Origin of the sequence: Noviherbaspirillum sedimenti (assembly GCF_003590835.1) — a bacterium.
Lineage (GTDB): Bacteria > Pseudomonadota > Gammaproteobacteria > Burkholderiales > Burkholderiaceae_D > Paucimonas > Paucimonas sedimenti.
Window position 1 is genome coordinate 4,649,286 of the sequence record NZ_QYUQ01000002.1, and the last position, 111,200, is coordinate 4,760,485.

Here is a 111,200-nt window from a genome sequence, read left to right on the forward strand (position 1 = left end):
GCTAAACCGGCTGCCGGCGAGAATTACGCCCAGGCGGCACGGCGTGTTGCACAGGAAACGCGCGACGCCATCAATCGCGCACGGGCTGCCTGAACCCGCGGTTTCCCCGCCAGCCTGGCAAGCCTTAGCGCTGGTCCAGGAATTTCAGCAAGCCCTGCAGCGCATGCACCACTGTCTGCCGGCGCACTGCCTGGCGGTCGCCTTGCAATACCAGCCGCTCGCTGTGTGTTACACCATCCTTCGTCCAGGCAAAGCACACGGTACCGACCGGCTTGCCCGGCACCGCGCCGCCCGGTCCGGCGATGCCGGTGGTGGCGACCGCGATATGCGCATTGCTGTTGGCCAGGGCGCCTTCTGCCATGGCGGCGGCAATTTCCTCGCTGACGGTGCCGTGCAGGGCGATGCTGGACGCCGAGACATCCAGTATGTCGGTCTTGGAGGCGTTGGAATAGGTCACGAAGCCGCAGTCGAACCAGTCGGAGGAACCGGCAATTTCCGTGATCGCCTCGGCCACGCCGCCGCCGGTGCAGGATTCTGCGGTGGTCAGCAGCAGGTTGCGGGATTTCAGGGCGGCGCCCACGCGCGCCGCCAGATCGATGATGTCATCCATTCGCTTGTCTCCTTGGTTGTTTTAATAGATTAAATCGAGCGCCACACCGCAAACACCAGCAAAGTGAAGAAGGCCGCCACGATATCGTCCCACATGACGCCGAAGCCGCCCTTGAAACGGCGGTCGAAATAGCCGATCGGCGGTGGTTTCACCATATCAAAGAATCGGAACCAGAGAAAGGCCCAGACCTGGCTTGCGGTATCGGCCGGGGTCACCAGCAGCAGCACCAGCCAGAAGGCGATGATTTCATCCCACACCATGCTGCCATGGTCGGCGATACCCATGTCGCGCCCGGTGCGGTCGCAGGCCCAGATGCCGACCACGAAGCCGGCGGCGATGATTACCGCCCAGTTAAATGGCGTGAAGAAGGCTGGCCAGCGCGAGGACAGCACGGCGAAGCTGAGCCAGGCGAGCAGGGTGCCCATGGTGCCCGGCATGACCGGCGACAGGCCGCTGCCGAAACCCTGTGCCAGCAGGTGTGCCGGGTGTGCCAGCATGAAGCTGGCGCGGGGCTTGTCGATATAGGGGCGGGGAGTGGGTTGCGGCGTGGTCATGGAGAGGCGAAATGGTCGAAGGAAGTCATCGGGAGTTGGCATGGGCGTCCGGCCGCATCGACCAGGCGCAGGCCCGGTGCGGCTTCAATGACGCCGATGCGGCTAACCGGGGTGGCGCTGGCGCGTGCGGCGGCCAGCACGTCTGCGCGCCGCTCCGGCGCGGCGGTAAAGCATAATTCGTAATCGTCGCCGCCGGCGATGCAGTAAGCCCGCTGCAGCGCGGGTGGCTGTAGTGCCAGGGTTGGTCCGGCCGGCAAGCCATCGATATCGACGACCGCGCCGACGCCAGACTGTTTCAGGATATGCCCGAGGTCGCCGGCCAGGCCGTCGGAGATATCGATTGCGGCGCTGGCCACGCCGCGCAGCGCCAGCCCCAGGGCCACGCGCGGCGCCGGCGCGTGCAGGCACGGCGCGGCGGCGGCCAGACTCGCCGCGTCCAGCGCCAGTTCGCCGGCGAGCGCGGCCAGCGCCAGGCGCGCCTCGCCGAGCGTCCCGGACACCCAGATATCGTCGCCGACCCGGGCGTTGGAGCGGCGCAGCGCCTGCTCCTTCGGCACTTCGCCGAACACCGTGATGCTGACGGTCAGCGGACCCCTGGTGGTGTCGCCGCCGACCAGTTCGCAGCCGTGCAGGTCGGCCAGGGCGAACATGCCTTGCGCAAATGGCGCCAGCCAGGCTTCATCGGCCGCCGGCAGGGCCAATGCCAGGGTAAAGGCGAGCGGCCTGGCGCCCATCGCCGCCAGGTCGGACAGGTTGACCGCCAGGCATTTGTGGCCGAGCAGGGCCGGGTCGGCACCGGCGAAAAAATGCCGGCCTTCCACCAGCATGTCGGTGGAAATGGCCAGTTGCATGCCGGCGGCCGGCGCCAGCAAGGCGCAGTCGTCGCCCACGCCCAGCGTGGCGGCACTGCCGGGGCGCAGCGGGCGGGTGAAATAACGCGCGATCAAGTCGAATTCGGAAAGCATTACAGGATTGTACCGAAGGATGCCTGTCGGGTTATGTCTGCGACACTTTTCCTTGCGTTGGCGCTGCCTGCACCGAAGGTATTGCCATTTTGGAAATCATCATGTCATGTCTGATTGCCCATGAGAGGAAGCGCTCTGTCTGCTAGAATCGAAGTTTTAGCAAGCATGGGAAAGGCCGTTCGATGGATTCCGAAAAAAGCCGCAAGGAACAAGTACGTCAGCAATTGCGTGAGTCTGCACTCTACTATCACCAGTTTCCCACTCCCGGCAAGATCAGCGTTACCCCCACCAAGCAACTGACCAACCAGCGCGACATGGCGATGGCCTATTCGCCGGGCGTCGCAGCGCCCTGCGAAGAAATCGTCGCCGACCCGAACAATGCCTTCAAGTACACCGCGCGCGGTAACCTCGTCGCCGTGATCACCAACGGCACCGCCGTGCTGGGCCTGGGCAATATCGGCCCGCTGGCATCCAAGCCGGTCATGGAAGGCAAGGGCGTGCTGTTCAAGAAATTCGCCGGCGTGGACGTGTTCGATATCGAAATCAACGAAACCGACCCCGACAAGCTGGTCGACATCATCGCTTCGCTGGAGCCGACCTTCGGCGGCATCAACCTGGAAGACATCAAGGCGCCGGAATGCTTCTACATCGAAAGGAAGCTGCGTGAGCGCATGAAGATCCCGGTCTTCCACGATGACCAGCACGGCACCGCGATCATCGTCGGCGCCGCCATCCTGAACGGCCTGAAAGTGGTCGGCAAGGACATCAGGGAATGCAAGCTGGTGGTATCCGGCGCTGGCGCTGCCGCGCTGGCCTGCCTCGACCTGATCGTCGATCTCGGTTTTCCGATCGAAAACATCTACGTTGCCGACCTCGCCGGCGTGGTGTATGAAGGCCGCACCGAACTGATGGACCCGGACAAGGCGCGCTTTGCGCAAAAGACTTCGGCGCGCAGCCTGGCCGACATCATCGCCGGCGCCGACATCTTCCTCGGCCTGTCGGCCGGCGGCGTCCTCAAACCCGAAATGGTCAAGGCCATGGCGCCGCGCCCGCTGGTGCTGGCGCTGGCCAACCCGACGCCGGAAATCCTGCCGGAAGAAGTCAGGGCGGTGCGCGACGATGCGATCATTTGTACCGGCCGTTCCGACTACCCGAACCAGGTCAACAATGTCCTGTGCTTCCCCTACATCTTCCGCGGCGCGCTCGACTGCGGCGCCACCACCATCAGCCGCGAAATGGAAATCGCCACGGTGCGTGCGATCGCCGATCTGGCGCATGCCGAGCAATCCGATGTGGTCGCCTCTACCTATGGCGACCATAATTTGTCGTTCGGGCCGGAATACCTGATTCCCAAGCCCTTCGATCCGCGCCTGATGATCAAGATCGCGCCGGCGGTGGCCAAGGCGGCGGCGGAATCCGGCGTCGCCCTGCGGCCGATCGCCGACATGCAGGCCTATGCCGAGCGCCTGCAGCAGTTCGTCTATCACAGCGGCACTTTCATGAAGCCGATCTTTTCCATGGCCAAGTGCGCGCCGGCGGAGAAGAAACGCATCGTTTTCGCCGAGGGCGAGGACGAGCGCGTGCTGCGCGCAGTGCAGATCATCGTCGACGAAAATCTGGCCAAACCGATCCTGGTGGGCCGGCCGGCAATCCTGGAAAAGCGCATCGAGCGCTTCGGCCTGCGCCTGAAGGCGGGAGTCGATTTCGAGGTCATCAACACGGAATACGATGAGCGCTACCGCGACTTCTGGCAGACGTTCCTGGCGATGTCGGTCCGCAAAGGCATCACCGAGCCCTACGCCAAGCTGGAGATGCGCCGCCGTCACACCCTGATCGGTTCGATGATGATCCACAAGGGCTATGCCGACGGCATGATCTGCGGCACCTTCGGCAACATCCCGCTGCACCTGCATTACGTTGACCACATATTGGGCCGGCGTGAAGGGGTGAATGTCTATGGCGCGATGAATATCCTCATCCTGCCGGATCGCCAGGTCGCCCTGGTCGATACCCATGTCAATGAAAATCCCACTGCGGAGCAGCTCGCCGAGCTTACCCTGCTGGCGGCGGAGGAAATGCGCCGCTTTGGCCTGTATCCGCGCGTGGCCCTGCTGTCGCATTCGAACTTCGGTACCAGCAACAGCGAATCGGCGCAAAAGATGCGCGCTGCGCTGGCGATCCTGCAGGAAAAGGCACCGGACCTGGAAGTCGATGGCGAGATGCATGGCGACACCGCGCTCGATTCAGCCCTGCTGAAAAAGACCATGCCGGACACCAGGCTCAAGGGCGATGCCAACCTGCTGGTGCTGCCGAACCTCGATGCCGCCAACATTTCCTACAACCTGCTCAAGAATGCCGCCGGTAACGGTATCGCCATCGGCCCGGTGCTGCTCGGCTGCGCCAAGCCGGTGCATATCCTGACGCCGTCGGCGACGGTGCGGCGCATCGTCAACCTGACCGCGTTGTGCGTGGTGGATGCGCTCTCGCAACGATAAGCCGTCTGCCAGCATGAAAAAAGCCGCCCGGTGCAAGCAGGGCGGCTTTTTTTGTGCATTTGCATTGCCGGGCAGTGCGGCTCATGCCAGCGGAACCATCCATCCAACGCCGGCATCAAATATCACTCACCATTGATATCACGCGTCATTGAAGGAGATCCATCATGACCAGAGGTGACAAATCCTCCTACACTGACAAGCAAAAGCGCCAGGCCAAGCATATCGAGGAAACTTACTCGCAACGTGGCATGCCGGCGGATGAAGCAAAACGGCGCGCCTGGGCGACCGAAAACAAGCTATCCGGCGGCGGTCGCAAGTCGGGTTCGGGCCGCAAGCACTAGTGGACTGTAACATTTAAAAACGAAGTATACTCATGCTCATGGAGGGCATGATGATACTCACCAAAAGCGAACGCATGGAGCTCCAACAACAGGTCAGTGCGAGGAATGGACGGGCAGATACTGCACGTCGCGCCCGGCTGATTTTGCTGCTGGCCGATGGCCATACCTGGGCCGATATCCGCGCCAAGCTCGATTGCAGCGACAGCTTCATTGATCTCTGGAGCAAGCGTTTTTCCGCAGACCGGCTTGCCGGACTGTTTTCGCGCCATGCCGGGCGGGAACGCTACAAGGTCACCGACCGCATCGAGGCACGCGTACTGGCCCGAACCACGAAACACAAACCGGCCGATGGTTCGACGCACTGGTCGACACGCAAGCTGGCTGCCGAACTGGGCGGGGGGATTTCGCACATGGCGGTCGCGCGCATTTGGACCAAGCATGGCATCAAGCCGCATCGCCTCGAAGGCTATCTCGCCTCCAACGATCCCGACTTTGAAACCAAGGCCGCCGATGTGATTGGCCTCTACATGAATCCGCCCCAGCACGCGGCCGTGTTTTGCGTGGACGAAAAAACTGCGATCCAGGCGCTGGATCGGAAAGACCCAGTGCTGCCGTTGTCGCCCGGACGCGCCGAACGCCATGGATTCGAATACTACCGGCACGGCACGCTGTCGTTGTATGCCGCCTTCAACACCAGGACTGGCGAGGTGCTGGGCAAGACCGCTGTGCGACACACCTCGGCTGAGTTCGTGGCCTTCCTCACAGACATCGTCGCCAACCAACCCAAGGGCAAAGAAATCCACGTCATCGCCGACAATCTCTCCGCGCACAAAACCAAGCTCGTCGCGGCATTTCTGGAGGCGCATCCCACGGTGCATATGCATTTCACTCCTACATATTCATCCTGGCTGAATCAGGTCGAACTGTGGTTTGCAAAAATCGAACGCGACGTCATTGCGCGGGGCGTTTTCACATCGCTGACTGATCTCAAGAGAAAACTCATGCGTTACATCCGTCACTACAACACCCAGCCAAAGCCAGTGAAGTGGAAGTACTTCGATCCAAGCAAGCGAATCACTCCCGAATCAATTGTTACAGTCCACTAGGAGTCTGCGCGGCAGAACGCTGATGTCATCCGAATAGATTCGTAAACGTTGATTCGTGATGACATCGAGCTATCTTCCCTACGATCCGCAGCAGCAAATGCTGCTTCCCCCTGCATTGCAAGAGTGGCTACCAGATGGCCATCTTGCGTACTACATCAGCGATACGATCGATGCGCTTGATCTGAGCACCTTCCATGCGCGATATGCAGGTGGCGGGCCGCGCAATCAGCCCTTTCATCCGGCGATGATGGTCAAAGTGCTGGTTTATGGCTATGCGACCGGGGTGTTCTCGTCGCGCAAGCTGGCAAAGAAGCTGCATGAAGACGTTGCCTTCCGGGTACTTGCTGCTGGCAATTATCCCGCGCACCGCACGATCTGCGACTTCCGTGCTTTCCATCTGAAAGAGTTGTCCGACTTGTTCGTGCAAGTGGTGAAGTTGGCGCGCGAGTGCGGCCTGGTCAAGTTGGGAACCATCGCTGTGGATGGGACCAAGATTAAGGCCAACGCATCGCGCCACAAGGCCATGAGTTATGAGCGCATGAAGAAATCGGAGCTGGAATTGAAGGCGCAGATCGACGCGCTACTGGCCAAGGCCAAGGCAGCCGACCTGGCCGAGAAGAACGAGCCGGCACTGGACATTCCAGCTGAGATAAGCCGACGCGAGGACCGGCTTGCAGCCATTGGCGCGGCGCGCGCACGGCTGGAGGAACGCCAGCGTCAGGCAGATACCGAGCGTGGCCGCAGCGCTGACGACGACAATACGCCGCCAGACGGCGATGGTAAGGCGCTCAAGAAGTCGAAATACAAGTACAAGTTCGGTGAGCCCAAGCCCAAGGCCCAGGACAACTTTACCGACCCGGAAAGCCGGATCATGAAGCGCGCCGGTGGCGGCTTCGATTACAGCTACAACGCGCAAGCCGCAGTCGATGATACGGCGCACATCATCGTCGCTGCCGAACTGACCAATAGCGGCGCCGATAGCCGTCAATTGCCCGCGGTGCTGGCGGCGGTCAAGGCGAATACGGGCGACGATCCGCACCAGGTCGTCGCCGATGCAGGCTATCGATCCGAGGCCGTGTTTGAAACGCTGCGTGATCATCCCGCCGAGATCATCGTTGCCCTTGGGCGCGAAGGTAGACAAGCGCTTGGGATTGATCCGAACAAACGCCCACTCTCGGCGGCCATGGCAGAACGATTCAAATCCACCGCCACCCAAGATGCCTACCGGCGGCGCAAGTGGTTATCCGAACCGCCAAATGGTTGGATCAAGCACGTACTGGGCTTCCGACAATTTAGCATGCGCGGCATCGCCAAGGCCCAGGCAGAGTGGAAACTCGTCTGCGCTGCGCTTAACCTGCGAAGAATGGCAAATATGATGTGTGCGTAGTTTAAAAATGGGGAAAACGCACATTCCGGTGTCGCGCCGCAGCTCAAAAACGCCTATCAGTCAGCAATTTCAGAATTCAATGCCGGGCCAATATCAGCCCGGCTGGCGTTGCGCCCGTTTCGCTCGCTCAAATTCTGTTTGCCGCGCAGACTCCTAGCCGGCCCTAATTCGTCAGGCCAGTCTGTTCAAGCCTGCTTGCGCAGGTTTTTGAACAGGCGGCCGGCGACGCTGACCACGCCGAGTACGATGGCGCCGGCAACGATGCCGGCGATGGCGCTGAGCAGTGTAGGCAGCACGGCGGCCAGCATGCCACCGATGCCAGCAATGCCGGCGGTACCTTGCGCGATATTTTCGATGAGGTGATGCAGGACCGGAACGCCGTGCGTGAGAATGCCGCCGCCCACCATGAACATCGCCGCAGTGCCGACCACGGACAGCGTTTTCATCAGCCAGGGCGCGGTCACCAGTATCATCTTGCCGATGGCGCTGCGCACGCCGCCTTTTTGGCTCAGGTGAAGGCCGGCATCGTCCAGCTTGACGATGCCCGCGACGAGGCCATACACGCCGACCGTCATCAGCAGGGCGATTCCCGCCAGCACCGCCACCCGCGCACCGAAGGAGGCGCCAGCTACCGTGCCCAGCGCGATCACGATGATCTCGGCCGAGAGGATGAAATCGGTGCGCACGGCGCCCTGGATTTTTTCTTTTTCGAAGGCGACCATATCCACCTTCGGGTCGGCCAGGGCATGGCTCAGGGAATCGTGATGGGCCTGGTCTTCCGCCTTGCTGTGCAAGAATTTGTGCGCCAGCTTTTCCACGCCTTCGAAGCAAAGATAGGCGCCGCCCAGCATCAGCAGGGGCGTCACCAGCCACGGCACGAAAGCGCTGATGGCCAGCGCCGCCGGCACCAGAATCAGCTTGTTTTTCATCGAGCCCTTGGCGACCGCCCATACCACCGGCAATTCACGTTCGGCATGCACGCCGGAGACTTGCTGGGCATTCAGCGCCAGGTCATCGCCCAGTACGCCACTGGTTTTCTTGACCGCGACCTTGGTCATGGTGGCGACATCGTCGAGGATGCTGCTAATGTCGTCGAGCAGGGCTAACAGGCTGGTTCCGGCCACGGTGGGATTCCTTCAGGTAAGTAAATTGATAATGCGCGATTAAAGCATACTCGGGCGCGGCGGGCTACTGCGGCGCCACGCAGGGCCGGGGAAGAGTGCATCCACCGCAGGATTCTGCGGGCGACGCTCAAAGCAGGGGTAAATTGTTCTGCCTGGGGGCGGCCTTGCGCAGGGCGACCCGCGGCGCCGGCGCCGCCTGCAATTTTTCAGCCGGATAGGTCGTGAAAAAACTGCGCGCCTCTTCGGCGTCGGCCTGCAGCCAGTCGGCGTACTGATCGGGTTCGAGGATCACCACCATGCGCTTTTCATCCCCGGGCTTGTGGAAACGGCGCATCAGTGGGTGGTGGTCGGCGTTAATGGTCAGCATCGAGAACGACACCAGCGGCTGGTCATTCGGGCCGCCGTGCGGCCGCCAGTCCCAGATGCCGGCGATGCCGAGATCCTGCCCGGCGTCGCTGCCGATCCGCCAGCGCACCGGATGGCCGCTCTCGTAATTTGGCTCGAAAAAAGCCTCGGCTGGCACGATACAAAACTGGCGCTTGTGAAAGGCGCTGCGAAACGAGGGTTTTTCGCCGACGGTCTCGGTGCGGGCATTGTAGGTATGGCGGGAGAGTTTCAGGTCCGCCCATGCCGGCACCAGGCCGAAACAGGCGGCTACGCATTCGCGCTCGCCGCTGCCGTCCTCGGCCAGGCGCACGATTGGCGCCAGGTAGCCTGGAAAGGCTTCCCTGGCTGCCGCATGCGCCGGCGTGGCAACACCGAATTGCTTCTGCAATCGTTCCGCACGGGAGGGTAAGTAATTCGCACACATGCCTTATTGTAGGGCGGATTGCAAGCCGGCGAATGGTTTGCGCGTCCCTGTCTATCCGTGCAAAAAGTCCGCCAGTCGTTTCAGGCAAGCGTCGGCGGCGCACACCGAATCGTGCGTCGTGCCGCCGACAACTTCGACCACCGGTCGCAGCCAATGGAAAGACGCGATCAGCGCATCGGAGCTGGCGCGGGGAATGACTTCATCGCGTTCGGCCAGCAGGATCAGGGTGGGAGAGCGGACGCTGGCGGCGCGCGTCGACGACAGGAACTTGTCCTTCAGCAGAAGTGAAACCGGGAACTGCGGGAAGCTGTTTTTTGCCACGGTTTCAATGCTGTCATAGGGGGTGATCAGCACCAGCCTGGCGATTTGCCGCACCGTCGCCAGGAACACGGCGACGCCGCTGCCCAGGCTCTGGCCGATGACGGCCACATCCGGATGTCGACTCCGCACGAAATCGAATACCGTCACCGCATCCCGCAGCAAGGCGGCTTCGCTGGGACTGCCGCTGCTGCCGCCATAGCCGCGGTAATTCACCAGGTATACCGATCGGCCAGGGAATGCCTTCACGAATAGCGGAATCAGGCGCGAAACATCCTGGGCATTGCCGCCAAAATAAATCAGCGCACTTCCCTGTGCCGGACCGGCCCGCAGGATTTGCAGGGTTTCGCCATCGCTGCGCAGGGCGATGCGTTCAGCACCTGGCGCTGGCGCCGCCGGGGTCGGATAGTAGAGCAGGGAGCGCTGGTTGGCATAGAGGTAGCCGCAAGCGCCGAGGTAGAGCAATGCAGTAAATGAAAAGAGCGCAGCGGCAAGTTTCAACATGTTGCTACGCTGATCAAGGCGGCGGAAGCCAGAGCAAAAGAAAACATTTGAATGTGACTGCAAGATGACACGATAGTTGCCTGGTCCAATGCCTGCTACCGAGATAAATCAAGCTGCCTCTTCTTTTGCTACCGCAATGCCCTGATTTTAGGACGGTGGGAAATTTTGATGCAGCCCCATTTGCACCTTATCAAAAAAATTGTTTGACGATGGATAGATATGCGTATTGGCATATCATATGCACGCGGGTTTGAGGGAATGGGATTTTGCCAGGAAAGGAGTTCGAAATGGATTGGAATATCGTTGAAGGAAACTGGAAACAGTTTAAAGGCAAGGTAAAGGAGCAATGGGGCAAGATTACCGACGATCATCTCGACGAGATTGCCGGTAAGCGCGATCAGCTAGCCGGGAAAATCCAGGAAAGCTATGGCATCAACAAGGATGAGGCTGAAAAGCAGATCAAGGCTTTTGAAGAACGTCATAGGGATGGCTAGCTCGAGGTATATCTCTGTTCGCAATATGCATGACGTTGCGGGACACCTCCAGGTATGCGCAGTGCACACAATAACAACGGAAATATAGGAAAAAAATGAAAAAAATACTTGCGGGTTTTTTGTTCGGCGCCACAAGCCTAGGTCTCGTCTCGATTGCAATTGGCGCGACCGATGAGGCGAGAGCCACCTATCAGGCAGAAAAGGAAAGCGCATCTGCCAATTACAAAATGGCACGCGAAAAATGCAATGCCCTAAGCGGGAATCCAAAGGACGTTTGCGTCGAAGAAGCCAAAGCGGCGGAAAAAAAGAGTAAGGCGAATGCCGAAGCCAAGTATAAAAATACAGACAAGGAACGCATGAAGGCGCGCAAGGTGGCGGCCGATGCGGACTACGCCGTGGCAAAGGAAAAATGTGACGCCAAAACGGGTAACGAAAAAGATGTCTGCATCAAAGAAGCGAAGGCAGCGCAGACCAAGGCGAAATCTGAAGCAGAGATGAGCAAGGAAGTGCGCGAATCGAAATCAGAGGCGGCTGCGGAGACGCGCGAGGCGAACTATAAAGTTGCGCTTGAAAAATGCGATGCCTTGTCGGGTCCTGCCAAGGACGCTTGTGTGGCTTCCGCTGAATCGAAATATGGCAAATAGCAGCAAATACACGCAAGCATTGTCGATGTCCCTTGTGTTGTCAGAACGTCTGCCGTGAAAAAGCGCAAGTCTCAAAGGGGCGAAGCATGAACATGATCATCAGTCTTATCATTTATCTGGTCGTCTTCGGGCTGATCTGGTGGTTAATCAGCATGTTGCCGCTACCGTCGCCGGTGGCACAGATCGTTCGTGTTCTATTTGTTATTTTACTGATCTGGATAGTGCTGTCTGTGTTCGGCATTCTGCCGGGACCATTGCCGCAGATTCGCATCTAGTGCGCGCTGACCTTTCCCGGGCGTGCGCCGTTACGGCAAGCGCCCGGGGGCACCGCTTATTTCGCCGTCAGCGGCATGCTCTCGAATTTCACGCCGGCCCAACCGGTCGTCATGAAATTGCGGATGTTCTGGTGGTCGGTCGCTTCGGGATGCTTCAATACATCGTCGCGGTAATAGGCGCCGAAGCAAGCCAGGGTTTGCTGCTCGCTCAACTGGTTCAACAAGGCAAAGGCAAATAATTTGCAGGAGCCGGAATTCTGGCCGGCTTCATTGCGCAGGCTGCCATTCGTAAACGCTGCTGGCGTGAATGCATAGACTGCTTCGATGACTGCCATGGTATCGGTGAAGGCGACCGCTTCGGGCATATCGTCGAGTTTTTTGAGAAAAGCAGGGATATCCATATTTGATGCGATGTGGTGTCTGATCAGGAAAAAGCAGACCCGGTATTCCGGGTCTGTCGGGATCGACATTCTATCGCACCGGAAGGATCATGCCGCACCACCTGTCCGGCAAGCTGCCCTTTTTGCAAATGCGTGCAAATGCGTGCATTTGCACGTTGGCACCACTCGCCACTCATTTCGCCAGGCTGGCACTATCGGCAACGATGCGGAAGACTTCCCAGCGCGGCGTGCCGGAAACGATGAAGGGCTCCAGGTCCTTGCCCCACTGCTTGTGGGCGGCATTGGTCGCCAGTTTGTCCCAGGATGCATCAAGCTCGGCGAGGTTTTTCAGCAGGATTTCTGCCTGTATGGTCGATTCCCGTGCGCCGACCGACCCGGTAATGATGCGCGTTTCGCTCCAGCCGATCGTGCTGCCGATTTCTTTTTGCCATTTGATCATGAATTCGATCACTGTCTGTTTATGCCCGAATCGGGCATCGATGCTCCAGCGTGCAAGGATCATGGCAAGTCTCCTGGGACCAGTGAATGGTTTGTCCGGCAAGTTCATCAAACAATACAGTCAATGGGCCGAAGTGGCTGTGCCGAAGTGTTTGTAGAATACTTGCCGGTTAGGTCAGTATATGGAGCCGGTCGGGCCGTCGGTTGTGGCAGCGCAAATGATCCGTTCCGGTGATGTTGCAAATTAAAATCAAATGCTTGCGGGCTCCCCTGTAAAATTGCGCAATTACCCCCTTGTATTTTTCACCTGCCAAGAAGGAATCCCTTGTGATCATTGCCACCCATTCCGGAAAATTTCACGCCGACGATGTCTGGGCCGTGATGGTGCTCGATCAGGTCTTCCCGGATTGTGAACTGCTGCGCACGCGCGACCTGGAACGCATCGCTGCGGCCGATTTCGCGGTCGATGTCGGCGGCGTCTGGGAGCCGCAATCCGGGCGCTTCGACCACCACCAAAAGGGTTTTTCCGGCGCGCGCCAGTCGGGCGTGCTGTATGCCAGCGCCGGCCTGGTATGGCGCGAGTACGGCGCGCGCTGCGTGGCGCTACTGGCGCAGAAGCATGCCGGCCACGCGCTGGCCGGCAAGGAGGCGCAGGATATTGCCTATGCCATCGATACGGATGTGGTGCAATACCTCGACATGTCCGACACGGGCACGGCGCGCAACGCGCCGGGCGGCTATGGTTTGTCGGCAGTGGTGTCAGGCTTTAATCCAAACTGGCTCGACGAGCAGCAGGCAGGCACACCCGCGGCAGCCGAGGAATTGCGCCAGCGCCAGTTTTTGCGCGCAATGGCATGCATGGCCGACGTGCTGATCAACCAGGTGCGCTACCGCGTCGGCAGCATGCTGGCGGCCAGCCTGGTGCGTCAGGCCAGAAGGCTGGAGGGCGGGCGCCTGCTGTTGCTGGAAAATGCCGCGCTGCCGTGGAGTTCGATCGTGCGCAAGGAGATGCCGGAAGTATTGTTCGTGATCAGCCACAGCATCGCCGAAAATCGCTACATGTTGCATACCGTTCCCGCCACCGCCGATACCTTCGAGGCGCGCCGGGATTTGCCGGCGGCCTGGGCCGGCTTGCAGGGCGGCGAACTGGCGGCGGCTTGCGGCGTGGCCGATGCGGTGTTCTGCCATAACGGCCTGTTCATCGCGGCCGCCATTTCCTATGAGGGCGCGCTGCAAATGGCGCGGCTGGCGTTGGCAGACGAGGCCGCGCCCGTCCAAATCCTCAGCGCCAGCTAAGCGGATCCACCCGGTAAAAATTCTTCAGTTGGCGGTATAGCTCCGGGTGCATTGTGGCCATTTCCTGCGGCTGTTCGAAAAACACTTCGGTGACCACTGCGAAAAATTCCGCCGGATGTTCGGCGCCGTAATAGTCGAACAGGCTGTCGAGTTCGGCATCGGCCTGCTGGCGCAATGCCAGGTATTCCGCGCCCAGGGCTTCCGACCAGGGTCGATAGTGTTCGGCGCGCGCCAGGATCGGCGCACCGGTCGCCACGCCTTTTTCCTGGTCGAGCTGGTGCGCGAATTCATGGATCACCACGTTGCGGCCGTCACCGAAGAACCTGGCGTCATCCACCGCATCTTCCCATGACAGGATCACCTGGCCCTCGCCCCAGGATTCGCCGGCGAGTTCATCGTGATATTCCGAGTGCACGCCAGCCTCGTCGACTTCCTGTTTTTTTACCATGAAAGCGCCCGGATACACCAGGATGCGTTCCAGCTTCGGGTAATAACCGGTCTTGCGGTTCAGGATCAGCAGGCAGGCTTGCGCGGCGATGGTCACGCGCATCTCGTCGTTGACTTCCAGGCCGGCGCAGCCGATGAAATCCTTCTCCGCGATAAAGACCTGCATGTGTCCGCGCAGTTGCGCTTGCAGATCGGCGGGGAGGAGCCGGTAGTACGGCACGCGGCGGCGCAGGATGGTCAGCCATGCCGGCGGAAAAGGGCGGCTGCGAAACTGCGCGCGCCGGTATTCGACGTAATACGGCTTGCCCACCAGCCAGCCGAGATAAAGCAGGCACAGGCCCGCCACGATCAGCATCGGCATGGCTTTAGGCGACGCGGGAATCGATGACGAGATCCTTGCGCAAGACATCAAGCAAGCCGTCCGACGCATCCTCGATGTAATCCAGCACCAAGTCAAAGCCGCTGTTGCCGCCGTAGTATGGGTCGGGCACCACTTCGGAGGGGGAGTGGCGCGCATACTGCATGAACAGGCCCAGCTTGTGGCGATGCTGCGGCGGGCATGCGGCCTGCAAGCGGCTCAGGTTGTCGCGGTCCATTGCCAGCACAAAATCGAATTTGCTGAAATCGTCAGACGCCACCTGGCGCGCGCGCTGCTGCGACAGATCGTAGCCGCGCCGGGCGGCATGTTGCTGCGAGCGGGCATCAGGACCATTGCCGACGTGGTAAGCATGGGTGCCGGCGGAATCAATACGGATGGCGTCGGTCAGTCCGGCCGCTGCCACCCGGTTGTGGAATACGCCTTCGGCCGTCGGCGAACGGCAGATGTTGCCCATGCAAACGAAGAGCACGGAAAGTTGTTGCGTTGGGTGCATTGCTGGATGATAAACAAATAGTCTGCTTGAGATCCAGCAATCATAACAAGAGATGGCATCGGCCTGTATAGTCGAAATGCCAGTATTGTCAGTCCCGGTTTTAACGTAACATTATTTCAATTATAAAAATGGCATGTAATGCCACAAACCCGGCTCAGGAGACAGGTATGCACCGTTTTATTTTCCTTACTCCCCCGAGCTGAGCGCAGGGCGGCAACCCCGTGCGCCAGCGCGCACATCAATAATCTTCATGCAGGCAGCGAACCCAGGCTTCAGGACTTGGGAGCGTCCTTCTGCGCCTGATCGATGCTTCGACCGGAAAATTCCTCGACAAGGCATCGTTCCCCGTGCATGCGCGGCCGAGCAGCATCACGGTTTCGCAAGGCCCATTTTTTTACCTTCAGCAATACGACTCTGACCCTATATATTGAATGTTGCAAAAATAACACATATCGAGAGGGATGTTCGCGTCAGCCTGGTTATCACTTAACATAGGCCGACATACAAGTGCGAAACAACGCATGGGCAAGGGTGGGGAGACATATGAACCGCAAACAGGCACTGATCGTCGACGATTCGAAAACTGCGCAGTATCTGCTGAACCGGATGCTGCAAACCTATGATCTCAGGATCGATGTCGCAGCATCGGCAGAGGAAGCCCTGGCCTACCTCAGCTACAACCATCCGGCGGTCATCTTCCTTGACCAGCAAATGACCGGCATGACCGGGTTTGAAGCGCTTAAGACCATCAAGGCCAACCCCCATACCGCGTTGATCCCGGTAATCATGTATTCCTCGCAAAATGACGACCTGTTCGTCAGCCAGGCCATCGCCCTGGGGGCGCAGGGCGTCCTGTCCAAGGGCGCCATGCAGCCGGCCAATCTGCAGCAGGTGCTGGAGCGCCTGAATATCCGCATGGGCACGGCAGGCGCCGCGCCGGTGCCCGATGCGCCGGCAAGCCAGACGGCCGTGGCGGCGGAACCCGTCATGGAAATCGTTGCGACCAGAGAACAGGCCACGACGGATGCCGCCGATCTCGACAAAGTGCGGCTGCAGGTCGGACGCCTGTTCGAGCTCCATATCGCCGATATCAAAACCCATCTCAATAACAGTACGCAATTCATCCTCAAGCGCTTGTCCACCAGCATCGACAAGGCAGCCAGCAGGGAAGCCAGCGTCGCCGGCAATTCCCTGGCCAGCATTAAATCGGCGGTCGCTGCTGCGCTCGCGACCGAACGGCGCAAAGGATCTCTGGCAAACCGCCTGCTGCTGGCGGCGTCCATCGCCGTGACGGTGGTATTCGGGTATCTGCTGGTGCAGATGCAGGCCGATGTCGCGGCTTCCTCGCAAAAAGTCCTGGCAGCACTGGAAGCGAAAAGCCTCGACCGCTCCATGATGACGGTGGCCGCGGTTGCGCCGGCGTTCCAGGACAGAGCCAAGGATGTACCGGGTTCCATCCATCCTGCCTTGCTGCAGGCACTCAGCTGGGCCCAGCATGCCGATTTCCACTTCGAGTATGGCGAGCAGCCGCTGAGCGGGGCGCGGCTGTCGAACCTGCATCAGCTGGTGCAACTGCTGGCCGACGGCGGCTACCGCGGGCCGTTGGTGGTCAATATCAACTTTGGCAATTTCTGTCTCGAACAGGATGAGACAAACACGCTGCGGCTGGCGCGCAGCGACGTGCGTGTCAGTAACTGCAAAATGCAGAAAGATCTCAACGCGCAGTTCCTCATCAATGACTACCTGACCCTGCAATACCAGACATTCGAAAAAAACCTGGCGCCGCTGCAAGACGGCCGTATCAGTATCCGCCTCGTTACCAACGGCATGAGCACGCCAGGCGTCGAATATCCGCCGGTCACGCCGCAGGTGAGTGCCGGCGAGTGGAATCGCACGGCGTTGCGGAATAACCGGATTTCAGTGCAATTTCCGAATTGACTGCAGCGGGGGCAGTGGGTACATCGGCGGTCGCTCTATAGCCGATGACCGCAGGCTTTGATCTTGCATTGAAGTACCGTCCGCTTTAGCCGCTGCGCCTTTTGATGCGGAGCGAAAAAGGCGATTTTCATCGGTATTCAAATAAAATTCGTACGGGTTGCGAACAAGCCTCTCTTACACAGAAACGACGCTTTATGAGCGAACTTGGTTCCTGTTGAAGTGTCTATTATTTTTGATTAAGCGCAGCAATAAGTATTTTCGCATCACATTTTTATGTCACAGTTGCCGAGTTTTTTTGCTTCGAAATATAGATTGACCATGTCAAATCTTGTACTCATTGTCTCTGACCGTGCAGAAGAAGCTGAAGCCTTACGGAATGTATTGCCACAAGCAATAGACGGTCCTTTTGACATCGAATGGGTACGCACTCTTGCCCGCGCCATGCAGCGGCTTACGGGGGATGGGATCGACATCGTTCTGATGGATTTTTTTCTGCCTGACAGCAAAGGGATGCGCACTTTCGATCAATTATTTGAAGCTGCTGCTCCGGTTCCCATCATGACGCTGGTTACTGAAGGCGAGATGGATCTGGCGCAGGAAGCAGTCCAGCGCGGCGCGCAAGGCTATATATTGAAAGGGCATTTTCGTAATGCACTATTGCCACAGGCCTTGCGCAACACCATACACCGCAAGCAAGTCGAAGACGCCTTGTTCATCGAAAAAGAACGGGCGGCGGTTACGCTGGATTCGATCGTTGACGGTGTGATCAGCACCGATAGTGAAGGGCGGATTACCTATCTTAACAATACGGCCGAACGCATGACTGGATGGGCAAAGGCCGAAGCGATTGGCCATCCGGTCGCCGAAGTGTTCCCGCTGGTCGATAATATCAATCGCAAATCCTTCAATGATCCAGTGGTGCAAGTGATTCAGGAAATGCGGCCGCTCGCCTTGCGCGCCGATGCCTTGCTGGTGCGGCGCAATGGCCAGGAAGCCGCCATTGAAGATTCCGTCGCGCCGATTTATGATCGGCGTGGAAAAATTCGCGGTGCCGTGATCGTGTTCCGCGATATTGGCCCGGCCCAGGCTTTGATGGTGCAGAAGATGACTTATCAGGCACATCATGATTCCCTGACCGATCTGCCTAACCGCATTTTGCTCATTGATCGCCTTGAGCACGCGATTGCATTGGCAAAGCGCAATGGCACAACCCTTGCCGTGCTGTTTCTGGATCTGGATAATTTTAAAAATATTAACGACTCGCACGGCCACGCCACCGGCGACCAGTTGCTTGCTTCGGTTGCCCAACGCCTGCTGAACTGCATTCGCGCTTCTGATACCGTCAGTCGATTGGGCGGCGACGAGTTCGTTATCCTGGTGACAGAAGAAAGGCACGCGGAAGCCGCTGCGCATACCGCAGAAAAGATTATCGCGTCCCTTGCCCAGCCGCATCGCATTCAGCAATATGCATTCCATATCACCGCCAGCATCGGCATCAGCACATTTCCGGCCGATGGTGAGGAGGCCGATACGCTGATCAGAAATGCCGATACCGCGATGTATTACGCCAAGAAAAAAGGACGCAACAATTACCAATTTTTCAATGCGGCGATGAACCGGCGGGCGGTGGAGCGACAGTTTATTGAAGTGGGGCTGCGCCGCGCCCTGGAAGCGCAGGAATTTTCCTTGTATTACCAACCCAAGGTCAATCTCAAGACGGGAAAAATTACCGGTGTGGAAGCGCTGCTTCGCTGGCACCATCCCGAGCGGGGATTGATGCTGCCGGGTGACTTCGTGTCGATTGCCGAAGATTGCGGCCTGATTGTCCCCATCAGCCGCTGGGTGCTGCGTGAGGCCTGTAGGCAAACCAAACTCTGGCTTGAGGCGGGATTCAAACCGATTTCAACAGCAGTCAATATCTCTGCGCTGGCGTTTCACAATCAGAATTTTTTGCAAGATCTGCGTGATATTTTGCAGGAAACGGCGCTGGATCCGGCCTGTCTCGAACTGGAGTTGACCGAGAGTGTATTGATGCCAGATTCCCAGTTCAGCAATGAAATCCTTCAAACGCTTAAAAGTATTGGCGTAAAGCTGGCAATCGATGACTTTGGTACCGGGTATTCCAGTTTAAGTTATCTGCAAGAATTTCCTATTGATGTCTTGAAAATTGACCAATCGTTCGTGCGCGGCATTCCGGAACTTGCGAGGAACCGCATTATTGTGACTGCCGTCACTGGCATGGGCATCAGCCTGAAGTATCGGGTGATTGCGGAGGGAGTTGAAACCAGGAAGCAGTTTTCATTTCTTACTTCGCTGGAATGCGACGAAGGTCAGGGAAATTATTTCAGCCCGCCACTTGCTGCCGACCGCTGTACCCGTCTGCTGAAAACGGGGATTGCAGAGAATCTGCTGCATTAATTGTTTGGCGCAGAGCCGACAAGAGATGGCCCCGGCGAAAAGAACGCCAGGGCCCAGGTTCTTGCGGCCAAATTTCTATTTTTCGCGTGGTTTGACTTGCAGATTATTTTTCACGGAAGTCACTCCGGGTACCTTGCGTGCCACCTCCGCGGCTTTGCGCGCCTGCATGTCGTTATCGACAAATCCGGCCAGCGATACCTCTCCACGATAGGTGTCGACATTAATCGCCAATGCTTCACCCATTCCCTCGCTTTGCGCAATTGCAGTTTTCACCCGGGTGGTGAGGGACGCATCGTCAATCACCTCGCCGGTGCCGCGGGAAGTTTTTGTGGGGGCGCAGGCAACAAGGCCCATGGCAAAGACGACGGACAGGCATGCTAAAAGCTTTTTCATGACGGCTCCTTTTTTAAAATTACGCATGGAATTAATTAGCTCTACGTACAATTACTTTAGCGATAGGTACAATTACTTGAAGAGATAATTTTCTTCGGTAGTCATCATCATTTGGGTAAAGAAGCTACGGCGTTTTTAACCTGATAACTATTTTTTTGAGAGCACGTTTTGTGCCTGGATTTTGAGCTCGGAAAATCTGTAAAAACAGGGGTGCATCATGCATGCTGTTGATTTATTCAACACGAACGGTAAAAATTACGGGCAAATGGGTAAAAAATTTACAGCGAAAAATTGATCCCGATGGAACTGATCCCGATGGGTGATGCGTTCCACAGGCTATTTTTCAATCGCATCTCACCATCAATGCAATTCTCTTGGCCTGCTCGGCTTTCACATTGAGCTCTGCCAAACATTCAAGTGTTATTCAAGGGGAGGGAGGGCGCTGCAATAGGCTTATTGGCAGATGATTGTCAAAGTCCCTGCGAAGAAACTTTGTCTGCATCCTCAAGAAGCATGGTGGAGTGATTATTTCAAAAAAGCAGGGAAGCGCAGGATTATAAGCTTGCAAATATGGCCAGGGATATTTTCCTAGCCTTTGGTCGCCTGCGTCATGCATCTGGAGAGTTTGTCAAAATGCAGCAGGGCGGCTTGGGTCAACGCAATTTGCTTGCGGCGCGTATCTTCCGTGTCCGTCAGCATGATCCAGCCCTTTTCGCGCATGGACTTTAGCCGGCCGTGAATTGTGGCGGGTGATCCAAGCTCGTCCTTTGCCATCATATCCCTGACGGACAGCCGCTCTTTTTCCTGGGTGGTCCGTGCAACCAACGCCAGAATGCGCTCTTCGAGGGGATCCAGCGAGGGGAGGGACGGCAGGCCGCGAATGGCTTCTGTCAATTGCAAGAAGCGCAAGTAGATGTCGGCGGGGCGTGTCATTTCTTCATTGCAAGCTAAAACAGTGTTAATGTCGCTATAAGGGAGCTTTCTTTCCCAAGTAGTCTACTTGCTGTAGATCGTTATTAAGTCCGGATTCATTTTACGTCAATACGCAATCATGATGTCGTCACTACGCCTCCAGGCCGCGATGGTTGTCGGTTCAGCCATCCTCTTCCTGCTGGTCTTTGTCGCAAACGAATGGCTGTTCAACAGTACCGGCTTCGAATTTACCCGCGGGATGAACTGGATTTACCTGCCTGCCGGCATGCGGCTGCTGTGTACGCTGCTGTTCGCCGGCGCGGGCGCCGTCGGCATATTGATCGCTTCCTGGATTACCTGCATCTTTTATTTTTTTCCCGATGATCCCATGCGTTCATTCGCCGGCGGCATCGCGTCCGCGGCGGCGCCATACCTGGTCTATAAACTGGCGCAGCAGATGTACGGATTGCAGGCATCGCTGGTCAATCTGAATGCGAAGCGGCTGCTGTTCCTGAGCTTGGCGTATTCCGTTGCCAACCCCGCATTGCATCATCTCTGGTTGCTGCTGCGTGGCGAAGCTGTCATGTCCGGCTTCTTTGTGATGGTGCTCGGGGACTTCCTCGGTACACTGGTCGTGCTTTACGCGGTGAAGCTGGCACTGGCGTTTCTGCCGGCGCTTGCGCGGCATGAGAAAAATCGGCCACCGTCAGCTTGATCGGCCTGGGGGCGCCGTCGAGAAATTTCTGACGGGCTGCCAGGTCAATCAAGCAGTGGTTTTCCTTGTATGCACGCATGAGCTGGCGCTCGCTGCGATCGCTTGCCTTGAAGTGGATGCAAAGGGCGTCATCGGAGATGAAGCCGATGTATTCCTCCGTCCCGATATGGAATGAAAACCAGAGGCCTTCGGTGGGGTCAGCAACGCTCATCTGCAATTTCCTTGTTTTGCCATTATTGCTACACTCCACCGGATTCGATCTGATTTTTATAGCTGTAACCGTTCTAAATTATAGAGCAATGTGCTTGTGTTGTGTGGTACCGACGTTTTCATGCATGCGGCGGCATCGCGGCTGCAGCGCAGGCGTCTGCCGCTGTCTGCCGCTACTTCCCGGACGGACCTAAGCCTCGCGAAATATTGCGCAAGCCTGTCTGGCGCGGTTGTGTTCAAGCTCGCCAGTGACATATGTCAGCGTGCCCGCAGCCAGCGGCCGGGCCAGGATCTTGTAGGTATCGATGTCAATGTGGCGGCGGGCGGGGAGGGCGATTTTCCGGCGCCGTCCTTCCAGCGAGCCGAGATACGACCAGCGGTCGATGACGTGGACCTGGCGCCATTGTGCATCCATCTCGACGATGCCGATCGGTCCGCCATAGGGCCAGACTGCGGCGTTCAGCTGTTCGAGCGCCAGTTGCAGGCGCTGCCGGTGCGCCTGCAGGGTTTCGCGGCCGATGCAGGCGCCGCGGCAGTGGCCGACCTGGTGCGCGAAACAGGCGCGCCCATGGGTGCTTGTCTCCAGGCCCAGCAGCGCCGGGCATAGCTGATGCCGCCGCACCAGCGCGCGCCATTCCTGCTCGGCCTCGCTGCGCGAGGCAAACAAGCCATGCAGTCCGGCCGCTTCGGCGCCGCCGGCTTCGCTGTGGCCGATAACCTGCGGGCGGCTGTCTTCGCCTTTCAGGTAAAGCGCGAACGATTCGCCGGCAAATCTGAGCAAGACATTGTAGGCCGGCTGGTAGCGCTTGATCAGGTGTGACTCCAGCAGCAAGGCGCCGATCTCGCCGGCCGTTGGCAGGAAATCGACGTGGCGGCTTTCCGCGAGCATCGCCATTTCCTCCGGCGCGCGCAGGTGCGCCAGCACGCGTGCGCGCAGGTTCACGCTCTTGCCGATGTAGAGGGGTTCGCCCGCCCGGTTGCGGAAGAAGTACACGCCCGGTTTGGGCGGCAAGGCTGCCAGGCTGGCGCGATCGATATGTGCGGGATATTCGAAATCTTCTGCCGGCCGGGACGGCATGATCAATCCGACCGAGGTGACTCTGGGACGCATGAAAACGGCTTTACTCTGGCTGCAATGACAGCCGCGCCGGATTTGTGCGGGGCGCGGATGATGTCTAGATGATTTTCGCAAGGAAAAGTTTCATGCCTGGGGGATCGTCAATCGATTCGGTATGGCCGTTGCATTTCGATGCTGCTTGCCCTTTGTTAATCTGATACATTGCAGCGTGTTTTTGATCTCGGAGCAAAGTATGCAGGCAAGTTTTCGGGAAGGCGCACGGGAAGGATTCCGTGTCGCCTTGCCGCAGTCGATCGGCTTGATTCCCTGGGCGCTGGTCACCGGCGTGGCAATGGTGACTGCCGGCTTCACGCCGCTGCAGGCGATGGGCATGAACGTGATCGTGTTTGCCGGCGTCGCCCAGCTCGGCACCTTGCCCCTGATCGTCGCCGGCGCGCCGCCGTGGCTCATTATCACCACGGCGCTGGTGCTGAACCTGCGGTTTTTGATCTTCAGTGCGGCGATCGCGCGCGGCTTTCGCGATATCGGCGCCGGCGTTCGCTGGCTTTCCAGTTACCTGCTGATCGATGGCGTGTTCGCCGCCTGCCTGGAAAAAATGCTCACCGAGGAAGACCGGCACTGGCGCCTTGGTTATTACCTGGCGCCTTCGGTCTGGTCATGGCTGCTCTGGCAAATTTTTGCGCTCACCGGCGTGCTCGCCGCCGGTGCCATTCCGCGCAGCTGGTCGATTGAATTCATGGCGACCATCGCGCTGATCGTGATCTTGCTGCCAATGGCGAAATTCCGCCCGATGCTGGTAGCGGCGGCAACCGGCGGATCGTTGGCGGTGCTGTTGCACGGCATGCCGCTGCGGCTTGGCGTCATTGTGGCGATCATCGGCGGCATCGGCGCCGGCTTTCTTGCCGAGCACTGGCAGACGAAACGGGCGCCGGCATGAATTACGATGATTCCCTGTGGCTGATCTTTTTGTTGATCGGCCTTGCCACGACTTTGCCGCGTGCCAGTTTCATCCTGCTCGGGTCCCGCGTGGCGCTGCCGCCGTTTGTGCAGCGGGCGTTGCGTTACGCGCCGGCCGCCGCGCTGGCGGCGATCGTGGTGCCGGACGTGGTGCTGGTGGCAGGCAGCCTGCAGCCATTCAATCCCAAGCTGGCCGCCGCAGTTGCCGCCGTCGCAGTCGCCCTGCGCTGGCGCAATCCGTGGCTGCCGTTCATCGCCGGCATGGCGGTGCTGCTGGCGCAGCGGTTCGGGCTTGGATGGTAAATCGGCGTCAGCTCGTGAATCGTTCAATGATTTAATTGACTCTGACCCCGAATTTCCGAATTTACGCTTGATCGATATCCGCAAGGGTCTCGCGGCCGCGCTGGGTCAGTTCGAGCTGGCCAGTTGCGGCATTGCGCACCACATGGCCTTTCTTTTCCAGGAAAATCAACACGCCGGCATCGAGCTTCACGGCAGGATCGGTGGACACGGCGCGCAAGCCATCCACGCAGTTTTTCACGAACAGCGTCTGCCTGCCTTTGTCGGTCAAGCCAAGCTTGCCCGATTTGTCATGGGCGAGGTACTTCAGGCCCGTCAGCTTTTTGGTGTTTCTTGCCACGCAGGCGCTGGGCCGGCCGCCTTTGGGCGATGCCAGGAGCTCCGACAGGGCGGCGTATTCGTCAATGGTCAAAACATCATTCATGCATTTTCCTGTTATCTAAAAGCGTGCAGGCTGCTGCACATGCCGCCATTGTCGCATCTTTGCCCCGGTCATTCATTCACAGCATGCCGCAACTGGTGTACTCTGCCGTATGCACCATGAAAACACGATCCGCTTGAGTGGTCCGTTTCGTCTCCATGATTCGTTGGGGCGTGCCTGGGAAATCGAGGGCATCCGCATCTTCGACGAGGGCTACGGCATCATTGATGTGTATGTCGATTTCGCGGCATCCATGGAGGATGCGCCCTTGTTCGAGGATGCACTGGTGATCCGGCAGATACTTGCCAGGCTGCGGGCGCTGGGCTATGCCGGGCCCGACTTCGGTCCGGGCGATCCGGGCCAGCAGGACGACAGGCTGATCGTGCTGGAGGCGCCGGAAGCATTCAGCCTGTTCGCCGCCAGCAAGGGCTGGAAAAACCTGGCGGAAGAATATGCCGACGAGCATGACGACGCATCCGTGCCGCAAGAGGTGCTGGGCGATCCGGATGCGCGCGGCGTATTCGATGCATTGATGCAGAAAATGCGCCGCAAGCCCTGAGTCTTGCAAAAAGGAGGCACTGGCGCCTCCTTATGCCTGCTTATTCCTGTGCTATTCCGTTGCTATTCCTGCTGCTGGTGCAGGGTAAAGAAGCGCAGCATTTCCTGGGCGGCATGCGGTCCCTTGGGATCGGTATACGAACCCTGGCTGTTGCCTCCTGACCAGGCATGGCCGGCGCCATGAATGCTCCAGTGCTCGGCGATTGCCTTGCCGGCGTCATCGTGCTGGACCGTCCTGGTGTAGCTGCGGCCGTTGGGTACCTGGCCGCTTTCCACCTTGAGGCCGGAGGCCGGCGTGCTGCCTGGCTGCGCCATGTTGTCCGCCTTGTCCGCCACGCATTGTGCCAGCGCCTGCTCGCCGTTGCAGGGATTGACCGTGTGATCGCGGTCGCCATGAAACACGATCACCGGCTTGCCTTTCCGTGCACCGTTGCCGCCACCGCGCGTGCCGCGCATGCCGCCGCGCATGGCGGCGAAGGCGGAAGGCAAATCATGCGCGGCGCCTGCCGGCAATCCCGAATGAATGCCGACGGCGGCATACAGCTCGGGATAGCTGTCGGCCATGATCGCCGCCATCGCGCCGCCGGCCGAGAGTCCGGCGACATACACGCGCCGCCTGTCCACCTTGTAGTCCGCCAGGATCTTGCGCGTGATATCGGCAATGATCGAAGGTTCACCCTGGTCGCGTTGCTGCTCGCCGGCTTTGAACCAGTTCCAGCAATGGGAAACGTTGGCGCCCTGTGCCTGTCCCGGATAGACGACAAGGCAATTATTTTCTTCGGCGACGTGGTTCATGCGGGTGCCGACGGCGAAGTCATCGGGATTCTGCTTGCAGCCATGCAGCATGACGATCAGCGGTAATTCCTCCTGTCCGGTATAGCCGCTGGGGATATACAGCTTGTAAGCACGGGTGCCGGCGCTGTTGCTGCAAGTGCCCGCCAGGAATTTTCCGGGCGCCGTGTCGAAAACGACGTCTTCGACTGCTTGCGCCGCGGAGTGGCCTGCCCACTTGCCGCCGGCCAGCTTGCGCAGGCGCGACAGAATGTCGGATCCCTGCGCGGCACCCGCCGGCATGGCCCCCGGTTTCCAGTCGGGCGCGGGGTTGATGTCGTGCAGCGTGCCTGCCCCCGGCATCGGCGGCGCCGTCCAGTCGAAATGCGGCATGCCGCCGGGCGTGCCTGCACCGTGCAGGGCGCGCTGGATGGCTGCGGTCGCCGCCATGGGCCCTTGCGATTGCAATATTTGGGTTGCTTCGCGCATGTTCGCGAGCATGGTGTCGTCCAGTCTCATGGCAGTCTTTCGAATGGGATGCGGTTAATGAATCCGTCCGGCCAAAGCGGCCTTGACGGCGGCGCTGGCGTGCAAGGCACCCAGCACGGTGACGGAATCGATGGTGGCCAGCGCCAGTTCAGGGCTGACATCGGCCCCGATGCTGGCCAGCCCCAATACCTGTATTTGCAGCTTTTGACCTGCGTCGCGCAGGGCTTCCAGGTCGGCGCGGGAATAATGCTGGAGGCCCAGCATCAGGCTCTTGCGCGCCACGGTTTGCCTGACGACGTCCGCATGGGTCTGCAACTGGTTGCGGATGGCCGTGCGGATCAGGTCGGTGCGGTTCGAATAAAACCCCTCCTGTACCAGCAAGTCGATTTGCCCAAGATCGATCAACCCGAGGTTGATCGTGATTTTTTCTGTTTCGCCAACTCTGAGGCTTTTTTCTGGCGCAATCATTTGTTGTCCCTTGTCAGTTTTGCTGGGTAAGGGACGTCATTTACCATCCGCTAACCAGCCATATGCCATCTATATGGATGGTATGACCGAGAAGGCACGGGAAAGTTCATCAGGATGATCAGGGCGGTGCAGTGAACGAAAAAGGGCGTGGCGCTCAAGCGCACCGCCGGTTGTGCCCGAAGGGGCGCTTGTGCCGGGCCGGGTAGCAATGACGACTGCGGCCGATACTGTCAATCTGGTGTGTAACAGCAGACCGCTTTGCCTGTATCCACAGAAAGCAAATGATGTCAGCGGTGATCTGAACCTTGCCGCAAGTTATGCCAGCTCGTGACGGAAATTAGAATCGTTCATAGTCCTGCACATACCGCCATTGTCCCGGCTGTAATCCGGCCATTGGCAGGCGTCCCAGGCGAATGCGCCTGACAGCACGCGGCGTCAGCCCGACCAGGGCGCATGCGTGCGCAATCAGCCCGGATGGTGGGGCCATGACGGCAAAGCGCAAGCGGGCTTCGTTTTGCCAGCTGACCTTCATCGGCGGCAAGGCCTTGCCTTGAAAGATGAGGCTGCGGTTGAGCTGTGCCAAGCCTTCGGGAATCATGGCACCCGCTACATCGACAATGATTTCATGCTCGATGCGCGACGCATCTTCCGTCAGTTTGCGTTTTACCCGCCAATCCTGGGTCAGCACCAGCAAGCCGCTGGCCTCGGTTTCCAGTGGTGCGGGATTGGACAGGTCCGCCAGATGCCGTTTCAGGAAACGGAAGCCGGAACGGTCATCCGCACTGCGATTGTCCGGGGTGACAAGTTGCACCGCATCTGCGGCATCCATGCCGGACGGTTTGTGCAGCAAGAAGGTGGCCGCTTGTGCCGGTTCCGCGACCGCATCAGGCTGCAGTTCAAGCTGTGCCTGCGGCCTTACCCGAAAGCCGGGCTCTTCGATAATGTTGCCATCGACCTTGACCCAGCCCCCTTCGATATAGTGCGTGGCGTCGGCGCGCGAACAGTGGAAGTGCTCGGCAACCCGCTTGGCAAGGCGAACGGTGTCTTCTGTCATGGCTTTGCCCGGTATGAGGAAAAGTACCATTGTAGCCGGGGAGCCTTCAGTGAGTCGCTGTGGTGGGCCAGGCACAAGGCAAGACCTGACCCTGCCTTACCGCCTGCCTTGTATTTCATTTTGCAATTCCAGATAGCGCGGCAGCCTCGCCCCACCAAGCACGACCGCGCGCTGGATAGCGACGGCGGCTTCTTTTTTCTTGCCCTGGTCAAGCAGCGCTTGCGCCAGGTTGTTCCAGCCGTCGGCAGACGCCGGATGCAGCTTTGTCAGCTGTCGATACGCCGCGACGGCGGCATCGAGCGAACCAAGCGCATACGCCATATTGCCGGCGCCGAGCATCAGGGTGGATTGGCCCGGCCATTTGCGCAAGCCCGTCGCATAGGCTGTCTGCGCCGCTTTTGGCGCAGTGAGCTCCAGCAGCGCTGCGGCGGCGGCATAGGAAGGCGCATCTGCGGTGGCGGGCAGGCGGGTGGGGGGCAGCAGCAGCATGGCCCACTGGTCCGCGCGCGCCCAGGTGCGCTCGAAGGTATACAGCGACATTTCCATGTCCCTGGTGCGGCCCGAGTGCAGCCGCAGCATGTTGCGGCTGCGGTCAAAACCGGTCACGACGGCGTAGTGCCACACAGGGGAAAATGAAAACGAAAGATTTTGCAGAACGATGGCCGGATTGCCGGCCGCTACTTCCTGTAGCAGGTTTTCCACACCAGGCTTGAGCTGGTAGCTCAGCAAGCCGTAGCGGCGGCCGACTGCCAGCATCTCGAGTTGCAGCGAGCCCTGGCGTGCCGGCAGGTAAACCTGCTCGACCAGATCTTCCGGCCGCAGCTGCGTGCCGGCGGCGCCTGCCGCCATGGCCAGCGCCGCCGGGCCGCACTGATAATCGTCTTGCGGATAAAAAGGCACGTCGGCGACCGTGGCCGAGGCGGGCAGCGCCTCGGGCCAGCGCTGCTGCAGCGACGCCATTTGTGGCGTCGCGCATGCCGTCAGCCACAAACTCAGGCAAACAAGCGCAAGTTTCTTACGCATCCGTTACTTATCGAATCGAGCGGGTGAACGGGAACACTTTCGTGAATCCGAGGATGTCGGTCACTAATAAAACGATAAATATCGTGAATATGATGCCGAGGACATCGCCGCCGGCCGGCGCATTGTCGATACGCGTGGCCAGTTGCTGCACTTCCGCATCCGACAGGGTGGCGACGCGATCGATTGCCGCCTGCGGGTCGACGCCTTGCGATTCCAGCGATTTGCGGACATCGTCGCGTGAAAAGAAACCGGCCACGCGGTCGCGTTCGGCAGCCATGCTGCTTGTCCCCGCTGCTTCCTGCGTGCTGACAATCGCGGCGGATGCCTGCATGGGCAAGCTCAGACCGGTCAGGCAAACGATCAGGGATGAGGCGATCAGGCGTTTAAATTTTGACATTTTTTTCTCCATGGAGTAGGACGACGGCACAAGCGATTCCGGCCAAAGGATAGATGAATTCCGCCGATGCATCCCGATATGTTTCAACTTGTTACTGTTAACTATCGGGAAATGAATTCATCCCAGGAAATACACGCAGGCGTTCACTTTTACTGGATTCGGCCTATGAAGATTTGATGTCTCTCAACTTGATTGTCGATACCCTTGGTGAGAATGGCATTGTGTGCAGACAAGTTTTAAACGGGATTTTCCTGTTTGATTTTACGGGTGCCTTTATGGCCAAATCTGTTTATGCGCAAATAGCCTGGATTGACCCTGTGCCTATACTTTCCTTTCATCTGCATTGAACAAGCCGCAGGGATGTTTGCCTTTGCATTGGCGGAATAGTCGCGCAGTAAGTGCATGCAGAAAGCAACGGGAGGCTGGCATATGGAAAACGATGCAATGACTTTCAACCTGGCGAGTGCAGTGCACCGGCACAGCCAAGCCACTCCGCAAGCCTTTGCGCTTTCGTTTGAAGGCAGTTACCTCACCTACGGCCAGCTTGCCGCGCAGGCGGCGGGTCTGGCCGAATGCCTGAAAAACAGTCCCGGATGGACAGGAAAAAATGGCGCGCAGCCGCGTGTGGGCATCCTGGCATCGCGCAGCGCCGATGCCTGCATTGCCTTGCTGGGGGCGAGCTGGGCAGGCGCAACCTATGTGCCGCTTGGACTCAAATTGCCCGAGGAACGGCTTCTCACGATTCTGTCGCTCTGCAATCTTTCGGCGATTGTCGCCGATGCGCAGGGCGCCAGGCTGTTGAGCGAGAAGGTATTGCAAGCCGGGCCGCCGCTGGTCTGCGTGCTGGGCGCCGCGCCACCCGTTGCACCGTCCGGCCCGCCGGACGACGGCAGGATTGCCTGGCTCGATCCCCAGGCGCTGGCAGCGAGCGCACCGGGCCAGAGCCAGCCCGCGCATGTCAAGGCAACGGACACCGCCTATATCATCTTCACCTCGGGCACCACCGGCATTCCCAAGGGCGTGATGATCGCCGCCGGCGCGATTCGCCACTACGTCGAGACGGTGACAGCAATGCTGGGACTGCGGGAAACGGACCGCGCGCTCGAAACCTGCGAACTGACTTTTGACGTCTCATTGCACAACATGTTCTGCACCTGGGAAGCCGGCGCTTCGCTGCATGTGCTTCCCGCCGCGCGGGTCATGAATGCGGTCAAGTTCGCCCGGGAGAATGCACTGACGGTATGGAACTCCGTGCCCTCGCTCGTCGGCATGCTGCGGCAGGTAAAGGCATTGGGCCCGTCCGCGCTGCCAGGACTGCGGCTGACGGTTTTCGGCGGCGAACAATTGTCCAAAGGCGCAGTCGAGGCATGGAAAGCGGCGGCGCCTGCCAGTACGATCCACAATTTTTACGGGCCTACGGAAGTGACGGTGTACTGCCTGAGCCAGCTGCTTGCCGAACCGACGCCGTTGACACCAGGACGCGACGTGGTGGCCATTGGCACGGCGCTGCCCGGCAGTGAAGCCGCGGTGCTGGATGCGGCCGGCAATCCTGTTGCGGATAATTGCGTCGGCGAACTGGCGCTGGCTGGCGTGCAGCTGGCGATCGGCTACCTGAACGCCCCGGAACTGACCAATGCACGCTTTGCCACGTTTGCCGGCAAGCGCTGGTATCTGACCGGCGATCTGGCGATGCGCGATGCCACTGGCACCTTCCACTGGCTCGGCCGCATGGACAACCAGGTCAAGGTGATGGGGCATCGGGTGGAACTCGAAGAGATCGATGCCCATCTGCGCGTCGTCGCCGATGCCGACATGGTGGCGTCGGTGCCCTGGCCTATGGTGGAGGGCGCAGCGCAAGGCCTGGTGGCCTTTGTCGGCGCCAGCATCATCGACGATGCTCAGATCAGCCGGGCGCTCAAGGCACGCCTGCCGCATTACATGATTCCAAGCCGAATCTTCGCCATAGAGGACATGCCTTTGAACTCGAATGGCAAAGTCGACCGCAAGGCCTTGCGTCAACGCCTCGAATCCGGGATGGAATGATGACCGACCCGGCTTTGATCGAAAAATCGCTCGGCAAAGTCGGCACGCAAGGCGCAAATAGCCGCCAGCTGCGCGACCTCTGGGCCATCGATCAACGCGAGCGCGTGGTGCGCCTGGCCCAGTCGGCGATCGGCAAAGTGGTACTTGTCGGGCTATGCGCTGCAATGGCCCGGCTGGCGGGCGTCGGCGTCCTGTTCGTCCTGCTGGCGGCGGCATTCGCCTACCTGCCGAAATGGCGCAACTGGATTGTGCTTGCCGGCGCCGTTACCGCAGTGGTACGCAATCCCAAGGCGGAGCTGGCGGGAACCGGCGCAATCCTGTTGCAGGAGGGCTTGCAGGCGGCGCTCGCGCCGACGCTGGGCGCAGCAGCGTTGATCGTGTACTTTGCCTGTGCCTGCGGCGCACTGGCATTGGTGCGCCGGAACAAGACACTCTTTCTTGCGCGCCGGCCGGTGGTGAGCCTGCTCGGTGTGACAGCGCTGCTGTGCGGCCTGGCAAGCGCACCGCTTCTCCACGGTCTGCCCCGTGCGGCATTGTGGGCATTCCTGACGGTCTTCACTGCGTACATTTGGTTTTTCGCCTATGCGCTAATGGACCAGCGCTCGCGCGAGCCTGGTCCGCTGCTTTTCCAGGTGGGCATCTTGCATCCTTTCTGGGGATCGTCGGCGACGCCGCTCGGAAAAGGTGCGGCGTTTCTGCGCAAGCATCAATCGAAGAGCGCTGAAGAGCTTGCGGTCACGCAGCTGAAGGGCTTGAAGCTGCTGGCCTGGGCACTGCTTCTCATACTGGTGAATAAAGTTCTGGTGGAACTGTTTGAAGTCCGGCTGGGCATCCCCAGGCCGGAACTTGCCTATGCGGCATTCATGAAAGGCGCGCCCTTGCCGATCTGGAGCAACTGGGCCAGTCTGGTCTGGGCGACGTTCGGCGGCACCTTGACGCTGGCGATCTGGGGCCACAAGATCATTGCGGTGGCGCGTCTGGCCGGCTACCGACTGCCGCGAAACACCTGGCGACCGCTGGAGTCGCGCACGCTCGCGGAATTCTGGAATCGCTATTATTACTACTTCAAGGAATTGCTGGTCGAGTTTTTCTTCTTCCCGACATTTCTTCGGGTGTTCCGCAAGCATCCCCGCCTGCGGGTGTTTTTCGCAACATTCATGGCAGCCGGCGTCGGCAATGCGATTTACCACTTCATCGGAGATATCGAGGCCGTTGCGATCATGGGCCTGTGGCCGGCCGCCGAAAGCTATGCGAGCTACCTGTTCTATTGCGTCGTGCTGGCGACCGGCATCGGCATTTCGCAGGCCAGGATGAGCGCAGGCCGAAAGCCATCGCCGACATTCATGGGCAGCTTGTGGTCGGTGCTGTGCGTCTGGAGCTTTTTCGTCTGCCTGCATGTCTTTGGCGATGGTACGCGGATCCTTTCATTGCGGGATCGGTTTTCTTTTTTTGCCAGCCTCTTTGGACTTTGATGATGGATGACACCGCTAAAATAAAATTGCGCGAGTTCCTGATGGAGCGTTTGCGTGACGCCGGGGATCGCTCCGACTTTGCCGATGACAGTTCCCTCTTCGTCAGCGGCAGGCTCGATTCGCTGTCGATGACGCGGCTGGTGATGTTCCTGGAGGAGGCGTTCGACATCGATTTTTCCGATGTCGATTTCGATGTCGAGCTGATCGATTCAGTGAATGATATCCAGGCATTTGTCGATACCTGCGCTGCGCAACGTGCCGGTTCCTGAAATGACGGACTTTGCGCCTCGGGCAATCTGAAGAGGCCGGGGACCTGTCAGACCTGCCAGGCGCCGTCGCGATACACCACTTCATCGCCAAGCATCATCGTTTCCGTGACGGCAAAGACATCGATGTGATGCCGGGCATTTGCGCGCCTGATCTGGGGTTTGTTGTAGATCCCGTGTTTGGCGCCAAGCGACAGGTGGATGCCGCACATGCGTTCGTAGGTGCCGATATCGCTGACCATCCGGTCCTTGGAAAAAGCGCGGTTCATGCCAAAGCCGAGTTCACGCAACCAGACCTCGCCCTCATCGGCGCGAATATTGGTCAGCACCTGGTCGAATTCTGGCGTGGAATCGACCGTGCCGGTCACGCGTCCATTGGTGATTTCCAGCGTGATCGGTGTGTCCGGGCGATTGACCGCGAACGACGTGTCGCCAAACACAAAAATGCGCACGCGGCCGTTGACCGCTTCCAGATCCTTCGCCTCCGTGAAAACTTCACCGATGGGAAACTGGCCGCCGACGTTTTTCATTCCGCGGTAATCGCCGACATTCAGCTTGGCCGGCTCAAAAGGCGAGCCGAAGACCAGGCGCTCGCCGCCGCTGTCGATCACGCCACTGCGTGCGCGATCGATCTTTTCCTTCAGGGCATGGCCAACGTCACGATAATACGCCGGGTCATAGGCCAGCGACTCGATGTAGTAGAGCGCTTCCCGCCCGGGCATGCGGACCAGATGCGGATGCTCGATCACCTTCAGGTCGCGCTTGAAGAGCTCGACACGAATGCGGAAGGCGTCCAGGCGAAAATTGGTCGATTGAATCAATACCACGAGGTCCGACGGCGCGAGCAGCGCAAAAGCCGCAATCACGGCCGTCGGTGCGACTGCATCAAAGTCGATGAATGTCGCCATGGGCAGGCAGCGCCGATACGCCTCGGTCAGCGCAATCGCCAGCGCGCAGCGCGCATCGAATACGACCACCGCAGTCTGCGGATGCGCATGTTCGAACGCGATGCCAAGAATATCGCGCAGATGCCTGGCTGCGGCATCAACTGCTTCTGTGGGGAGGGCGTCGATTACTGTAGCGGGGCAATCAGTAAAGGGAGATTCGTGTTCGATCAGGCGCATCGTCGGCAGTGGTGGGGTCAGGATAAACTGAAAACCTTCACCAACTTCAGATCTTCGTTGCCGACGACGTCGAATGTGTACGCCCCTTTTTCCAGACTGATCCATTCGGCAGCCGACAAGGCCACTTCCTTGCCATCGCCGGAGATCTTGCAGCTCCCCGCCAGCACATACAAAACAAATGCATGACCGGCTTTGGCAGGCACGCTTGCGCCGGCTTCATAGGTATTGACGTAAATTTTGAAATTTTCCTGAGGCCGATGCAGGGCGCGAATCGCCTCCTCGGAAATGGATTCGGCGGAGAGGTCGGTCCAGCTTTTTTTGATCATGTTCATAGTATTTGTCTTTCAATCGGGCTTGTAGCCCATTGCTTCGCCCAGGCGGATAGCGCGCATCGCCGTCCACGCGGGGTTGAATTCCAGTTTCCCACGCGGGAAAAGCATCACGACCGTGGAGCCGAGCAGAAAGCGGCCCATTTCCTCGCCTTTTTTCAGGACGATCTCCTGGTCATCGTAGCGCCATTCGCGCACTTTTCCCGGGCGCGTCGGGTTCACTACGCCGTGCCAGACGGTCGCCATGCTGCCGACGATGGTGGCGCCGACCAGCACCAGCACGAACGGCCCGGATGCCGAATCAAACACGCACACCACGCGTTCATTGCGGGCGAATAAGCCCGGCACGCCGCGCGCCGTTGTCGGGTTTACCGAAAACAGCGCACCCGGCACATAGATCATGCGCGTCAGCCGGCCATCGCAGGGCATGTGAATGCGATGGTAGTCGCGCGGGCTGAGGTACAGCGTGGCGAAACTGCCATTCTCGAACTGCGCCGCCAGTGCGCCATCGCCGCCAACCAGCGCGGTGGTCGAATAGCGGTGGCCCTTGGCCTGGAAGATCTGGTCTTTTTCGATGGCGCCGAACTGGCTGATCGCGCCGTCGACCGGGCAGATGAAGTCGGCGTCGTCCAGCGGGCGCGCGCCATCGCGCAGGGCGCGCGTGAAAAATTCGTTAAAACTTGAGTAGCTGGCAATGTCCGGATTGTGCGCTTCCGCCATATTCACGCCATAGCGCCGCACGAACCAGCGAATCAGTTGCGGCGTGAAGCGCGGATCCTGGACGCCCGCGACCCGACCGGCAAAGCTCGTCAGCGCCTGCTTGGGCAAAAGATATTGATGTAATACGGAAAAGCGCTTGGGCACAGCCTACCTCGCGGGAAAAATTTGGCCTCGATTATACCGTCATGTATTCGGGGCAAGGTGCGGGGGCGGGGGTGTCAGCGTAGAATCGGTCACCTGTGTTCATTCTTTGCATAAATAAGGCGCCCCAATTGACTACCCCAATGAAGATCGATTTTGTTTCCGATGTGTCGTGCCCGTGGTGCATCATCGGCTTGAACTCGCTGCAGCAGGCGCTTGACACGCTCGGCAACGAGATCGCGGTTGACCTGCATTTTCAGCCATTCGAGCTGAACCCCGCGATGCCGCCCGCCGGGCAGGATCTGAATGAACACCTCAACGAAAAGTACAGCCTGACGCCGGAACAACTGGCCCAGAACCGTGAAGCGATCCGCACGCGCGGCGAACAGCTTGGCTTCATTTTCAACATGGACAAGCGCAGCCGCATCTACAATACCTTCGATGCGCACCGGCTATTGCATTGGGCCGGGCTGGAAGGAAAGCAACTGGCACTCAAGCATGCGTTGTTTGCCGCCTATTTCACCGCGGGCGAAAACCCGGGTGCGCACGATGTGCTGATCCGGCTGGCCGGCGAGGTGGGGCTGGATACGGCGCAGGCGCAGAAAATCCTGGATTCAGACGCCTATGCCATGCAAGTGCGGCAACAGCAGGCCTTTTATCAGCGCCAGGGGATACGCTCGGTGCCGGCGATTATCATCAATGACCGGCACCTTATCCAGGGTGGCCAGCCGGCCGAAGTGTTCGCGCAGGCCTTGCGCGAGATTGCCGCCGCGAACGGTACGTGATCGCGATGAAAGCGCTCCCCAGCGGATAGAAAGCCTATTGTTCCGCGAGCCTGTCGCCCAGCGCACGCAGCAGGTTTGCCCCGTCCCCACGCCAGGCACTGCCGTGCATGCACGCCAGAGTAGCCGGGGATTCGCGCGCCAACTTTTCCAGCAACATTTTTGCATGGGTCGAGTGCGAAAAATAATCCATGGTTTTGCGGAATGCCTCGCTGGCGTCGAGGATGTCGCTCTCCGTCAAGGCGACCGCGCCGGTGCCGCCCTGGGTGAATAGGTCGCCGCAGAACATTGTTCGCGTTGTGGTATCCATCAAATAGCCGGTTTCCCAGCCGTGCGGCAAATGCGGCGCATCCAGCCATTTGAGCGCATGTTTTCCCAGCGCGAGTGCTTCGCCATCGGCCATTGCCCGGGCCGGCCGGTCGGCAACATCATTGACCGACACCATCGCCGCAATGCGGCCGCACACCGGGATCGACTGCGGTGCGGCTGCCAGCCAATCATTGAGCGAGCCGCATTCATCCGCTTCGAAATGCGACAAGGCGACGAACTGCAGGCGGCTCACTGGCATCAGGCTTTCGACCGCTTCGCGCACCAGGGGAAACATTTTTCGCGGTCCCGTATGGAACAGCAGCGGCTGGTCGTCGATAACCAGATACTGGTTGAATGAAAATCCGCCCGGGATCTGATCCATGCCGGTGTTGATGCGATAGATACCGTCAGCAACTTCATGGACATTCGTCCCGGAACTTACGTTTGTGATAGTCATGTCTGCGAGCCCGCTAATGCAGCAGAGAGGCGTCTGAATCCTTATCCCGCAATGTCATGTCCGCTGGCATGAACGCGTCCCGGCCTGCCGCAGTGTCGTTGAATTGCTGGAAGCGGACGATCTTGCCATCGCGGATGGTAAAGATATGCACCCAGGGATTATCATAGGATTGCCCGGTTGCCTTGACTATCCATCTCGATTGTCCCGTGACAACCACTTTGTCGCCTTCGGCAATCGCTTCCTGCGGTTCGAACTGCTCCGCTTCCTGGGCATTGCCCATCTCGGCAAAGAATTGCCTCACTTCCTGCTTGCCGTGATAGTGGCCCGAGAAGGGCATGAATTCGGTTGGCACGCCAACCCATTCGACATCATCTGCAAAAAACTGGAGCAGCCCTTCAATATCGCCGGCCTGAAATAATTGATACTCTCGCAAAATCATTTCCTTGTTTTGCTGGCTGTCCATTTCATTCTCCTTCGCGTGTCCTGATATCCCCTTTGTTCCTTCTTGAAGTTCAAGATAGGCCGGCATCCTGGCAAGCGATTGAGGCTGATCAAACAGGGAATATTCGCCCCTTGGTCAGGTCCAAGCGTTTGAAAAGTTTAGGAATAATCAACACCAGAAAAAATGGCGCGACTAATACTTGCTTGTTATAAAAATAATTTTCTAATTTTCAACATTACATGAAATAGGGAGCAATTAATGAAACAAACCATATGCGCTTGCTGCATTGCCACCATTGCTTATGCCATTGGATCGCCCGCTTCGGCGACCGCCATCTGGAGCGACGAATTCAATCGCAGCAACAGCAATACCGTCGGCAATAACTGGGTTGAATTGGGTGATAATAACAACGATGTCGGCATTCAGAGTAACGCTCTTCGCTTGCGAGATGAACTGCCCGGAAATCCTGATGCCGCTGCAACGCAGGTTTCAATCAGCACGGTGGGCTTTAACGCGATTAACGTCAGTTATGCATGGGCACCGTTGACGGAGTCGGATTCAGGTGACTACCTACATGCCGCATGGAAAGTTTCCTCCTCAACAAACTGGATAGAACTGGTGGCGGGTGATGGCCATGGCCTCGGCGGCAGTGGTTCGCCGTATACGCCGGCCAATTATAGCCTTGGCAATCTGGCCGATAACACCAGTATTGATTTCCGCTTCTGGACTGATGTAAGCGACTCCGACGAAGGTGCGTTAATCGACTACGTCCGTTTCACAGGCACCGCTATTCAAGCAGCGGCAGTACCTGAGCCTGCCGCGCTGACGCTGCTTGCCGCCGGTTTGCTCGGTCTGGGCACGGTACGCCGTCGCAGGACAGTAATCTGATATTTCGCTTCAGGAATGCTAGACCTCGTCCGCATATCGTTTTACACAGCTGGCGCAGTCTGGTCGTTGGCGCGCGGGTAGGGCAGCACGACTGCGAGGCTGGCGGCGCAGGCGACCAGCATGACGGTCATCAAGGGCGCGATGGAGCGGCCGTCCATGAAGGGCGCCGCCACCTGGGTGCCGACTGCACCGGCGACCAGCACCGCCAGGGTCAGCAATGCAGACGCGCGTCCCATTTGCGCCGGCGGCAGGGCCAGCACCTCGCTGAATGTGGCCGGCCCGCGAATCGCCAGTCCGCCGCAGAAGGCGCACCAGAAAACGGCGAGCCCGGCAAACGACAATGGCACGATAAAGCTCAGTGCCAGCATCGCCGCGCACAGCAGCGCCTGCAGCCAGGCGCCAAGCTGGATGGCGCCGGCGATGCCCAGCTGCTTGCTGATGCGGCCTGCCTGGCTCGCTCCCACGATAAAGCTGGCGACGCCCAGCAGCTGCAGCATTGAAAATGCCGACGGCCCCAGCCCCAATGCATTGAGCAACAATTGCGGCGCACTCGCCACGCACGCCAGCATCGCGCCGAAGCTCAATGCATGCGAAGCGGCCAGCCGGCGGAACTTGCTGGTGCCAAGCACGGCGGCATAGGACGCGTTGACGGTGCGGTCCAGCCCCGGCAATTCGCGCGGCGTCACGCGCACCACGAACGGCAGCACCAGCAGCGTCAGGCCGCCGATGACCCAGAAAGTGGCGCGCCAGTCGGCGTAGTGCAGCAATGCCGCGCCGAGCGCCGGCCCGGCTGCCGGAATGATCGCCTCCACCATGCTGATCGTCGCCACTCCGCGCACTGCATCCGCATCCGACAAGGTGGCGCGTACCACGCTGGGGGCAACCACCAGCGCGGCGCCCGCCGCCACGCCCTGGAGCAGGCGCATCAACAGCAGGAATCCGATGGTCGGCGCCAGCGCGCAAGCGATGCTGGTTGCGACCAGCATCCAGATGCCGATGGTGACCGACTGGCGCGGCCCGCAGCGCGTCAGGACTTCTGCCCACAACAGTTGCGATGCCGCCAGCCCGGCCAGGAAAAGGGCGATGGTGGCCTGCGCCAGCGTCACGTCGATACCGAAGGAGGCCTGCAGGTTAGGCACTGCCGGCAAATAGAAATCCATGGCCAGCATGCTGGCGCCGGTAACCAGCGATAGCGGCAGGACGGTTTTGATGGAACTCGCTGACATGGCGGAAACCTTCAATGCATGGGAAGGCTGAATCATACGCGATGGCGTGCGGCGGGCCTTGCTTTCATGCCAATAATGGTAATAATGGTGACAGCAATTTGTACCGAATGAAGACGTAATAATGGTGCGCTGCGCCATTATTGTTCGGATTTTTCCCGATCATCAAAGGAGTGAGACACATGAAAAACAAATTCCTGCAGTGCGTGGCTGGCGCTGCCTTAATGGTATTCGCAGCGGTAGCCCCGGCGGCCTTGGCGCAGTCGGCCTATCCCACCAAAAGCATCACGATGATCGTGCCGTTTTCCGCCGGCGGGCCTACCGATACGGTGGCGCGCCTGATTGCGCAGTCGATGAGCGCGGACCTGAAGCAGCAGATCCTGGTCGAGAATGTCGGCGGCGCCGGCGGCACGCAGGGCGCCAATCGCGTGGCGCACGCCGACCCGGATGGCTATACGGTGCTGCTGCACCATATCGGCATGTCGACCGCGCCGGCGCTGTATCGCAAGCTGCCGTTCAATGCGGTCGAGGATTTTGCGACGATTGGCCTGGTCAACGAAGTGCCGATGACGATCGTCGCCCGCAACGACTTCCCGGCCAAAACCCTGAAGGAGCTGATCGACTATGTGAAAAAGAACCAGGACAAGGTCAGCTATGCCAACGCCGGCGTCGGCGCCGCATCGCACCTGTGCGGGATGCTGTTCATGTCGGCGATTAACACGCAGCTGACGACGATTCCGTACAAGGGCACGGGGCCGGCGATGAACGATCTGCTGGGCGGCAAGGTGGATTTCATGTGCGACCAGACCACCAACACCACCAGCCAGATCAAGGGCGGCAAGATCAAGGTGTATGCCGTCACCACCAAAAAACGGGTGCCTTCGCTTGCGGACGTGCCGACTGCGCAAGAAGCGGGTCTGCCGGGATTTGAAGTCGCCGTCTGGCATGGCATTTACGCGCCCAAGGGTACCCCAAAGCCGGTGATCGACCGCCTCAACAAGGCGCTGAAGGCGGCGCTGAAGGATGAAACGGTCAAGCTGCGATTTGCCGACCTCGGCACCGAGCCGGCGGCCGACAATCTGGTCACGCCGGAAGCGCATCTGGCGCACCTGAAAGCGCAGATTGCGCTGTGGGATCCGATCATCAAGAAAGCCGGTGCGTTTGCCGATTGAGCGGGGGTGGCTTTGATTGCACGGATACGTAATCCCAGGGATTTCTGGGCAGGGCTGATCTATATCGCCATCGGCGTGGGTGCAGTCGTTCTGGCGCAGGACTACAAGATGGGCACTGCGATCAGAATGGGGCCGGGGTATTTTCCCGTCGTGCTGGGCGGCTTGCTGATGGCAATCGGGATAATCTCGGTCGGGCGTTCGCTGGTGCGTGAAGGCGAGCCGATCGGCAGCTTCGCGCTGAAAGGCTTGCTGCTGGTGGTCGGCGGCATGCTGCTGACCGGTTTTCTGTTCCGCAAGGCCGGCCTGGTCGTGGCCCTGCCGCTACTGATCATGATCACGTCTTACGCGAGCATCAAGTTTCGCTGGGGCGCGAGCCTGGCGCTGGCGGCGGGCCTGACGGCATTCTGCATGCTGATATTTGCCTATGGGCTGGGGTTGCCGCTGCCTGTGCTGGGCAAGTGGTTCGGCGCTTAAGGAGACCACACCATGGAACTGCTTGCAAATCTTGGCATCGGCTTCGAAACGGTTTTCACCTGGACCAACCTCCTGTACTGCCTGGCCGGGGTCTTCCTTGGCACCATGATCGGCGTATTGCCGGGGCTGGGGCCGACCGCGACGATTGCCATGCTGTTGCCGATGACCTTCGGCTTGCCGCCGGTATCCTCGCTGATCATGTTGGCGGGCATTTACTACGGCTCGCAGTATGGCGGCTCGACCACCGCCATTCTAGTGAATCTGCCGGGCGAGGCCGGCTCGGTGGTGACCGCGCTTGACGGCTACCAGATGGCAAGGAATGGCCAGGCCGGCAAGGCCCTGGCGACGGCAGCCATCGGATCGTTTTTTGCCGGCAGCGTGGCGACCGTACTGATTGCGCTGTTTGCGCCGCCGCTGGCCGATATGGCGCTGCAGTTCGGCCCGCCCGAGCGCTTCTCGCTGATGGTGCTGGGGCTGGTCGCCTCGATCGTGCTGGCGCACGGCTCGCTGCTGCATGCGGTGGCCATGGTGGTGCTCGGGCTGCTATTGGGCACGGTAGGCAGCGACATCATTTCCGGCACGCCGCGTTTTACCTTCGACCTGCCCGAACTGTATGAAGCCCGCGACAAGTTCGTGGTGATTGCCATGGGCATGTTCGGCCTGGGCGAAATCATCCGCAATCTCGAAGACGAGCACACGCGCTCGGTCATGGTGAAAAAGATTTCCGGCCTGATGCCCACCCGGGAAGATTTGAAACGCATTACCGCGCCCATATTGCGCGGCACTGCGATCGGCTCGGTGCTGGGCATCTTGCCGGGCAGCGGCTCGATCATGGGGGCGTTTGCCGCGTATTCGATCGAAAAGAAGATTTCGAAGAATGCGAAAAATTTCGGCAAGGGCGCCATCGAAGGGGTGGCGGCGCCGGAATCGGCCAACAACGCCGGCGCGCAGACTTCGTTCATCCCGATGCTTACGCTCGGTATTCCCTCCAACCCGGTGATGGCGCTGATGATCGGTGCGATGATCCTGCAAGGCATCGTGCCGGGGCCCTCGGTGATCACCGATCATCCGTCGCTGTTCTGGGGCATCATCGTGTCGATGTGGCTCGGCAACCTGTTCCTGCTGGTGCTGAACCTGCCGATGATCGGCTTGTGGGTGCGGATGATCATGGTGCCGTACCATCTGCTGTTTCCGGCCATTCTGGCGTTTTGCGCGATCGGCGTGTTCAGCCTGAACAACGCCGAATTCGATATCTATCTGCTTGCCCTGTTCGGCCTGGCCGGTTATGTCCTTGCCAAACTGGGCTGCGAACCGGCGCCGCTGTTATTGGGTTTTATTCTTGGCCCGATGCTGGAGGAAAACCTGCGGCAGGCCATGCTGAAGTCACGTGGCGATCCATCGGTGTTTTTCACCGAGCCGATCAGTGCAACCATGCTGGCGCTGGCGGCAGCGTCGATGATTGTCGTGCTGCTGCCGATGCTGAGAAAGAAGCGGGAAGAGGCGTTTCAGGAGGGGGGGTAAAACAAGGGGCAAGGGCCCATGCGGCAGGGCCAGGATACGTGCCAGGAAAATAACTTCTATTCAAATTTGTCGAACTGGCCCGGCGCTGGCGGCGAGCTCTGGACTCCCGCCCTGCTCAATGGTACGGCGATCGACCGGCAGTGCCTTCAGCGCAGCGCATTGGTCCACGAACGCAGGCGGCTGGATGGATTCCACGGCGTGGTGCGCAGGCCTGTTTGGCTGACGCCCGGATAGATAAAAAGCCCGCACGCAGCGGGCTTTTTATCGTTGCAACCACTTTTGATCAGAACGTGGATTTATTTTGATCAAAAACGAAGGGGAAATGCTGGCTTTGCCAGACCTGGCCCCAGCTTATTTAAATCCGTCAGAAGCAACCAGATAAATATAGTTGCCGGCATTCGCTGAATAATTGTCCCTGCCGCTTACCGCAATCTGACCGCTCGGGCCTGGGACCAGTTTTCTCAAATCGCCCTGGTATGCAAACGGAATGCCGGCCTGTGTCACGAAGGAAGCCGTGCCATGAATAGTAATATTTTTTGCGCCGCTACTGTAAAGCGAAGGGGTGCACACGGACTTCGCTGCATTGGGCATTTGGCGGCAAATCGTGAAGTCAGACTTGTACTGGCCTTTGAGACTCAGATCAACCGAAGAATAGACCGAACCGCTGAGATAGAGGTCGCCATTATAAAAATACAGGTTGTCAATGCCGAAGCTGCCATTTGTGTTCACAACGGTCATTTCCGTTAACCCGTTTGAATTCACCGCAATCTTGCGCAGGCCAAATTCCGTTGTTTCATTGTTGTATCCATACAGGATCGTGCCATTGCTGTCGAAGGCAATCAGGTTGCTGCCGGTGTGGTCCTGGGTCTTGTTCGGCGCGATGGTTGTGCCATTGATTAAAATTACGCCGGCGTGACGCGGCGACACCCCCTGGTAGCGCAGGGAGACGGCAAACAGGTTCGAATTCGCTGGGGAAACCGCAATCCTGTCCGCGAACAGGGTGCCCATTGAGGCCGTACCCAGCGAAACGCGGGAGATTTCTGCCAGATGGGGCAGGGACAGCTTGACAACCTGCCCGGCGCCATTCAGCCCGACGTAGAGGTAACTGTTATCTGCCGCAATGGCAAGCGTATAGGGATCGGAACCAATGGCCGCCGAATAGCTGACGGCGCCTGTGGAGGGGTTAATCACAGCGATCGAGTTGCCATTGCCGACGACCGATGACGGGATGGCGGCATAGTAGACATCCCGGCTGGTGTCATAGACCAGATCGGTATGGTGAAGATCAATCCTTCTGTTCGAAGCGTCTGCAGTTACCGTCGTGGTGGTGGTGCCACTGACCGTCGTGGATGTACTCGACAGGGTAGTCGTGGTCGAAGTGGTGGTGTTGTCGATGGCTACACCGTTGACCGTAAGCCTGGCCAATGTCCATGTCTGCAGGCCGATCAGCGTGTTTCCTTGCAAGTCGCTGATCTTCCTGGTGATTTTTACCGGGCCGAGATTTTGTGCAAGAGTAACTTCTTCTGTAACGATGATGCCTGCGGTCGTTCCGTTTAGGGATCCCTTGATGGAAATCTTGTGAACATTGTTGTACCGGGCAGTAGTAACGGTCTGGTTTGACAATGAAAAAGATTGCAGACCCATATAGGTTTGCGAGAATTCAAATGAAAACTGTTCCATCTTGGCGTCGCCGTCCAGGTCTTCATTCCACGTGCCTTGCCGGACGAAGGTTCTACTTTCGCCAATCGCGTAAGTAGGGGAGGCATATTCCCGGATCAATCCAATTTGCTTCGCAGTATCGGGCGGAAAGCCTGCATCAACACTGTAATCAATGAAAATGCCGTTTCCGTTTTTAACGAGGGTGGTGTAGCTGCTGTATCCGTTTTCAGTTTCAATGCGATTGACGCGACCGCTCCCATCTGGCAATGCGGCAATGAGTATGTGGCCGGTGCCGGCTACATGTCCGTGCTCGTCTGTAATGGTGTATTCCCATTGATTCCCCTCCGAGAACGGGGTCAGATTGTATGAGGTCAGATCAAGGGTTGGTCCTGCCGGTGCTGATTCGCCAGTAATGTTCGATCCGGTTGTTCCGGCCGTGCTTGATGTATCACCGCCGCCACCGCCGCATCCTGCCATGAGGGCGGTAACAACGGCAAAAGTGGCGAGTAACTTTGATAGCGGACGATTTTGATCGAACATTGATTAATCAGTCGTAAAGTAAATGAAGTGCGAAACATGGCCCAATTAATGGAACCGAGAAGTCCGGCCGTTTGGCCTATGCATTCAGAGGCCAGTAAAGAATTATTGGTATGTTTGCAATGAATTTAGAAAATTGCCACAGAATGCTTGCTAACAACATCCCATAAATATGGGAGGTAGGCTTGTGTCAGGAACCGGAAGCACAAAATAACGCGGTGCAATCCTGAATGAGGAATGAGCATTTGCAGTAGTTCGGTGATATTCCTGTCGCTTCAGCTTTAACAGGCACAATCAGTTGCAACAGGACATTTTGATTTGCAAATTAAAATGCGAGAGTCACCACGGGCCGCGCCCGCAAGCAATAATTTGTCGAGCTAAATCAACGGGCGGAATACGGCTTGTAGTTGTCGAGCGAGCGTCGGTGGGATTCGCCACAGGCTGCTTCTGCATCTGTTGCCGGCTGCCGAACCTGCGACCACGCATGGCGGTATCCGACCCTATTGATATGTAGTAAGCCAGATCTGGCCTGCCAATTAGTGTCAGATTTCATTGCGCCTTGAAGGCCCCTCGAACTTCCGAATTTGGCCAAGAGTGGTCGGTCGAGCCGCAACCCTAAAGCAATCATTGGATTCTTCCTCGCCTCCCATATTTATGCTGATCATTACCCACATCTATTCATTGCGGCGCATGATGAGGAACATATCGGTAATGTGATCCAGATGCTGAAAGCCGCGCTACAACACATGCGGGCCAGGATCGCCATCCCCTTTGCGGCCCAGGAACCCACCCAGCCGGGCAATCCAGCTTATGGATTGTGCCAGTGAGGGAGGCGTTTTCCCAGGCTATGCCACCTGCTTTACCCGGCAATACAACGCCTGCCATTCTTCATTGGTCAACAAGACGGTGCACGGCAGCTCGGCATCAAGCCGCGTCCGCATCGTGGCATACAAGATCCGCCAGGCAATAATCCCATACAGCGTCATCGCCACTTCCAGTCGCTCGACTGTCTCCAACTGGCGCGCCTCGATCCGGCACCCTGTCTTGAGCACCCGGTGCCATACCTCAATGCTCCAGCGGCAGGTGTACCAGCTTACCCGTTGCGCCGCCAATTCCATCGTTGGTGCCGCCACCGTTGTCAGCAGCATCCATTCAATGGCCTGGGCGCCTGACGGGGGCGTCTCTTCGGTTGCCAGCACCGCCCACATGCCAATATCCCCCAATTCCTTGCGGCGTTGCTTCGGAGGTCGCATCACAATGGGCGTGCTGCGCAATGCCAACGTACATCGGCGTGCCGCACAGCCTGGTCTTCTAGGGACCGCCACTTCAATCCTGCCCAGAATCGGCGGCGCCAGCACCGTGTTCCATAGGTGGCCGTGCTCACCTTCCACCACCCGGTTACGGGTGGCGCGGATGAGCAATTCCACACCGGCGGGGCGCTCCATGGCAAACAGGTCAATCACATCGTCTTCCCGATCGCCGACACTGACAAACATGGTGTGCGGAGCCGCTTCGCGTGCGGCAGCCAGCGCCTTGACGCTATCGAGCCATTTGCTGCTTTCCTTGTCAGTGACCGGACGCTTTCTGTGTGGCGCCAGCGCAGCAAAAGTGCGGTCATCCCGCACCCAGTTGCGTTGTGCCAGCAGGCCCAGCGGCAGGCGCTCCGGCGTCACCGCCAATGTGCTGTGACAGAACAGGCCACGTGCCCATTGCGGACTCATCGGCCCCAGTCCTTGAGTGGCAGGGTGATGCGTCCAGTCGAAGCAAGTTGTATCCTGAATCGCCAGCACGATTGGCACCTGGCGTGCGCGCGACCATGTCGCATCGATATGGCCGGCCAGAATATGCTCAGGCACGGCCTTGGCATTGTCGAAGAAGCGGTAGGCTGCCTTGAGGTCGCTCCAAGCCGGCATGGCAGCCGGCAATGAGGCATCCGGTGCACGGGCAAGGACGCGTGCCAGCGATACCAAACGTGCTGTCAGACGCTTATCGCCCAATTGCACCAGGCCGAGTTCATTCTCGGCCCAATCGGCATCGTCCTGGAGTTCGGCAGCCTGCACCTGTCAATCTTGCCAGAGGAAGGAAAGCCAAAAGTTAACATCCTACTGAGCCGTTTACAATCATTTTTCCACTAAATTCTCGTCAAAAACGAAAGATGTGGGTAATGATCAGCATATTTATGGGATGGTGTAGGCCATGGAAGCGGATATACCATCTGAATCGCCCGAAGTTTATTTAGCCACGCCGGCAGAGATTGCCGAGCGGCCGCGTGCGTCCGCAGCAGACCGAGGCGACACCATCATGTACGAACTCCATGTGTGGGGGACATCGAGCGGCCGGCCACGGTTCTTTAGAAGAAATTCCTGACTCTTGGCGCTTTCTTCGGAGCTAGTGGCGCATCTGCATCTACTTGAGTCTAAAGACTGAACCGGACTACGCTCCGTACGCCACACTTCTCTCCCAGGCACCCATCTACCCCTCTACCATTTGAAATAGGACTGATAGGCGAGACTGCGAGCCCGCAGGTGGGCAGAAAGTCTTGCTTTTTTTCACACATTTTCGCCAAGGAAAGAATACAATTTCGTTATAGAAATAGGGAGTGATAATGGCAGACCTGAATTTGTCCGGAACCACAGAGATTAGCGATACCGGTATTAAAAAGCACTTCAAGAACTTCGAACCATGGCAGTCGCTGTTCGAACTTGCGTGGAACGGTTTGGACGCTCGGGCCAAGAATATTTCGATTGAGATGGTCGAAAATGACATGCATGGAGTACAGAGCATCACGGTTCTCGACAACGGTGACGGCATCGACATTGAGCAAATCAAAGACAACTTCGGGAAATTTAACGACTCTTCGAAAAAAGAAGACATGGCCCAGCACGGTCTGCACGGCCGTGGGCGCTTAGCGTTTCATAAATTGGCCCATGATGCGAAGTGGTGGACACGGTGTACGGCGGGGATTGCTTCCATTGAGGTGCACGCAGCAAAAATCAGGGACTATGACGGAAAAATAGTTGCCGCTGAGAGCTTGCCCTCTGTTCTAGCTGCCCTGACCACTGGGACATGTGTGGAGCTTAACCGACTGCATACCAACTTACCACCCGTAGAAGAACTTCTGCAGAAATTTTCAGTCGAGTTTGGCTGGTACTTAGCTTTAAATGAGGACCGCAGCATCACTATTAACGGCATTCCAGTAGTAGTACCTTCGCATCAAATTTCGAACAAAACCATCACATCTGGAAAGGCCACCTTCGACGTAAAGGTTTTGTGTTGGAATGAAAGACCTAGTTCAGAAAAGTCTCACATTTACCTCTTGGACTCCGACGGCAAGACACGACATAAGAGCCTGAGTAGCTTTAATCTCAAGAAGAATTTCTTTGCCAGCGTGTACGTAACGTCCGCATGGGCTGATAAGTTCGTACACGACGGTGCCAATTTATTTGCACCGGATTCACACAGCACTGAGTCCGATGAATGGAAAAAACTCGCACGTCCTTTGAATGACTTTATTCAAGAAGTTTACGACGATTTCCTGAGAAAATTCGTCGACGCTGAGCTCAAAAAATATGAGGAGGACGGAATTTTCCCGTCTTACGCGGGCCTGGACACGACATACGCAAACTGGAGAGCTGCTAACACCAAGAGCTTGGTGCGGTTAGTGTACACATCGGACCCGTCGGTCATGAACTCGCTGAACAAAAAGCAGAAGAAAATTATCGTCCGCCTCTTGGACAGAATTTCAGTATCAAACGAGAACGATGCATTGTTCGAGATCTTAAATGATGTCCTTGATTTGGATGGGGCATCGCTGTCGCAACTGTCCCAGCAACTGCAGCACACTCGACTTGAGCACATCATCAGCACTATAGAAATCCTTCAGCAACGGCAAGGAGCTGTTAGCAAGCTGCGGGCCCTGATGAATGAACACTACCTTAAAGTAAAAGAGACGCCAGACCTCCAGCAAATCATCGAGAACAATACCTGGCTATTTGGAAACCGCTATGAAACCATCGGAGCTGAGGAAGATACTTTTACTAAGATAGCCAAAAATCTTCGAGACCAAATTAAGTCCGTGCATCATATCGATGATGATGACGTGGAGGACGGAGCGCACGTTGAGGGGGTCAATCGGCAAACAGACCTTTTCCTAGCCAGGAAGATTCCCACTTTAGACTCACTCGGAAAGAAGGTCTATCGATGCATTATCATCGAAATCAAACGACCTGGAATCGCCTTGAACGTTAAGCACCTCAGGCAGTTGGACGACTACGCTAACATTATTAAGAAGCATCCTGAGTTCGGCAGTGAGCATTTGCGCTTTGAGCTCATTCTGGTCGGCAGAAAAATCTCATCTGCCGATACCGAAATCCTAAGCAGGCTCGAGGGGCAACTTTCTAAGAGTGACCTTGGTTTGGTCAGCGATGACGCAAAAATGAAGCGCTACGTCATGAGCTGGTACACCTTACTCGATGGGTTTGAACTGTCGCATTCACACCTACTCGACGTTCTCAAGCTACAGAGGGAAAGCCTTGCGACATGGACGAAAGAGGAGCTTGTCGAAGATTTGCAGACCGAGCAGTCTTAGAGCCTATCCCAATAGGCCTGTTGCTCGCCACGCAATGACACCGCAAGCGATATGCAAAAAGGCCAGGTAATTTTCCGCTTTCTTCGCCCAGCGTATGAGCAAACCGCGAAACCGGTTCATCCAGCTATGCGTGCGTTCGACCACCCAGCGGCGGGCGCGAAATCCCGCTTCCTGCTTAATCTTCTTCGCTTCCTCGCCACGGGCACAAATGTGGGCCGGTAATCCAAATTCCGCCACCAGTTCGCGCACTTCGTCGTAGTCGTAGCCCTTGTCCAGCCAAAGTCCCTGCGGCTGCGCTGCCGTCGGCAGCGGCCGATCTGCCTTCAACTCTTCCAGCGTGCGCCGTGCCAGTTTCATGTCATGCCGGTTGGCGCCGTCCACCACGATCGCCACCGGAATGCCATGCCCCTCGGTCAGCAGGCTGCGCTTGACGCCGCCTTTGCCGCGATCCGTAGGATTGGGGCCGATTTTTTTCCCCGCCCAGCGGGGCTTTCGTCATGGCGCCATCCATGGCCAGCCAGGACCAGTCGATTTCATCAAAGGCCTCCAGGGACAGCAATCTCAGACGCCAGAACTCTTCGAACACACCAGCGGCCACCCATTCCTGAAAACCCGATGGGCCGCACTGCTGGAACATATCCCCGTGCCATTCAAGGCATTCCATTGCGCTCCCGTGCGCAACACAAAGAAAATCGCATTCATCGCTGCCCGGTCGTTCACCCGTGGGCGATGACAACCGAGGGGATGCGGCTTACGTGGCGGCAAGAGCGTTTCCATCACGTCCCAGATTTCATCCGGCAACCGCCAGCCATCGTCTTGCTTGAGCATGCCCATGATCACCTCCTGCATCATCATGGACTTGGACGCCAATCTACCCCGCAACGATCCCGATTTATACCCTAATGGGATACGCTCTAAGACAGGCGGAGGAGCTTACATGGCATCAAGCATTTAACAGCGATTGATTCATCGCTTATCGTTGCCGTCCTCAACCCGAAGAACTTCTAAAGGATATATTAATGATGGGCGGCCGGACAAGGTTTTCACTCTGCGCAAATCCCGCGGAATTTGTCCGCGGGATGCCTTCAACCAAAGCGACTCCCTTGGCAAAACGGCCTCAGGGTTTCCCCCTAATTTTTCACATAACTGTTGCCAACGCGGGAGAGAAAGTGTTTGACCTGGAACAAGGCGTTGAAGATTTCGCAAGCCAGCGAGCTCCGCGACGACTGGATAAAGGCGCGGGTCAAGATAATGTGCTTTGACTATTTTCCAAAGGTTATCTCCTGGTGCTACGGTATACTCCTTCGGGGCCACTTCATTTAGGCTAGAAAGAAAATCGATCTCTATCTTTCTAACATTAATGAAGTCCTTTCTTATAAGTTCTAGTGCATATGCTGCCTGAATAACTTCAATTGATACTTCGTCGCCTTCTTGGAAAAATCCGCTTCTCTCACGTATCGTCTGATAATCCGTTACTGGCCTGTGTCCTAATGCATCCAGTTTTTTCTGCAAGTTCGAATATGCGTGCAGGTTTATGCCAGTCTTGGCAAAGTTGGAGTCCGTACCGAAGTTAAGCCCGGAAGGTGTTGACAGCATATTCAACATAACCGGCACGCTGACGGTTGAGGCAAATCCCATTAGGATGGGAGAAACTAGTCCTCCTAGATGACTCGAATTAAAGACCCCAAAAAATTTTTGCTTTGCATTTCCAACGCTATGCGAACTACTGAGCGAGAAATCGTTATTGAGTACAACTGTTAGAGTGACGTCAGCGCTTGTGTCCCAGACATCAAATTTTGCACCCCTCACGCACTTTCGCTCTTGGTGAAACGGACTAAAACGATGAATAATCGTATTTCGGGAAACCGTCGTAGAGATATTCTTAAAACGGTCATACGAACAATTGCCACCTTCATTGCCAAGAAGAATAGACCTAAACTTCGACGGACGCAGATTGGGCGCGACAAATTCAATAAATCTCGTGGAACGAAAAAAATGAATACCTGGTTTGCAGTCTGACACACCGGGTGGGCATGCTAAAGGTTCAGAAAATTCTTTATACCCATACTTAGAGATGTTCGCCATCTTTGATAAATCGTTTTTACTTACGTCTGGAAAACACTTTGAAAAATTTGTTCTCGCTGTTTCGGTTGCAAACGGGAATTTCACTTCAAGCGCGTTTTCTGCGGACACCAAAGTCGGGGAAAACGCGGGAAGCACTAGCAATGTAACTATTAAGTGATATCCAACGTTCATTATTCGTCCCCCGCTGCACATCCATTTTCGGTTGTGACTATTAGCTGCCCCTGATTACGCTCAACTGCAACAACCACGCCTCCGTACAAAGAATTCAGCGTGTCAGAAGTTGGAGGACCGTAGTACTCCAATACAGGAGCATTGCTTCGTGTCTTAAACAAGGCCAAATTTGCAGTGGCTTTTCGAGATGCGTCTTTAGTAAGTGGCGCTGCAGGGCTTGCGAAAGTTTGAGTTGGGCTTACAAGGCTTATACGCAAGGCATCGGGCGAATTAGATAGTGCGGAGCTAGTCACCCGGCAATCTACACCTTCGTTAGAGATCAAATCACCAAATCGATAGAATGCACTCCTGTTGCATGGATTACCAACTTTGTCTGGATCGCCGCCAAGTTCGGTGACGAGTTCATTTACAGTCGCTACAACGCCATCCATTGGTTGTTTATTTATGGTATGGGATAAGAATCCAGCAAGTTGTTTCAAAAGTGCTTGGCCGCTTGTGCCGATCTTAAAACAATAGCCTAAACTACTCGTGCTAGTGCATTTTTCTGCACAGTACTGTGGGCTAATGCTCTGAAGAGTGCGAATTCCCAATTGATCTTCAGTAATTTGAATTCTTCGCATGGACTCTATTGAGAATGTCCGAGCTTGCTCACACGATTGCTTTCCTATCTCGCCCTGAGTACAACCTAAAAAAGTTGTTTTCTGTGGCGCCAATTGAATAGTCTTTCTTTCAGTTTTTCCGCCACCACCGCTTACTGAAAACTGGTTTTCAAGATATTCAACAAGATATGGAAAGTCCATATCGTTTTTCATAAATACGTCTCGCCCGCCATTGCATGAACAGAGTGAACCTTCTTTCTGTGTGATCTGGGGCCCGTAGGTTACCTTCGCCGAATCTGATTCAATCACTACCTGATCGCGTGGATATTTTGCAATTCTCTCAGATCGTGATTCTGTGCTACTTCCCCGTTGATCTCCATTACATCCATTCAACACGTATTCGTAAAGTCGAGTTGTTTGGTGATCAAACGCGGGGCCCCACATAGTGTTAGGCATATCTTTAACGGTAAAGGAGTTTAAGCCAATCGCAATAGACCCATTAAGCCAAGCGCCACCGCTGGAACCCTTTCCAAAAGAGTTTTGTGCCATAGGGATGACGCCACCGCCGTTTCCTCCGTTTGTTCCGTCAATATGCGTTAGCCTTTGGCCGCCATAATAGTTTGATGGATAGCCTACTGATCTCCACTGCGTTGGATATGAACCACCTAAACCCAGCGCCTTTGGACTAGATCCTCGAAGTTTGAGGAACGCATAGTCTAATGGCCATTGTCCTTGTGCCCATCCGGAGTAAATTGCGACGCATTCCCAGTCAAACTGTTTAGTGTAAGTTCCCTGGTCAAATTGAAGGTATGTGTTGAAGGACGAGTGCCAGACATGTAAATCATTGGAGAACACACAGTGGGCTGCGGTCATAAGTACATCACCTGAACCTCCCACAAATTCAGCGCTACATTGATAAGGTTGGTTTGTGATTAAATATCTGAGCTTTGAAAACGAGGTATATGGGTCGACATTCGGATCGGCAAGTTCTGCAAATCCCAGGCCAAGTGGTCCTATTTTCTTACTCGACATTTTTTTCGGGCTAATTGTTTTTGGTGCGGGCGGCGTCGGTTTCTGAAAATACTTTTCAATTTCAGATTTAGGTACGACCGGGAGTGGTAACGGAGGCGCATCTGGCGTCGTTGATAATGCGCTTTGCCCTGAGTTCCGAATCGATAGTATCTGGTCTGCTGGAGGGTCTTTCACTTCAAATTTGCCGCAACCCGTGGTCAGGATGACCACTAAACTAGTAAGTAAGAAGGAGGTTCGCAGAACGGAGTGTGGATGCTTAAGCATTATTCCTCCTGATGCTGAACCCTAAGGCCTCTATGACCTTAAGATTATTACTAAACGATAGTCACCATTTTTAATCCACATTTGATTTATGCGAATAATGGTGCCGATATTCGACCTAAAGATTCGTTCGTTTCAGCCCCAGAGAAAGCAATTTTTCGATGGAAAGGCAATGCAAACAAACCAATCTTTTCATAATGGAAAGTGAATCGCTCTTGGCTTCGTAGACACGAGAGAGCCCCCCTTGCCCTCGATCGCATGCAAACGCCAGATCATCAGGAACGAGGCCGCCACAAATCCTGCCAGCAGCACCAAAGGGTGAGATAACCAGGGTTTGACGATCTGAAGGAAGCTCAGCACGCAGTGATTCAAAAATGATGGAATTCTGGCTATGATACTAGAGCTTGCTTCACAGAAAGAGTGGCGTGCCTCCTGTTGATAAAATATGCCAGATTCGATGCCCCTGACTGTTGGGGGCGATATACACTGCGCCCCTGCGCCCATTGACGAAAGAATATCTCCATGAATAGTATTACCGCCATGCCAGCCAATAGCTCGGCAGAACGCATTGTCCGGCATTTCCAGGCAGCGGGATTTACCGGCATTACAGAGGCGATGGTGATCCGGATTCGTCTCAAGAAAGCCGACCGGCATGAAGTCGAGGCCGCATTCGACAGGGCAGCAGACCTTGGCGCCATGCCGCCTCTGGCTGAATATTTCGAAATCCGTCCCTATGGCTTTTACTCCGAACTGCGCAGCTTTGCGCAGGCAAAAACCGAGATGCAGTTGGACTTTGGCGTCGGCCTGCGGGGCAAGGTTCCCAGCATTTACTTCGATGTGGCGCCTGTCGTGATCGATGACGCGCTGGCCACGGGCACCAAGTACGATGCGCTGGTCAAATTCAGCGACAACATGCTGGACTACGCCCTGGCGGTGCTGTTGAACGACCCGACATCGTCGTTCTTCGAATACCTCGGCACCCACCGTGGCATCGACTGGCAAAAAATCATCGGTGACTTTGGCGCTGCCGCGACCACTTATGACCAGGACGTGGATTTGTTCTGAACCTGACCTCAATTACCAAATGACTAAAAATATTTTGATCGTCGCAGCACTCAGGGACGAGACGAAGAACCATTTCGAAGAGCAAGGCATCCCGATCATCTACACCGGCATCGGCAAAGTCAATGCGGCCTACTTCCTGACGCTTGAACTGGCGAGATTGAAAATCGCAGGCCGTCTCCCGCGGGCGGTGATCAACTTCGGCACGGCCGGCAGCCCGGTGTTCAAGACACATCAACTGGTGGAATGCACGCGTTTTGCCCAGCGCGACATGGATCTGTCGCCGCTGGGCTTTCCGCGCGGCGTCACACCTTTTGAAGATACGCCGAGTGTTCTGGAGGTGCCGAAGCGGCTGCAAGGACTGGCAACGGGCACCTGCGGAACAGGTGACAGTTTTGAAACCGGTTCCGCAAACGTGCCATACGATGTCGTCGACATGGAGGCTTTCGCACTGGCCAAGGTCTGCCATCTGGAAGGTCTTCCATTCCTGTCAGTGAAGTACATATCTGACGGTGGCGACCACAATGCACATAATGACTGGAACGAAAACCTCCATCGCGCCGCAGCGAGTTTTATTGCGGTGTTTTGCGATGCGCTTGAAGTGATCTGATCAATTCTGCTTTCCCCGATTTCTGATGAACGCAGACGATAGATCGCCGATCGGTGCGATATCTGCCTCGCTGCGATCGCCATAGTATTTTTCATCCGGTACGGCGAACACTTCCAGCGCATCGATCCGGATTGCGTCGTCTGCCTGTCTCTCAATACGGTCAATGAGCAACAACAGCGTCGGCCGCGACAGCTGCAGGCGTGGCGACACGCCATTCACATAACGGTCTTGCGCCTCGATCGCCATGACAGCAATGCGACGGAGCGTTTGCGCATAGACGGGGTGCGCCGTGTCATTCTTGATGATCGTGCAGGCACTGGCCTCGCCATCCCGCACGCTATCGAGCTTTTGCAGCAAGGTGGCGATGTTGCGCTTCGAGAGATAGAGCTTGTCCATGGATGTTGCGTCTTTCGTTAGGCTTGCTTCTGTAAAGCTTCCTGCGCCTGCTCACACCAGTACCCGACTGCAGTGAAATACCCTTCCCACACGCAGCCATTGCAGCCACGACCGCAGCAACTGGTCGGTTCTTCGGGCGGATCGCGCAGCACAATGCCGCGTTCGGTCAGCTTGGCACTGAGGCCGGCAATCCATTGCCGGGCTTGATAGGCGCTGTCGGGTTCAAGGGTTTGTGGATCGTTATTCATTGCTGTACACAATATCAGGTGTCAGGCGCCGGGACGCTGATGGTGAAGCACCAGCGGGCTGTGCGGCACCATCGACGGCGGCGAAGCTCAATCAGGCGAAGGCGGTAATTATAGCCAAAGGCTGACCAACAACCGACGTCCAGCTCTCCGCGCCGAAACACCGATTCACAAAGCTTACAATTCTGTAACACATGGCAATTTACTTTTGGCTGAACATTGAACCTGCATTTGAAACAACCAAAGGAAGATGATGAAAAAAATTGTGAAAAAAATTGTGAATTGCTCGATTGCCGGTATCGCTACTGCAGTGATTGCCACTTCTGCCTCTGCATTCGGCTTGGGTGCGGGAGTAGGTGTTGGCGCTAACGCCAGCGTTGGCGGCATTCAGGCAGGCGTCAATGCGCAGGCACCCGCGAACGTCTCTGTGCAGAAAACTGTGCAGTCGGCCGCGAGCGTCAATGCGAGTGCTGAAACCAAAGCCGACGCAGGCGCTGTGGCAACGTCACAGGCAAATGCTCAAGCAAACGGCGAGGCTGCGGTTCGGCAAGCGCCTGCAAGAGCCGCTACGGGCGCTGCTCTCGCAGCGGAATCGGCCGCCAAGAGCGCATCGGCACAATCAGCCCACGCGCATGCAAAAATCAAATCAAGCGCACGAGGTACAGTGAACGACATACAGCCGGCTACTGGCAATGTCGAGGTCAAGTCCACTACTCGAGTGCGTGCAAACGGCTCTTGACTACCTGATTGAGAGAGCAGGCCACGAATGTGATTTGCAAGTTGGCACCAGCACTTGGTGCCTTCAGTTTTTAAACTGTTGCGTCACCATGATGCCCCGTGGCGCTGCATCCCGGAAGACGATTCGGAAGAGGTTGAGCCGCCAGAGCTCGGATAGCTCGTCGATGGGGAAGTCGAACCGGTGGCCGAGCCGCTCGCGGAGTTCGAGCGCCCGGGGTGTGGGAACGAGACCTCGTCCGGCTCTAACCAGAAGCGGATCGCCTGTCGTTTCCCGCAATCGCGCCCGCTTGGCTGGCGTCAGACATTCCATCGTTCCCGGATACCGAGCAGACGTTTGAAGCACTCCATGCGCGCATTGCCAAGACGCTCGACTTTATCAGTGCCATCCAGCCTGAGCAGGTGAACGGCAGCGAAGACCGCCAGGTTGTCGTGTACAAAGGTTCGCCGTACGAGATGCAGTTTCCGAGGCGTCCCATCTCCCGCCAAACTTGGGCGCCTGCCGCTCTGACCCTCGATACCACACAAATCATTAACTTATGTCAATTTCCTGTCCGTACAGAGTATTGTTTGTCCCAGGGCAATAAACTATAGTGGTTTTCAGTGGGCAACTTGTTCCTGTACCTGCATATCCCGTCATGGAAAGGAGTTGATGATCAATTAAATAACTTTATCCGCTCAACTCTTTGCATCACGTTCGCCCGGCATCCAAAAATATTGCGTTAAAGCGATATGCATGGCGAGGCACGGTGAGTCTGCAACGGGAAGAGGTGAAGGGAAAAAGGAGCCCGACGCCGCACGCGGAACAATGGATCAAAGCACGTCCATTTCAAAAAAGGTGCACTAAATATTATTTGGAGACACAAAAATGAATACGAAATCGACAGCAACGCGACGGTTGTTCCCGGCCGTCGCGGCATCGGTAACTTCCCTCGTTTGGGCCTTAACCGGTACCCTCGTCGTCCCTGGCGAAGCCCACGCACTGACTTGCGGCACCAACAACGGCTATGTTTGCCAAGGCACCCAAACGCAGTACGCCGGATCCTTCAGTCCGGGCGTTGGCTATGGCGGTTTTGGCGGTGGTGCATGTACCGCAACAAAAACACCGGTCATTTTTATTCACGGGAACGGTGACAATGCCATCAGCCTCGACATGCAGCCTGGCAATGTCAGCGGTTACGGCACGCCGGCGCGCTCTGTCTATGCCGAATTGAAGGCACAAGGCTATAACGATTGCGAACTGTTCGGCGTGACCTACCTGAGCTCCAGTGAGCAGGGTTCCGCGCAATACAACTATCACTCCTCCACCAAGTACAGCATCCTCAAGACCTTCATCGACAAGGTCAAGGCGTACACCGGAAAGACACAGGTCGACATCGTCGCCCATTCCATGGGCGTGTCGATGGCATTGGCGACGCTTCAATACAACAACAATTGGAGCAGCGTCCGCAAGTTTGTTAACATCGGCGGCGGGATCCGCGGTTTGTATAGCTGCTATTACACTGGCTACGCCAATTCCATGGCGCCCACCTGCGGTTCGCAAAACTACTTCAACAGCTACACCTTCGGCTTTTTCCCTGAGGGCTGGTACTACGGCGTCTGGGTGAGCAACAGCTGGACAGGCAGCGGATCCACCAAATCGATGCGCGATATGCCGGGCAATCACACCAGTGTGTCGTTCTACACGCTGTCGGCCGGATTTAAAGACCAGATCGGTTGCGCCACAGCATCTTTCTGGGCCGGCTGCGATCTGACTGCCAAGTTCGCCAGCACGACCAGCAATGTGAAGGCACAGATCAATGTAGGCGCGGGAAGCAACGCCACCCAGGCCGATTACGACTGGGCGGACGGCATGCCTTACAACGCGGGCGGCGGCGATACAACAAACGGTGTCGGGCATTTCCGCTCCAAGACCAACACTGGCGCCATCATCCAGCGCATGTTGCTGACCACCTGTACCGGCCTCGATTGTGCAGCCACCTACACGACCGGTCCTACAGTCGCTTACTAAACACCGTTTTGTGAAATAAACTTGATGGTGACAGACCCGGCCTTTCGGGGCCGAGTCTGTTTCAGCGTTCAGGAGTCATTGATGAAAACCATCACGGCAGTTTTATACGGCATCGGCTTTTGCGCAGCCGTGGCCACCGGCGTGTGGTCGATGAGTGCAGATGCGCCAGCCGATGGGGCGGCCACGGCTGCGCAGCCCATGACGCCAGCCTCGCCAGAGCGTACGGCAACTGCCGATCATGCGTCCGGTCTTTGGGCGTGGGGTAATGCCGGCACCAGTACCAGTAAGACGGACGAACCATTGGATGTTTTGCTGGCAAAGGCCCTGAAGCCATCCAGCAAACCGATTGAAGGTGACGACCCGCGAGATAAACTGCGCAAGCTGGCAAAGGCAGACCCCCTTGTCATGAAGCAGCTCATGGAAAGCTATGACAAGGCATCCAATAGTCAGGCCCGGCAGTTGATTGTCTCGCTGCTGTCCAGTATCGAGAAACCGGAAGTCCTGGCTTTCTCCAAGCGGCTTGCCGTAAGCAGGGACATGGCTGAGCGCAAGGATGGCTTCACCATGCTGCAAAACCTGAGCGGCGATTCGCCTGAAATACACCCCATCATTTTGCAAGCCCTGCATGGTGACAAGTCGCCGGATGTCATCATGCTGGCGCTGGCTGCGCTTAAGCCGCCGGCCAGTGCCGAGAACAATCCATCCCAGGCAAGCGTGCAGGCCACGGACGCAGCCGCCATTGTCGCGCAACTGCAGAATTTAACCAGGAATGCCGACCCGAACGTAAGGCTACAAAGCATTATGCAACTGGCCCAGTGGGATAAGGCGGATAGCAGCCGGGAACAATGGTCCCAGGCATTGGCGGATCAATCGCCGCAAGTGCGCCAGGCCGCCGTAACCGCGATAGCCCAGTCCGGCACGCAATCCGACACGGTCAAAGCGGCATTGATTGGCCTGGCCAACAACCAAAATGAGAGCAAGGACGTCAGAGGAAACGCCTTGCAAGTTCTGGAGCGTTTCACACTGAGCAAAGATGAAGCGGCGAACTTCAGCCAGTTGCGCGCGCAGCTACTGGGCTTATAGGTTTTGGAATCGTCGCCGGACCGGTCCCAAGTGCCCTCGGTATAATCCCATGGTTATTCACGAGGAGCCAACATGACCATTTCCATGTACGCGGCATCGGTGCCGCTGCTGAAACAAGTGCTGCAAAGCCTGGATACCATCCTGAGCAAGGCGGAATTACACGCCAGCGATAAGAAAATCGAGCCGGCTGCGTTGCTGCAGGCGCGTCTGTATCCCGACATGTTCCCGTTGGTCCAGCAGGTGCAAATTGCCACCGACAATGCCAAGGGCATCGCCGCCCGGCTGGCTGGCGTCGATATTCCATCGTTCCCCGATACCGAGCAGACGTTTGAAGAACTCCATGCGCGCATTGCCAAGACGCTCGACTTTATCAATGCCATCAAGCCTGAGCAGGTGAACGGCAGTGAAGACCGCCAAGTTGTTGTGTACAAAGGTTCGCCGTACGAGATGCAGTTTCAGGGACAGACGTACCTGATTCATTTCGGCGTGCCGAATTTCCTGTTTCACGTGACGACGGCCTATGCGATCCTGCGGCATAACGGCGTCGAGATCGGCAAGGAGGACTTTATCGGGAAGTTTTGACGCGAGGAAAACGAGCGAGTTGCAGTGAGCGCCTCAAGGTGCCAGCGCCGGCGGGTTTAGTCTCGGCAAAGTCTGCGCTGCTGATATCAGATGGCTGGTGCCATCCTGCACCTGTAACGCCCTGCCAAATGACTCAACATTGCTGACGTTCGCGACCGTATCCACGTACCACCATTCACCGATGACCCGGTTTGGATCAACGTCCAGCAACATGTAGCCGCGCTTGCTTAGTTCGATGTATTTAAAGTGCGGATTGATGAATTCGAGCCCGACGGCGGCCTCGGCTTCCAGCTCATCGAGCGCCGGCGAAGTAATCGATGTGCCAACGAATTCCACTGCGCGCGCGCCTGCCCCCGTATCCGGGTCGTATCCGCCACTGTTGACATCCGAATTATTCGGGTCCTGCGACAGATCTGCCGCCCATGAACTATGGAGGTCGCCGCTCAGGAACACGACATTGCCGATCGCGGGATTCGTCGCATCGCCGTTGAGGATGTCATATACCCGGTCCCGGGCGGGCTGGTAACCGTCCCACTGGTCTGCGTTGATGAATATGCCACCGCCATCGGCATTCTTTTCCGGCCGCACCTTGATCTGCGCGAACATGGTCCCTTGTCCAATCAGTTTCCATTTTGCGGTCGAACTCCGCAATTTTTCGGACAGCCAGGATTCCTCCTCCACGCCGAGCATCTGGCGGCTGGGATCGGTGTAGGCGCCGCTCTGGGTAAAGGGGCTGATGAAACTGTCGTCGGACAACTGCATGGAGCGCGCGTTAACCCGCTCTTCGAGCATCAGCAAGTCGGCCAGATTTCCGAGCGCAAAAGTACGATTGCTTTTACGTAGATTGGCAGGATCGATCACGCGTATGGGCATCCATTCATAATACGCCTGCAATGCGGCGGCAACCCGCGCCGCCCACGGACCTTCGGTTGCTTCCGTATGATTCTGCGCGCCATTGGCATGGGCGTTGTTCGCAATTTCATGGTCATCCCAGATCGCCACCATCGGATGCTGGCGATGCAGTTCCTGTAAATCCGGGTCACGCCTGTACTGTGCGTAGCGGGTGCGATAATCACTCAGGGACAGAATCTCATTGGGCGGTTCATACGGTCGAATGTTGCCGAACTCGCCGCTGCCGTGCTCGTAAATGTAGTCGCCCAGGTGCACGACCAGGTCGAGATCGGCGCGTTCCGATATCCGGCGATACGCATTGAAAAAGCCATGCGCGAGACTGGCGCAACTGACGACTGCCATGCGGACTCTGCCGGCCTCCCCGGCTGGCAGCGTCTTTGTGCGGCCGACCGGCGATGTGACGCCGCCGGCAGAAAAGCGGTAGTAGTAAGTCGTATTTTCCTGCAGGCCATCGACATCGATCTTGACCGTACGGTCGCGGCTCAGATCGCTGGCAACCTGCCCGCTACGGACAATCTGGCCGAGAGCGCTATCAGTGGCCACGACGAAGTCGACTGCTACCGCAGCCGGGCTGGTCGTCGTTATGCGGGTCCAGAGAATCACGCGATCGGACAGCGGATCGCCGCTGGCGACACTGTGACTGAACGTGATATCAGCCGGCGCCTGAGTATCCGGGGTAGGGGCGGGCATCGGTTCCGACCCCTGCCCGCCGCAGGACTGTAAAAGCGGAACCGTGCCGAGTCCAAGCAGAATGGCAGCGGTCTGCACCAGAAAATCGCGGCGGGGTAGGCCGGTACGGCGGCGTGACGGGGGACGATCAGACCGACTCATTTTGGACCCTTTGCTTTCACAACGAGCACGGTATAAATGAAGAGCCTATTGAACCTGCCGTGAACTTAATCACTGTAATTGGAATGTTTGATACGTGTTTGCGTTGGAACAGACCTTCCACAAAGCAAGGGTCAGATCTTGCCTCTTGTTCGGAGCTTCTCCATCGGTCGGGTGAAACAATTTTCAAGCTTCTGCGCTCTTACGGTTATCGCTGGAAAAGGCTTAACCCTTCCGGATAGGCAAAGTATTCCAAACAGCAGCCTAAAGCCGGATGAGAAAGCACGTCCGGCGCGCACTGCGCCCTAAAAGTTGGGACGAGTGTCAAATCGCGAGAAGTGCCGTTACGCGCGCCTAGACATCACCCGTCCAGACTTGGCGGACTGCCTGCGCGAGCTCGGCGCAGCGCTCGTGATCCACACCGCCGGACCTTTCCAGCAACAGGGATATGGCGTGCCTCTGGCGGTCGCCGAGGCTGGTGCCCACTATATCGACCTGGCCGATGGCCGCCGATTTGTCTGCGACTTTGCCGTTGCCGTCGACGATGCATTTCGCCGGCAGCGGCGAGTCGCCATCACCGGGGCAAGCACCGTGCCGGCATTGTCTTCGGCCGTGGTCAATCATTTGACTGAAGGCTGGCAACGAATCGACCGAATCGATTTTTGCATCGCGCCGGTCCAGACTGCGCCGCGTGGCGTCGCCACACTCGCAGCTGTGCTGGATTATTGCGGCGCGCCCGTCCAGGTTTGGGAAAATGGCGCCTGGGTTGAACGGCGTTGCTGGTCCAGGCCGGAACAAGTGCGATTCCTGCGCCTGCGTCCGCGCATCGGCGCGCTATGCGATATCCCTGATCTTGAACTCTTCCCGCAACACTATCGCGGCGTGCACACCGTCATGTTCCGCGCCGCCCTGGAAATCGGTATGACGCAAAGGGCGCTGTCTGCGGTGGCGACCTGCCGCCAGCTTGGGCTGATACGCCGCCCCGACCGGTTCGCGCGGCTGTTCAACCGGACAGCAGGATTGCTGGACCGTTTTGGCTCCGCCTTGGGCGGCATGGTGGTGCGCGTTACGGGTACGGATGCCAACGGCATCGATGCGCAGCGCGCATGGCACATCGCCGCCGACAATGACCACGGCCCCGAAATTCCATGCATGGCTGCGATACTGCTGGCCCGTCGCCTGGCCCGTCGCCTGGCCCGCGAAGAAAGCATGGAGTCCGGCGCCCGCACTGCAATGGGACTATTGGCGCTTCCGGAGTTTGTGTCGGAATTCAACCGCTGGAAAATGGTGACAGATATCGTCGACGAGGCAGGCAGTCGTCAAATGCATATTTGATTGGCAGACGCGGCGGCGATTCAAGCGTATGCAGGAATTTCTGTCAAAGCATGCAGATGAAGTACGGACGTGGCAACGGACGAGAACAAGCCCGCCCTAAAACGAATTTTCCATACTTCACTTGTGCAAGGCAGGATGATTCGTGGGGGCCGGGATGCATCTTGGCCAGACACTGATCTCATCAGCGATAAAACGCCTCAACCTTGCCTTTCAGCTTGATCATCAGAGGATTGCCCTTGCGGTCCAGGGCTTTGCCGGACGCCACGGCAATCCATCCTTCGCTGATGCAATATTCTTCAGCGTTCGTATATTCCTTGTCGTTGAGCTTGATGCCGATTTCGTGTTGCAACACCTCGGCATTGTGGTGGGGGCTGCGCGGATGAACGGAGAGGCGATCTGGGAGCGGAGGAAGTTGTGTCGTGTCGGTCATGAAGTTTGATTATGTGTCCGAAAAAATAGGAAAGTGTGCGTTTTCGGATTTGTGGATCACCACGAATATCCTAATTATAAGAATATTTCCTTCAACACGTTTGAACCACCCGGGCATGGGCCGAGCCGCGCACCTTGTTCCATTCGTGCTGCTCGAAGCGGACCGGGACTTCGGCTTCAATGATTTCCGAAGGCGCACCGCTGATGCGGGCCACCTTGGTGTCGCTGTCGAGAAAAATTTCCTTGATGTATTTGGTGAACATCAAGTCGTGGAGCGTCTGTTCGCGGGCAACCAGACCGGGATTCCCGCCAGCCTTGCCGACTGACTGGCGCAGCTTGACGAAGGATTGCAGCTTTGTTCCGGGGCGCAGGAAATGCGTACGCATATCCATGATGAACTGGCCCGACAGTCGTTTTGTCCGCTCGTCGGCGCGTTCGGGCGTCTGCGCTTCTGCCGGCGTCACATCGAACACCGCTCCATAGGTTTCGTTCATCGCCAGGAAGGCCGCCGCCATGCCGGCCGAGGTCTGGAAGAAGCGGCGCCGGCTCATGCCCGGCGTTTTGCGTGGAGCGATCCCATTTCCTTGACTCGTGCCTCGAACTCGCGCTGCCTGGCGGTTTGCAGGCTGGGCATGAACTCATCGCTCGATACCAATTGCACGGGAATAGGGGAGGGGGAAATAGCGACTCGGCTGAGTCCAGCCGGGCCAGTTCTTCTGGAGAAAGCATGATTATGCGAATCCGCGGCTCATTTTCTATAAGCGCTCGGAGCTTTTCCGGTCCATTTTTTAAAAGCATGTCGAAAGTTTGCGGCGTCACTAAATCCGAGAAGGGTTGCTATATCGTCGGTGCTTAGTTTCGTCGTTTGTAGATATTCCGTGGCAAGCGAACATCGGACATCGTTAAATATCTCCACAAATGAAATGTCCTCTGCCTCGAGCTTGCGTCGAAGCGTTCTAGATGTCATATGTAAAGCGTCGGCAACTTCGTCCATGCCAGGGAACTGCCCAGGGGTGCGCATCAAGATCTGATAAACCTCGCCGGCCACACCAACTGAAACTTTCGCCTGTCCTATTAAACGATCACACGTTTCCTGAAGTAGGGTTGACGTGAGGCGGTGCGCGAGTTGAGGCTTCCGGTCAAGAATGGCCGAGTCATAATAAATCTCAGATACCGGCTGATTGAAATACACTGGGCAGCTTAGAAATTTTTCGTAAAGATCGGCGTGTGGCGGAGCGGGGTACGACACGTGAATTTTTTGCGGGACGCACTCTCGGCTGACGATATCCCTAAGATGGGTCACGTGCTGCGCAAGTTGCTGTTCGATGAGGAACTGACGTAATTCCTTCGAAGGCGCAGATATAAAATTTTCGGGAAACCGCCAGATAGCGGATCCCGGGTCTTCGCGCCACTGAATTGTTAACGTCGGAGTGGCCAGCTTATGGTACTTCACGCCCAAATCGAAAAAATCACGGACGGTTAGACTACAGATCAAAGCGTAGCCATACATCCCGTATGCGGACAGATGCATACGCATACCCACATAGAACGGTGTTGCCGGATCACGTGACAAATGCACGGCGTTCTTACAGACCGCGAAATACTGTCGTACCGACGTAAGTGTTTCAGGATCGTAAATTTCTGCCTCGGTAATGCCGCTCCCCATGAGGCATTCTTCTGGAGAGATGCCTTGATCGCACAGAGTCTCAACTAACGCCGCAATCTTATAGGGCGCGTATATCCGCTCATTAAGTAATGGCAATTTCACTGTCACGATCTATTTCCCCAATAGCTTGCGCCGATGAGATCCAAACCTGTGGATCACGGTCGCAAATCGAGCACATTTGCCGCAAATTATGCGGCTATCGATTTGTCCTCAGCGGATACGCGCGTGTCCGATTAGAACCTCCTAATGTCCCATATTCGATACTAACATACTAAAAAAACGGAGCACCGGTCATCCGATCGGTGGACAAATCAAATGGAGACAAGAATGCAACATCCCCTTTCCGTGACGGTCATCGGCGCTGGGCTGATGGGTCATGGCATTGCACAGGTCTTTGCGCGGGCCGGCAATCGCGTGACGCTCACCGACCCTAACCAGGCCGCACTTGATGCAGCGGTCAAGCACATTGCGCGCAACCTGGCAGAAATGAAAATCGCCAGCGAACCTGTGCTTGCCAATATCGCCACCGAATCCGAATTATCGCGGGCAGTAATGACTGCCGATCTCGTTATAGAAGCGGTCCCCGAAAAGCTGGCTCTAAAACAGCGCATTTTCACCGACGTCGCTAAATGGGCGCCTGGTCACGCAATTCTCGCTAGCAATACCTCTGTCATACCGATCACCCTGATTGGCGAATCTCTTGACGCCAATGCACGCGCAAGGCTGCTCGGCATGCATTGGTGGAATCCGCCGCACCTTATCCCGCTGGTCGAAGTTATCCGAACCGCGCATACAAGCCTGGACGTGTTTCAAGCTGGTTTTGATCTCTTGTTGGCAGTCGGGAAGCTGCCCGTAAAAGTCCATCAGGACGTCGCTGGATTTATTGGAAATCGACTGCAACACGCTTTGTGGAGGGAAGCTTTTGCGTTAATTGAAGCTGGAGTGTGCGATGCAGAAACCATCGACATAGTGATTAAGAATAGCTTCGGCATGCGGCTCTCTGTCCTGGGCCCCATGGAAAACGCAGACCTGGTCGGACTTGATCTTATTCGCGAGGTTCACGCCATTCTCTTTCCTGACCTTAATTGTTCCAAAGCGCCGTCTCCATTGCTGAGCCAGTGCATCGAACAGGGAAATTTCGGCATGAAATCGGGGAAAGGGCTGCGCACCTGGACGCCGCAACAAGCTGAAGAAGTGCGGCACAGGCTGGCCACGTTATTGATTTCAATGAACGCTCCTGCGGGCTCACTGTAACTTCTGCCAACAAAAATAGAGCGATTCCTTCGGCCGTCCAGCAATGCTGGAATGCGGCAATGAGTCAGGTGAGCCATAACTATAAGGCTCCGGGTGGACCGACCTTGATTAGGTGCTGAGTGAATAAGTGGCACATCCACACTAACAAGCAGACAAATATGTGGGCATCCAACATATTTTTTAGGCTTCTGGCCATCTAAAGTTCATACCTGGTGGTGCCAACTTAATTTTTCAGTGCGGCGAAAGCTATTACCGTTAATACGACATCCGTTTTTCAGGAAGCCCATAATGAGCATAAATACCTTACTTCTTCCACAGCCAGGCCTGCGAGTTCTCATAACAGCCGGAGGTTCAGGAATCGGCGCCGCAATCGCCCGCGCATTTCACGAACTCGGCGCCCAAGTCCACGTTTGCGACATTGACCGGGCAGCCTTGAATCGCCTGACTGCTGAGGTACCTGGGATCGGGGCCACCATGGCTGACGCATCCGTACCCCAAGACGTAGACCTTGTATTTGAAAACGTTCAGAGCTCATTGGGCGGACTGGACGTGTTAATCAACAACGTCGGCATTGCAGGGCCGACAGCGGCGATCGAAGACCTTGATCGAGACGATTGGGATCGCACCGTATCGGTCAACCTCAACAGCCAATTCTATTTTGCGCGGCGGGCTGTGCCAATGCTGAAACAATCGGCCGCCAATCCTTGCATCATCGCCATGAGCTCGGTTGCAGGCCGCCTGGGCTATGCGTTTCGTACCCCATATGCGTCGACAAAATGGGCAACCATAGGCCTCATGAAATCGCTGGCGATCGAACTGGGCCCACATGGCGTGCGCGTCAACGCAATACTTCCAGGCATTGTGGAAAACGAGCGTATGAATAATGTCATTAGCGCTCGGGCAGCAGCTACCGGCGTTTCAGTTCAAGCCATGCGCGAGGAATATCTACACAAAATTTCCTTGCGTCGCATGGTTACCATGGATGATGTGGCCGCAATGGCCGCATTTCTTAGCTCTCCTGCCGCACGCAACGTAACAGGACAAGCGATCAGTGTCGACGGAAACGTCGAATACCTTTAATCGTGGCAAGTAGTTCGCCATTTCCTTTTTTTTCCATATTAGAGATTGGAGACAACTATGCAAAAATCCACATACAAAAATATCGTCATCGCTCCGGCCCTGGCTCTTTTTGCCGGAATCGCCGTAGCGGCGCCTGTCAAGATCGGTGTGCTGGAGTCGCTTTCGGGCCCGCAAGCATCAACGGGGTTGCTCTATCGCACGGCTACAAAGTATGGCGTTGACAAGATTAACGCTGCTGGTGGCTGGAATGGCGAGCCTGTTCAGTTCGTCGAATATGACAACCAAGGTGGTCCTGCGGGCGCATCGGACAAACTGAAAGCGGCGATTGCCGACGGCGTACAGATTATTGTTCAAGGAGCATCGTCGGCTGTCGCCGGACAAATTACAGAAGATATCCGAAAGCACAACCTCCGTAATCCTGGCAAGGAAATCATCTTCATCAATGTCGGTGCAGAAGCAATGGAACTAATCGGCGAAAAATGCAATTTTCATCATTTCCGATTCGGCAGCAATGCGCAAGTCCGCACCAAGGCACTGGTCAATGCCATGAAACAGGCGAACGCGATTGGATCGAAAGTCTACTCAATTAATCAAAACTATTCCTGGGGCCAGGATATGGAACAAGCCATTTCCGACAATGCATCGTCGGGCGGCTATAAGGTTGTGGTAAAAACTCTCCACGATGTCAACAAGATTCAGGACTTTGCACCATATGTAACCAAGATCAATGCAGCCAATGCGGATACCGTCCTCACCGGCAACTGGTCGAATGATCTGCTGTTGATGATGAAGGCCACTAAAGCAGCAGGCTTAAAAGTCAGATTCGGGACCACATACCTGGACCAGCCAGGCAATCTCGGGAACGCAGGGGACGTGGCTGTTGGCCACTATGTCGTTCAGACATTTAACCCTGAAGCGGCGGGCGCCGATGGGGAGCGCTTCATCGCTGACTATAAGGCGAGAACCGGCCATGAACCGGTATTCATCGAGCCGCAGACCGCATTCGGGATGGCAATGGTTGCAGATGCTCTGAGGCGGACCAAACCCGAGGCGGGTGCATTGAACGTCAATGCTTTTGCAAAGGCATTGGAATCGGCGAAGGTGAAAACGCCGATGGGTGAAATTACTGTGCGCGCCAGCGACCATCAGGCTTTGCAGCCAATGGCAGTGTCAGTTGTGACGAAAGACGCCAAGTACAAGGTCGACAATACCGACATGGGCTTCAAGCCAGTCAAACGCTTCACCGCCGAAGAAGCTGCAACCCCGGTGCAATCCAGTTGCAACATGAAACGCCCAGCCTGATCTGTCTGGCGATAACCGCCAATTCCAAATTCGATACGTCACCGGCAGGGCTTAAACGCCCTGCCCGGGATTGGCTTTCGCCAAAAAAGGAGAAATATGGACCAGATCATTGTTTCACTGTTGAACGGAATCATTTATGGCTTACTGCTGTTTATGGTGTCCGCAGGGTTGACACTTATCTTCGGCATGATGGGAGTGCTTAACTTTGCGCACGCATCGTTCTACATGCTCGGAGCATATTTTGCCTATACCTTGCAAGGAACCATCGGCTTTTGGGCAGCCATCGTCCTTGCACCGGTTCTCGTGGGAGGGATCGGCGTCGTGGTGGAAAGATTCTTTCTTCGTAAGGTGCACCACCATGGACACGCACATGAATTACTGCTGACGTTTGGCCTGTCTTTCATCATCGCGGAGTCAATCAAGCTATTTTTCGGGAACTATCCGGTGGATTATCGCGTGCCAAATGCGCTCGATTTCTCTGCTTTCACCATCGGAGGCATGCAGTACCCAATGTACCGACTCCTGATGGGCGGAGTTGCCATCGCCATGTTCATCGTCATTTACCTGCTCCTTACGCGGACTCGGGTCGGGATCGTCGTGCGTTCTGCAATCTACAAGCCGCATATGGCTGAAGCCCTGGGGCACAACGTTCCCATGGTTTTCATGGGCGTCTTTGGCGTTGGGGCAGCGCTGGCCGGCCTGGCAGGGGCAGTTGCCGGCGCGTTCTACACCACGAACCCCAATATGGCGCTAGAGCTCGGTGTGATGGTGTTCGTTGTCGTCGTCGTAGGCGGTCTTGGTTCCCTGGGCGGCGCGATGCTGTCTTCGATAATTATTGGGATTATCACTTCGCTTGCAGTGGGAGTGGACGCCAGTGTTGCAGACTTGTTTGCATATTTCGGCGCCGGCGAGTGGGCCAGAAGTATTGGAGGCCTGATGACGCTGAAACTCTCGAGCATGTCCGCCACGATTCCGTTTGCATTAATGCTCCTGATTCTTCTGGTAAGGCCCAGCGGACTCATGGGCGAAAAGGCCTAATGCCATGAAAGCTTATCTCACTCTCGTCGTTGCCGGCATCGCCGCTCTGATCGCGCTGCCATTTGTGTTCTCGCAAGGACTGGTCAACGCAGCCATACAAATGTTAATTGCCGCATTGTTTGCCAGTGCCTACAACCTGCTCTGTGGCCAGGCAGGCATGCTGTCGTTCGGCCATGCCGCATATTTCGGCGTCGGGGCATTTGCCACAGTACATGCAATGAATGGAGTCGGCGGCTCCGGATTGCTGCCCACCCCTTTACTCCCACTGGCTGGAGCAGTCTGCGGCCTGGCATTCGGAGGATTCGCAGGGTGGTTCGCCACCAAGCGAACCGGCACATACTTCGCGATGATCACGCTCGCCATAGCGGAACTAATGCATTCACTGGCTCCACATCTGAAAGGACTTTTCGGCGGCGAGGCCGGCGTATCTGCGATGCGCATGCCGGCGTGGGGCTTTGACTTTGGCTCTGCGACCCAGGTGTATTACCTGACGCTGGCTTGGGTCCTGATCTCATTGACTCTTTTGTTTCTCTATACCAAAACACCAATGGGAAGGCTTACTTATGGGTTGCGGGAAAACAGCCATCGGCTTCGTTTTCTTGGATATAACGTCCACGGCCTTGGCGTTTCGGTGTTCGCAATTTCCGCCATGTTTTCAGGAATCGCAGGCGGCCTCCAGGTGATCAATAACGAGTCTGCGAATTATGTGCTGTTTGATCCGAGCCTTTCCACAGCTGTAGTGCTAAACACTTACATTGGTGGAGTCAATGTCTTTCTCGGGCCCGCTCTTGGTGCAGCGCTCATGACCTTCTTTGGCTATGCCGTTTCCGATCTGACCAGGTCATGGCTGCTGTATCAAGGCATTCTGTTCGTGCTCGTGATGATGTATATGCCCACGGGGCTGGCAGGCCTGTTCGGTAACGCCAAGCGCCTGCGGCAACAATTTGGCATTGCGAGGCTGGCTCCTGTGTTTGTTTTCGCGATCGCCGGAGCACTGTTGCTAAGCGCCGGCGGCGCCTTCATCGTTGAATTCCTGCAGCGCCTGTTTTCCCAGGAATATCGCGCAATCGCCAACCTGAGCGCAGGCGCGGCAATGCCGCCGATCCCGCTGTTCGGTCAAACATGGTCCCCAGCATCATTAACCACCTGGTTCGTTCCTGCTGCATTGCTTGTTGTCGGCGGCATCTTTGCCTATTTTTCCCGGCAGCGCCTGATTGCTATCGAGCATGCAGTGGATACAGCCATGGCGTCAGAAACAATCCAGATAGCGAGCAAAGGAAACATCGCATGAACGACTCTGTACTAAGCATTCGTGACTTGCGCAAGTCGTTTGGTCCGATTGAAATTATGCGCGGCGTCGACCTCGACTTGCGCCCGACGGAAAGACACGCATTGATCGGGCCAAACGGGGCGGGTAAATCAACACTTTTTCATCTTATCTCAGGCAATTTAACTCCCACCTCAGGTGAAATCATTTTTGATGGACGCCAGGTTGGAGGAGAGTCGCCGGAAACCCTTAATCGCCTTGGTCTTGCAAGATCGTTTCAGATTACGAATATATTTCCGAAACTGTCTGTGTACGAAAACATTCGGCTTGCTGTAATGCGGCCTTACCGCTTGCAATACAGCTTTTGGAAGTCAGTTAACCGCCTTGCGCGAGTTCGCGAGGAAACGGAAAAACTGCTCGAACAAGTCAGGTTGAATTCGCAGGCATCGACGATCGCTGGAGAGATGGCGTACTCAGAACAACGTTCGCTAGAAATCGCGATAACTCTTGCGTCCAATCCCAAAGTCATTTTACTCGACGAACCCATGGCCGGCATGTCGCATGAGGAGGCACTTTACACGGCTGAATTGATACGAGAGGTTACCAGCGGACGGGCTCTCATGATCGTCGAGCATGACATGGACGTCGTATTTTCCTTGAGCGATCGCATCAGCGTCCTGGTATATGGTCAGCTGATAGCCACTGGCACGCCTGACGAGATTCGCAATAACAAGAGTGTAAAGGAAGCTTACCTTGGAGAGGAGGTTGCCCAATGAACGCCGTTTCAGAATCATTGCTGAGCATAGAAGCATTGCATGCTCATTATGGCAAGAGCCATATCCTGCACGGCGTTTCCTTCCAGGTGGTGCGCAATGAGGTCATTAGTCTGCTTGGGCGCAACGGCTCAGGCCGCTCGACCACGATGAAATCCATTATGGGTCTGGTTCGCCCCTCTTCCGGACATATTCGACTGCAGGGAAGAGAGCTGGCCGGCGCACGTCCATACGCTATCTGCCGGGCGGGCATTGCTTACGTACCGGAAGAACGAGAGGTATTCGCAAATCTTACCGTTGACGAGAATCTTCGGATGGGCGAACAGCCGGCGGTAACCGGTGCTTATCAATGGACGGTTGAGAAAATGTTCGACTATTTCCCCCGCCTCAAGGAGCGACGCAACACCAAGGCAGGGAGCATGTCGGGCGGGGAGCAACAAATGCTCACCATATGTCGTTCCCTTCTAGGGAATCCTCTTGTCATCCTGATCGATGAACCTACCGAGGGCCTTGCGCCAAAGATCGTTACCCAGGTTGGGGAATGCATCAAAGACATGCGAGAGAAAGGGGTCTCAGTCGTACTGGTCGAGCAAAAGCTGGCTATTGCGCTCAAGGTGTCTACGCGCGTTTGCGTGATGGGGCACGGGAACATAGTTTTTGAAGGCACGCCAGAGGAACTGGCATCTGACAAGCAGCTGCTTACAGAGTGGTTGGCAGTCTGATTGATCCGAACTCGATTTTACCAATAACGTCATTTTTTTAATAGGAGCCGTCATGGCAAAAGTTTACGATAAAGTCATCATCTCTTGCGCGGTTACTGGTTCAGTACATACTCCGACTATGTCGGAATACCTGCCGCTCACCCCGGACCAGATTACGGAACAGTCAATCGAGGCTGCTGAAGCAGGCGCTGCGATTTTGCATTTGCATGCACGCGACCCAAGAACCGGTAGCCCTACGGCAGACCCTAAAGTATTCGATGAATTCGTGCCGCGTATCAAGGCAGCGACCGATGCCGTAATTAACATTACAACCGGCGGCAGCACGCGAATGACGCTTGAGGAGCGCTTGGCGTATCCGCTGCAGGCCAAGCCAGAGATGTGCTCGCTTAATATGGGATCGATGAACTTCTCGATCCACCCGGCTGCGCGCAAAATCACAGACTGGAAGTACGACTGGGAAAAGCCATATATCGAGGGCATGGAAGACCTAATTTTCCGCAATACTTTTCGAGACATCAAAAAGATACTTAAAATCCTGGGAGAGGACTGCGGCACACGCTTCGAATTCGAATGCTACGACGTCGGTCATCTCTATAATCTCGCCCATTTTGTAGATGAAGGATTAATTAAGGGGCCGCTTTTCATTCAGAGCATCTACGGGATTCTTGGCGGGCTAGGGCCTGATCCGGAAAATCTTGTGACAATGCGCACCACTGCGGACCGTCTGTTCGGACGTGAAAATTATCGTTTCTCGATACTTGGAGCAGGCCGCCACCAGATGTCACTGTTGACCATGGGGGCTGTTATGGGAGGTAATGTCCGCGTCGGTCTTGAAGACAGCCTCTACCTGGGCAAAGGAGAAATGGCCAAGTCATGCGCAGAGCAAGTGCGGAAGATTCGCCGAATTCTCGAAGAACTTTCCCTGGAAATCGCTACGCCAGATGAGGCGCGAGCGATGCTGGGTCTTAAAGGCAAGGACGCTGTCGCATTCTAATGCTGCCGCCAATTGACCGTATTTGAATGAATCGAGCCAGCTGGAACGCAGGTGGTAATTTGTGCAATTACGGTTAGAGTAATCCACGGGGACCAGCGGCACGCGGCGACTGACTGCCGCTGCATTGTTCGGCTTGCGGCAGATTTACAGGCCCGGCTACAACTACAAAAAGGCCGGGGTGATGCTGCTGCAACTGATGCCGGAAACCTTGCGGCAGCAGGCATTGCACTGTGGATGTTGCTGTCCCACTTTTTTCAACACAATAGATCCATAACGGGCATTCAAAGGTGGAAGAACTGGCTTTTTTAACGTGGGATATTCACAGCGATATCTATTTTCCGACCCGTAGCCATCTTCCTAATCCTCCCACTGCCGTCCCACGCGCCCACGAAAGCCTAAATAAAGGACCATACGCTGATTGAAAAGAAACTCAGTCGCATATTCCAGTAATGTGACTTGCCCAAAAACTGCCAGCGGATTGCGAGGTGTGTTCATCGCATTATTTGCGAAGAATCAGATCAACCAGCGAGGAAAATCAAAATGAAGCAGGTATTGGCACCACTGCAGCACGAGCGCTACGTCGATGCCGAATCGGTGCGGGAACAGGAACGGCAACGGATAGCGTGAGATCTCCATGATGATCTCGGCCAGCAGATGCTGGTGCTGCGCATGGACATGGTCAGACTATGCGACAAAATCACCGAAACGCAGCCGAATCTTCGTGGAGCGACAAGTACTATATTGGAGCAACTTGGCACGGTAATGCAAAGCCTGCGCGACGTCATCCGGGACCTTCGCCCCGCCGTGCTTGATGCTGGGTTACGCTCTGCGGTCGAATGGCACTGCAGGGAATTCACCAGGCGCTTCGGAATTGCCTGTAATTTGACATGGAATGCTGGCGACGTTGTCTTGCCGGAGCGGCATATTACGGCGTTATTCAGGACCCTGCAGGAAGCACTCAGCAATGTGCACCGTCACGCTCGGGCCAACATGATTTGCGTCATCGTTAACACAGACCACAACAATATTGTCATGACAGTAGTTGATGATGGCATTGGCATAGAGTTCGACAACAATGCAAATGAGAACTCCTATGGTTTAACCGGCATGAGAGAACGAATCATCGCACTTGGTGGGAAACTGAGCATCTGCAGCGCTCCCAATCAAGGAATGTCATTGACGATATCCTTGCCGATATAGACTGGCCATGGCAATCGCAGAACCGGTTGTGCAATTATTATCCAGATGACGCGTCGGTGAATAATTGTCTCGTATTCAGATATATCTAATGGCCGCTCGGAGGCGGAACATATTCTTCTTTCTCCTTGCTTAGATCCCACAAGCGTAAAGCCATATGAATCTCCAGGGACCGTATGGCGTTGCCCCATGGCCCGATAATTTCTTCAATACTGGTCAGACGCTGACGCATTGTATTGACATGGATGTTCATACGCTTCGCAGCAACGCTAGCGTTTTGGTTGCTGTCGAAATAGCAAAACAGGGTGGGTGTCAGATCAGATGCCCGTTTTCGGTCGTGGGAAACCAGTAAACCAATGGTATTTTCCTGGAATGCCTTGAGACTGGCGTGATCATGCGTTTCAAATAGCACGGAATAGAGCGCCAGTTCGGCTTGATCAATTATTTTTCCTTTGACGCCCAAGCGCTTGACAATCAATAACGCGCGTCTAATTGCTTCGTATTGGGCAGAAAGTTCTTCCGCATTCAAAACCGGTTTTGATATAACGCCTCGATAACTGCTCCCGAGTTCATCCTTAACCAGGGAGACGCATGATTTGACAATGTCAGTCGCGCATGGGGTCGCACATACTATTGCTACAAGTCCATCAACCTCATCCAAAACCGTACCAGCCAATCCGGCGCCACCCCTAAGCCTTCTTGCAATGTATCCCGCTTTGGTATCGTCTGTCTCAATAAGTATTAGCGAAAGCGGCTGTGAAAGATTTAGACCAAATCGCTCTGCTTGCTGATAAGTCAAAGTTGGCTCGTATTGACGCGGCGAAAGAAGGTTGCGCAGCAGCATCGAAACATCGCGATTCTTGTTAATTTCCATACGCTCTTGGGATAGCAATGCAATACCAACGATACTGGAGCTTCGCTCGAACGTGCGTATTAAGATTTCATTTAAGTCGCCCTTGCAGAACAGTAATACGGATCCCAGGACATCGTCGCCACCAATTACCGAGATGACCCTGCATTGCTCATTGCTGTCTTTGTAAGCGAGCACAGAACGTCCTGCTCTGCGGCTCTCCCTTGCAGCAGTAATGATTTCGCTGCTGTGCTTGCTATAAGGAATATAGGTTTCTGCATAATCATTGGTAGAGCCGGAAGCAACACCATAACTAATAATCTGAAACGCCTCATCAACGATAAATACACTGCCATCAAGCAAGTGCGCAACCGTTTGGCATATTTGGGAGAGTGAAGCACCTTGAGCAAGCAACGATGTCAACTGTTCGTGAGCTTCGGCAGCTGCTTGTATATTGAGATTATTACGTTCAAGTTCAGCCCGAGCCACGTCACTGTTTCTAAGGGCAGTATTCGCCAGTTCGAATGATTTTGCATTTTTTACAGCTACCGCGGCGTGCGTCGCCAACGTACAAAGGATAGACACTTCTAGCGTAGAGTATGATCGATAGTAGCGGTCACCTACAAACAACAATCCCGTAACTTCGGCATCTAAAAGCAGCGGAACACCAACGAGTGATGCGATATCTTCCTTGCGAAACGTTTCATCCAATTTGGGATCGTGTTGAAATCTGTTGTCGTTGGGATAATCGGACGTTGTGAATGGGCGGTGGGTTGACATGACTATACCTGCGATGCCAGAACCTCTGCGTGCAGTCATTCTGTCAGTGCTTTCATCGAGCGCACCATCGGTGACCTGCGCTTGAAATTCTTCAATTTCTGCCTTGTATACTGATAACCAAGCGACATCTGACCCTAATAAATTTCGGGCTCGGGATACGATTGCTCGAAGCAATTCCAGAAGATCGAGTCGACCGGAAAGATCCTGAGCAGATTCAATTACAGCCAGAAGCGCCAGTTCTCGCTGCTTTTGCAATTCAAGGCGATTTCGGACAGCCATCGCCGTCCGAATACATTCAACGAGTCGCGTTTTACGTGCCGCGTCAGAGTATGGGAGCGACTCAATTTTTGAGAGTTGAGTCGAGAAATCGTCGGCTGATGCCCCTTGATGCAAAAACCGGATTAAATCGATAAGAATATCTTCCAGATCATGGCTGGCACCGCTAGTCATGGTTAATCCTTCTTTGTTCTGTGGACTCGGTCAATGTCCCGAATATTACCTAACGCGCATTGCGGCAGCGCGCATCGCCACCCCGGAGAATGAAAGAAACTGTAGGTGGAAGGTGGCGGGGAGATGTCGCGCAAGATTTTGGCGGTTGGACCCCGAACCTAACGTGACCCGCCGAACTGACTCGTACCCCGGATTGCCTCTTTAAGAGCGAACGTTAAACAGGCCGTCGGCGACTTGTCGCCTTCAAGCATTTTCAATTCCGGCACCCGCCACCTTCCATGATCAAGTTTACTTCGAACGGAGGTGATATGGAACTGGTGTCACTGCACAAACGCGTCATCGGGCTCGATGTGCATCAAGCGCAGATCACGGCCTGCGCGATCATCGAGGACGGCGATGGCACAACGCGCGTCGAGCAGCGGCAATTCGGCGCATTCAAGCGAGATCGGCGCGCACTGGCGGAATGGGCGGCGGCGATGTCCAATGGTTGGCGACGCTGGCGCGGGCCGGACTGCAATTCTTCGGTATGCCCTTGCGCTGCGGCTCCGGTTCAGGAAGCACCGGATGTCAAGGCTCCATGCCGTCGATCTGCCGCAGAAGTGCTTCCATTTCCGGCGTCAATTTACGTCGGGAGGCCGGCAGGACAATTGAAACGCTCAGCAGCACATCGCCGCGCTTGTCATTGGCCGCGTCGAAAAGCCCTTGTCCTGCCAGCCTGATCTTCTTGCCGGTATTGGAGCGAGCCGGCACTCCCACCTGTACGGTCCTGCCGGTTGGCAAAGGCACGTCCATCATTCCGCCCAACAGGGCGATGGAGTACGGCAGCTTCAGCGTGCCGGAAAGATCAATGCCTTTGCGTTTCCATCCGGTTTCCGGCTTGATGGTGATGGCGATGTGGAGGTCGCCGTTCAATCCCCCGTGTTCGCTTGGCTTTCCGCGTTCTTTGACCGTCAGCACGCTGCCGTCAACAAGCCCTGCAGGGGTTCTTACCGTAATTCTCCGTTCGCGCGTGATAACGCCAAGTCCATTGCATGGTTCGCAATTGACCCATTCCTTTCCGGAATTCTGACAAGGCTGGCAGACGAGCCGCCGTGAGTGTTTCAAAAAGCCGTGGCAACGGCCGCATTGCACCCACTCGCCGCGCTGCCCGCCACATTGCCCGCAATGTTCGGCCACCGTTTCCTCGAAGCTGATGCGGGTGCCGTTATAGGCTTCAGCAATAGTGACGGCGACCCTCTTATTCACATCCGTGCCACGCCTGGCCGATGCGCGGCGCTGACGTTCGGCCTCCTCGCGATCACGTTCGTAGTATTCGCTGCCCCATTGCGGCTGTTGCCGGTGCCTCTGGGTGAACTCGTGATACGTTTGCGGCCTGACGATGCTCTCGCGATCGTAGCGTTCGCGCTTGCTGTCGTCAGACAGGGTTTCGTAAGCCGTCTTGATAATCTTGAACTGCTTTTCCGCTTCGACCTTGTCTGCCGGGTGGACATGACGATCGGGATGCCATTTCATCGCGAGCCGCCGGAATGCAGCAATGATGGACTCTTTGCTTGCCGCGCGTTCGACACCAAGTGATGCGTAAAAATCTTGTGTGGCAGTCATGACGCCCCTTCAGAAAAGGCGACTGCCACGCCTGGTTGCGGGCGCAAAATAAAATCCTCGATATCGCCGAAGCGGGCGATCCGGTTCTGGGTATGCATAAAGTTTAAAGCCGATGAAGCGTGCAGCGTTGGCCGCAGGTGAGATCCGAGGGGGATTTTATATGGCTTGATATCCATTACCAACCCCTTTGGCCAATAAAATTCGGCATGCTTCAGACCAGGAGCTTGACTGCGGGCACAGTCACCGATAAAACGCCTCAACCTTGCCTTTCAGCTTGATCATCAGTGGATTGCCCTTGCGATCCAGGGCTTTGCCGGACGCCACGGCAATCCATCCTTCGCTGATGCAATATTCTTCAGCGTTCGTATATTCCTTGTCGTTGAGCTTGATGCCGATTTCGTGTTTCAACACCTCTGCATTGTGGTGGGGGCTGCGCGGATGAACGGAGAGGCGATCGGGGAGCGGGGCAAGTTGTGTCGTGTCGTTCATGAGATTTGATTATGTATCTGAAAAAAAGGGAAAGTGTGCGTTTTCGGACTTGTGGATTACCACGAATATCCTAATTATAAGAATATTTCCTTCAACACGTTTGAATCATCCGGGCATGAGAACCGTTTTCAAGGCTGGCGTGGGCAAGCCAGTCGGAAGACGCAACTTTATTCCCCTTACATATAAACCTGATCGCGACCATGCCGCTTGGCACGGTACATTGCATGGTCTGCGTGCTCCAGCAGCGTCTCCACATCCCCGCCGTTGGCCGGGTATAAGCTGAAACCGATGCTGACTGTGACGGAGGCTGACCGATCTCCCAACTGGTAAGGCTTGCCCACTGATTCACGAATTTTATTTGCCACCGCCATGGCATGGCTTTCCTGGGTTGGGCCGTTAAGCAGCACGACGAACTCATCGCCGCCCAGCCGCGCGATCGTATCTTCTTCGCGCACACATTCGGCCAGACGTTTGGCCACATTTACCAACAGTGCGTCGCCCGCCGCATGGCCCAGGTCGTCGTTGACTGCCTTGAAGCGATCCAGATCCAGGAACAGCAGCGCGAAGTTCTCATGCTTACGCTGCGCTCTGGCAATTGCCTGCTTGGCGCGGTCTTTGAGCAAATTACGATTGGGCAGGCCGGTGAGGGCGTCATGGTCGGCAGCATATGCCAACCGCTCTGTCATTTGCTGCGCTTCCGTGATATCGCGAATAACCGATACAGCGCCAACAATCTTGCTATGACGATCATAAAGCGGCGTGGCGACTTCTTCGATAACATGTCTTATCGCTTTGCAGTACAAGACGCCTCGCTTGGTAATTTTGTCGGTTGTACGTATGCTTTCTTCCATGGCCGTGCCGGTGCGCTGATTTTCTTCGATATCAAGGATGTCGAACACCTCGTTCGCGGGACGATTCAGGGCTTCATGAAATGGGTAACCGCACAGCGCTTCTGCGGCGGGATTGAGATATTCGATACGTCCGTTCACATCCGCCATGGCGACGCCTTCGCCGATTGCGCTCAGCGTGGTTTGCAGCCGATCCTTTTCAATGAATAATTGTTCTTCTGCTACACGTCGTTGTGCGACTTCCGCTTCCAGCTCGCGCTTGTCGAACCGCAGATGCAAGGAAGCTCGGATCGAACGATGAAAATTCAATGCGGAAAGAAGCATGCCTGTCAAAAATAACAGCGTCATTAATCCCATGCCGACCTGAAGATAGCTGCCATGGCCAAGGTAATTGAGTGCCAACGGCAGCAGTGCCGGCAGCAAAAATGCAAGACATACCTCCAGTCGCGGAGAAAACACGCTGACGGCGCCCGCCGACATGCCCGCCAGGACAAAGGCGACAAACAGCTGATGCGCCATTGAGTCGGCCGGAAAGAGGAATATGGCTGTGGCGCCCCATACTGCGCCTGCGCATGCCGTGCCGATCAGAAAAATATTATGCCATCGGTGCATACTGGCAAAGTTCGGATTTGTGCGGGCAAACTGCCGCGCCGCTAACGCTCTCAATATGGTTATCAACAGCAGGCTGCAATACCAGGAAAACAAGACAGAAGGGGCAATCTGCGTACGCTGGACAAGGATCAGAATTGCACCAATGACGAGAGTGAAAAATAGCCCGATGGGCGAATTTGTGTAAAGCATTTTCACCTGCTCGGCAAATATTTCGTCGGCATGGTTGCTTTCGTCGACAACGCTTTTCACGTTCGCGGTCCGATGGCATATTGACAATAGGTATTTGCTTTGACCGGAATCGAGATCGTTTGTTTTGCGCTATGTCTGCCGGGAAAAGAGCCTGCCTGATTTTGTGTTTAAATCGAAGCTGAGCCCTTAATTGAACGTCGGCATGATGAATATTCCGGCATTTGCATCACCCTCAAGCAATTCACCGCAATCCACCAAGCGGATCGTGGCGATTGCCGGCGCCACCGGCCTTGTTGGTTGGGAGATTCTGCGAGGCCTGCTAGCTGACGATACAGTCGCAGTGATTCACGCCCTTGGCCGGCGCCCTCTGGGCGTGCAGCATCCCAAGCTGACATCGCACGTGGTGGACTTCGCGGCGCTTCCTGCACTGCCGCCGGTTGACGAGGTTTATCTCGCGCTCGGCACAACGATCAAGGTGGCCGGCAGTCAGGAGGCATTCCGCGCGGTGGATTTTGCAGCCAATCTTGCGGTGGCGCGCGCAGCGCTTGCAGCCGGCGCCCGCCGCTTGGGCCTGGTCAGCGCCATGGGGGCGGATGCGCACTCGCGCATTTTCTACAATCGGGTAAAGGGCGAACTTGAAGAGGCGTTGTCGGCGCTGGGCTTCCATGCGCTCGTGATCGCACGCCCCTCGATGCTGGCGGGGGATCGCGAGTTGCTGGGGCAACCAGTCCGCCGCGGCGAGAAATTCGCGCTGTCCGTGAGTACTCTGCTGCGACCGCTCATTCCGGTGGATTACCGCTCAATTGCCGCAGCCGATGTCGCCCGCGCATTGCTTGCGCGTGTGCCGCTGGCGCAAGGCAAGGAAGTTTTGTTGTCTGGTGCGATGCAATCCAAATAGTGTAAATATTGTGGTCTGCTCCTGAAATAATGATGTGTGGAGGAAATCATGGAAATGAAAAAGATCAATGCCGGAAAACTCCGGGCTATCGGCTACGATAGGCGGGAACGTGTCCTGCGGGTTGAGTTCGATGATGGCAGCGCCATCGATTATTCGGGTATCGGCGAGGACGTGTGGCGTACATTATCGACCTCGGGATCGGCCTGGAGCTACTACCGCGACAACATCGAAGAAGAATATGCGGGCCGCCAGGGCAGGGTACAGCCTCAAGGGAAATCGCAGGCGCTTGAGGATCTTTTCAAGGCTCCCAAGGATGATGCGGAAAGTTAAGTGCTGCTGCATTTGGTTTATAGTACTGCCTGCACTGAATCCCGACCCCTATTTATCTGTAAAAAATCCCATGAAAATCGACAAGGACACTGCTGTCACCCTACGTTTGACCGTCGCGGAAACGAACGGCAAGATCATCGAAAACGGCAAAACCCCGACCGCCTATCTGCACGGCGGTTATGACAATTTGTTCCCTAAACTGGAAGCAGCCCTGCAAGGCCAGGAAGCGGGTTTCAAAGCCACGCTGGATCTGGCGCCTGAAGACGCGTTTGGCGTGCGCGATGAAAGCCTGATGCGCACGATATCCAAGAAGGATTTTCCCCCGGGAGTCAAAGTGGGCGGCTCACTGGAAGGCTATAACGATGCGGGGGAAGAACAAATTTTCACCGTACTCAAAATCAAGGGCGATCAAGTCATGCTCGATGGCAATCACCCGCTGGCGGGTAAATCCTTGCGCGTCGGTGTGGAAGTGGTAAGTGTGCGTGCCGCCACCGCAGAAGAAATCACGCATGGCCACGTGCATGGCGAGCATGGTCATCACCACTAAATCAAAGATAAACAGGAATCGGTTCTGATTTTTGTATATTCGATAACTCAATGTATGAAGGTCAGAACTGCTCCTGGTTTCATGACATAGATTTATAATAATAATTATTGTCATTTTGATATCGGCATTTTCAAGCTGAAACATCTCTTATATAATCGTCGAACTTGATCGGGAGAGCGCAGCAACCAGCTGCCGCCGAAGGGGCTAATACCCAACAAACTCTCAGGCAAAAGGACCGGTCAAACGGGGGAGCATATTCCCCAAACTCTGGAGAGCGATAGCGGCAAACGGTTGCCGAACTATCCACCGAAGGTGCGCACGGAGTGTGTTCTACTCCGTAATCTCTCAGGTATCAGGACAGGGTGGGCAGCGATTTCATCGCGTGTAATGGACTTATGTTCATTACTCGTATTTTGTCGTCCCCATTATCCTGGTATCGAGACTCTCATGACGCAAGCGGCAAGCACTCCGAAAGCAACTCCCCTCAACGCGGTTCATCGAGCTGCCGGCGCCAAAATGGTCGATTTCGGCGGTTGGGACATGCCAGTCAACTACGGCTCGCAGATCGAAGAACATCACGCTGTGCGCAGCGATTGCGGCATGTTCGACGTTTCACACATGTGCATCGTCGACCTGAAAGGCGACAACGTACGCGGATTCTTGCGCGGACTGGTTGCGAACAACGTCGACAAATTGCAAAACCCCGGCAAGGCACTCTACTCCTGCATGCTGACACCAGAAGGCGTCGTGGTCGACGACCTGATCATTTACTACTTTAACGAAAACTGGTTCCGCCTCGTGGTCAACGCCGGTACAGCGGAAAACGATGTTGCATGGATGAATGCGCACAACGCCGCAACGAACGCAGGCATCTCCATCACGCAGCGCCGCGACGGCCCGGATGCTTACGCGATGATTGCAGTACAAGGCCCGAACGCCCGCACCAAAACCTGGGAAGTCCTGCCGGAGACCAAAACAGCCAGCGCTGAAATCAAACCGTTCAATGCCGTCATTGTCCCGAATACCGCGTTCGGCGAGGTGATGCTGGCACGCACCGGCTATACCGGCGAAGACGGATTCGAGATTGCCGTCGCCGTCGACCAGGTCAGCGCGTTATGGAATGCATTGGCCGCAGCAGGCGTCAAACCAGCCGGCCTGGGTGCGCGCGATACCTTGCGCCTAGAAGCCGGCATGAATCTGTACGGCCAGGACATGGATGAAACCGTCAACCCGCTCAACGCCGGTCTGGCCTGGACCGTTGATCTCGCCAGCGAGCGCGATTTCGTCGGCAAGTCTGCCTTGTTGAAGCAAGGCCAAAGCGCACAATTCCTCGGATTGATCCTGCGTGAAAAAGGCGGCATCCTGCGCTCACACCAAAAAGTCATCACCGCGCAAGGCGAAGGCGAAATCACCAGCGGCACATTCAGCCCGACCATGCAGCAAGCTATCGCCATGGCGCGTTTGCCGATGGGCGTCAACGTTGGCGACAACGTGCAAGTCGTCATCCGCGACAAGCAGTTGGCGGCTACCGTGGTGAAATTGCCTTTTGTCCGCAACGGTAAAGTACTCGCATCCTGAATCATTACCGATAACCATTTACACCCTATTTAAACTTTTAACTATTTGGAGCCAAGCATGAATGTCCCAGCCGAACTGAAGTACACCGCCTCCCACGAATGGGTGCGCATCGAAGCCGACGGCACCATGGCTGTCGGCATTACAGATTTTGCCCAGGATGCATTGGGCGATATCGTCTATGTGGAATTGCCAAAAATCGGCCAGGCGCTGACAGCCGGCAAAGACTGCGCCGTGATCGAATCGGTGAAAGCTGCCAGTGACATCTACGCACCAGTCAGCGGTGAAGTCGTCGCCATCAACGAATCATTGTCCGATGCACCCGAGTCGGTCAACGAAGACGCTTACGGCGCATGGCTGTTCAAGGTCAAGCCAAGCAATGCAGCAGATGCAGATGCGCTGTTGAACGCGGCAGACTACGCCAAGAATATCGGCTGATCTAGCTGCAAGCAATTTCCACTCCGGTTCCAGATATCATGACAAACGCCAACCCAAGTCCAAGCACCACCGAACTCGAAGCGCACGACGCCTTCATCGCCCGCCACATCGGCCCTTCCGAAGCGGAACAAGCCGCCATGCTGGCCGTGCTCGGTTACCCAAACCGCACCGCATTGATCGACGCCATCGTGCCGGACAACATCCGCCGCCGCGACGTGCTGCCGCTCGGACAGTTCACCAAGGCGCAATCGGAACCGGAAGCGCTGGCGCAACTGAAAAAACTGGCGGGCAAGAACAAGGTCCTCAAATCGCTGATCGGCCAGGGTTATTACAACACCCATACCCCCGGCGTGATTCTGCGCAACGTGTTCGAGAACCCGGCCTGGTACACCGCCTACACGCCATACCAGCCGGAGATTTCGCAAGGCCGTCTGGAAGCGATGCTGAATTTTCAGCAGATGATCACGGACCTGACCGGCATGGACATCGCCAATGCGTCGATGCTCGATGAAGGCACGGCTGCCGCTGAAGCCATGACGCTGATCCAGCGCGTGGGAAAATCCAGTTCCAGCGTGTTCTACGTTGCCGAAGACGTCTTGCCGCAAACGCGCGAAGTCATCGAGACCCGCGCAAAGCCCTTGGGCATCGAGGTGCGCACCTGCAACGGCAAGACTGAGCTGGAGAGCGATTGTTTCGGCGTCCTGCTGCAATACCCGGGCGTGAATGGCGACATCCGCGATTACCGTGAATATGCCGCCGCCATGCATGCCAAAGGCACGATGGTCATCGTCGCCGCCGACCTGCTGGCGCTGACCCTGATCACGCCGCCGGGCGAGTGGGGCGCTGACGTCGTCGTCGGCAACAGCCAGCGTTTCGGCGTGCCGCTCGGATTCGGCGGCCCGCACGCCGGCTACATGTCGACGCGCGATGCATTCAAACGCAGTATGCCTGGCCGTCTGGTCGGCGTCAGCATCGATGCGCAAGGCAATAAAGCCTATCGCCTGGCCTTGCAGACCCGCGAACAACATATCCGCCGTGAAAAAGCCACGTCGAACATCTGCACCGCGCAAGTCTTGCTGGCCGTGATCGCCTCGATGTACGCGGTCTACCACGGACCGGAAGGTTTGCGCCGGATCGCGCAACGCGTGCACCGCTTCACCGGCATCTTCGCCGCCGGTTTGACACAATTGGGCTACAAGCTCGCCAACACCACCTATTTCGATACGCTGACAATCAATGTCGGCAATGCAGCAGCTTTGCACACAGCAGCACAGGCAAGCGGCATCAACCTGCGCCAGATCAGCGCCACGCAAGTCGGCGTCTCTCTCGATGAGACGATCACCCGTGAAGATATCGCCACCCTGTGGACGATCTTTGCACAAGGCAAAGCCAGCCCGGACTTTGCCGCAGTCGAAGCCGGCGTCGACGATGCCCTGCCAAAAGCGCTGACCCGCACCAGCGCCTACCTGACCCACCCGACCTTCAGCCGTTACCACGCAGAACACGAAATGCTGCGTTACCTGCGCAGCCTGGCTGACAAGGATCTGGCGCTCGACCGCACCATGATCCCGCTCGGCTCCTGCACCATGAAGCTCAACGCCACCAGCGAAATGATTCCGGTGACCTGGCCCGAGTTCTCCAACATCCATCCTTTCGCGCCGGCAGACCAGACCGTCGGCTATCGCGAAATGATCGACCAGCTGGAAGCGATGATGTGCGCCGCCACCGGCTACGCAGCCGTGTCCCTGCAGCCCAACGCCGGATCGCAAGGCGAATACGCGGGCTTGCTGATCATCCAGGCCTACCACGCATCGCGTGGCGAAGCGCACCGCAACATCTGCCTGATCCCGTCATCGGCACACGGCACCAACCCGGCCTCGGCCAGCATGGTCGGCATGGAAGTCGTCGTGGTCGCCTGCGACGAGCGCGGTAATGTCGACCTGGCCGACCTGAAAGCCAAGGCGGAGAAGCACAGCGCCAAGCTCGCAGCCGTGATGGTCACCTACCCATCCACCCACGGCGTGTTTGAAGAAGGCATCCAGGCCTTGTGCGAGATCGTCCATGCACATGGCGGTCAGGTCTATGTCGACGGCGCCAACCTGAATGCCATGGTCGGTGTCGCCGCACCCGGCAAGTTCGGCGGCGACGTCAGCCACCTGAACCTGCACAAGACCTTCTGCATTCCGCACGGCGGCGGCGGCCCGGGCGTGGGCCCCGTCGCAGTGGGCGCGCATCTCGCCCAGTTCCTGCCGAACCAGAAATCCACCGGCTACACCCGCAGCGAGCAAGGCATCAGCGCGGTCAGCGCCGCGCCATTCGGCTCCGCCAGCATCCTGCCGATCTCGTGGATGTATGTCGCGATGATGGGCGCGGAAGGCTTAAAAGCTGCGACCGAGACCGCCATCCTGGCCGCCAACTACATCGCCAAGCGCCTGGCGCCGCACTATCCGGTGCTGTATTCCGGCCACGACGGCCTGGTTGCGCATGAATGCATCCTCGACCTGCGCCCAATTACCGACGCAACCGGCATCAGCAACGAAGACGTCGCCAAGCGCCTGATCGACTTCGGCTTCCACGCCCCGACCATGAGCTTCCCGGTCCCGGGCACCCTGATGATCGAGCCGACCGAAAGCGAATCGCAAGCCGAACTGGACCGTTTCATCGACGCCATGATCGCCATCCGCATGGAAATCACCAAGGTTGCCTCCGGCGAGTTCGATGCCAAGGACAATCCCTTGAAGAACGCGCCGCACACGGTGCAAGTCATGGTGGCGGACAAGTGGGAGCACGCCTACAGCCGTGAAGTTGCAGCCTATCCGGTGGCTTCCCTGCGCAAGCAAAAGTACTGGTCACCGGTGGGACGCGCAGACAATGTGTACGGCGACCGGAACCTGTTCTGTTCGTGCGTGCCGATTGCTGACTACGAGTGATCTGTCACAAATAATCTGTCTGAAACGATAAAAAGCGGGGAGTGCGTGGGTACTCCCCGCTTTTTTTGAATGGTAGACTTGACAGGCTTTTTTCTACAGAACAACAACACAGGAGATGCTTCATGTCCAATCCGATATCCAGGGTCGATCCGGAAGGATTGTTGGAATATTCAGTCGTCTACACCGACCGCGCACTCAACCACATGTCCAAACGCTTTCAAGGCGTGATGCAGGACATCTCCGGCATTCTGAAAGAGGTTTACCGCGCGCACTCGACCATCCTCGTGCCCGGCAGCGGCAGCTTCGGCATGGAAGCGGTCGCGCGGCAGTTTGCCACCGGAAAAAAGACGCTGGTGATCCGCAACGGCTGGTTCAGCTACCGCTGGACGCAGATCTTCGACATGGGCGGCATCCCGTCTGCGTCCACGGTCCTCAAGGCGCGTCGCGTCGACGACAGCAAGCATGCGGCATGGATCCCCGCGCCAGTGCACGAAGTGGTCGCCGCCATCCGCGACAACAGGCCCGACGTCGTGTTTGCGCCGCACGTGGAAACCGCCTCCGGCATCCTGCTGCCGGATGACTACCTGCGCGCGGTGGCGGACGCGGTGCATGAAGTCGGCGGACTGATGGTGCTTGATTGCGTGGCGTCTGGCGCGATGTGGGTCGACATGCAAGCCACCGGCATCGACATGCTGATCAGCGCGCCGCAAAAAGGCTGGAGCGGTTCGCCATGCTGCGCAATGGTCATGCTGAGCGAGCGCGCACGCAGCGCGATCGACGCCACCACCAGCACCAGCTTCGCCGCTGACTTGAAGAAATGGCTGCAGATCATGGAAACGTACGAAAAAGGCGGGCACGTCTACCACACCACGATGCCTACCGATGCACTGGTCGTGCTGCGCGACGTGATGCAGGAGACGCGCACCTTCGGCTTCGACAACGCACGCGCCAGACAACTTGAACTGGGCCAACGCGTGCGTACCCTGCTTGAAAGCCGCGGCCTCGCCAGCGTCGCGGCAGATGGTTACAAGGCGCCCGGTGTCGTGGTCAGCTACACCGATGATCCCGGCATCCAGTCCGGCAAGAAATTCATCGAACAGGGCCTGCAAACCGCCGGCGGTGTACCGCTGCAATGTGATGAACCACCAGACTTCATGACTTTCCGCGTCGGCTTGTTCGGGCTGGAGAAACTGCAGAACTTGGAACGCACAGTCGCGTATCTGGAAGCAGCGCTGAATCGGGTGTTGTGAGAAAGGGTGCGCTGGAGCATAGTAATCGGTGCTATGGTTTGAAGCGATAAAAAAGCGGGTAGTGCTTGCGCACTACCCGCTTTTTATTTCGTGATGCGCAGATTCTTACGCCTGAGCCTTCACCTTCAAACGCCAGGCATGCAGCAACGGCTCGGTGTAGCCGCTAGGCTGCTCCAGGCCTTTGAACACCAGGTCGCATGCTGCCTTGTATGCCATGCTGGTGCCAAAGTTGCCGGCCATGTTGTTGTACAGCTTGTCGCCTGCGTTTTGCTTGTCGACGACGGAAGCCATGCGCTCAAAGGTTTCGGTGACTTGTGCCTTGGTGACGACCTTGTGCAGCAACCAGTTGGCCATGTGCTGGCTGCTGATACGCAGCGTGGCGCGGTCTTCCATCAGGCCGACGTTGTGGATGTCGGGCACCTTGGAGCAGCCCACGCCCTGATCGACCCAGCGCACCACGTAGCCCAGAATGCCTTGCGCATTGTTGTCCAGCTCTTGCTGTTTTTCGGCATCGCTCCAGTTCGGGGTGGCGGTGACCGGTACTTGCAGCAGGTTGTCGAGAATGCCGTCGCGCTCTTTCTCGTAGTTGATCTTTTCCAGATCCTTTTGCACGTCGGAGACCAGCACCTGGTGGTAGTGCAGGGCGTGCAGCGTGGCGCCGGTGGGGCTGGGCACCCAAGCGGTGTTGGCGCCGGCCTTGGGGTGAACAATCTTTTGCTCCAGCATGCCTTTCATCAAGTCAGGCATGGCCCACATGCCCTTGCCGATCTGCGCCTTGCCGCGCAAGCCACAGGAGAGTCCGACCAGTACGTTGTTCTTCTCGTAGGCCTGGATCCAGGCACTGGTCTTCATGTCGCCCTTGCGGAACATCGGGCCGGCGTGCATCGCGGTGTGCATCTCATCGCCCGTGCGGTCCAGGAAGCCCGTGTTGATGAAGGCCACGCGGCTGGCAGCGGCGGCGATACAGGCTTTCAGGTTGACGCTGGTGCGGCGCTCTTCGTCCATGATGCCCAGCTTGACGGTGCTGTCGGGCAGGCCCAGCATCTTTTCCACGCGGGTAAACAGTTCGGCGGCGAAGGCCACTTCATCGGGGCCGTGCATCTTGGGCTTGACGATATAGACCGAGCCCTTGCGGGAATTGCGGATGGCATCCTTCTTGGTGCGTGCCAGGTCGTGCAGTGCGATGGTCGTGGTAATCACGGCATCCATGATGCCTTCAGGGATTTCCTGCAAATTGCCTGCTGCGTCCTTGTACAGGATGGCGGGGTTGGTCATCAGGTGGCCGACGTTACGCACAAACATGAGCGAACGGCCATGCAACGTGACCTTGCCTTTGCCGTTGGCGGCGGTGTACACGCGGTCAGCGTTCAGGCCGCGGGTAAAGGTCTTGCCGTTCTTTTGCACTTCTTCGGTCAGGGTGCCTTGCAAAATGCCCAGCCAGTTGCCGTAGGCCAGAACCTTGTCTTCTGCATCGACCACTGCGACGGAATCCTCGAGGTCCAGAATGGTGGACAGCGCGGCTTCCACCACCAGGTCGCTCACACCCGCTGCGTCGCTCTTGCCGATGGGGGTGTTGCGGTTGATGATGATGTCCAGGTGCAGGCCATTGTGCTGCAGCAGGACGCTGCTCGGGTCTTTGGCGTCGCCCTGGAAACCGATGAACTGGCTCTTGTCTGCCAGCTTGGAGGTGCCGCCGTCTTTCAGGGAGACCACCAGCTCGCCATCCTTGTTGACACGGTAGCCGGTGGAGCCGACGTGCGAACCCTTCTTCAGGGGCACGGTGCGGTCCAGTACATGGCGCGCGTATTCAATGACCTTTTTGCCGCGCTTGGGGTTGTAGCCGCCTTTGGCACCGACTTTCTCGCAGCCTTTATCTTCCGAAATCACATCGGTGCCATATAGCGCGTCGTACAAGCTGCCCCAGCGCGCGTTGGCGGCGTTCAGCGCATAGCGCGCATTGAGCACCGGCACCACCAGCTGCGGACCGGCTTGCACGGCCAGCTCGGCGTCCACGTTTTTGGTGCTGATCTTGACCTTTTTCGGGCTGGGCACCAGGTAGCCGATCTTTTCCAGATGGGCGCGGTAGGCTGGCATATCGGCGATGGGTCCGGGGTTGGCCTTGTGCCAGGCGTCCATTTCCAATTGCAGGCGATCGCGCTCAGCCAGGAGTGCAATATTCTTCGGCGCCAGGTCGGCCACGATGGCGTCAAAGCCCTTCCAGAAGTCGGCGGATGAAATGCCGGTGCCGGGTAGTACTTTGCTCTCAATGAACTGGTGCAAAACGGTGGCAACTTGCAGGCGATGCTCTGTGGTGCGGGGCGTAGAGGATGTGGGCATAAGCGGATCTTTTTAAAAAACGAGAGGAAATTTTTGGGTGCGCATATTTTATTGGATATCTTAATCGATGCTATGCGAGTAACAATTAATATATTTGTGATAAATAGATAGGTAATGATCGAAGGAGGAGGATTGGTTTAGCCTTGCAAGGATCGGCAGATGGCATCCACGTGCCGATGATCCGTGCCGCAGCAGCCGCCTACCACCGTCATGCGGGGCAGTTTCGCTTGCAAGGCCTTGTACTCCAAACCCAGTTCAACGGGATTGCCATCGTCCAGGTCTGCGGACTCATCCAGCTCCGCGTGGCTGCGCCGCGACGCATTGGCGCGCAAGCCGCGTATGCGTTGACGCCACTCGCCGCCGTCCTGCAGCACAGTGTCGAAATGCGTGGGGTGCGCGCAATTGATCATGTAGTACGCGGGATAAGTCCCGCTGGTTTCGTCGGTGCGTGCAATCGCTTGCCGCAGCGAATCGCCTGAAGGCAGGCGGCCATCCGTTTCCAGCGTGAATGAGATGGCGACCGGCATGCCGCATGCCTTTGCCGCCGCCACGATGCCGATGGCTTCTTCCACGTAATTCATCGTGAAGGCCGCCACCATGTCGGCATCGGTCTGCGCAAAGGTGTCGATCTGCGGGGCGTGGTAAGCGTCGGCTTGCGCCGCCGTCATGATGGCGCCCGGTACGTAACCGTCGCCGCGCGGGCCGAGATTGCCGCTGATGACAATGCGCGTTTGCGGCGTCTCATACGCGGCGCGTACGCGCAGCAGCAGGGAGATTGCCTTGCGGTTGGCGTCCGCCAGCGTCACGGCATCGTAGCCCAGCTTTGCCGCCCAATCGGCGTTGGCGCGCCAGGTCGGCGCTTCCAGCACCAGGCCGATGCCCTTGTCGCGTGCCATTTCCGCATAGTGCACGTAATAGCGTTCAAGAATGGCGGTGCCTTCCGCATCCTTCAAGAGGTCAAATGCGGCAAAGCAGGGAAGGTCGATGCGGTCGTGTGCATGCCGGAGCTGCTGGTGCCGCCCGGCCAGCCGCTGGAAGGGCGGTTCACCGCCGAAATCGCATGCCTGAAGCAATGCTATGAAGCGGGCGCTATGGTCGCCACCGCCTGTTCCGGCGCCATGCTGCTGGCCGAAGCGGGATTGCTCGATGGCTGGGAAGCGACGACGCATTGGGCCTATTGCGACATCATGACGCGCCGCTATCCGAAGATCACGGTGCGCGGCCAGCGTGCCCTGGTGGCGTCCGGAAAAGGGCAGCGCCTCATCATGGCGGGCGGCGGCACCACCTGGCTGGATTTGGCGCTCTACCTGATTTCCCGCCTGGTCAGCGTTGACGTCGCCATGCAGGTTGCCCGCATTAATCTGATCGACTGGCACCACATCGGCCAGCAACCGTTTTCAAGGCTGGCGCGGGCAAGCCAGTCGGAAGACGCGGTGATCGCGCGCTGCCAGGCATGGATCGCGGAACACTATGCAATGGCGTCGCCCGTGGCGGCCATGATCGAACTAAGCGGCCTGGCCGAACGCTCATTCAAGCGCCGTTTTCAGCAGGCCACCGGCATGCCGCCGCTGGAATATGTGCACACGGTGCGCCTTGAAGAAGCCAAGCAAATGCTGGAAGCGGGTAATCAGCCGATCGAGGCCATTGCCAATGAAGTTGGCTATGAAGATCCGGGATTTTTCAGTCGGCTGTTCAAGCGGCATGTGAACTTGACGCCCGCGCAATACCGCAAGAGGTTCGGGGCGATGAGGGAGTCGTTAGGGCGACGTGGGGGATGAAAAGGATAATTGACCTAATACAGAAATTTATCGCCACCCCAAAGACTCACTATCGGATTGGCGACAAATTTCTGTATCAGGTCACAGGAGCTGCCGGCCAAAAGTATGGTGAGACCAGATACTTCCACAGTACCGAAGTGATGGCAATCCAGACCAAAGCGACAAAAATTGTTCCCCAATTGCCGCTTGGCTTTAGTCCTTCTTTAACGATCGGCAAACAACAGATCAGCCGGCGACGGCATTAGCTAGTTCAAAGTGGGATAGCCATGAGCTGCTTTGCTGATTGTGTCGATATAGCGCGTCATGTCCGACGAGTCTTCAAACTGATAAAGCTCAGCGTTAGCCATCAAAAGGCGTAACGCGGACTCAGTATTTTTTGTTTTACCACCTGCGACAACAACGTGCTTTTTCGTGTTCGCACCACAGATCTCAGTTGCCGCTTTTAGCACTAAGCACTTTGCTTGAGCCTCATATTTTTTGGCTGTATATGCGCTGATAGATAATGTGAAATCAATGGTTTCAGTAACGTGCATTACAGAGTTTTTTAACGCAAATTCCGCAAATAGTCCCTGATCTGCTTGAATTGGGTAACGAGCCACGACTTTGTGGTTGTGAATATCTTCAAAGGTTTGGCCTAACACACCAAGACTAGCAAACTGTTTCTTAAGATTTGCTCGAAGTTGTGAGCGTTCGCGCTTTTGATGGACCGCGATAATTTTAGGCGGCGCATTGACGGACTCGGTCATGATTCGATTGAGTTGGTCGTTATACGAAGGTTCGTCATCAAACGCGAATCGTCCTTCGAACTGATCAATTTGGACGATGCCGCGCATAGACTGCATAAAATTACGCAACTCTGAAATATTCTTGCAATTTTGTGTAACTTCTTTGAGGGTGCACGCAATTCGATTCAGCGTAGAGAAAGCGAAATTCGGGTCCAGTGCTAGGACTTTGGTGTAGTCGGAACTGAACGAGACATCCCAACCTTTCGATGAGCGAGCGATAACACCCATTACTACCCGATCCATCCGTTCTGGGATTGGGCAGATTGTTACCAAGCTGTATTGCGCAATTTCGATCATAATTCGTGCTCCACAGCTTCAATTCTCTCCGCGCGCTCTGCCAACCACCAAAGATCCAACGCCTCCCTTGTTCCTTCGTCCATCCATTCGCTTGGCATTCCGTCTAGAGTTGTCGTCATCCAGTCTAGCGGCAAGTATTTTATCTTTTTTGCAACTTCTAATGCTCTTGCTTTATCGTACGGATGGTACATTTCCCAGCATGGCCGAGCGCACATAGTTTGGCTTTCATCGTCCATGGGCAGTGGGGGAATTGGCAGTCCATGATATATAAAAGCCCGACTCGCGTCGATCAGTTTGGCAACGATGTCTCCAGCAAGGCTAATATAAAGATAGTTGCCTAAATTTCTGTCAACATTGTGAACAGTCAAGTCGAGTGCAAAGGCATCACTAAAGATATTTTTGTTTGAAACTTCCGGGAGCGCTGCAACCCAGTCTTGTCCACCGCCTTCCCAAATTGACCCAAACATCAATTCACTCTCACCCTCCATTTGCACAACGGCCCAATCCGCAACTGGAATGTCCACGGCACGAGCAAGTGAGGCACAAATCCACTCTGTTGCAGGCAAATTGCGGTGCCTACGAGTGCTTTTGCACAAAAAGCGGCGTTCAGTAGAACTTTGTATCGCAATGCAATCAGCATCTGCCGTTTGAGGCGGCGGCTTGTTTCGGTCGCAAATAATTGGCAAGAGGCTGGTTTGAGTCATACAGTGCGTCAAATCCGGTTCGTCCAACGTCCAAGAGGGATGCCAGTAATGTAATTACCAAGAGTAACTATCTTTCTGTTGGGCCTGAATCTTACTCTTTAGCGTAGCGTTGTCTAGTACAAATAGTTTTCAGGTGGAAATTTCTTAAGTCAGTCGTGACTATAATTTTTCCATAAGCATTGAAAACTACATCATTTCTGAACCGATGAGCGGCCGGTTCGTCGACCAAATTGGTGCATAATCCAGCAACAGCGATAAGAGAACGCGAAACTGGCAAAACATCTCACGCATAAGCGCTATGTCGACGCCCCAAACAGCTTCGAAGCTTGACTCACAGAGTTTTGCGCTTGTCATCGTCTCACGTCAGCGCGTAGCGCTCTCGATGGTCCCGCAGATAGTGCATCTGCGCCTCGGTCGGGCGCTTGCGCAGCGGCGCCGGCAGGCCCAGCAGATCGAGATCGGCGTCGCATAGTTCATGCGACAACAGCATTTGCCCGGCATCGTCAAACCCGATTAGTCCGCGGTCGAACAGTGCGTCCAGATTCGCGGTCAGAGGCAGCCCGTTATTCGGGTCGAGCCGCTCCCAGTCAGACGAATCGCGCCAGGCCTTCGCATGGGATGCGCGAATCACAGGTAATACGGCGCATCCCGTTACCGAGCAGCGCCCATCCCAGAGCGCCAAAAGCTCATCGCGATACTTGCCCTGGCCGCGGCGCGCCTCGATCAAAACGAATAGCTTCTCGGAGTCAGATTCCCCGTCGCGCTCGGCCAGTTCAGCAATGTCGGATTCCTCGACGCGTGCACGCACGAGGTCCAGAATCTGTTCCTTGCCTTCCTTAAGTGTAGCAATAGTCGATAGCGGGTTTTGCCCTCGGTAGGCCTTGACCTCTTTTGATGAGATCGGGTGACGGCGCAGGTCGCCGTGCCAGGCCACTCGGCGATGGAATTCCCAATCCTCGGTCGGGCTGACGGTACCGTCTCCCTGGCCGGCCAGTAAGGTGGTTGGTGCGTCATCGAGCATGGTGCCGATGGCCACCACGCCGATCTTGTTTGCCCAGAGTAGCAGTGTGTCGCCACGGTTGATCACCTCAAGCGTGCTCTTGTACTTCTCTTCGCCGCTCGTGACTGCCAAGCTGCGGGCGATCCAGGCGTCGTGGTAGCTGATGCCATTATTTGACTTGGCGTCGGTATTAATGAAGTAGGTTTTGTGAGTGCGGTCGCGCGGGTGCATATTATTGTCGAATCGGGAAGTGAAGTTGCTCAAGTTGCACTGCAACTCGATTATCTTCATGAGGGGACGGCGTGCCATCAGTGCCTGCGGCATTGTGCCGCGAAGATGGCCTTTGGGCAATAATGCTAGGGACGTGAAGTAGGGTTTGTTGTCCAGCAAGGCAGGGAGCAGCCCTTCGTCCAAAATCTGGTGCTTACCGTTATTGAGAAAAATATATAGAGTCCATTTCGGATTCGATGCGTCGCGCCCATTGCTGTGCTTGCTATTGTCTATCAAAAGTACGATAAACCGGTTTGTAGCCGAATCGCCGTACTTCGGCGCGCCAATATGCGCCACGTTGATTGATATATGCCATTAGAAATCTCCAAATGTTTGTAGAGCACTTGGTGTGGATGATTTCATTCCGGCAGATTTCCGGCAAACACCAGTTTTTGGAATGTTTGGGAAACAGTAGATGGAAAAAAGCACTTACGATTTCTCGTAAGTGCTTTTTTCCGAAATAAATGTTCTGGCTCCCCAATTCAAGCAAAAGTGGTAACTGGGCAGTAACTATCCCATTTGCTCGTTAAGTTGAGGGTCTAAATCAGTTTCATGTTGCTCTTGCTCCGATGGCAGGAGAAAATTAATGCCAAGATCAGCCAAAATTTCGAATGCATCAGCTTCTATTTCTTGCACTTCATAACTGACCTTTAACTCCTCTGTAATCGGAGTGGGCAAGATATCAGCATATATTTTTGCTTTTATTATTGCTGTTACGGATTTCTTAGCAGCCATCAAGAGTCGGTGACGAATTGCAATGCATCGTTTGGGTTGTAACGCTGAAATTTCAAGTTGGCCGCGTACTTCCTCATTCACTACTTCAATTTTTAAAACTTTTGTTTCATCGGGGGCATCGTCCCAATAGAAATCTATAGTTCCAGTCTTACTAGGTTCTGTAAGACCCTTCATAGAATTCGCTACTGATAATGTTCCCTTTTCTGAAGCCTTGATGCTCAGATCAATATAAATGTCTCGAGCCCCAATTAAACCGGTATTTTCAAGGGAGAAGTTGAATGTATGATAGACGCGTTTAGCTACTACATAACGCACAAGATCCCGATAATAATCTTTGTTATGCTCGTGCTCAATGAAAGCAACGGAGGTCTTCTTTTTTCCTTTTGGCTCAATCGATTCCGGCGTGTAATCAGGTACCTTGTCAAGATTTAGCAGTCGTGTATGAACGGTATTCACGGTCAGAGACTTCCCTGCAGCAGCACCAGTCAATGAACCTACAAATTCAAAATTAATATTTGGGGTGCCGCTCCGGTTTTCTATTGCATCGTTTCTCTCAGCAGCAATCAATCCACGCAGCTTCATCTCTAGTTGTTTAGCGAGTTTATCTCTAAATGAAATTTGGCTACTGTATTGCTCCACGAGGGCGAGCGGGAATGTCTTGCTTTTGAAGGTCCTCAGTTTTGCTAATTGTTCTAAGTCGATTAAATCAGGGTCTTTGTTGACTTGGGAGAAGTAAAGCATGACTGGCTTTCCGGCACTTGCTACTCGCTCGATCTCTTCTAGAGTGCCGCTATCTGCTTCGCCAGTTGGACTCCCAATCCGAGTCCAGAAAATCCCAATCAAAATGTCGCAATGATCAACGATTTGACGGTTAATTATTTCTTGTGGTCGCCGGCCGTACTCGGGGGCAGTATGAGTTTCCCAGCGAAGAGGTAGTAGAACTACCTGCCTATCTGCCGAATGTAGGTCATTCCATTCTTGAATGGTCTTAACTGCAATTTCTCTTTCTTCTTCCACATCCGAAGGGGACGCTATTAGGACTCGATATACCTTTGCGGTGTATGACATGTTTGTTTTATTTTATCAATGTTTTTCGATTAGCTGATTGCTGCAAATGGCTTTTGACGTCTCATTGAAGTAGCACAGGGGTTTACAAATACATTTGGTTGATAAAAAGCAATGTCTAATTTTACTTGTAATCAACTAACAAAGTCACTGATTTTGAACTTGCTATGCCTAGCGACGAGAAAGGACACGGAGAAAGAAAAACGCGGCGAGGAAAGGCTGGAATGAACTGGCCGAAGTGCAGAACAGAATGACCGTTTGAAAGTGGTGGAAAACTAAACGTAGGCGATAAGCAATAATGCCTTTTCACTGATCATGGAAAAGAAAATGGGAGCCGCAAGGGTTCCCATTTTCTTTGTAACTTAGCTCCCCGACCTGGACTCGAACCAGGAACCTGCGGATTAATAACCCGTCACTTCCCCCAACTATCCTTCAAAGTAACCACCCGATTAAACACCGGTTTCCCCGCCTTCGAATCCACCCGATCCGCCACAAAATACCCATGCCGCTCGAATTGAAACTTCTCGTCCGGCATCGCATGCTTCATCCCCTGCTCCAGGTAAGCCGTAATCACTTCCTTCGAACTCGGATTCAGCGCCTGCTTGAAATCCTTGCCGCCCGAATCCGGCATCGCATCGGCAAACAGCCGGTCATACATCCGCACTTCCGCTTCCAGCGCATGGCTGCTGCTGACCCAGTGGATATTGCCCTTGACCTTGTAATTGGCGCTGCCTTCCGTGCCTGATTTACTGTCCGGGAAATAGCTGCAGTGCACGGCAATCACGCGGCCGGATTCATCCTTGTCGCAGCCGGTGCATTCCACCACATAGCCGTAACGCAGGCGCACCTTGTTGCCGGGGAAGAGGCGGAAGTAACCCTTGCTCGGCACTTCCATGAAGTCTTCTTCCTCGATCCACAATTCCTTGGTGATGGGGAAGGTGCGGTGACCGCGCTCCGGGTGGTGTGGATGCACGGGCGCCGTGCATTCCACCGTCAGATCGTCGGGGAAGTTGTCGATGATGAGTTTCAGCGGGCGCAGCACGGCTACGCCGCGCGGGGCTTTGGCGTCGAGGTCGTCGCGCAGGGCGCCTTCCAGCGTGCCCATGTCGATCCAGCTGTCGGCTTTGGACACGCCGATGCGGTCGCAAAACAGCTGGATCGATTCCGGCGTGTAGCCGCGACGGCGCAGGCCCACGATGGTGGGCATGCGCGGGTCGTCCCAGCCATCGACGATCTTTTCCTCGACCAGTTGCAGGAGCTTCCTCTTGCTAGTGATGGCGTAGGTGAGGTTCAGGCGCGCGAATTCGGTTTGTTGCGGCAGCGGCTTCCTGAAGAATCCGCCTTCGGCCAAACGCTCCAGTACCCATTCATAGAACGGCCGGTGGTCCTGGAATTCCAGCGTGCAGAACGAGTGCGAGACATTCTCGATCGCATCCTCGATCGGGTGTGCATAGTCGTACATCGGGTAGATGCACCAGGCGTCGCCAGTTCGGTGGTGATGCGCGTGGCGGATGCGGTAGATGGCCGGGTCGCGCATGTTCATGTTGGGCGAGGCCATGTCGATCTTGGCGCGCACGATGTGTTCGCCATCCTTGAATTCGCCGGCCTTCATGCGGCGGAACAGGTCCAGCGACTCAGCAACTGGGCGGTCGCGGAAGGGCGAGTTCTTGCCCGGCTCGCCAAAGTTGCCGCGGTTTTTTGCCATGTCGTCGGCGCTCTGGCTATCCACGTAGGCGTGGCCGGCGCTGATCAGGTATTCCGCCATTGCATAGAACTTGTCGAAATAGTCGCTGGCGTAATACAGGTGCTCAACCGGGCCAGCGAGGCCTTCGTGGGCCCAGTTGAAACCCAGCCACTTGACCGCGTCCAGGATGGTGTCGACGTATTCCTGCTCTTCCTTGGTCGGGTTGGTGTCGTCGAAGCGCATGTGGCAGCGGCCGTTGTAGTCGCGCGCGAGACTGAAGTTCAGGCAGATTGCTTTGGCGTGGCCGATGTGCAGGTAGCCGTTGGGCTCGGGCGGAAAGCGCGTGATCACCGGCGGCAGCGGATGCGCCAGGCTGTCGGTGCGCTTGGCGTACTTGCCGGAAGCGAGGTCGGCTTCGATCAGGCCTTTGAGGAAGTTCGACGAGGCGGGATTGGCTTCAGCGGCAGCGGCGGTTTTGGGTGCGTTGCTCATGGGTTGTTTGTTTCAGGCGAGATGCTTGGTAAATGAATATGGTTTGTTGCTGCCATTTTACCGTAGCGGGGTAGGGGTAGGGGCATGACGAGAGGAAAGCTGACAGGCAAGTGCGCCCGGGCTTGATGCATGCCATGGTCCTTCGGCCGATTTGGCGTACAAACAAGTATCCTATTTTTCTCATTTTTCCCGTATCACCCTGCCGCCTGGAGGTGCCGCCATGTTGAATAGAGTGCAATCCCGCTGTGGTGCCGTTCTTGCTGGGGCGCTGGCCCTGGCCTTATGGTGGTGCGCGGCCGGCCCGGCTGCGGCGCACGAGCTCGCGGCGAAAAAGGGCAATGCCAAACAGCCCGCCTTCGATATTGTCAAGACCGATATCCGCATCGATACGGCCAAGAACTGGGTGCTGTTCACCATGCAGGTGAGCGGCAAGGCCGGCGCGGCCAAGCCGAAAAAGACCGGCAAGTTCGCCGGCGCCCCGGTGTTTTCCTATGTGTGGCCGACCAAGATCGATCCGGCCGAGGTGGGTTTCGACAAGGACGCCGGCATCCTTGCCCTGGCGGTGACGATCCATCCGGATTTCGACGACACGCCCCTGTTCGCCACCACCGGCGCCGACTGGCATACCCATTGGGTGGTGCTGGTGCCGGACGAGGCCTGCGGCAAGGATGCGCTGAAGGTGAAGGATATTCCCGAAGGGACCAAGCCGAAGCTGCCAAAAACCTGGCCGGGTATTCCGCTGCTGATCGACAGTCCCGGTTACACGCCGCGCTTCGCCGGCCCGACCGTGTCGGTGCGGGTGCCTTTCGATGACGTCAGCCTGCTCAAGGATGTCGGTTTCGATGGCGTCACGGCCGGCTTGCAGATCAATGCCAGCGCGCACGCGCCCTTGTTGTGCGTGGTGAACGTATTTGACGTGGCATCGGGTGACTTGAGCTTGCCGGGCAAGGCTGAGTGACAGGCCTTTGATTATTCGCAGAAACTTTTGCGGACGTAAGGTAAATAATTGTCACTTTTTTGAGTCGGTATGCGTGCCTGCAATGCGGCAAAATAAAGTAAAAGGGAGTGGGTAATGTTGATCAAATGCGAATTTGCTGGAACAGAGCGGGGCGTCGTATCGTCATCTGGCCCCATCGATTGCGCGCCTGCAGGATACAGGCCCGCTCTGGGGGAATGGAAGTATTCCCTCGGCGGCATGAGCGCGCTGGCGGTGGCCCTGTTTTTACTGGTCTTGCTGACAGTTGAGGCCATGCATGGCGGCGTGCTCTCCGCCTTGCTGGCGTCGCTTGGGGTCGCATGAGCGGCATGTTACCGCTGACCGTCCCCTGAGTGCGTTTGGCGGGGGCGGGATGATTCGATTGTCCAATTCAAGTTCGGCCGGGGCGCGCCGTAAAAGAGGAAAGCCTTATCTCTTTTGGGTCTCCCATGCATATCCGATGTCTTGCCCTGGCGGGCATGCTGCTTTTGTCGTCTGCGCTGTCTTCTGCTCATGCAGTTGAACAAGTAATCCAGTTGCCCAGGCCGGCGGCGCCAGTCAGGGATACTGCCGCGCTCAAGAAAAGCATCGCCGCCAGCGACGATGACGAAGAAAATATCCAGCAACTGGCAGAGCGGATCTCCGCCCGCCTGGCGAACTTGCGCAAGGCGAAGGAATCCCGGCCGGCGCCGCCGCCGCACAGGAAGGCGGCGGTCGCCAGCGCCAAGGCCGGTGTCGCAACTGTTGCGGCCGGCTCGGCCCGCCACGACTGGCATTATGAAGGCGAGGGCGGTCCGGCGCAGTGGGGCAGCATGAATCCGGCCTGGGGTGCCTGTGCGAATGGCCCACGGCAGTCGCCGATCGATATCCGCGACGGCTTCCGGGTCGATCTGGAGCCGGTGCAGTTCGATTACAAGCCGACCCGCTTCAGCGTGCTCGACAACGGCCATACGGTGCAGGTCAATCTTGGCCTCGGCAATGCCATCATCGTGAGCGGCCGCAGCTACGAGCTGACGCAATTCCACTTCCACCTGCCGTCCGAAGAGCGCGTCAATGGCAAGAGCTATCCGATGGTGCTGCACCTGGTGCACAAGGATGCGGCGGGACGCTATGCGGTGGTGGCGTTGCTGGTGGAGGAGGGCGAGCCGCACGGCGTGGTACAGCAGGTGTGGAACAACCTGCCGCTGGAAAAGCACGACGCCGCCATCGCCACTTCGCCGATGGCGCTTGCCGCCTTGCTGCCGGCGCGCCGCGAGTATTACACCTACATGGGCTCACTGACCACGCCGCCGTGCACCGAGGGCGTCCTGTGGATCGTGCTGAAAGAGCCGATCCGCCTTTCCAGCCAGCAGATCGCCATCTTCGCGCGTCTGTACCCGATGAATGCGCGGCCGATCCAGGCGCAGGCGGGGCGCATGATCAAGGAATCGAACTAGTGCTGAACCAGTCATGTCCTGAGCCTACATTTGCCGAAACAGATGCGCGAATACCCGGCTGACCGTCAGGGTATCGCTGCGGTCGTGCAGCCTGAGCGAGATCTTGCCGGCTTCATCGCGTACCGCCGCGGCAATGCAACGATTGTTGACCACCGTGCCGCGGTGGATTTGCCAGAAGCGCTCGGGGTCGAGCTGCGGCAGCAATTCCTTCAGACTGGTGCGGATCAGCGATTCGCCTTCCTGCGTAGTCACCGTGACGTACTTGTCGGTGGCTTCGAAATACACGACATCCTCGATCGGAATCATGCGCACCTGGTTGCCGACCGCGGCGCGGATCAGGGACAGGCGCTGCGGCGCCGTCGTGCCCGCCATGCCTGTAGTGCCCGCGCCTGGCAGCAGACTGTGCAGCTGGCCTAACAGGCGTTCCAACTCACTGCCGCCGCTGCGCTCGTCTTCCTGCGGCTTGTGCAGACGGGCCTGGAGGCGATCCTTCAGGCGTTCGACGGTCCTGGTCAGGCGGTCGTCGCTGACCGGTTTGCAGACATAGTCGGCCGCAGCCTGCTCGAAGGCGGCCAGCGCGTATTCGTCGTAGGCGGTGACGAACACGACCAGCGGGAAGGGCTGAGTTTGCGTGCCGTCCTGCGGCCCCTGCGCCCACACGTCGGCCAGTTCCTGCGCCGCTTCCAGGCCGGACTGACCGGGCATCTTGATGTCCAGGAATAGCACATCCGGGCGTTCTTCCAGTGCCTTTTGCACGGCAGCGATGCCGTTCTCGGCAACCGCCACGATCGCCAGTTCGGGCCACAGGCGTTGCAGCGCGCCGGCGAGGGCCATGGCCAGGAGCGGTTCGTCTTCGGCGATCAGGGCGCGGATGTTGGTCATGGGGCGGTCATGCCGTCATCGGCAGGGTGATGAGCGCGATCGCACCCGCGCCCGCGGGATGGTTGGGGCGCAGGCTGAAGGTGGCGCGCTCGCCGTACAGGGCGCGCAGGCGTTCGCGCACATTGGCGAGGCCGAGGCTGGTGCCGGCCTGGGATGATGGCACGTCCAGGCCGAGGCCGGTGTCGGCGATGCGCAGTTCCAGCATGCCGTCGGTCAGGCGCGCCACCACGTCGATGCGGCCGCCGTCGATCTTCGGTTCCAGACCATGCCGGATGGCGTTTTCCACCAGCGGCTGCAGCAGCATCGGCGGCAGCGGCACTGCGTGCAGCGCCTCGGGCAGGTCGAGCGCATAGGCCAGGCGCTGGCCCATGCGGACCGCCATCAGTTCCAGGTAGGCCTGCAGCAGGGCGAATTCCTGCGCCAGCGTGGTTTGCGGCGCGCGCGCGGCCGACAGGGTGGCGCGCAGGTACTGGATCAGCTGGTCCAGCATGTGCTGGGCGCGCGGCGCATCGACGGCAATCAGCGCCTGCAGGTTGGCCAGGGTGTTGAACAGCATGTGCGGCTCGATCTGCGCCTGCAGCAATTGCAGCTGCGCTTGCAGTGCCTGTTTTTCGGTGGCGGCGGCGCGCGCTTTTTCCATGACGGCTTGCGCTTCCAGTTCTTGCAGCCTGGCGCGGCTCCAGAAAATCCATGTGCCGAACAGGCAGGCCAGCAGGGTGATGACTAGCGTGCCGCCCGAGTAGCGCATGTCGAAGGCATGGCTCAGGTGCTGCGCCGGCATGCCCAGCAGCCATACCGCCAGTGCATGGCCGCCGTAGTAGGCGAGCGGCATGGCCGCGGCGATCAACAGAAAAATCGTCCAGGAAGGTTTGCCTTCCCCCCATAGCAGCAGCTTGCCGCCATCGATCATCCAGACCGCCAGGGTGCCGATGCACATCGAAAACACCAGGTTGACCCAGAATGGACTGCCGGTCGGCATCAGGTAGGTGATGAACAAGGCGATCACCAGGTTGAAGACCCAGGTGATGGCCGTGTCGATGGCAAGCCGGCGCAGGCGCGGGTAAGTGCAGCCGGCGCTGCCAATGCTCAACGAGTGTGTTTCGGGTTTCAAGCCTGCGGTTTCCTTCATTGCTATCCGATCATGTTACATGAACCCGACGGTGCGCCATACCAGCGCGCCGAGCAGACGCTGCGGCAGCAGCGTGAAGATGCCGGCCGCCGCCAGCCCGACATAGGTGCCGGTGATCCAGCGGCGGTGCGCCCGGACATTGCCTTTGTAAATGGCCACCACCGCAACGCCCAGGGCGAACAGCACCCACACTGACAGCAGGTGGATCCAGGAATAGTGGCCGTGGGTCTTGATCCAGAAGGAAGAAATGGCGGTTGCCACCATCACCAGCACCCAGCTGCGGCCGAGCAGGCGGTGGCGCGGCGTGCCTTTGCGCATGGTCAGCATCGCGCCGCCGAGCAGCAGGGCGGCAAAGGCGGCGGATAAGTGGATCGCAATCGCGGGGCTGGACGTCATGGCGGTTCTCCTTTGGGTTATCGGTTAATGCCATTTTTGGCTTTACCGGACAGGGATCAAAGCGGAATGCGACGAAACGCCGTTTTCGGGGTGTGAATTGCTGATCCGGGAGAATTGTTGTCTTTTTGTCTTTGTTTTGCTTGTTGTCGTTTTTTATGAAAAATGCCGTGAAAAATGCCGCACTCCGGCCAAAAACATTGGATTTAGGCAAGCCGGTGTGAAAAAATGCACTACACTTTGATTCTGTATGACAACAACTGCAACGGATAAAAAAGGATCCTTCATGACCATGAGACAGCTGCTGTTGAGCCTTGGCGTATTGTCTGCCTCCATCACTCCGGTTTTTGCCCAGAGCACGGCGCCGATCAAGATCGGCATGAACTGTACCTATGAAGGCGGTTCTTCCGAGATGGGCATCAGCGTGCGCGCGGCCCTGCGCATCGCCGTCGGTGAAATCAACGCAGTGGGCGGCGTCGGCGGGCGCAAGATCGAACTGGTCGAGCGCGACGACAAGGCCAAGCCGGATGTCGGCGTGGCGGTGGCGGAAGATCTGGTCAACAAGGAAAAAGTCGTCGCCACCATCGGTTATTGCAATTCCGGCGTGGCCGCCAAGGCGGTCGATGTCTACCAGAAGGCCCGGGTGCCGCTGATCATTCCGGTGGCGACCGGTACGGCGATTACCAAAAAATTCGCCGGCGAAGCCGAGAATTACGTGTTCCGGGTGGCGATGCCGGATGAAAAGCAGGTGGATTTCATCCTGCACGACCTGACTGAAAAGCGCGGCCTGGACAAGATTGCCGTGTTTGCCGATGACACCGGCTATGGCGAAGGCGGTTTGAAGGACGTCGTGCGCCTGCTGGAAAAGCGTAGCAAGAAGCCGGTTTTCGTGGCCCGCTTCAAGCAAGGCACGCCGGATCTGTCGGCGCAACTGAAGGAGGCGCGCGCCGCCGGCGCCAACGCCTTGTTCGTGTATGCCCTCGGCCCCGACATGGCCACCGTTTCCAAGAGCCGCGCCGCGATTGGCTGGAACGTGCAGCAAACCGGTCCGTGGACAGTCGCCTTCCGTAACCATATCGATGTCGCCGGCGCCGCCGCCGATGGCGCCGTCATGCCGCAGACCTTCATTCAGGACGGCGTGATGAACGAGCGCAGCACCTCGCTGGTGCTGCAGTACGTCAAGCAGAACAATGTGAAAAACATCCCGTGCGTGATGTGCGCGGCGCAAGCGTATGACTCGATGTTCGTCCTGCTGAATGCAATGTTCCAGGCCAAGGACCTGAGCGGCCCGGCGATCAAGGATGCGCTGGAAAACCTCGAGCAACGCGTCACTGGCGTGGTGGGCACCTATCGCAAGCCGTTCACCAAGGATGACCATGAAGCGCTGGACGGCTCGATCCTGGTACTGGGCCAGGTCAAGGGCGGCCTGGTGCAGTATGCTTACGCGGGCGACGCCAGGCGTTCGATCCTGGCTTCCCGCACCAAGGCGCAGCCCAAGCCGGCGATTATGCCGGTCGCGGCCACCAAGTAAATTCCGCCGGTCGTGTGGCACGGTTGTGCTGCAAAATATGCGCCTGGCGATGCCAGGCGTTTTTTTTAGTTTTTGCGCTTATTTTTGATCCGGACCATGTGGCCTTATCCTGAAATCGTGGCGCACCGCGGCGGCGGCGCGCTCGCTCCCGAAAATACCATCGCCGCCTTGCGTTGCGGTCTGGCATATGGTTTTCATGCGGTCGAATTCGACGTCATGCTGGCCGGCGACGGCATCCCGGTGGTGTTGCACGACGAGATGCTGGGCCGTACCGTCGCCGGCAACGGCAAGGTGCCGGATTTCACCGCCGCCGACCTGATGCGCATGGATGCCGGCGCCTGGTTTTCCCCGGCCTTTGCCGGCGAGACCGTGCCTTCTTACGCGCAGGTGTTCCATTTTTGCCTGGCGCACGGCATCTGGATGAATGTCGAGATCAAGCCGGCGCCGGGCTTCGAGACAGCCACCGGGCGCACTGTGGCCGCGCTGACAGCGCAGTGGCTGGCCGACGCCGCTGCTGGTGTCGCTGCTGGTGTCGCTGGCGCCAGTGGTCGCCCCGACGCAGCGGCGCTGGCATCAGGCTGGCCGGCGCCGCTGCTCTCATCGTTTTCCCATGATGCCTTGTTGGCGGCGCAGGCGGCGGCGCCCGGACTGGCGCGCGCCTGCCTGTTCGATGTCGTTCCCGACGACTGGCGCCAGCGCCTGGCCGAAGTCGGCGCGGTGGCCTTGCATACCAACCACGAAAAACTGACGCCGCAGCTGGCGGCTGCGGTGAAAGCGGCCGGTTATGGCCTGTTTTGCTATACCGTCAACGAACCGGCGCGCGCCCGTGAAATCCGGGTCTGGGGCGTGGATGCCTTCTGCACCGACCGCATCGACCTGATCGGCGCGGATTTCCGCTGAAGCGATCAAGTATAATCATCGGTTTACTGCGTCCCGCTTAGCTTATTTAGCCGACAACATGAAATCATCCGAAATCCGCGAAAAGTTCCTCAAGTTTTTTGAATCCAAGGGCCACACCATCGTCGCCTCCAGCCCTGTTGTGCCCGGCGACGACCCGACCCTGCTGTTCACCAATGCCGGCATGAACCAGTTCAAGGACGTGTTCCTCGGCTTCGACAAGCGGCCTTACACGCGCGCCACCACCTCGCAGAAGTGCATCCGCGCCGGCGGCAAGCACAACGACCTGGAAAATGTCGGCTATACCGCACGCCACCATACCTTCTTCGAAATGCTGGGCAACTTCAGCTTCGGCGACTATTTCAAGCAGGACGCCATCACCTATGCCTGGGAACTGCTGACCGACGTCTTCAAGCTGCCCAAGGAAAAACTGTGGGTGACCGTGTATGCGGACGACGACGAAGCCTACGAGATCTGGAACAAGTCGGTCGGCGTGCCGGCCGAGCGGATCGTGCGCATCGGCGACAACAAGGGCGCGCGCTACGCCTCGGACAATTTCTGGATGATGGGCGACACCGGCCCCTGCGGCCCCTGCACCGAAATCTTCTACGACCACGGCCCCGATGTTGCCGGCGGCCCGCCGGGCTCGCCCGACGAGGATGGCGACCGCTACATCGAGATCTGGAATAACGTCTTCATGCAGTTCAACCGCGACGAAGACGGCGTGATGCACAAGCTGCCGAAGCCCAGTGTCGATACCGGCATGGGCCTGGAGCGCATCACCGCGGTGATGCAGCACGTGCACTCGAACTACGAGACCGACACCTTCGCCAACCTGCTGGCCGCCGCCAGGAAGGCGGTGGATGCCGCCGGCGCCGGCGACTGCGACGCCGATTCGCCGTCGCTGAAAGTCATCGCCGACCACATTCGCGCCTGCACCTTCACGGTGGTCGATGGCGTGATTCCGAGCAACGCCGGCCGCGGCTATGTGCTGCGCCGCATCGCCCGCCGCGCGATTCGCCACGGCTACAAGCTGGGCGCAAGGAAGCCCTTCTTCCACACGCTGGTACCGGCCCTGGTTGCCGAGATGGGCGAAGCCTATCCCGAGCTGCGCCAGAATGAAAAGCGCGCCACCGAGGTGCTCAAGCAGGAAGAAGAAGCCTTCTTCCGCACCATCGCCAACGGCATGGAAATCCTCGATCACGCGCTGGAAGAAATGCAAACGTCGGGCGCGCAGACGATCGACGGCGATACCGCTTTCAAGCTGCATGACACCTATGGTTTTCCGGTGGACCTGACCGCCGACGTCTGCCGCGAGCGCGGCGTCACCGTCGATGAAGCGCGCTTCCATGTGCTGCTCGACGAGCAGCGCCAGCGCGCGCGCGAAGCCGGCAAGTTCAAGATGGCGCATGGCCTCGAATACAGCGGCAGCCCGACCACCTTCCACGGCTACGACACGCTGGTGCATGAAGGCGCCAAAGTCACTGCCGTGTACGTGGATGGCACGCCGATGGAGCAGGCAAATGCCGGCGACGACGCCGTGATCGTGCTCGACAATACGCCCTTTTATGCCGAGAGCGGCGGCCAGGTCGGCGACACCGGCGAGCTGCGCAATGCCACTGCGCGCTTCCGGGTGGAAGACACCATCAAGATCCAGGCCGACGTGTTCGGCCACCACGGCCACGTTGCCGAAGGCGCGATCCGGGTCGGCGATATCATCAACGCCCGCGTCGATGCCGAGCAGCGCGCCAGGACCGTGCGCAACCACAGCGCCACCCACCTGATGCACAAGGCGCTGCGCGAAGTGCTGGGCGCGCACGTGCAGCAGAAGGGTTCGCTGGTCAATGGCGAGCGCACCCGCTTCGACTTCGCCCACAACGGCCCGCTCACCGCCGAGCAGGTGCGCAAGGTCGAGGCCATCGTCAATGCCGAAATCCTCGCCAACGCCGCCACCCAGGCGCGCGTGATGGCCATCGACGACGCCCAGAAATCGGGCGCGATGATGCTGTTCGGCGAGAAGTATGGCGATGAAGTGCGCGTGCTCGACATCGGTTCCAGCCGCGAACTGTGCGGCGGCACTCACGTCGGCCGCACCGGCGATATCGGCCTGTTCAAGGTGGTGGGCGAGAGCGGCGTTGCCGCCGGCGTGCGCCGCATCGAAGCGGTCACCGGCGAGAATGCCCTGGCTTACCTGCAGACGCTGGAAGCCACCGTCAACCAGGCGGCCGGCACCCTGAAGGCGACGCCGGCAGAACTGTCGAGCCGCATCAATGGCGTGCTTGACCAGGTCAAGGCGCTGGAAAAGGAGCTGGCTGCCGTCAAGGGCAAGCTGGCTTCGGCCCAGGGCGATGAGTTGCTGGCACAGGCAGTCGAGATCAAGGGCGTCAAGGTGCTGGCAGCGACGCTGGAAGGCGCCGACGCCAAGACCCTGCGCGACACCATGGACAAGCTGAAAGACAAGTTGAAGAGCGCGGCAATCGTGCTGGCAGCGGTCGACGGCGGCAAGGTGCAGCTGGCTGCCGGCGTCACCGCCGATACCACGGCGAAAGTGAAGGCCGGTGACCTGGTCAACTTCGTCGCCCAGCAAGTCGGCGGCAAGGGCGGCGGCAAGCCGGACATGGCGATGGCCGGCGGCACCGATCCGAGCGGCCTGGCGCACGCCCTGCAGGGCGTCAGCGCCTGGGTCGCCGAGCGTCTGTAAAGCAGGCCGGCAAGCGATAGGCGGATGACGATGGATATTGCAGACAACGGCTACCGGTATTGCCCGAAGTGCGCCGCGCCGCTCGCTGCGGCCGTGCTGGGCGAGCGCGAACGGCTGACTTGCCCGGCCGGGCACTGGACGCACTGGGACAATCCCTTGCCAGTACTGGCCGCGCTGGTCGAATTCGAGGGTCGGATTCTGCTGGCGCGCAATGCCGCCTGGCCGGAAAAGACCTTTTCGCTGATCACCGGCTTCATGGAGCGCGACGAAACGCCGGAGCAGGGCGTGGCACGCGAACTCAAGGAAGAAACCAATCTGGATGCGCAAGCCATCGCGCTGATCGGCGTGTATGAATTCATGCGCAAGAACGAGCTGATCATCGCCTACCATGTGCAGGCCAGCGGCGCCATCCGGCTGTCCGAGGAGTTGCTCGAGTACCGCCTGGTCGCGCCGGAAAAGCTGCGCGCCTGGCGCAGCGGCACCGGTTATGCCATGGCCGACTGGCTGCGCGGGCGCGGCTTGTCGCCCGAGTTTGTCGATTGGCCCGCGAATTCGTAGCTTGTAACTTGAGGTCGGGCAGGGCCTGCGCCAAATATTTCCATACCGTAAAGTTTGTTGCGTTGCACTATCGCCGATTCATTTGGAGTAGAATCGGGACAATACCATCTGCCATTGGCGCGAAAGTAGCGTATGGAATTCCATAAAGAATTGGATGCACGCGGGTTGAATTGCCCCTTGCCTATCCTGAAAACCAAGAAGGCCCTGGCTGAAATGACCAGCGGAGAAGTATTGCGCGTGGTGGCCACCGATCCGGGGTCGGTGCGGGATTTTCAGGCATTTGCCCGTCAGACAGGTAATCAGCTGCTCGATCTCTTCGAGGAAGAGAAAGACTTTATCTTTTACATGAAGCGCAAGTAGCCAGACCAGCAAGCCGCGCACTGGCCATGCAGGCCGGCGCGCTATCCGTGCCGTGCCTCCTGCTGCAGCCAGCACTGCATTCCGGGTTCCGGCCACGTCCTTCCCTCCAGTACTGCGCTGCGGCGGTTAATTTTCCGCAATCCGGATTTCAAAAACACTGATTTTCCTCTTTCCTAAAAAGGAATAAGTGCGTATTCTTATGGCTAATAAAAGAACGATCGTGCTAAAAAGTTTGCCTGCCCCGAATCCGGCGCGGGAAACTCATATAATCTGCCTGATCATTTCCCCATTATTTATTCGATTAATTATTCGATTATTTATTCGATTTACTCTAAAGGTCTAAAGGCAAAGCTATGAAAGTCCTGGTTCCAGTCAAGCGCGTGGTCGACTACAACGTCAAGG

General features: G+C 56.9%; 112 protein-coding genes, 4 pseudogenes and 2 riboswitches (2 of these 118 cut by a window edge). Of the genes and pseudogenes, 62 read left to right on the top strand and 54 right to left on the bottom strand.

Features of this window, described 5'->3' with window-relative positions:
* Positions 1-93, top strand: partial view of an orotidine-5'-phosphate decarboxylase gene (gene pyrF / locus D3878_RS21590; RefSeq protein ID WP_119787348.1) — the 3' portion only. Its footprint begins 735 nt before the window's first position; 93 of the gene's 828 nt are visible here — the last part of the coding sequence; its start codon lies beyond the left edge, outside the window; it ends in the stop codon at positions 91-93.
* Positions 94-124: 31 nt separating this feature from the next.
* Here the strand turns inward: pyrF and D3878_RS21595 are convergent, their stop codons facing one another.
* From D3878_RS21595 to thiL, 3 genes are read right to left on the bottom strand one after another with little or no spacing between them, the layout of a single operon-like run.
* Positions 125-610 (bottom strand): CinA family protein, encoded by a 486-nt coding sequence (locus D3878_RS21595; RefSeq protein ID WP_119787349.1) that lies wholly within the window; start codon positions 608-610, stop codon positions 125-127.
* A 29-nt stretch (positions 611-639) separates the two neighbouring features.
* Positions 640-1,164: a phosphatidylglycerophosphatase A family protein gene (locus D3878_RS21600; protein WP_233556418.1), complete on the bottom strand. Its 525-nt coding sequence runs from the start codon at positions 1,162-1,164 to the stop codon at positions 640-642.
* Positions 1,161-2,129, bottom strand: a complete 969-nt coding sequence (gene thiL / locus D3878_RS21605) for a thiamine-phosphate kinase (RefSeq protein WP_119787350.1) — start codon at positions 2,127-2,129, stop codon at positions 1,161-1,163. Before thiL ends, D3878_RS21600 begins: the two co-directional genes overlap by 4 nt.
* A 182-nt stretch (positions 2,130-2,311) precedes the next feature.
* Here thiL and D3878_RS21610 point away from each other — a divergent pair, with 182 nt between their 5' ends.
* The 4 genes from D3878_RS21610 (at position 2,312) to D3878_RS21620 (ending at position 7,458) form a co-directional block, all read left to right on the top strand.
* On the top strand, positions 2,312-4,624 hold the full coding sequence (locus tag D3878_RS21610; protein ID WP_119787351.1) for an NADP-dependent malic enzyme: 2,313 nt from the start codon (positions 2,312-2,314) through the stop codon (positions 4,622-4,624).
* A 164-nt stretch (positions 4,625-4,788) separates the two neighbouring features.
* Positions 4,789-4,965, top strand: a complete 177-nt coding sequence (locus D3878_RS24155) for a hypothetical protein (RefSeq protein ID WP_199688224.1) — start codon at positions 4,789-4,791, stop codon at positions 4,963-4,965.
* Positions 4,966-5,015: 50 nt separating this feature from the next.
* Positions 5,016-6,071 carry an IS630 family transposase gene (locus tag D3878_RS21615; RefSeq protein ID WP_119787672.1) on the top strand — a complete coding sequence of 352 codons (1,056 nt, stop codon included), beginning with the start codon at positions 5,016-5,018 and terminating at the stop codon, positions 6,069-6,071.
* Positions 6,072-6,129: 58 nt separating this feature from the next.
* Positions 6,130-7,458, top strand: a complete 1,329-nt coding sequence (locus D3878_RS21620) for an IS1182 family transposase (protein ID WP_119783739.1) — start codon at positions 6,130-6,132, stop codon at positions 7,456-7,458.
* A gap of 185 nt (positions 7,459-7,643) precedes the next feature.
* Here the strand turns inward: D3878_RS21620 and D3878_RS21625 are convergent, their stop codons facing one another.
* From D3878_RS21625 to D3878_RS21635, 3 genes are all read right to left on the bottom strand, one after another.
* Positions 7,644-8,582 carry a DUF808 domain-containing protein gene (locus D3878_RS21625; protein ID WP_119787352.1) on the bottom strand — a complete coding sequence of 313 codons (939 nt, stop codon included), beginning with the start codon at positions 8,580-8,582 and terminating at the stop codon, positions 7,644-7,646.
* Positions 8,583-8,709: 127 nt separating this feature from the next.
* The gene (locus D3878_RS21630; protein ID WP_119787353.1) at positions 8,710-9,393 is read right to left on the bottom strand and encodes an SOS response-associated peptidase; all 684 of its coding nucleotides are present in this window, start codon (positions 9,391-9,393) and stop codon (positions 8,710-8,712) included.
* Between the two features lie 51 nt (positions 9,394-9,444).
* Positions 9,445-10,215: an alpha/beta fold hydrolase gene (locus D3878_RS21635; RefSeq protein ID WP_119787354.1), complete on the bottom strand. Its 771-nt coding sequence runs from the start codon at positions 10,213-10,215 to the stop codon at positions 9,445-9,447.
* A 287-nt stretch (positions 10,216-10,502) separates the two neighbouring features.
* Between D3878_RS21635 and D3878_RS21640 the strand changes: the two genes are divergently transcribed.
* The 3 genes from D3878_RS21640 (at position 10,503) to D3878_RS21650 (ending at position 11,628) form a co-directional block, all read left to right on the top strand.
* Positions 10,503-10,709 (top strand): CsbD family protein, encoded by a 207-nt coding sequence (locus tag D3878_RS21640; protein WP_119787355.1) that lies wholly within the window; start codon positions 10,503-10,505, stop codon positions 10,707-10,709.
* A gap of 95 nt (positions 10,710-10,804) precedes the next feature.
* Positions 10,805-11,353, top strand: coding sequence for a hypothetical protein (locus tag D3878_RS21645; protein ID WP_119787356.1), 549 nt, complete (start codon positions 10,805-10,807; stop codon positions 11,351-11,353).
* Between the two features lie 86 nt (positions 11,354-11,439).
* Entirely contained in the window at positions 11,440-11,628 is a 189-nt protein-coding gene (locus D3878_RS21650; RefSeq protein ID WP_119787357.1) for a Thivi_2564 family membrane protein, read from the top strand.
* A 56-nt stretch (positions 11,629-11,684) separates the two neighbouring features.
* On the opposite strand, the gene D3878_RS21655 is transcribed toward D3878_RS21650, so the two are convergent.
* Together D3878_RS21655 and D3878_RS21660 are read right to left on the bottom strand one after the other, a co-directional pair.
* Positions 11,685-12,098, bottom strand: a complete 414-nt coding sequence (locus D3878_RS21655; RefSeq protein WP_233556420.1) for a HopJ type III effector protein — start codon at positions 12,096-12,098, stop codon at positions 11,685-11,687.
* 103 nt (positions 12,099-12,201) lie between these two features.
* Complete coding sequence (locus tag D3878_RS21660; protein WP_119787359.1) at positions 12,202-12,531, bottom strand: hypothetical protein; 330 nt, start codon at positions 12,529-12,531, stop codon at positions 12,202-12,204.
* A 263-nt stretch (positions 12,532-12,794) separates the two neighbouring features.
* Here D3878_RS21660 and D3878_RS21665 point away from each other — a divergent pair, with 263 nt between their 5' ends.
* Positions 12,795-13,763 carry an MYG1 family protein gene (locus D3878_RS21665; RefSeq protein ID WP_119788073.1) on the top strand — a complete coding sequence of 323 codons (969 nt, stop codon included), beginning with the start codon at positions 12,795-12,797 and terminating at the stop codon, positions 13,761-13,763.
* Here the strand turns inward: D3878_RS21665 and D3878_RS21670 are convergent.
* Together D3878_RS21670 and D3878_RS21675 are read right to left on the bottom strand one after the other, a co-directional pair.
* Positions 13,750-14,571: a M90 family metallopeptidase gene (locus tag D3878_RS21670; RefSeq protein WP_119787360.1), complete on the bottom strand. Its 822-nt coding sequence runs from the start codon at positions 14,569-14,571 to the stop codon at positions 13,750-13,752. The two genes, D3878_RS21665 and D3878_RS21670, sit on opposite strands and share 14 nt — an antisense overlap.
* 4 nt (positions 14,572-14,575) lie before the next feature.
* Positions 14,576-15,082: a low molecular weight protein-tyrosine-phosphatase gene (locus D3878_RS21675; RefSeq protein WP_119787361.1), complete on the bottom strand. Its 507-nt coding sequence runs from the start codon at positions 15,080-15,082 to the stop codon at positions 14,576-14,578.
* A 543-nt stretch (positions 15,083-15,625) separates the two neighbouring features.
* On the opposite strand from D3878_RS21675, the gene D3878_RS21680 reads away from it, so the two are divergent.
* On the top strand, positions 15,626-17,020 hold the full coding sequence (locus D3878_RS21680) for a response regulator (RefSeq protein ID WP_119787362.1): 1,395 nt from the start codon (positions 15,626-15,628) through the stop codon (positions 17,018-17,020).
* 318 nt (positions 17,021-17,338) lie between these two features.
* A complete protein-coding gene (locus tag D3878_RS21685; RefSeq protein ID WP_119787363.1) occupies positions 17,339-19,438 on the top strand; it encodes a putative bifunctional diguanylate cyclase/phosphodiesterase in 2,100 nt (699 codons plus the stop codon).
* A gap of 75 nt (positions 19,439-19,513) precedes the next feature.
* On the opposite strand, the gene D3878_RS21690 is transcribed toward D3878_RS21685, so the two are convergent.
* Positions 19,514-19,858, bottom strand: a complete 345-nt coding sequence (locus D3878_RS21690) for a BON domain-containing protein (protein ID WP_199688225.1) — start codon at positions 19,856-19,858, stop codon at positions 19,514-19,516.
* A gap of 561 nt (positions 19,859-20,419) precedes the next feature.
* A complete protein-coding gene (locus D3878_RS21695; RefSeq protein ID WP_119787365.1) occupies positions 20,420-20,764 on the bottom strand; it encodes a winged helix-turn-helix domain-containing protein in 345 nt (114 codons plus the stop codon).
* Positions 20,765-20,882: 118 nt separating this feature from the next.
* Here D3878_RS21695 and D3878_RS21700 point away from each other — a divergent pair, with 118 nt between their 5' ends.
* The gene (locus D3878_RS21700; protein WP_233556421.1) at positions 20,883-21,458 is read left to right on the top strand and encodes a hypothetical protein; all 576 of its coding nucleotides are present in this window, start codon (positions 20,883-20,885) and stop codon (positions 21,456-21,458) included.
* Complete coding sequence (locus tag D3878_RS21705) at positions 21,430-21,633, top strand: hypothetical protein (RefSeq protein WP_119787367.1); 204 nt, start codon at positions 21,430-21,432, stop codon at positions 21,631-21,633. The genes D3878_RS21700 and D3878_RS21705 overlap by 29 nt, the downstream gene beginning before the upstream one ends.
* 225 nt (positions 21,634-21,858) lie before the next feature.
* Here D3878_RS21705 and D3878_RS21710 read toward each other — a convergent pair whose 3' ends face one another.
* Positions 21,859-22,779, bottom strand: a complete 921-nt coding sequence (locus tag D3878_RS21710; RefSeq protein ID WP_119787368.1) for a GIY-YIG nuclease family protein — start codon at positions 22,777-22,779, stop codon at positions 21,859-21,861.
* Between the two features lie 199 nt (positions 22,780-22,978).
* Between D3878_RS21710 and D3878_RS21715 the strand changes: the two genes are divergently transcribed.
* Positions 22,979-23,683, top strand: a complete 705-nt coding sequence (locus tag D3878_RS21715) for an AzlC family ABC transporter permease (protein WP_119787369.1) — start codon at positions 22,979-22,981, stop codon at positions 23,681-23,683.
* Complete coding sequence (locus tag D3878_RS21720; RefSeq protein ID WP_119787370.1) at positions 23,680-24,006, top strand: AzlD domain-containing protein; 327 nt, start codon at positions 23,680-23,682, stop codon at positions 24,004-24,006. The genes D3878_RS21715 and D3878_RS21720 overlap by 4 nt, the downstream gene beginning before the upstream one ends.
* 61 nt (positions 24,007-24,067) lie before the next feature.
* On the opposite strand, the gene D3878_RS21725 is transcribed toward D3878_RS21720, so the two are convergent.
* Positions 24,068-24,427, bottom strand: a complete 360-nt coding sequence (locus D3878_RS21725) for a hypothetical protein (protein ID WP_119787371.1) — start codon at positions 24,425-24,427, stop codon at positions 24,068-24,070.
* 109 nt (positions 24,428-24,536) lie between these two features.
* Here D3878_RS21725 and D3878_RS21730 point away from each other — a divergent pair, with 109 nt between their 5' ends.
* On the top strand, positions 24,537-24,983 hold the full coding sequence (locus tag D3878_RS21730) for a hypothetical protein (protein ID WP_233556422.1): 447 nt from the start codon (positions 24,537-24,539) through the stop codon (positions 24,981-24,983).
* Between the two features lie 62 nt (positions 24,984-25,045).
* Here D3878_RS21730 and D3878_RS21735 read toward each other — a convergent pair whose 3' ends face one another.
* From D3878_RS21735 to D3878_RS21755, 5 genes are all read right to left on the bottom strand, one after another.
* Entirely contained in the window at positions 25,046-26,272 is a 1,227-nt protein-coding gene (locus D3878_RS21735) for an extracellular catalytic domain type 1 short-chain-length polyhydroxyalkanoate depolymerase (protein WP_119787372.1), read from the bottom strand.
* Between the two features lie 24 nt (positions 26,273-26,296).
* Positions 26,297-26,710 carry a CopG family transcriptional regulator gene (locus D3878_RS21740; RefSeq protein WP_119787373.1) on the bottom strand — a complete coding sequence of 138 codons (414 nt, stop codon included), beginning with the start codon at positions 26,708-26,710 and terminating at the stop codon, positions 26,297-26,299.
* A gap of 337 nt (positions 26,711-27,047) precedes the next feature.
* On the bottom strand, positions 27,048-27,764 hold the full coding sequence (locus D3878_RS21745) for an rRNA pseudouridine synthase (RefSeq protein WP_119788074.1): 717 nt from the start codon (positions 27,762-27,764) through the stop codon (positions 27,048-27,050).
* A gap of 96 nt (positions 27,765-27,860) precedes the next feature.
* A complete protein-coding gene (locus D3878_RS21750; RefSeq protein WP_119787374.1) occupies positions 27,861-28,787 on the bottom strand; it encodes a PA2778 family cysteine peptidase in 927 nt (308 codons plus the stop codon).
* 7 nt (positions 28,788-28,794) lie between these two features.
* Positions 28,795-29,184, bottom strand: a complete 390-nt coding sequence (locus D3878_RS21755) for a PA2779 family protein (protein WP_119787375.1) — start codon at positions 29,182-29,184, stop codon at positions 28,795-28,797.
* A gap of 176 nt (positions 29,185-29,360) precedes the next feature.
* On the opposite strand from D3878_RS21755, the gene D3878_RS23940 reads away from it, so the two are divergent.
* The 4 genes from D3878_RS23940 to D3878_RS21770 all read left to right on the top strand — a co-directional run bounded on the left by D3878_RS23940 (position 29,361) and on the right by D3878_RS21770 (position 32,968).
* The gene (locus tag D3878_RS23940) at positions 29,361-29,531 is read left to right on the top strand and encodes a hypothetical protein (RefSeq protein WP_158592347.1); all 171 of its coding nucleotides are present in this window, start codon (positions 29,361-29,363) and stop codon (positions 29,529-29,531) included.
* An 82-nt stretch (positions 29,532-29,613) separates the two neighbouring features.
* Entirely contained in the window at positions 29,614-31,227 is a 1,614-nt protein-coding gene (locus D3878_RS21760) for an amino acid adenylation domain-containing protein (RefSeq protein WP_158592348.1), read from the top strand.
* Positions 31,224-32,699: a hypothetical protein gene (locus D3878_RS21765; RefSeq protein WP_147384056.1), complete on the top strand. Its 1,476-nt coding sequence runs from the start codon at positions 31,224-31,226 to the stop codon at positions 32,697-32,699. Before D3878_RS21760 ends, D3878_RS21765 begins: the two co-directional genes overlap by 4 nt.
* Positions 32,699-32,968, top strand: a complete 270-nt coding sequence (locus tag D3878_RS21770) for an acyl carrier protein (protein ID WP_119787378.1) — start codon at positions 32,699-32,701, stop codon at positions 32,966-32,968. Before D3878_RS21765 ends, D3878_RS21770 begins: the two co-directional genes overlap by 1 nt.
* Positions 32,969-33,015: 47 nt before the next feature.
* Here the strand turns inward: D3878_RS21770 and D3878_RS21775 are convergent, their stop codons facing one another.
* From D3878_RS21775 to asd, 3 genes are read right to left on the bottom strand one after another with little or no spacing between them, the layout of a single operon-like run.
* The gene (locus D3878_RS21775; protein ID WP_233556423.1) at positions 33,016-34,089 is read right to left on the bottom strand and encodes a M29 family metallopeptidase; all 1,074 of its coding nucleotides are present in this window, start codon (positions 34,087-34,089) and stop codon (positions 33,016-33,018) included.
* A gap of 17 nt (positions 34,090-34,106) precedes the next feature.
* Positions 34,107-34,421, bottom strand: coding sequence for a cupin domain-containing protein (locus D3878_RS21780; RefSeq protein ID WP_119787379.1), 315 nt, complete (start codon positions 34,419-34,421; stop codon positions 34,107-34,109).
* A 12-nt stretch (positions 34,422-34,433) separates the two neighbouring features.
* The gene (gene asd / locus D3878_RS21785) at positions 34,434-35,246 is read right to left on the bottom strand and encodes an archaetidylserine decarboxylase (RefSeq protein WP_420799556.1); all 813 of its coding nucleotides are present in this window, start codon (positions 35,244-35,246) and stop codon (positions 34,434-34,436) included.
* 164 nt (positions 35,247-35,410) lie between these two features.
* On the opposite strand from asd, the gene D3878_RS21790 reads away from it, so the two are divergent.
* The gene (locus D3878_RS21790) at positions 35,411-36,064 is read left to right on the top strand and encodes a DsbA family oxidoreductase (RefSeq protein WP_199688226.1); all 654 of its coding nucleotides are present in this window, start codon (positions 35,411-35,413) and stop codon (positions 36,062-36,064) included.
* A gap of 34 nt (positions 36,065-36,098) precedes the next feature.
* On the opposite strand, the gene D3878_RS21795 is transcribed toward D3878_RS21790, so the two are convergent.
* Entirely contained in the window at positions 36,099-36,827 is a 729-nt protein-coding gene (locus tag D3878_RS21795; protein ID WP_119787382.1) for an oxygen-binding di-iron domain-containing protein, read from the bottom strand.
* A 13-nt stretch (positions 36,828-36,840) separates the two neighbouring features.
* The gene (locus D3878_RS21800) at positions 36,841-37,290 is read right to left on the bottom strand and encodes a nuclear transport factor 2 family protein (RefSeq protein ID WP_158592350.1); all 450 of its coding nucleotides are present in this window, start codon (positions 37,288-37,290) and stop codon (positions 36,841-36,843) included.
* A gap of 237 nt (positions 37,291-37,527) precedes the next feature.
* Here D3878_RS21800 and D3878_RS21805 point away from each other — a divergent pair, with 237 nt between their 5' ends.
* On the top strand, positions 37,528-38,157 hold the full coding sequence (locus D3878_RS21805) for a VPLPA-CTERM sorting domain-containing protein (RefSeq protein WP_119787384.1): 630 nt from the start codon (positions 37,528-37,530) through the stop codon (positions 38,155-38,157).
* Positions 38,158-38,198: 41 nt separating this feature from the next.
* Here the strand turns inward: D3878_RS21805 and D3878_RS21810 are convergent, their stop codons facing one another.
* Positions 38,199-39,383: an MFS transporter gene (locus D3878_RS21810; RefSeq protein WP_158592351.1), complete on the bottom strand. Its 1,185-nt coding sequence runs from the start codon at positions 39,381-39,383 to the stop codon at positions 38,199-38,201.
* Between the two features lie 179 nt (positions 39,384-39,562).
* Here D3878_RS21810 and D3878_RS21815 point away from each other — a divergent pair, with 179 nt between their 5' ends.
* Genes D3878_RS21815 through D3878_RS21825 form a run of 3 tightly spaced genes read left to right on the top strand, consistent with a single transcriptional unit; the run spans position 39,563 to position 42,547 of the window.
* Entirely contained in the window at positions 39,563-40,552 is a 990-nt protein-coding gene (locus tag D3878_RS21815) for a tripartite tricarboxylate transporter substrate binding protein BugD (RefSeq protein WP_119787386.1), read from the top strand.
* Between the two features lie 6 nt (positions 40,553-40,558).
* Positions 40,559-41,026: a tripartite tricarboxylate transporter TctB family protein gene (locus tag D3878_RS21820; RefSeq protein ID WP_233556424.1), complete on the top strand. Its 468-nt coding sequence runs from the start codon at positions 40,559-40,561 to the stop codon at positions 41,024-41,026.
* 12 nt (positions 41,027-41,038) lie between these two features.
* Complete coding sequence (locus D3878_RS21825; RefSeq protein ID WP_119787387.1) at positions 41,039-42,547, top strand: tripartite tricarboxylate transporter permease; 1,509 nt, start codon at positions 41,039-41,041, stop codon at positions 42,545-42,547.
* Between the two features lie 351 nt (positions 42,548-42,898).
* On the opposite strand, the gene D3878_RS21830 is transcribed toward D3878_RS21825, so the two are convergent.
* The 3 genes from D3878_RS21830 to D3878_RS21840 form a co-directional block, all read right to left on the bottom strand.
* Positions 42,899-44,746, bottom strand: a complete 1,848-nt coding sequence (locus D3878_RS21830) for a YncE family protein (RefSeq protein WP_147384058.1) — start codon at positions 44,744-44,746, stop codon at positions 42,899-42,901.
* Between the two features lie 734 nt (positions 44,747-45,480).
* On the bottom strand, positions 45,481-45,567 hold the full coding sequence (locus D3878_RS24845; RefSeq protein WP_420799587.1) for an IS4 family transposase: 87 nt from the start codon (positions 45,565-45,567) through the stop codon (positions 45,481-45,483).
* Positions 45,568-45,588: 21 nt separating this feature from the next.
* A complete protein-coding gene (locus tag D3878_RS21840) occupies positions 45,589-46,803 on the bottom strand; it encodes an IS4 family transposase (RefSeq protein WP_119787390.1) in 1,215 nt (404 codons plus the stop codon).
* 545 nt (positions 46,804-47,348) lie between these two features.
* Here D3878_RS21840 and D3878_RS21845 point away from each other — a divergent pair.
* Positions 47,349-49,331, top strand: a complete 1,983-nt coding sequence (locus D3878_RS21845; protein WP_119787391.1) for an ATP-binding protein — start codon at positions 47,349-47,351, stop codon at positions 49,329-49,331.
* Positions 49,332-49,334: 3 nt separating this feature from the next.
* On the opposite strand, the pseudogene D3878_RS21850 reads toward D3878_RS21845, so the two are convergent.
* The 3 genes and pseudogenes from D3878_RS21850 to D3878_RS21855 all read right to left on the bottom strand — a co-directional run bounded on the left by D3878_RS21850 (position 49,335) and on the right by D3878_RS21855 (position 53,482).
* Positions 49,335-50,165, bottom strand: a pseudogene (locus D3878_RS21850) (IS5 family transposase).
* Positions 50,166-50,297: 132 nt separating this feature from the next.
* On the bottom strand, positions 50,298-51,587 hold the full coding sequence (locus D3878_RS23590) for a LysM peptidoglycan-binding domain-containing protein (protein ID WP_147384060.1): 1,290 nt from the start codon (positions 51,585-51,587) through the stop codon (positions 50,298-50,300).
* Positions 51,587-53,482 carry a trypsin-like serine peptidase gene (locus D3878_RS21855; RefSeq protein ID WP_119787392.1) on the bottom strand — a complete coding sequence of 632 codons (1,896 nt, stop codon included), beginning with the start codon at positions 53,480-53,482 and terminating at the stop codon, positions 51,587-51,589. The genes D3878_RS23590 and D3878_RS21855 overlap by 1 nt, the downstream gene beginning before the upstream one ends.
* A 519-nt stretch (positions 53,483-54,001) precedes the next feature.
* On the opposite strand from D3878_RS21855, the gene D3878_RS21860 reads away from it, so the two are divergent.
* Both D3878_RS21860 and D3878_RS21865 read left to right on the top strand, forming a co-directional pair.
* Positions 54,002-54,544, top strand: a complete 543-nt coding sequence (locus D3878_RS21860; RefSeq protein WP_119787393.1) for a hypothetical protein — start codon at positions 54,002-54,004, stop codon at positions 54,542-54,544.
* A 19-nt stretch (positions 54,545-54,563) separates the two neighbouring features.
* Positions 54,564-55,151: a phosphorylase family protein gene (locus tag D3878_RS21865; RefSeq protein ID WP_119787394.1), complete on the top strand. Its 588-nt coding sequence runs from the start codon at positions 54,564-54,566 to the stop codon at positions 55,149-55,151.
* On the opposite strand, the gene D3878_RS21870 is transcribed toward D3878_RS21865, so the two are convergent.
* Positions 55,152-55,547 carry a hypothetical protein gene (locus tag D3878_RS21870; RefSeq protein WP_119787395.1) on the bottom strand — a complete coding sequence of 132 codons (396 nt, stop codon included), beginning with the start codon at positions 55,545-55,547 and terminating at the stop codon, positions 55,152-55,154.
* A gap of 17 nt (positions 55,548-55,564) precedes the next feature.
* Complete coding sequence (locus D3878_RS21875; protein ID WP_119787396.1) at positions 55,565-55,795, bottom strand: oxidoreductase-like domain-containing protein; 231 nt, start codon at positions 55,793-55,795, stop codon at positions 55,565-55,567.
* 247 nt (positions 55,796-56,042) lie between these two features.
* Here D3878_RS21875 and D3878_RS21880 point away from each other — a divergent pair, with 247 nt between their 5' ends.
* Positions 56,043-56,531, top strand: a complete 489-nt coding sequence (locus tag D3878_RS21880; protein WP_119787397.1) for a hypothetical protein — start codon at positions 56,043-56,045, stop codon at positions 56,529-56,531.
* Between the two features lie 186 nt (positions 56,532-56,717).
* On the opposite strand, the pseudogene D3878_RS24495 reads toward D3878_RS21880, so the two are convergent.
* A pseudogene (locus D3878_RS24495) lies at positions 56,718-56,813 on the bottom strand (LysR family transcriptional regulator); the annotation flags it as partial.
* A gap of 71 nt (positions 56,814-56,884) precedes the next feature.
* On the opposite strand from D3878_RS24495, the gene D3878_RS24500 reads away from it, so the two are divergent.
* The 4 genes from D3878_RS24500 (at position 56,885) to D3878_RS21900 (ending at position 60,203) form a co-directional block, all read left to right on the top strand.
* Positions 56,885-57,121: a hypothetical protein gene (locus D3878_RS24500; RefSeq protein ID WP_233556504.1), complete on the top strand. Its 237-nt coding sequence runs from the start codon at positions 56,885-56,887 to the stop codon at positions 57,119-57,121.
* 274 nt (positions 57,122-57,395) lie between these two features.
* On the top strand, positions 57,396-58,538 hold the full coding sequence (gene phaZ7, locus D3878_RS21890) for an extracellular native short-chain-length polyhydroxyalkanoate depolymerase PhaZ7 (protein WP_119787398.1): 1,143 nt from the start codon (positions 57,396-57,398) through the stop codon (positions 58,536-58,538).
* Between the two features lie 81 nt (positions 58,539-58,619).
* Positions 58,620-59,621, top strand: a complete 1,002-nt coding sequence (locus D3878_RS21895) for a HEAT repeat domain-containing protein (RefSeq protein WP_158592352.1) — start codon at positions 58,620-58,622, stop codon at positions 59,619-59,621.
* A 72-nt stretch (positions 59,622-59,693) separates the two neighbouring features.
* Positions 59,694-60,203, top strand: a complete 510-nt coding sequence (locus D3878_RS21900) for a DUF1993 domain-containing protein (protein ID WP_119787400.1) — start codon at positions 59,694-59,696, stop codon at positions 60,201-60,203.
* Between the two features lie 33 nt (positions 60,204-60,236).
* Here the strand turns inward: D3878_RS21900 and D3878_RS21905 are convergent, their stop codons facing one another.
* Positions 60,237-61,805, bottom strand: coding sequence for an alkaline phosphatase D family protein (locus D3878_RS21905; protein WP_158592353.1), 1,569 nt, complete (start codon positions 61,803-61,805; stop codon positions 60,237-60,239).
* 459 nt (positions 61,806-62,264) lie between these two features.
* Here D3878_RS21905 and D3878_RS21910 point away from each other — a divergent pair, with 459 nt between their 5' ends.
* Entirely contained in the window at positions 62,265-63,278 is a 1,014-nt protein-coding gene (locus tag D3878_RS21910; protein ID WP_147384064.1) for a saccharopine dehydrogenase family protein, read from the top strand.
* 181 nt (positions 63,279-63,459) lie between these two features.
* Here the strand turns inward: D3878_RS21910 and D3878_RS21915 are convergent, their stop codons facing one another.
* From D3878_RS21915 to D3878_RS21925, 3 genes are all read right to left on the bottom strand, one after another.
* On the bottom strand, positions 63,460-63,708 hold the full coding sequence (locus D3878_RS21915; RefSeq protein ID WP_119787403.1) for a DUF3297 family protein: 249 nt from the start codon (positions 63,706-63,708) through the stop codon (positions 63,460-63,462).
* 91 nt (positions 63,709-63,799) lie between these two features.
* Positions 63,800-64,258, bottom strand: coding sequence for a hypothetical protein (locus D3878_RS21920; protein ID WP_119787404.1), 459 nt, complete (start codon positions 64,256-64,258; stop codon positions 63,800-63,802).
* Positions 64,259-64,455: 197 nt separating this feature from the next.
* Positions 64,456-65,481, bottom strand: coding sequence for an AraC family transcriptional regulator (locus tag D3878_RS21925; RefSeq protein ID WP_119787405.1), 1,026 nt, complete (start codon positions 65,479-65,481; stop codon positions 64,456-64,458).
* 219 nt (positions 65,482-65,700) lie between these two features.
* Here D3878_RS21925 and D3878_RS21930 point away from each other — a divergent pair, with 219 nt between their 5' ends.
* The 9 genes and pseudogenes from D3878_RS21930 to D3878_RS24745 all read left to right on the top strand — a co-directional run.
* Positions 65,701-66,627 carry a 3-hydroxyacyl-CoA dehydrogenase family protein gene (locus D3878_RS21930; protein WP_119787406.1) on the top strand — a complete coding sequence of 309 codons (927 nt, stop codon included), beginning with the start codon at positions 65,701-65,703 and terminating at the stop codon, positions 66,625-66,627.
* Between the two features lie 288 nt (positions 66,628-66,915).
* On the top strand, positions 66,916-67,707 hold the full coding sequence (locus D3878_RS21935; RefSeq protein ID WP_119787407.1) for an SDR family oxidoreductase: 792 nt from the start codon (positions 66,916-66,918) through the stop codon (positions 67,705-67,707).
* 57 nt (positions 67,708-67,764) lie between these two features.
* Positions 67,765-69,009 (top strand): branched-chain amino acid ABC transporter substrate-binding protein, encoded by a 1,245-nt coding sequence (locus D3878_RS21940; protein ID WP_119787408.1) that lies wholly within the window; start codon positions 67,765-67,767, stop codon positions 69,007-69,009.
* A 96-nt stretch (positions 69,010-69,105) separates the two neighbouring features.
* Positions 69,106-70,047: a branched-chain amino acid ABC transporter permease gene (locus tag D3878_RS21945; protein WP_119787409.1), complete on the top strand. Its 942-nt coding sequence runs from the start codon at positions 69,106-69,108 to the stop codon at positions 70,045-70,047.
* 4 nt (positions 70,048-70,051) lie between these two features.
* Entirely contained in the window at positions 70,052-71,338 is a 1,287-nt protein-coding gene (locus D3878_RS21950) for a branched-chain amino acid ABC transporter permease (protein ID WP_119787410.1), read from the top strand.
* Positions 71,335-72,090 (top strand): ABC transporter ATP-binding protein, encoded by a 756-nt coding sequence (locus D3878_RS21955; protein ID WP_119787411.1) that lies wholly within the window; start codon positions 71,335-71,337, stop codon positions 72,088-72,090. The genes D3878_RS21950 and D3878_RS21955 overlap by 4 nt, the downstream gene beginning before the upstream one ends.
* Positions 72,087-72,809 carry an ABC transporter ATP-binding protein gene (locus D3878_RS21960; RefSeq protein ID WP_119787412.1) on the top strand — a complete coding sequence of 241 codons (723 nt, stop codon included), beginning with the start codon at positions 72,087-72,089 and terminating at the stop codon, positions 72,807-72,809. Before D3878_RS21955 ends, D3878_RS21960 begins: the two co-directional genes overlap by 4 nt.
* Positions 72,810-72,861: 52 nt before the next feature.
* Positions 72,862-73,803, top strand: a complete 942-nt coding sequence (gene kce / locus D3878_RS21965; RefSeq protein WP_119787413.1) for a 3,5-dioxohexanoate:acetyl-CoA acetone transferase — start codon at positions 72,862-72,864, stop codon at positions 73,801-73,803.
* A 103-nt stretch (positions 73,804-73,906) separates the two neighbouring features.
* Positions 73,907-74,077: pseudogene (locus D3878_RS24745) on the top strand (hypothetical protein); the annotation flags it as partial.
* A 239-nt stretch (positions 74,078-74,316) separates the two neighbouring features.
* On the opposite strand, the gene D3878_RS24685 reads toward D3878_RS24745, so the two are convergent.
* A complete protein-coding gene (locus D3878_RS24685; protein WP_274381929.1) occupies positions 74,317-74,439 on the bottom strand; it encodes a hypothetical protein in 123 nt (40 codons plus the stop codon).
* An 18-nt stretch (positions 74,440-74,457) separates the two neighbouring features.
* Here D3878_RS24685 and D3878_RS21970 point away from each other — a divergent pair, with 18 nt between their 5' ends.
* Positions 74,458-75,003: a sensor histidine kinase gene (locus tag D3878_RS21970; RefSeq protein ID WP_119787414.1), complete on the top strand. Its 546-nt coding sequence runs from the start codon at positions 74,458-74,460 to the stop codon at positions 75,001-75,003.
* 85 nt (positions 75,004-75,088) lie between these two features.
* On the opposite strand, the gene D3878_RS21975 is transcribed toward D3878_RS21970, so the two are convergent.
* Entirely contained in the window at positions 75,089-77,080 is a 1,992-nt protein-coding gene (locus D3878_RS21975; RefSeq protein ID WP_119787415.1) for a helix-turn-helix domain-containing protein, read from the bottom strand.
* Between the two features lie 308 nt (positions 77,081-77,388).
* Between D3878_RS21975 and D3878_RS21980 the strand changes: the two are divergent.
* Positions 77,389-77,556: pseudogene (locus tag D3878_RS21980) on the top strand (IS110 family transposase); the annotation flags it as partial.
* Positions 77,557-77,647: 91 nt separating this feature from the next.
* On the opposite strand, the gene D3878_RS21985 reads toward D3878_RS21980, so the two are convergent.
* The 4 genes from D3878_RS21985 to D3878_RS21995 form a co-directional block, all read right to left on the bottom strand.
* Positions 77,648-78,682 (bottom strand): DnaJ C-terminal domain-containing protein, encoded by a 1,035-nt coding sequence (locus D3878_RS21985; RefSeq protein ID WP_119787416.1) that lies wholly within the window; start codon positions 78,680-78,682, stop codon positions 77,648-77,650.
* Positions 78,679-78,858, bottom strand: coding sequence for a hypothetical protein (locus D3878_RS23595; RefSeq protein WP_147384066.1), 180 nt, complete (start codon positions 78,856-78,858; stop codon positions 78,679-78,681). Before D3878_RS23595 ends, D3878_RS21985 begins: the two co-directional genes overlap by 4 nt.
* Positions 78,859-78,922: 64 nt before the next feature.
* Positions 78,923-79,171: a DUF3297 family protein gene (locus D3878_RS21990; protein WP_119787417.1), complete on the bottom strand. Its 249-nt coding sequence runs from the start codon at positions 79,169-79,171 to the stop codon at positions 78,923-78,925.
* A 176-nt stretch (positions 79,172-79,347) separates the two neighbouring features.
* Positions 79,348-80,880, bottom strand: a complete 1,533-nt coding sequence (locus D3878_RS21995) for a sensor domain-containing diguanylate cyclase (RefSeq protein ID WP_199688227.1) — start codon at positions 80,878-80,880, stop codon at positions 79,348-79,350.
* Between the two features lie 142 nt (positions 80,881-81,022).
* Here D3878_RS21995 and D3878_RS22000 point away from each other — a divergent pair, with 142 nt between their 5' ends.
* The 7 genes from D3878_RS22000 to D3878_RS22030 all read left to right on the top strand — a co-directional run bounded on the left by D3878_RS22000 (position 81,023) and on the right by D3878_RS22030 (position 88,788).
* Positions 81,023-81,718, top strand: coding sequence for a Rossmann-fold NAD(P)-binding domain-containing protein (locus tag D3878_RS22000; protein ID WP_338016819.1), 696 nt, complete (start codon positions 81,023-81,025; stop codon positions 81,716-81,718).
* 48 nt (positions 81,719-81,766) lie between these two features.
* Complete coding sequence (locus D3878_RS22005) at positions 81,767-82,048, top strand: KTSC domain-containing protein (protein WP_119787418.1); 282 nt, start codon at positions 81,767-81,769, stop codon at positions 82,046-82,048.
* 70 nt (positions 82,049-82,118) lie between these two features.
* On the top strand, positions 82,119-82,595 hold the full coding sequence (locus D3878_RS22010) for an FKBP-type peptidyl-prolyl cis-trans isomerase (protein ID WP_119787419.1): 477 nt from the start codon (positions 82,119-82,121) through the stop codon (positions 82,593-82,595).
* Positions 82,596-82,754: 159 nt separating this feature from the next.
* Positions 82,755-82,843: riboswitch (glycine riboswitch) on the top strand.
* 9 nt (positions 82,844-82,852) lie between these two features.
* Positions 82,853-82,966: riboswitch (glycine riboswitch) on the top strand.
* 76 nt (positions 82,967-83,042) lie between these two features.
* Positions 83,043-84,173: a glycine cleavage system aminomethyltransferase GcvT gene (gene gcvT / locus D3878_RS22015; protein WP_119787420.1), complete on the top strand. Its 1,131-nt coding sequence runs from the start codon at positions 83,043-83,045 to the stop codon at positions 84,171-84,173.
* A 57-nt stretch (positions 84,174-84,230) separates the two neighbouring features.
* Complete coding sequence (gcvH, locus tag D3878_RS22020; RefSeq protein ID WP_119787421.1) at positions 84,231-84,608, top strand: glycine cleavage system protein GcvH; 378 nt, start codon at positions 84,231-84,233, stop codon at positions 84,606-84,608.
* A gap of 38 nt (positions 84,609-84,646) precedes the next feature.
* Positions 84,647-87,538 carry an aminomethyl-transferring glycine dehydrogenase gene (gene gcvP, locus D3878_RS22025; RefSeq protein ID WP_119787422.1) on the top strand — a complete coding sequence of 964 codons (2,892 nt, stop codon included), beginning with the start codon at positions 84,647-84,649 and terminating at the stop codon, positions 87,536-87,538.
* A 122-nt stretch (positions 87,539-87,660) separates the two neighbouring features.
* Positions 87,661-88,788 carry an aminotransferase class V-fold PLP-dependent enzyme gene (locus D3878_RS22030; RefSeq protein ID WP_119787423.1) on the top strand — a complete coding sequence of 376 codons (1,128 nt, stop codon included), beginning with the start codon at positions 87,661-87,663 and terminating at the stop codon, positions 88,786-88,788.
* 105 nt (positions 88,789-88,893) lie between these two features.
* Here the strand turns inward: D3878_RS22030 and D3878_RS22035 are convergent, their stop codons facing one another.
* Together D3878_RS22035 and D3878_RS22040 are read right to left on the bottom strand one after the other, a co-directional pair.
* Positions 88,894-91,125: a malate synthase G gene (locus D3878_RS22035; protein WP_119787424.1), complete on the bottom strand. Its 2,232-nt coding sequence runs from the start codon at positions 91,123-91,125 to the stop codon at positions 88,894-88,896.
* A 137-nt stretch (positions 91,126-91,262) separates the two neighbouring features.
* Entirely contained in the window at positions 91,263-92,153 is an 891-nt protein-coding gene (locus D3878_RS22040) for a homocysteine S-methyltransferase family protein (protein ID WP_476638918.1), read from the bottom strand.
* Between D3878_RS22040 and D3878_RS22045 the strand changes: the two genes are divergently transcribed.
* Positions 92,124-92,903: a GlxA family transcriptional regulator gene (locus D3878_RS22045; RefSeq protein WP_119788079.1), complete on the top strand. Its 780-nt coding sequence runs from the start codon at positions 92,124-92,126 to the stop codon at positions 92,901-92,903. The genes D3878_RS22040 and D3878_RS22045 overlap by 30 nt on opposite strands.
* A 245-nt stretch (positions 92,904-93,148) precedes the next feature.
* Here D3878_RS22045 and D3878_RS22055 read toward each other — a convergent pair whose 3' ends face one another.
* The 5 genes from D3878_RS22055 to D3878_RS22075 all read right to left on the bottom strand — a co-directional run bounded on the left by D3878_RS22055 (position 93,149) and on the right by D3878_RS22075 (position 99,935).
* Entirely contained in the window at positions 93,149-93,985 is an 837-nt protein-coding gene (locus D3878_RS22055) for a hypothetical protein (RefSeq protein WP_119787426.1), read from the bottom strand.
* Positions 93,982-94,689, bottom strand: a complete 708-nt coding sequence (locus D3878_RS22060; RefSeq protein WP_147384068.1) for a HipA domain-containing protein — start codon at positions 94,687-94,689, stop codon at positions 93,982-93,984. The genes D3878_RS22055 and D3878_RS22060 overlap by 4 nt, the downstream gene beginning before the upstream one ends.
* Before the next feature lie 358 nt (positions 94,690-95,047).
* A complete protein-coding gene (locus D3878_RS22065; protein WP_233556426.1) occupies positions 95,048-96,256 on the bottom strand; it encodes an HNH endonuclease in 1,209 nt (402 codons plus the stop codon).
* Between the two features lie 213 nt (positions 96,257-96,469).
* A complete protein-coding gene (locus D3878_RS22070; protein WP_119787428.1) occupies positions 96,470-97,762 on the bottom strand; it encodes a DUF4062 domain-containing protein in 1,293 nt (430 codons plus the stop codon).
* Positions 97,763-98,171: 409 nt separating this feature from the next.
* The gene (locus tag D3878_RS22075) at positions 98,172-99,935 is read right to left on the bottom strand and encodes a glutamine--tRNA ligase/YqeY domain fusion protein (RefSeq protein ID WP_119787429.1); all 1,764 of its coding nucleotides are present in this window, start codon (positions 99,933-99,935) and stop codon (positions 98,172-98,174) included.
* A 220-nt stretch (positions 99,936-100,155) separates the two neighbouring features.
* Between D3878_RS22075 and D3878_RS22080 the strand changes: the two genes are divergently transcribed.
* From D3878_RS22080 to D3878_RS22085, 3 genes are all read left to right on the top strand, one after another.
* On the top strand, positions 100,156-100,893 hold the full coding sequence (locus tag D3878_RS22080; RefSeq protein WP_119787430.1) for a hypothetical protein: 738 nt from the start codon (positions 100,156-100,158) through the stop codon (positions 100,891-100,893).
* Between the two features lie 114 nt (positions 100,894-101,007).
* Positions 101,008-101,235, top strand: a complete 228-nt coding sequence (locus D3878_RS23600; protein WP_147384070.1) for a hypothetical protein — start codon at positions 101,008-101,010, stop codon at positions 101,233-101,235.
* Positions 101,236-101,360: 125 nt separating this feature from the next.
* A complete protein-coding gene (locus tag D3878_RS22085; RefSeq protein ID WP_233556427.1) occupies positions 101,361-102,347 on the top strand; it encodes a carbonic anhydrase in 987 nt (328 codons plus the stop codon).
* 24 nt (positions 102,348-102,371) lie between these two features.
* Here the strand turns inward: D3878_RS22085 and D3878_RS22090 are convergent, their stop codons facing one another.
* Genes D3878_RS22090 through D3878_RS22100 form a run of 3 tightly spaced genes read right to left on the bottom strand, consistent with a single transcriptional unit; the run spans position 102,372 to position 104,754 of the window.
* Entirely contained in the window at positions 102,372-103,229 is an 858-nt protein-coding gene (locus D3878_RS22090) for a LytR/AlgR family response regulator transcription factor (RefSeq protein ID WP_119787431.1), read from the bottom strand.
* Positions 103,230-103,236: 7 nt separating this feature from the next.
* Positions 103,237-104,340 carry a sensor histidine kinase gene (locus D3878_RS22095; RefSeq protein ID WP_233556428.1) on the bottom strand — a complete coding sequence of 368 codons (1,104 nt, stop codon included), beginning with the start codon at positions 104,338-104,340 and terminating at the stop codon, positions 103,237-103,239.
* 33 nt (positions 104,341-104,373) lie between these two features.
* Positions 104,374-104,754, bottom strand: a complete 381-nt coding sequence (locus tag D3878_RS22100; RefSeq protein WP_119787433.1) for a DUF2306 domain-containing protein — start codon at positions 104,752-104,754, stop codon at positions 104,374-104,376.
* Positions 104,755-105,037: 283 nt separating this feature from the next.
* Between D3878_RS22100 and D3878_RS22105 the strand changes: the two genes are divergently transcribed.
* The 6 genes from D3878_RS22105 to D3878_RS22130 all read left to right on the top strand — a co-directional run.
* Positions 105,038-106,282 (top strand): ABC transporter substrate-binding protein, encoded by a 1,245-nt coding sequence (locus D3878_RS22105; RefSeq protein ID WP_158592354.1) that lies wholly within the window; start codon positions 105,038-105,040, stop codon positions 106,280-106,282.
* 96 nt (positions 106,283-106,378) lie between these two features.
* Positions 106,379-107,182 (top strand): glycerophosphodiester phosphodiesterase family protein, encoded by an 804-nt coding sequence (locus D3878_RS22110; protein ID WP_119788083.1) that lies wholly within the window; start codon positions 106,379-106,381, stop codon positions 107,180-107,182.
* Between the two features lie 58 nt (positions 107,183-107,240).
* A complete protein-coding gene (alaS, locus tag D3878_RS22115) occupies positions 107,241-109,880 on the top strand; it encodes an alanine--tRNA ligase (protein ID WP_119787435.1) in 2,640 nt (879 codons plus the stop codon).
* 30 nt (positions 109,881-109,910) lie between these two features.
* Positions 109,911-110,438, top strand: a complete 528-nt coding sequence (locus D3878_RS22120) for an NUDIX domain-containing protein (RefSeq protein WP_119788084.1) — start codon at positions 109,911-109,913, stop codon at positions 110,436-110,438.
* Positions 110,439-110,570: 132 nt separating this feature from the next.
* Positions 110,571-110,798 carry a sulfurtransferase TusA family protein gene (locus D3878_RS22125; RefSeq protein ID WP_119787436.1) on the top strand — a complete coding sequence of 76 codons (228 nt, stop codon included), beginning with the start codon at positions 110,571-110,573 and terminating at the stop codon, positions 110,796-110,798.
* Positions 110,799-111,151: 353 nt separating this feature from the next.
* Positions 111,152-111,200: the start of an electron transfer flavoprotein subunit beta/FixA family protein gene (locus tag D3878_RS22130; RefSeq protein ID WP_119787437.1), read on the top strand. It continues 704 nt past the right edge of the window; only the first 49 of its 753 coding nucleotides appear in the window; it begins with the start codon at positions 111,152-111,154; the stop codon falls past the right edge of the window.

What these genes read in the sequence shown, in the direction of transcription:
- D3878_RS21595 (WP_119787349.1), bottom strand. Translation starts at nt 610, where the DNA reads ATGGATGACATCATCGATCTGGCGGCGCGCGTGGGCGCCGCCCTGAAA.
- D3878_RS21600 (WP_233556418.1), bottom strand. Translation starts at nt 1,164, where the DNA reads ATGACCACGCCGCAACCCACTCCCCGCCCCTATATCGACAAGCCCCGC.
- thiL (WP_119787350.1), bottom strand. Translation starts at nt 2,129, where the DNA reads ATGCTTTCCGAATTCGACTTGATCGCGCGTTATTTCACCCGCCCGCTG.
- D3878_RS21610 (WP_119787351.1), top strand. Translation starts at nt 2,312, where the DNA reads ATGGATTCCGAAAAAAGCCGCAAGGAACAAGTACGTCAGCAATTGCGT.
- D3878_RS24155 (WP_199688224.1), top strand. Translation starts at nt 4,789, where the DNA reads ATGACCAGAGGTGACAAATCCTCCTACACTGACAAGCAAAAGCGCCAG.
- D3878_RS21615 (WP_119787672.1), top strand. Translation starts at nt 5,016, where the DNA reads ATGATACTCACCAAAAGCGAACGCATGGAGCTCCAACAACAGGTCAGT.
- D3878_RS21620 (WP_119783739.1), top strand. Translation starts at nt 6,130, where the DNA reads ATGACATCGAGCTATCTTCCCTACGATCCGCAGCAGCAAATGCTGCTT.
- D3878_RS21630 (WP_119787353.1), bottom strand. Translation starts at nt 9,393, where the DNA reads ATGTGTGCGAATTACTTACCCTCCCGTGCGGAACGATTGCAGAAGCAA.
- D3878_RS21635 (WP_119787354.1), bottom strand. Translation starts at nt 10,215, where the DNA reads ATGTTGAAACTTGCCGCTGCGCTCTTTTCATTTACTGCATTGCTCTAC.
- D3878_RS21640 (WP_119787355.1), top strand. Translation starts at nt 10,503, where the DNA reads ATGGATTGGAATATCGTTGAAGGAAACTGGAAACAGTTTAAAGGCAAG.
- D3878_RS21645 (WP_119787356.1), top strand. Translation starts at nt 10,805, where the DNA reads ATGAAAAAAATACTTGCGGGTTTTTTGTTCGGCGCCACAAGCCTAGGT.
- D3878_RS21650 (WP_119787357.1), top strand. Translation starts at nt 11,440, where the DNA reads ATGAACATGATCATCAGTCTTATCATTTATCTGGTCGTCTTCGGGCTG.
- D3878_RS21655 (WP_233556420.1), bottom strand. Translation starts at nt 12,098, where the DNA reads ATGTCGATCCCGACAGACCCGGAATACCGGGTCTGCTTTTTCCTGATC.
- D3878_RS21660 (WP_119787359.1), bottom strand. Translation starts at nt 12,531, where the DNA reads ATGATCCTTGCACGCTGGAGCATCGATGCCCGATTCGGGCATAAACAG.
- D3878_RS21670 (WP_119787360.1), bottom strand. Translation starts at nt 14,571, where the DNA reads ATGCCGATGCTGATCGTGGCGGGCCTGTGCCTGCTTTATCTCGGCTGG.
- D3878_RS21675 (WP_119787361.1), bottom strand. Translation starts at nt 15,082, where the DNA reads ATGCACCCAACGCAACAACTTTCCGTGCTCTTCGTTTGCATGGGCAAC.
- D3878_RS21680 (WP_119787362.1), top strand. Translation starts at nt 15,626, where the DNA reads ATGAACCGCAAACAGGCACTGATCGTCGACGATTCGAAAACTGCGCAG.
- D3878_RS21685 (WP_119787363.1), top strand. Translation starts at nt 17,339, where the DNA reads ATGTCAAATCTTGTACTCATTGTCTCTGACCGTGCAGAAGAAGCTGAA.
- D3878_RS21690 (WP_199688225.1), bottom strand. Translation starts at nt 19,858, where the DNA reads ATGCGTAATTTTAAAAAAGGAGCCGTCATGAAAAAGCTTTTAGCATGC.
- D3878_RS21695 (WP_119787365.1), bottom strand. Translation starts at nt 20,764, where the DNA reads ATGACACGCCCCGCCGACATCTACTTGCGCTTCTTGCAATTGACAGAA.
- D3878_RS21700 (WP_233556421.1), top strand. Translation starts at nt 20,883, where the DNA reads ATGATGTCGTCACTACGCCTCCAGGCCGCGATGGTTGTCGGTTCAGCC.
- D3878_RS21705 (WP_119787367.1), top strand. Translation starts at nt 21,430, where the DNA reads ATGAGAAAAATCGGCCACCGTCAGCTTGATCGGCCTGGGGGCGCCGTC.
- D3878_RS21710 (WP_119787368.1), bottom strand. Translation starts at nt 22,779, where the DNA reads ATGCGTCCCAGAGTCACCTCGGTCGGATTGATCATGCCGTCCCGGCCG.
- D3878_RS21715 (WP_119787369.1), top strand. Translation starts at nt 22,979, where the DNA reads ATGCAGGCAAGTTTTCGGGAAGGCGCACGGGAAGGATTCCGTGTCGCC.
- D3878_RS21720 (WP_119787370.1), top strand. Translation starts at nt 23,680, where the DNA reads ATGAATTACGATGATTCCCTGTGGCTGATCTTTTTGTTGATCGGCCTT.
- D3878_RS21725 (WP_119787371.1), bottom strand. Translation starts at nt 24,427, where the DNA reads ATGAATGATGTTTTGACCATTGACGAATACGCCGCCCTGTCGGAGCTC.
- D3878_RS21730 (WP_233556422.1), top strand. Translation starts at nt 24,537, where the DNA reads ATGCACCATGAAAACACGATCCGCTTGAGTGGTCCGTTTCGTCTCCAT.
- D3878_RS21735 (WP_119787372.1), bottom strand. Translation starts at nt 26,272, where the DNA reads ATGAGACTGGACGACACCATGCTCGCGAACATGCGCGAAGCAACCCAA.
- D3878_RS21740 (WP_119787373.1), bottom strand. Translation starts at nt 26,710, where the DNA reads ATGATTGCGCCAGAAAAAAGCCTCAGAGTTGGCGAAACAGAAAAAATC.
- D3878_RS21745 (WP_119788074.1), bottom strand. Translation starts at nt 27,764, where the DNA reads ATGACAGAAGACACCGTTCGCCTTGCCAAGCGGGTTGCCGAGCACTTC.
- D3878_RS21750 (WP_119787374.1), bottom strand. Translation starts at nt 28,787, where the DNA reads ATGCGTAAGAAACTTGCGCTTGTTTGCCTGAGTTTGTGGCTGACGGCA.
- D3878_RS21755 (WP_119787375.1), bottom strand. Translation starts at nt 29,184, where the DNA reads ATGTCAAAATTTAAACGCCTGATCGCCTCATCCCTGATCGTTTGCCTG.
- D3878_RS23940 (WP_158592347.1), top strand. Translation starts at nt 29,361, where the DNA reads ATGTCTCTCAACTTGATTGTCGATACCCTTGGTGAGAATGGCATTGTG.
- D3878_RS21760 (WP_158592348.1), top strand. Translation starts at nt 29,614, where the DNA reads ATGGAAAACGATGCAATGACTTTCAACCTGGCGAGTGCAGTGCACCGG.
- D3878_RS21765 (WP_147384056.1), top strand. Translation starts at nt 31,224, where the DNA reads ATGATGACCGACCCGGCTTTGATCGAAAAATCGCTCGGCAAAGTCGGC.
- D3878_RS21770 (WP_119787378.1), top strand. Translation starts at nt 32,699, where the DNA reads ATGATGGATGACACCGCTAAAATAAAATTGCGCGAGTTCCTGATGGAG.
- D3878_RS21775 (WP_233556423.1), bottom strand. Translation starts at nt 34,089, where the DNA reads ATGCGCCTGATCGAACACGAATCTCCCTTTACTGATTGCCCCGCTACA.
- D3878_RS21780 (WP_119787379.1), bottom strand. Translation starts at nt 34,421, where the DNA reads ATGAACATGATCAAAAAAAGCTGGACCGACCTCTCCGCCGAATCCATT.
- D3878_RS21795 (WP_119787382.1), bottom strand. Translation starts at nt 36,827, where the DNA reads ATGACTATCACAAACGTAAGTTCCGGGACGAATGTCCATGAAGTTGCT.
- D3878_RS21800 (WP_158592350.1), bottom strand. Translation starts at nt 37,290, where the DNA reads ATGGACAGCCAGCAAAACAAGGAAATGATTTTGCGAGAGTATCAATTA.
- D3878_RS21805 (WP_119787384.1), top strand. Translation starts at nt 37,528, where the DNA reads ATGAAACAAACCATATGCGCTTGCTGCATTGCCACCATTGCTTATGCC.
- D3878_RS21810 (WP_158592351.1), bottom strand. Translation starts at nt 39,383, where the DNA reads ATGTCAGCGAGTTCCATCAAAACCGTCCTGCCGCTATCGCTGGTTACC.
- D3878_RS21815 (WP_119787386.1), top strand. Translation starts at nt 39,563, where the DNA reads ATGAAAAACAAATTCCTGCAGTGCGTGGCTGGCGCTGCCTTAATGGTA.
- D3878_RS21825 (WP_119787387.1), top strand. Translation starts at nt 41,039, where the DNA reads ATGGAACTGCTTGCAAATCTTGGCATCGGCTTCGAAACGGTTTTCACC.
- D3878_RS21830 (WP_147384058.1), bottom strand. Translation starts at nt 44,746, where the DNA reads ATGTTCGATCAAAATCGTCCGCTATCAAAGTTACTCGCCACTTTTGCC.
- D3878_RS21845 (WP_119787391.1), top strand. Translation starts at nt 47,349, where the DNA reads ATGGCAGACCTGAATTTGTCCGGAACCACAGAGATTAGCGATACCGGT.
- D3878_RS23590 (WP_147384060.1), bottom strand. Translation starts at nt 51,587, where the DNA reads ATGAACGTTGGATATCACTTAATAGTTACATTGCTAGTGCTTCCCGCG.
- D3878_RS21855 (WP_119787392.1), bottom strand. Translation starts at nt 53,482, where the DNA reads ATGCTTAAGCATCCACACTCCGTTCTGCGAACCTCCTTCTTACTTACT.
- D3878_RS21860 (WP_119787393.1), top strand. Translation starts at nt 54,002, where the DNA reads ATGAATAGTATTACCGCCATGCCAGCCAATAGCTCGGCAGAACGCATT.
- D3878_RS21865 (WP_119787394.1), top strand. Translation starts at nt 54,564, where the DNA reads ATGACTAAAAATATTTTGATCGTCGCAGCACTCAGGGACGAGACGAAG.
- D3878_RS21870 (WP_119787395.1), bottom strand. Translation starts at nt 55,547, where the DNA reads ATGGACAAGCTCTATCTCTCGAAGCGCAACATCGCCACCTTGCTGCAA.
- D3878_RS21875 (WP_119787396.1), bottom strand. Translation starts at nt 55,795, where the DNA reads ATGAATAACGATCCACAAACCCTTGAACCCGACAGCGCCTATCAAGCC.
- D3878_RS21880 (WP_119787397.1), top strand. Translation starts at nt 56,043, where the DNA reads ATGATGAAAAAAATTGTGAAAAAAATTGTGAATTGCTCGATTGCCGGT.
- phaZ7 (WP_119787398.1), top strand. Translation starts at nt 57,396, where the DNA reads ATGAATACGAAATCGACAGCAACGCGACGGTTGTTCCCGGCCGTCGCG.
- D3878_RS21895 (WP_158592352.1), top strand. Translation starts at nt 58,620, where the DNA reads ATGAAAACCATCACGGCAGTTTTATACGGCATCGGCTTTTGCGCAGCC.
- D3878_RS21900 (WP_119787400.1), top strand. Translation starts at nt 59,694, where the DNA reads ATGACCATTTCCATGTACGCGGCATCGGTGCCGCTGCTGAAACAAGTG.
- D3878_RS21905 (WP_158592353.1), bottom strand. Translation starts at nt 61,805, where the DNA reads ATGCCCGCCCCTACCCCGGATACTCAGGCGCCGGCTGATATCACGTTC.
- D3878_RS21915 (WP_119787403.1), bottom strand. Translation starts at nt 63,708, where the DNA reads ATGACCGACACGACACAACTTCCTCCGCTCCCAGATCGCCTCTCCGTT.
- D3878_RS21920 (WP_119787404.1), bottom strand. Translation starts at nt 64,258, where the DNA reads ATGAGCCGGCGCCGCTTCTTCCAGACCTCGGCCGGCATGGCGGCGGCC.
- D3878_RS21930 (WP_119787406.1), top strand. Translation starts at nt 65,701, where the DNA reads ATGCAACATCCCCTTTCCGTGACGGTCATCGGCGCTGGGCTGATGGGT.
- D3878_RS21935 (WP_119787407.1), top strand. Translation starts at nt 66,916, where the DNA reads ATGAGCATAAATACCTTACTTCTTCCACAGCCAGGCCTGCGAGTTCTC.
- D3878_RS21940 (WP_119787408.1), top strand. Translation starts at nt 67,765, where the DNA reads ATGCAAAAATCCACATACAAAAATATCGTCATCGCTCCGGCCCTGGCT.
- D3878_RS21945 (WP_119787409.1), top strand. Translation starts at nt 69,106, where the DNA reads ATGGACCAGATCATTGTTTCACTGTTGAACGGAATCATTTATGGCTTA.
- D3878_RS21950 (WP_119787410.1), top strand. Translation starts at nt 70,052, where the DNA reads ATGAAAGCTTATCTCACTCTCGTCGTTGCCGGCATCGCCGCTCTGATC.
- D3878_RS21955 (WP_119787411.1), top strand. Translation starts at nt 71,335, where the DNA reads ATGAACGACTCTGTACTAAGCATTCGTGACTTGCGCAAGTCGTTTGGT.
- D3878_RS21960 (WP_119787412.1), top strand. Translation starts at nt 72,087, where the DNA reads ATGAACGCCGTTTCAGAATCATTGCTGAGCATAGAAGCATTGCATGCT.
- kce (WP_119787413.1), top strand. Translation starts at nt 72,862, where the DNA reads ATGGCAAAAGTTTACGATAAAGTCATCATCTCTTGCGCGGTTACTGGT.
- D3878_RS24685 (WP_274381929.1), bottom strand. Translation starts at nt 74,439, where the DNA reads ATGGAGATCTCACGCTATCCGTTGCCGTTCCTGTTCCCGCACCGATTC.
- D3878_RS21970 (WP_119787414.1), top strand. Translation starts at nt 74,458, where the DNA reads ATGCTGGTGCTGCGCATGGACATGGTCAGACTATGCGACAAAATCACC.
- D3878_RS21975 (WP_119787415.1), bottom strand. Translation starts at nt 77,080, where the DNA reads ATGACTAGCGGTGCCAGCCATGATCTGGAAGATATTCTTATCGATTTA.
- D3878_RS21985 (WP_119787416.1), bottom strand. Translation starts at nt 78,682, where the DNA reads ATGACTGCCACACAAGATTTTTACGCATCACTTGGTGTCGAACGCGCG.
- D3878_RS23595 (WP_147384066.1), bottom strand. Translation starts at nt 78,858, where the DNA reads ATGGATATCAAGCCATATAAAATCCCCCTCGGATCTCACCTGCGGCCA.
- D3878_RS21990 (WP_119787417.1), bottom strand. Translation starts at nt 79,171, where the DNA reads ATGAACGACACGACACAACTTGCCCCGCTCCCCGATCGCCTCTCCGTT.
- D3878_RS22000 (WP_338016819.1), top strand. Translation starts at nt 81,023, where the DNA reads ATGATGAATATTCCGGCATTTGCATCACCCTCAAGCAATTCACCGCAA.
- D3878_RS22005 (WP_119787418.1), top strand. Translation starts at nt 81,767, where the DNA reads ATGGAAATGAAAAAGATCAATGCCGGAAAACTCCGGGCTATCGGCTAC.
- D3878_RS22010 (WP_119787419.1), top strand. Translation starts at nt 82,119, where the DNA reads ATGAAAATCGACAAGGACACTGCTGTCACCCTACGTTTGACCGTCGCG.
- gcvT (WP_119787420.1), top strand. Translation starts at nt 83,043, where the DNA reads ATGACGCAAGCGGCAAGCACTCCGAAAGCAACTCCCCTCAACGCGGTT.
- gcvH (WP_119787421.1), top strand. Translation starts at nt 84,231, where the DNA reads ATGAATGTCCCAGCCGAACTGAAGTACACCGCCTCCCACGAATGGGTG.
- gcvP (WP_119787422.1), top strand. Translation starts at nt 84,647, where the DNA reads ATGACAAACGCCAACCCAAGTCCAAGCACCACCGAACTCGAAGCGCAC.
- D3878_RS22030 (WP_119787423.1), top strand. Translation starts at nt 87,661, where the DNA reads ATGTCCAATCCGATATCCAGGGTCGATCCGGAAGGATTGTTGGAATAT.
- D3878_RS22035 (WP_119787424.1), bottom strand. Translation starts at nt 91,125, where the DNA reads ATGCCCACATCCTCTACGCCCCGCACCACAGAGCATCGCCTGCAAGTT.
- D3878_RS22045 (WP_119788079.1), top strand. Translation starts at nt 92,124, where the DNA reads ATGCCGGAGCTGCTGGTGCCGCCCGGCCAGCCGCTGGAAGGGCGGTTC.
- D3878_RS22055 (WP_119787426.1), bottom strand. Translation starts at nt 93,985, where the DNA reads ATGATCGAAATTGCGCAATACAGCTTGGTAACAATCTGCCCAATCCCA.
- D3878_RS22060 (WP_147384068.1), bottom strand. Translation starts at nt 94,689, where the DNA reads ATGACTCAAACCAGCCTCTTGCCAATTATTTGCGACCGAAACAAGCCG.
- D3878_RS22070 (WP_119787428.1), bottom strand. Translation starts at nt 97,762, where the DNA reads ATGTCATACACCGCAAAGGTATATCGAGTCCTAATAGCGTCCCCTTCG.
- D3878_RS22075 (WP_119787429.1), bottom strand. Translation starts at nt 99,935, where the DNA reads ATGAGCAACGCACCCAAAACCGCCGCTGCCGCTGAAGCCAATCCCGCC.
- D3878_RS22080 (WP_119787430.1), top strand. Translation starts at nt 100,156, where the DNA reads ATGTTGAATAGAGTGCAATCCCGCTGTGGTGCCGTTCTTGCTGGGGCG.
- D3878_RS23600 (WP_147384070.1), top strand. Translation starts at nt 101,008, where the DNA reads ATGTTGATCAAATGCGAATTTGCTGGAACAGAGCGGGGCGTCGTATCG.
- D3878_RS22085 (WP_233556427.1), top strand. Translation starts at nt 101,361, where the DNA reads ATGCATATCCGATGTCTTGCCCTGGCGGGCATGCTGCTTTTGTCGTCT.
- D3878_RS22090 (WP_119787431.1), bottom strand. Translation starts at nt 103,229, where the DNA reads ATGACCAACATCCGCGCCCTGATCGCCGAAGACGAACCGCTCCTGGCC.
- D3878_RS22100 (WP_119787433.1), bottom strand. Translation starts at nt 104,754, where the DNA reads ATGACGTCCAGCCCCGCGATTGCGATCCACTTATCCGCCGCCTTTGCC.
- D3878_RS22105 (WP_158592354.1), top strand. Translation starts at nt 105,038, where the DNA reads ATGACCATGAGACAGCTGCTGTTGAGCCTTGGCGTATTGTCTGCCTCC.
- D3878_RS22110 (WP_119788083.1), top strand. Translation starts at nt 106,379, where the DNA reads ATGTGGCCTTATCCTGAAATCGTGGCGCACCGCGGCGGCGGCGCGCTC.
- alaS (WP_119787435.1), top strand. Translation starts at nt 107,241, where the DNA reads ATGAAATCATCCGAAATCCGCGAAAAGTTCCTCAAGTTTTTTGAATCC.
- D3878_RS22120 (WP_119788084.1), top strand. Translation starts at nt 109,911, where the DNA reads ATGGATATTGCAGACAACGGCTACCGGTATTGCCCGAAGTGCGCCGCG.
- D3878_RS22125 (WP_119787436.1), top strand. Translation starts at nt 110,571, where the DNA reads ATGGAATTCCATAAAGAATTGGATGCACGCGGGTTGAATTGCCCCTTG.